General features: G+C 69.7%; 101 protein-coding genes and 7 pseudogenes (1 of these 108 only partly in view). 38 read left to right on the top strand and 70 right to left on the bottom strand.

Translation table 11 applies throughout. The features are described 5' to 3' along the window. The 4 genes and pseudogenes from AB0B50_RS38935 to AB0B50_RS38920 form a co-directional block, all read right to left on the bottom strand. Positions 1-623, bottom strand: partial view of a S41 family peptidase gene (locus AB0B50_RS38935; RefSeq protein ID WP_362340878.1) — the 5' portion only. It extends 55 nt beyond the left edge of the window; 623 of the gene's 678 nt are visible here — the first part of the coding sequence; the start codon lies at positions 621-623; its stop codon lies off the left edge, out of view. Positions 624-843: 220 nt separating this feature from the next. Next, positions 844-2,355 (bottom strand): annotated as a pseudogene (locus AB0B50_RS38930) (ISKra4 family transposase); the annotation flags it as partial. Between the two features lie 68 nt (positions 2,356-2,423). Then, positions 2,424-2,687 carry a hypothetical protein gene (locus tag AB0B50_RS38925; protein WP_362340875.1) on the bottom strand — a complete coding sequence of 88 codons (264 nt, stop codon included), beginning with the start codon at positions 2,685-2,687 and terminating at the stop codon, positions 2,424-2,426. A 2-nt stretch (positions 2,688-2,689) separates the two neighbouring features. Then, positions 2,690-3,007: a hypothetical protein gene (locus AB0B50_RS38920; RefSeq protein ID WP_362340872.1), complete on the bottom strand. Its 318-nt coding sequence runs from the start codon at positions 3,005-3,007 to the stop codon at positions 2,690-2,692. A 302-nt stretch (positions 3,008-3,309) separates the two neighbouring features. Between AB0B50_RS38920 and AB0B50_RS38915 the strand changes: the two genes are divergently transcribed. Beyond that, entirely contained in the window at positions 3,310-4,566 is a 1,257-nt protein-coding gene (locus AB0B50_RS38915) for an IS256 family transposase (protein WP_362340869.1), read from the top strand. 42 nt (positions 4,567-4,608) lie between these two features. On the opposite strand, the gene AB0B50_RS38910 is transcribed toward AB0B50_RS38915, so the two are convergent. The 6 genes from AB0B50_RS38910 to AB0B50_RS38885 all read right to left on the bottom strand — a co-directional run bounded on the left by AB0B50_RS38910 (position 4,609) and on the right by AB0B50_RS38885 (position 11,661). Further along, complete coding sequence (locus tag AB0B50_RS38910; RefSeq protein ID WP_062751688.1) at positions 4,609-5,208, bottom strand: DUF6058 family natural product biosynthesis protein; 600 nt, start codon at positions 5,206-5,208, stop codon at positions 4,609-4,611. A gap of 238 nt (positions 5,209-5,446) precedes the next feature. Next, positions 5,447-7,921, bottom strand: a complete 2,475-nt coding sequence (locus AB0B50_RS38905) for a tetratricopeptide repeat protein (protein ID WP_362340866.1) — start codon at positions 7,919-7,921, stop codon at positions 5,447-5,449. A gap of 191 nt (positions 7,922-8,112) precedes the next feature. Continuing rightward, positions 8,113-8,589: a hypothetical protein gene (locus AB0B50_RS38900; protein ID WP_362340863.1), complete on the bottom strand. Its 477-nt coding sequence runs from the start codon at positions 8,587-8,589 to the stop codon at positions 8,113-8,115. A gap of 386 nt (positions 8,590-8,975) precedes the next feature. Further along, positions 8,976-9,416 carry a VOC family protein gene (locus AB0B50_RS38895; protein ID WP_362340861.1) on the bottom strand — a complete coding sequence of 147 codons (441 nt, stop codon included), beginning with the start codon at positions 9,414-9,416 and terminating at the stop codon, positions 8,976-8,978. Between the two features lie 364 nt (positions 9,417-9,780). Next, entirely contained in the window at positions 9,781-10,470 is a 690-nt protein-coding gene (locus tag AB0B50_RS38890; RefSeq protein WP_362340858.1) for an HAD-IA family hydrolase, read from the bottom strand. A gap of 780 nt (positions 10,471-11,250) precedes the next feature. Continuing rightward, a complete protein-coding gene (locus tag AB0B50_RS38885) occupies positions 11,251-11,661 on the bottom strand; it encodes a transposase (protein ID WP_362340933.1) in 411 nt (136 codons plus the stop codon). Between the two features lie 527 nt (positions 11,662-12,188). On the opposite strand from AB0B50_RS38885, the gene AB0B50_RS38880 reads away from it, so the two are divergent. Together AB0B50_RS38880 and AB0B50_RS38875 are read left to right on the top strand one after the other, a co-directional pair. After that, complete coding sequence (locus AB0B50_RS38880) at positions 12,189-12,713, top strand: hypothetical protein (protein WP_362340930.1); 525 nt, start codon at positions 12,189-12,191, stop codon at positions 12,711-12,713. 945 nt (positions 12,714-13,658) lie between these two features. Beyond that, positions 13,659-14,240, top strand: a complete 582-nt coding sequence (locus AB0B50_RS38875; protein ID WP_362340855.1) for a snapalysin family zinc-dependent metalloprotease — start codon at positions 13,659-13,661, stop codon at positions 14,238-14,240. 413 nt (positions 14,241-14,653) lie between these two features. Here the strand turns inward: AB0B50_RS38875 and AB0B50_RS38870 are convergent, their stop codons facing one another. Beyond that, entirely contained in the window at positions 14,654-15,445 is a 792-nt protein-coding gene (locus tag AB0B50_RS38870) for an SDR family oxidoreductase (protein WP_362340853.1), read from the bottom strand. A gap of 255 nt (positions 15,446-15,700) precedes the next feature. On the opposite strand from AB0B50_RS38870, the gene AB0B50_RS38865 reads away from it, so the two are divergent. After that, the gene (locus AB0B50_RS38865) at positions 15,701-16,717 is read left to right on the top strand and encodes a helix-turn-helix transcriptional regulator (protein WP_362340851.1); all 1,017 of its coding nucleotides are present in this window, start codon (positions 15,701-15,703) and stop codon (positions 16,715-16,717) included. A gap of 382 nt (positions 16,718-17,099) precedes the next feature. Here AB0B50_RS38865 and AB0B50_RS38860 read toward each other — a convergent pair whose 3' ends face one another. Together AB0B50_RS38860 and AB0B50_RS38855 are read right to left on the bottom strand one after the other, a co-directional pair. After that, on the bottom strand, positions 17,100-17,657 hold the full coding sequence (locus tag AB0B50_RS38860; protein ID WP_362340849.1) for a serine hydrolase domain-containing protein: 558 nt from the start codon (positions 17,655-17,657) through the stop codon (positions 17,100-17,102). 96 nt (positions 17,658-17,753) lie between these two features. Then, a complete protein-coding gene (locus AB0B50_RS38855; protein WP_362340847.1) occupies positions 17,754-18,035 on the bottom strand; it encodes a serine hydrolase in 282 nt (93 codons plus the stop codon). Positions 18,036-18,265: 230 nt separating this feature from the next. On the opposite strand from AB0B50_RS38855, the gene AB0B50_RS38850 reads away from it, so the two are divergent. The 3 genes from AB0B50_RS38850 to AB0B50_RS38840 all read left to right on the top strand — a co-directional run bounded on the left by AB0B50_RS38850 (position 18,266) and on the right by AB0B50_RS38840 (position 21,557). Then, the gene (locus AB0B50_RS38850) at positions 18,266-18,535 is read left to right on the top strand and encodes a DUF1905 domain-containing protein (protein WP_362340845.1); all 270 of its coding nucleotides are present in this window, start codon (positions 18,266-18,268) and stop codon (positions 18,533-18,535) included. A gap of 301 nt (positions 18,536-18,836) precedes the next feature. After that, the gene (locus AB0B50_RS38845) at positions 18,837-20,093 is read left to right on the top strand and encodes a serine hydrolase domain-containing protein (protein ID WP_362340843.1); all 1,257 of its coding nucleotides are present in this window, start codon (positions 18,837-18,839) and stop codon (positions 20,091-20,093) included. Between the two features lie 375 nt (positions 20,094-20,468). After that, positions 20,469-21,557 (top strand): hypothetical protein, encoded by a 1,089-nt coding sequence (locus AB0B50_RS38840; protein ID WP_362340841.1) that lies wholly within the window; start codon positions 20,469-20,471, stop codon positions 21,555-21,557. A 370-nt stretch (positions 21,558-21,927) separates the two neighbouring features. On the opposite strand, the gene AB0B50_RS38835 is transcribed toward AB0B50_RS38840, so the two are convergent. The 4 genes and pseudogenes from AB0B50_RS38835 to AB0B50_RS38820 form a co-directional block, all read right to left on the bottom strand. Then, positions 21,928-22,665: a 3-keto-5-aminohexanoate cleavage protein gene (locus AB0B50_RS38835; RefSeq protein WP_362340839.1), complete on the bottom strand. Its 738-nt coding sequence runs from the start codon at positions 22,663-22,665 to the stop codon at positions 21,928-21,930. A gap of 251 nt (positions 22,666-22,916) precedes the next feature. Continuing rightward, on the bottom strand, positions 22,917-24,539 hold the full coding sequence (locus AB0B50_RS38830) for an alpha/beta fold hydrolase (protein ID WP_362340837.1): 1,623 nt from the start codon (positions 24,537-24,539) through the stop codon (positions 22,917-22,919). 432 nt (positions 24,540-24,971) lie between these two features. Further along, the gene (locus AB0B50_RS38825; RefSeq protein ID WP_362340836.1) at positions 24,972-25,463 is read right to left on the bottom strand and encodes a hypothetical protein; all 492 of its coding nucleotides are present in this window, start codon (positions 25,461-25,463) and stop codon (positions 24,972-24,974) included. A 986-nt stretch (positions 25,464-26,449) separates the two neighbouring features. Next, positions 26,450-26,989, bottom strand: a pseudogene (locus AB0B50_RS38820) (DUF4157 domain-containing protein); the annotation flags it as partial. Positions 26,990-27,333: 344 nt separating this feature from the next. On the opposite strand from AB0B50_RS38820, the gene AB0B50_RS38815 reads away from it, so the two are divergent. The 3 genes from AB0B50_RS38815 (at position 27,334) to AB0B50_RS38805 (ending at position 29,853) form a co-directional block, all read left to right on the top strand. Then, positions 27,334-27,690 (top strand): transposase, encoded by a 357-nt coding sequence (locus AB0B50_RS38815; protein ID WP_362340834.1) that lies wholly within the window; start codon positions 27,334-27,336, stop codon positions 27,688-27,690. Then, positions 27,687-28,247 carry a hypothetical protein gene (locus AB0B50_RS38810; protein WP_362340832.1) on the top strand — a complete coding sequence of 187 codons (561 nt, stop codon included), beginning with the start codon at positions 27,687-27,689 and terminating at the stop codon, positions 28,245-28,247. The genes AB0B50_RS38815 and AB0B50_RS38810 overlap by 4 nt, the downstream gene beginning before the upstream one ends. A 202-nt stretch (positions 28,248-28,449) precedes the next feature. Continuing rightward, positions 28,450-29,853 carry an amidohydrolase family protein gene (locus AB0B50_RS38805; RefSeq protein WP_362340830.1) on the top strand — a complete coding sequence of 468 codons (1,404 nt, stop codon included), beginning with the start codon at positions 28,450-28,452 and terminating at the stop codon, positions 29,851-29,853. A gap of 147 nt (positions 29,854-30,000) precedes the next feature. On the opposite strand, the pseudogene AB0B50_RS38800 reads toward AB0B50_RS38805, so the two are convergent. The 6 genes and pseudogenes from AB0B50_RS38800 to AB0B50_RS38775 all read right to left on the bottom strand — a co-directional run. Continuing rightward, positions 30,001-30,348: pseudogene (locus AB0B50_RS38800) on the bottom strand (hypothetical protein); the annotation flags it as partial. A 343-nt stretch (positions 30,349-30,691) separates the two neighbouring features. Further along, a complete protein-coding gene (locus AB0B50_RS38795) occupies positions 30,692-31,345 on the bottom strand; it encodes a DUF4232 domain-containing protein (RefSeq protein WP_362340828.1) in 654 nt (217 codons plus the stop codon). Positions 31,346-32,949: 1,604 nt separating this feature from the next. Then, a complete protein-coding gene (locus tag AB0B50_RS38790; protein WP_362340826.1) occupies positions 32,950-34,344 on the bottom strand; it encodes a lanthionine synthetase C family protein in 1,395 nt (464 codons plus the stop codon). Beyond that, positions 34,341-34,592, bottom strand: a complete 252-nt coding sequence (locus AB0B50_RS38785; RefSeq protein ID WP_362340824.1) for a lantibiotic dehydratase C-terminal domain-containing protein — start codon at positions 34,590-34,592, stop codon at positions 34,341-34,343. The genes AB0B50_RS38790 and AB0B50_RS38785 overlap by 4 nt, the downstream gene beginning before the upstream one ends. Positions 34,593-34,687: 95 nt before the next feature. Continuing rightward, positions 34,688-35,221 (bottom strand): annotated as a pseudogene (locus AB0B50_RS38780) (thiopeptide-type bacteriocin biosynthesis protein); the annotation flags it as partial. Then, the gene (locus tag AB0B50_RS38775) at positions 35,131-37,728 is read right to left on the bottom strand and encodes a lantibiotic dehydratase family protein (RefSeq protein ID WP_362340822.1); all 2,598 of its coding nucleotides are present in this window, start codon (positions 37,726-37,728) and stop codon (positions 35,131-35,133) included. The pseudogene AB0B50_RS38780 and the gene AB0B50_RS38775, both read right to left, overlap by 91 nt. A gap of 197 nt (positions 37,729-37,925) precedes the next feature. Here AB0B50_RS38775 and AB0B50_RS38770 point away from each other — a divergent pair, with 197 nt between their 5' ends. Next, positions 37,926-38,069, top strand: coding sequence for a hypothetical protein (locus AB0B50_RS38770; protein ID WP_362340820.1), 144 nt, complete (start codon positions 37,926-37,928; stop codon positions 38,067-38,069). Between the two features lie 862 nt (positions 38,070-38,931). Here AB0B50_RS38770 and AB0B50_RS38765 read toward each other — a convergent pair. The 11 genes from AB0B50_RS38765 to AB0B50_RS38715 all read right to left on the bottom strand — a co-directional run bounded on the left by AB0B50_RS38765 (position 38,932) and on the right by AB0B50_RS38715 (position 53,568). Next, positions 38,932-40,143 (bottom strand): cytochrome P450, encoded by a 1,212-nt coding sequence (locus AB0B50_RS38765; RefSeq protein WP_362340819.1) that lies wholly within the window; start codon positions 40,141-40,143, stop codon positions 38,932-38,934. A 121-nt stretch (positions 40,144-40,264) separates the two neighbouring features. Continuing rightward, entirely contained in the window at positions 40,265-41,473 is a 1,209-nt protein-coding gene (locus AB0B50_RS38760; protein WP_362340817.1) for a cytochrome P450, read from the bottom strand. Between the two features lie 377 nt (positions 41,474-41,850). Beyond that, positions 41,851-42,489, bottom strand: a complete 639-nt coding sequence (locus tag AB0B50_RS38755; protein ID WP_362340815.1) for an ATP/GTP-binding protein — start codon at positions 42,487-42,489, stop codon at positions 41,851-41,853. Then, positions 42,467-42,823, bottom strand: coding sequence for a DUF742 domain-containing protein (locus AB0B50_RS38750; RefSeq protein WP_362340813.1), 357 nt, complete (start codon positions 42,821-42,823; stop codon positions 42,467-42,469). The genes AB0B50_RS38755 and AB0B50_RS38750 overlap by 23 nt, the downstream gene beginning before the upstream one ends. Next, entirely contained in the window at positions 42,820-43,257 is a 438-nt protein-coding gene (locus AB0B50_RS38745) for a roadblock/LC7 domain-containing protein (protein ID WP_362340811.1), read from the bottom strand. Before AB0B50_RS38745 ends, AB0B50_RS38750 begins: the two co-directional genes overlap by 4 nt. Next, on the bottom strand, positions 43,254-44,822 hold the full coding sequence (locus AB0B50_RS38740) for an ATP-binding protein (RefSeq protein ID WP_362340809.1): 1,569 nt from the start codon (positions 44,820-44,822) through the stop codon (positions 43,254-43,256). Before AB0B50_RS38740 ends, AB0B50_RS38745 begins: the two co-directional genes overlap by 4 nt. A 1,207-nt stretch (positions 44,823-46,029) precedes the next feature. Beyond that, positions 46,030-46,947: a LuxR C-terminal-related transcriptional regulator gene (locus AB0B50_RS38735; RefSeq protein WP_362340808.1), complete on the bottom strand. Its 918-nt coding sequence runs from the start codon at positions 46,945-46,947 to the stop codon at positions 46,030-46,032. 45 nt (positions 46,948-46,992) lie between these two features. Then, on the bottom strand, positions 46,993-48,768 hold the full coding sequence (locus AB0B50_RS38730; protein WP_362340927.1) for an amidohydrolase: 1,776 nt from the start codon (positions 48,766-48,768) through the stop codon (positions 46,993-46,995). A 234-nt stretch (positions 48,769-49,002) separates the two neighbouring features. Continuing rightward, positions 49,003-49,797: an ABC transporter permease gene (locus AB0B50_RS38725; protein ID WP_362340806.1), complete on the bottom strand. Its 795-nt coding sequence runs from the start codon at positions 49,795-49,797 to the stop codon at positions 49,003-49,005. Then, the gene (locus AB0B50_RS38720; RefSeq protein WP_362340805.1) at positions 49,794-50,591 is read right to left on the bottom strand and encodes an ABC transporter ATP-binding protein; all 798 of its coding nucleotides are present in this window, start codon (positions 50,589-50,591) and stop codon (positions 49,794-49,796) included. Before AB0B50_RS38720 ends, AB0B50_RS38725 begins: the two co-directional genes overlap by 4 nt. Before the next feature lie 1,021 nt (positions 50,592-51,612). After that, positions 51,613-53,568 (bottom strand): serine/threonine-protein kinase, encoded by a 1,956-nt coding sequence (locus tag AB0B50_RS38715; protein ID WP_362340803.1) that lies wholly within the window; start codon positions 53,566-53,568, stop codon positions 51,613-51,615. Between the two features lie 307 nt (positions 53,569-53,875). On the opposite strand from AB0B50_RS38715, the gene AB0B50_RS38710 reads away from it, so the two are divergent. Together AB0B50_RS38710 and AB0B50_RS38705 are read left to right on the top strand one after the other, a co-directional pair. Then, entirely contained in the window at positions 53,876-55,282 is a 1,407-nt protein-coding gene (locus tag AB0B50_RS38710; protein WP_362340801.1) for an IS1380 family transposase, read from the top strand. A gap of 250 nt (positions 55,283-55,532) precedes the next feature. Further along, complete coding sequence (locus AB0B50_RS38705) at positions 55,533-55,841, top strand: hypothetical protein (protein ID WP_362340799.1); 309 nt, start codon at positions 55,533-55,535, stop codon at positions 55,839-55,841. Between the two features lie 473 nt (positions 55,842-56,314). Here the strand turns inward: AB0B50_RS38705 and AB0B50_RS38700 are convergent, their stop codons facing one another. Both AB0B50_RS38700 and AB0B50_RS38695 read right to left on the bottom strand, forming a co-directional pair. Beyond that, positions 56,315-56,674, bottom strand: coding sequence for a hydrolase (locus AB0B50_RS38700; protein WP_362340797.1), 360 nt, complete (start codon positions 56,672-56,674; stop codon positions 56,315-56,317). Positions 56,675-56,936: 262 nt separating this feature from the next. Next, a protein-coding gene (locus AB0B50_RS38695; RefSeq protein WP_362340796.1) for an IS5 family transposase occupies positions 56,937-57,874 on the bottom strand; the annotation gives its coding sequence in 2 pieces (ribosomal slippage) (positions 56,937-57,478 and positions 57,478-57,874; 939 coding nt in all). On the opposite strand from AB0B50_RS38695, the gene AB0B50_RS38690 reads away from it, so the two are divergent. The 3 genes and pseudogenes from AB0B50_RS38690 to AB0B50_RS38680 all read left to right on the top strand — a co-directional run. Next, entirely contained in the window at positions 57,863-58,492 is a 630-nt protein-coding gene (locus AB0B50_RS38690; RefSeq protein WP_030565738.1) for a class I SAM-dependent methyltransferase, read from the top strand. The genes AB0B50_RS38695 and AB0B50_RS38690 overlap by 12 nt on opposite strands. A gap of 440 nt (positions 58,493-58,932) precedes the next feature. Next, entirely contained in the window at positions 58,933-59,736 is an 804-nt protein-coding gene (locus tag AB0B50_RS38685) for an SDR family oxidoreductase (RefSeq protein WP_362340795.1), read from the top strand. 295 nt (positions 59,737-60,031) lie between these two features. After that, positions 60,032-60,139, top strand: a pseudogene (locus AB0B50_RS38680) (IS5/IS1182 family transposase); the annotation flags it as partial. A gap of 147 nt (positions 60,140-60,286) precedes the next feature. Here AB0B50_RS38680 and AB0B50_RS38675 read toward each other — a convergent pair. From AB0B50_RS38675 to AB0B50_RS38650, 6 genes are all read right to left on the bottom strand, one after another. Beyond that, complete coding sequence (locus AB0B50_RS38675; RefSeq protein ID WP_362340794.1) at positions 60,287-61,033, bottom strand: class I SAM-dependent methyltransferase; 747 nt, start codon at positions 61,031-61,033, stop codon at positions 60,287-60,289. 441 nt (positions 61,034-61,474) lie between these two features. Beyond that, entirely contained in the window at positions 61,475-61,900 is a 426-nt protein-coding gene (locus AB0B50_RS38670; RefSeq protein ID WP_362340793.1) for an MmcQ/YjbR family DNA-binding protein, read from the bottom strand. Positions 61,901-62,137: 237 nt separating this feature from the next. Continuing rightward, positions 62,138-62,545, bottom strand: coding sequence for a VOC family protein (locus AB0B50_RS38665; protein ID WP_362340791.1), 408 nt, complete (start codon positions 62,543-62,545; stop codon positions 62,138-62,140). A 203-nt stretch (positions 62,546-62,748) separates the two neighbouring features. Then, positions 62,749-63,150 carry a VOC family protein gene (locus AB0B50_RS38660; protein ID WP_362340789.1) on the bottom strand — a complete coding sequence of 134 codons (402 nt, stop codon included), beginning with the start codon at positions 63,148-63,150 and terminating at the stop codon, positions 62,749-62,751. Positions 63,151-63,210: 60 nt separating this feature from the next. Further along, positions 63,211-63,582: a nuclear transport factor 2 family protein gene (locus AB0B50_RS38655; protein WP_362340787.1), complete on the bottom strand. Its 372-nt coding sequence runs from the start codon at positions 63,580-63,582 to the stop codon at positions 63,211-63,213. A 67-nt stretch (positions 63,583-63,649) separates the two neighbouring features. Continuing rightward, complete coding sequence (locus AB0B50_RS38650) at positions 63,650-64,423, bottom strand: VOC family protein (protein ID WP_362340786.1); 774 nt, start codon at positions 64,421-64,423, stop codon at positions 63,650-63,652. Between the two features lie 116 nt (positions 64,424-64,539). On the opposite strand from AB0B50_RS38650, the gene AB0B50_RS38645 reads away from it, so the two are divergent. Then, positions 64,540-65,556: a YafY family protein gene (locus tag AB0B50_RS38645; protein WP_362340784.1), complete on the top strand. Its 1,017-nt coding sequence runs from the start codon at positions 64,540-64,542 to the stop codon at positions 65,554-65,556. 27 nt (positions 65,557-65,583) lie between these two features. Here the strand turns inward: AB0B50_RS38645 and AB0B50_RS38640 are convergent, their stop codons facing one another. The 3 genes from AB0B50_RS38640 to AB0B50_RS38630 all read right to left on the bottom strand — a co-directional run bounded on the left by AB0B50_RS38640 (position 65,584) and on the right by AB0B50_RS38630 (position 68,190). After that, positions 65,584-65,910, bottom strand: a complete 327-nt coding sequence (locus AB0B50_RS38640; RefSeq protein ID WP_362340782.1) for a TfoX/Sxy family protein — start codon at positions 65,908-65,910, stop codon at positions 65,584-65,586. 184 nt (positions 65,911-66,094) lie between these two features. Continuing rightward, complete coding sequence (locus tag AB0B50_RS38635) at positions 66,095-67,777, bottom strand: caspase family protein (RefSeq protein ID WP_362340780.1); 1,683 nt, start codon at positions 67,775-67,777, stop codon at positions 66,095-66,097. 2 nt (positions 67,778-67,779) lie between these two features. After that, positions 67,780-68,190 carry a hypothetical protein gene (locus tag AB0B50_RS38630; RefSeq protein WP_362340778.1) on the bottom strand — a complete coding sequence of 137 codons (411 nt, stop codon included), beginning with the start codon at positions 68,188-68,190 and terminating at the stop codon, positions 67,780-67,782. 333 nt (positions 68,191-68,523) lie between these two features. On the opposite strand from AB0B50_RS38630, the gene AB0B50_RS38625 reads away from it, so the two are divergent. From AB0B50_RS38625 to AB0B50_RS38585, 9 genes are all read left to right on the top strand, one after another. Beyond that, positions 68,524-69,483: a serine hydrolase gene (locus tag AB0B50_RS38625; protein ID WP_362340776.1), complete on the top strand. Its 960-nt coding sequence runs from the start codon at positions 68,524-68,526 to the stop codon at positions 69,481-69,483. 221 nt (positions 69,484-69,704) lie between these two features. Then, complete coding sequence (locus tag AB0B50_RS38620; protein WP_362340774.1) at positions 69,705-70,565, top strand: endonuclease/exonuclease/phosphatase family protein; 861 nt, start codon at positions 69,705-69,707, stop codon at positions 70,563-70,565. Between the two features lie 126 nt (positions 70,566-70,691). Further along, positions 70,692-71,489, top strand: a complete 798-nt coding sequence (locus AB0B50_RS38615) for a response regulator transcription factor (protein ID WP_362340773.1) — start codon at positions 70,692-70,694, stop codon at positions 71,487-71,489. 10 nt (positions 71,490-71,499) lie between these two features. Further along, positions 71,500-72,759 carry a HAMP domain-containing sensor histidine kinase gene (locus AB0B50_RS38610; protein ID WP_362340771.1) on the top strand — a complete coding sequence of 420 codons (1,260 nt, stop codon included), beginning with the start codon at positions 71,500-71,502 and terminating at the stop codon, positions 72,757-72,759. 418 nt (positions 72,760-73,177) lie between these two features. Then, positions 73,178-74,440, top strand: coding sequence for a phenylacetate--CoA ligase family protein (locus tag AB0B50_RS38605; protein WP_362340769.1), 1,263 nt, complete (start codon positions 73,178-73,180; stop codon positions 74,438-74,440). After that, complete coding sequence (locus tag AB0B50_RS38600) at positions 74,437-75,786, top strand: MFS transporter (protein ID WP_362340767.1); 1,350 nt, start codon at positions 74,437-74,439, stop codon at positions 75,784-75,786. Before AB0B50_RS38605 ends, AB0B50_RS38600 begins: the two co-directional genes overlap by 4 nt. Continuing rightward, positions 75,783-76,934, top strand: coding sequence for a GNAT family N-acetyltransferase (locus tag AB0B50_RS38595; RefSeq protein WP_362340765.1), 1,152 nt, complete (start codon positions 75,783-75,785; stop codon positions 76,932-76,934). Before AB0B50_RS38600 ends, AB0B50_RS38595 begins: the two co-directional genes overlap by 4 nt. Then, positions 76,931-78,109 (top strand): acyl-protein synthase, encoded by a 1,179-nt coding sequence (locus AB0B50_RS38590; protein WP_362340763.1) that lies wholly within the window; start codon positions 76,931-76,933, stop codon positions 78,107-78,109. The genes AB0B50_RS38595 and AB0B50_RS38590 overlap by 4 nt, the downstream gene beginning before the upstream one ends. After that, positions 78,106-80,706 (top strand): acyl-CoA reductase, encoded by a 2,601-nt coding sequence (locus tag AB0B50_RS38585; RefSeq protein WP_362340761.1) that lies wholly within the window; start codon positions 78,106-78,108, stop codon positions 80,704-80,706. The genes AB0B50_RS38590 and AB0B50_RS38585 overlap by 4 nt, the downstream gene beginning before the upstream one ends. A 62-nt stretch (positions 80,707-80,768) precedes the next feature. On the opposite strand, the gene AB0B50_RS38580 is transcribed toward AB0B50_RS38585, so the two are convergent. Next, entirely contained in the window at positions 80,769-81,272 is a 504-nt protein-coding gene (locus AB0B50_RS38580; RefSeq protein ID WP_362340759.1) for a hypothetical protein, read from the bottom strand. Between the two features lie 152 nt (positions 81,273-81,424). Further along, entirely contained in the window at positions 81,425-82,516 is a 1,092-nt protein-coding gene (locus AB0B50_RS38575) for an acyl-CoA dehydrogenase family protein (RefSeq protein ID WP_362340758.1), read from the bottom strand. Positions 82,517-82,717: 201 nt separating this feature from the next. Here AB0B50_RS38575 and AB0B50_RS38570 point away from each other — a divergent pair, with 201 nt between their 5' ends. Then, entirely contained in the window at positions 82,718-83,191 is a 474-nt protein-coding gene (locus AB0B50_RS38570; protein WP_362340756.1) for a cupin domain-containing protein, read from the top strand. 51 nt (positions 83,192-83,242) lie between these two features. Beyond that, on the top strand, positions 83,243-84,199 hold the full coding sequence (locus tag AB0B50_RS38565) for a hypothetical protein (protein ID WP_362340755.1): 957 nt from the start codon (positions 83,243-83,245) through the stop codon (positions 84,197-84,199). Between the two features lie 290 nt (positions 84,200-84,489). On the opposite strand, the gene AB0B50_RS38560 is transcribed toward AB0B50_RS38565, so the two are convergent. After that, entirely contained in the window at positions 84,490-84,666 is a 177-nt protein-coding gene (locus AB0B50_RS38560; protein WP_362340753.1) for a hypothetical protein, read from the bottom strand. A gap of 182 nt (positions 84,667-84,848) precedes the next feature. Between AB0B50_RS38560 and AB0B50_RS38555 the strand changes: the two genes are divergently transcribed. Next, entirely contained in the window at positions 84,849-85,889 is a 1,041-nt protein-coding gene (locus tag AB0B50_RS38555; RefSeq protein ID WP_362340752.1) for an FAD-dependent oxidoreductase, read from the top strand. A gap of 92 nt (positions 85,890-85,981) precedes the next feature. Here AB0B50_RS38555 and AB0B50_RS38550 read toward each other — a convergent pair whose 3' ends face one another. Both AB0B50_RS38550 and AB0B50_RS38545 read right to left on the bottom strand, forming a co-directional pair. Next, entirely contained in the window at positions 85,982-86,539 is a 558-nt protein-coding gene (locus tag AB0B50_RS38550; protein ID WP_362340750.1) for a dihydrofolate reductase family protein, read from the bottom strand. A 265-nt stretch (positions 86,540-86,804) separates the two neighbouring features. Next, the gene (locus AB0B50_RS38545) at positions 86,805-88,382 is read right to left on the bottom strand and encodes a helix-turn-helix domain-containing protein (RefSeq protein WP_362340748.1); all 1,578 of its coding nucleotides are present in this window, start codon (positions 88,380-88,382) and stop codon (positions 86,805-86,807) included. A 215-nt stretch (positions 88,383-88,597) separates the two neighbouring features. Between AB0B50_RS38545 and AB0B50_RS38540 the strand changes: the two genes are divergently transcribed. Continuing rightward, positions 88,598-88,807: a hypothetical protein gene (locus tag AB0B50_RS38540; RefSeq protein WP_362340746.1), complete on the top strand. Its 210-nt coding sequence runs from the start codon at positions 88,598-88,600 to the stop codon at positions 88,805-88,807. Positions 88,808-88,980: 173 nt separating this feature from the next. Further along, positions 88,981-89,703, top strand: a complete 723-nt coding sequence (locus AB0B50_RS38535) for an alpha/beta hydrolase (protein WP_362340744.1) — start codon at positions 88,981-88,983, stop codon at positions 89,701-89,703. A gap of 25 nt (positions 89,704-89,728) precedes the next feature. On the opposite strand, the gene AB0B50_RS38530 is transcribed toward AB0B50_RS38535, so the two are convergent. From AB0B50_RS38530 to AB0B50_RS38510, 5 genes are all read right to left on the bottom strand, one after another. Then, positions 89,729-90,283, bottom strand: a complete 555-nt coding sequence (locus AB0B50_RS38530) for an EF-hand domain-containing protein (protein WP_362340742.1) — start codon at positions 90,281-90,283, stop codon at positions 89,729-89,731. A 164-nt stretch (positions 90,284-90,447) separates the two neighbouring features. Further along, positions 90,448-91,281 (bottom strand): M55 family metallopeptidase, encoded by an 834-nt coding sequence (locus tag AB0B50_RS38525; RefSeq protein WP_362340740.1) that lies wholly within the window; start codon positions 91,279-91,281, stop codon positions 90,448-90,450. Positions 91,282-91,335: 54 nt separating this feature from the next. Further along, positions 91,336-91,791 carry a peptidase inhibitor family I36 protein gene (locus AB0B50_RS38520; protein WP_362340738.1) on the bottom strand — a complete coding sequence of 152 codons (456 nt, stop codon included), beginning with the start codon at positions 91,789-91,791 and terminating at the stop codon, positions 91,336-91,338. Positions 91,792-92,033: 242 nt separating this feature from the next. Continuing rightward, on the bottom strand, positions 92,034-92,669 hold the full coding sequence (locus AB0B50_RS38515) for a DUF6629 family protein (protein ID WP_362340736.1): 636 nt from the start codon (positions 92,667-92,669) through the stop codon (positions 92,034-92,036). A 123-nt stretch (positions 92,670-92,792) separates the two neighbouring features. Beyond that, entirely contained in the window at positions 92,793-94,211 is a 1,419-nt protein-coding gene (locus AB0B50_RS38510) for an FAD-dependent monooxygenase (protein ID WP_362340735.1), read from the bottom strand. A 213-nt stretch (positions 94,212-94,424) separates the two neighbouring features. Between AB0B50_RS38510 and AB0B50_RS38505 the strand changes: the two genes are divergently transcribed. The 3 genes from AB0B50_RS38505 (at position 94,425) to AB0B50_RS38495 (ending at position 95,954) form a co-directional block, all read left to right on the top strand. After that, positions 94,425-95,045 carry a hypothetical protein gene (locus AB0B50_RS38505; protein WP_362340733.1) on the top strand — a complete coding sequence of 207 codons (621 nt, stop codon included), beginning with the start codon at positions 94,425-94,427 and terminating at the stop codon, positions 95,043-95,045. A 4-nt stretch (positions 95,046-95,049) separates the two neighbouring features. Then, positions 95,050-95,505, top strand: coding sequence for a hypothetical protein (locus AB0B50_RS38500; RefSeq protein WP_362340731.1), 456 nt, complete (start codon positions 95,050-95,052; stop codon positions 95,503-95,505). A gap of 296 nt (positions 95,506-95,801) precedes the next feature. Further along, positions 95,802-95,954, top strand: a complete 153-nt coding sequence (locus AB0B50_RS38495; protein ID WP_362340729.1) for a hypothetical protein — start codon at positions 95,802-95,804, stop codon at positions 95,952-95,954. 14 nt (positions 95,955-95,968) lie between these two features. On the opposite strand, the gene AB0B50_RS38490 is transcribed toward AB0B50_RS38495, so the two are convergent. From AB0B50_RS38490 to AB0B50_RS38480, 3 genes are all read right to left on the bottom strand, one after another. After that, a complete protein-coding gene (locus tag AB0B50_RS38490) occupies positions 95,969-96,949 on the bottom strand; it encodes a GNAT family N-acetyltransferase (RefSeq protein ID WP_362340727.1) in 981 nt (326 codons plus the stop codon). Positions 96,950-97,071: 122 nt separating this feature from the next. Next, positions 97,072-97,836 carry an SDR family oxidoreductase gene (locus tag AB0B50_RS38485; protein WP_362340725.1) on the bottom strand — a complete coding sequence of 255 codons (765 nt, stop codon included), beginning with the start codon at positions 97,834-97,836 and terminating at the stop codon, positions 97,072-97,074. 9 nt (positions 97,837-97,845) lie between these two features. Beyond that, a complete protein-coding gene (locus AB0B50_RS38480; protein ID WP_362340723.1) occupies positions 97,846-98,094 on the bottom strand; it encodes a hypothetical protein in 249 nt (82 codons plus the stop codon). A gap of 643 nt (positions 98,095-98,737) precedes the next feature. Between AB0B50_RS38480 and AB0B50_RS38475 the strand changes: the two genes are divergently transcribed. Then, entirely contained in the window at positions 98,738-98,917 is a 180-nt protein-coding gene (locus AB0B50_RS38475) for a hypothetical protein (protein ID WP_362340722.1), read from the top strand. 60 nt (positions 98,918-98,977) lie between these two features. Here the strand turns inward: AB0B50_RS38475 and AB0B50_RS38470 are convergent, their stop codons facing one another. The 3 genes from AB0B50_RS38470 to AB0B50_RS38460 form a co-directional block, all read right to left on the bottom strand. Beyond that, a complete protein-coding gene (locus AB0B50_RS38470; protein ID WP_362340720.1) occupies positions 98,978-100,093 on the bottom strand; it encodes a hypothetical protein in 1,116 nt (371 codons plus the stop codon). A 2-nt stretch (positions 100,094-100,095) separates the two neighbouring features. Next, a complete protein-coding gene (locus AB0B50_RS38465; protein ID WP_362340718.1) occupies positions 100,096-101,196 on the bottom strand; it encodes a hypothetical protein in 1,101 nt (366 codons plus the stop codon). A 101-nt stretch (positions 101,197-101,297) separates the two neighbouring features. Continuing rightward, positions 101,298-101,585, bottom strand: coding sequence for a hypothetical protein (locus AB0B50_RS38460; protein ID WP_362340716.1), 288 nt, complete (start codon positions 101,583-101,585; stop codon positions 101,298-101,300). 92 nt (positions 101,586-101,677) lie between these two features. Here AB0B50_RS38460 and AB0B50_RS38455 point away from each other — a divergent pair. From AB0B50_RS38455 to AB0B50_RS38445, 3 genes and pseudogenes are all read left to right on the top strand, one after another. Beyond that, positions 101,678-102,584 (top strand): annotated as a pseudogene (locus AB0B50_RS38455) (FAD-dependent monooxygenase); the annotation flags it as partial. A gap of 104 nt (positions 102,585-102,688) precedes the next feature. Continuing rightward, positions 102,689-103,252 (top strand): GDSL-type esterase/lipase family protein, encoded by a 564-nt coding sequence (locus AB0B50_RS38450; protein WP_362340714.1) that lies wholly within the window; start codon positions 102,689-102,691, stop codon positions 103,250-103,252. Positions 103,253-103,257: 5 nt separating this feature from the next. Beyond that, on the top strand, positions 103,258-104,241 hold the full coding sequence (locus AB0B50_RS38445; RefSeq protein ID WP_362340924.1) for a BtrH N-terminal domain-containing protein: 984 nt from the start codon (positions 103,258-103,260) through the stop codon (positions 104,239-104,241). An 86-nt stretch (positions 104,242-104,327) separates the two neighbouring features. Here AB0B50_RS38445 and AB0B50_RS38440 read toward each other — a convergent pair whose 3' ends face one another. The 9 genes and pseudogenes from AB0B50_RS38440 to AB0B50_RS38400 form a co-directional block, all read right to left on the bottom strand. Then, a complete protein-coding gene (locus AB0B50_RS38440; protein ID WP_362340712.1) occupies positions 104,328-104,612 on the bottom strand; it encodes a hypothetical protein in 285 nt (94 codons plus the stop codon). A 212-nt stretch (positions 104,613-104,824) separates the two neighbouring features. Beyond that, on the bottom strand, positions 104,825-106,165 hold the full coding sequence (locus AB0B50_RS38435; RefSeq protein ID WP_362340710.1) for a hypothetical protein: 1,341 nt from the start codon (positions 106,163-106,165) through the stop codon (positions 104,825-104,827). Positions 106,166-106,400: 235 nt separating this feature from the next. Next, positions 106,401-107,549, bottom strand: coding sequence for a glycosyltransferase (locus AB0B50_RS38430; protein ID WP_362340708.1), 1,149 nt, complete (start codon positions 107,547-107,549; stop codon positions 106,401-106,403). Between the two features lie 387 nt (positions 107,550-107,936). Then, positions 107,937-108,824, bottom strand: a complete 888-nt coding sequence (locus AB0B50_RS38425; protein ID WP_362340706.1) for a DUF2268 domain-containing putative Zn-dependent protease — start codon at positions 108,822-108,824, stop codon at positions 107,937-107,939. A 242-nt stretch (positions 108,825-109,066) separates the two neighbouring features. Further along, positions 109,067-110,179 (bottom strand): hypothetical protein, encoded by a 1,113-nt coding sequence (locus AB0B50_RS38420; protein ID WP_362340704.1) that lies wholly within the window; start codon positions 110,177-110,179, stop codon positions 109,067-109,069. Positions 110,180-110,232: 53 nt separating this feature from the next. Beyond that, complete coding sequence (locus AB0B50_RS38415) at positions 110,233-110,493, bottom strand: ferredoxin (protein WP_362340702.1); 261 nt, start codon at positions 110,491-110,493, stop codon at positions 110,233-110,235. A gap of 4 nt (positions 110,494-110,497) precedes the next feature. Then, positions 110,498-111,730 (bottom strand): cytochrome P450, encoded by a 1,233-nt coding sequence (locus AB0B50_RS38410; protein WP_362340700.1) that lies wholly within the window; start codon positions 111,728-111,730, stop codon positions 110,498-110,500. Between the two features lie 189 nt (positions 111,731-111,919). Continuing rightward, positions 111,920-112,708 carry an ABC transporter permease gene (locus AB0B50_RS38405; protein WP_362340698.1) on the bottom strand — a complete coding sequence of 263 codons (789 nt, stop codon included), beginning with the start codon at positions 112,706-112,708 and terminating at the stop codon, positions 111,920-111,922. Beyond that, positions 112,705-113,190: pseudogene (locus AB0B50_RS38400) on the bottom strand (ABC transporter); the annotation flags it as partial. The gene AB0B50_RS38405 and the pseudogene AB0B50_RS38400, both read right to left, overlap by 4 nt.

Raw genomic sequence — 113,190 nt, 5'->3', positions numbered from 1 at the left:
TCGTCCGGCCGGATAGGAGCGTCGCCGTACACACGCCCCAGCCGGTCGGCCTCTCGGACCGCGGTGAGCACGAGCATCACACCGTCACTCAGCTCGATTGCGGCGTTGCCGGTCGCTAGCCCGGCGGTCGGCTCTCCGAAGGTTCGTACGTTGTCCTTTCCCAGGAAAGCGATGAGTGTGGCCTCGGCGGCGCTCATCGTTTTGCCGTCGATGAGCACTGCCACGCGTGCTTGCGGGACTGCGAGCTGGTACGGATTGGGCACCGGCGACATCGCTTCCTCGTCGTGGTAGACGATGCCGTCGCGCAGATACCATCGACCCGTTGTCTTCCCGTCCCCATCCACGAAGGAGCCAAGCGGCCCGTCCCCGAGCAATGGTGCGAGCACGGTCATCATGGGGTACATGTTGCCGCCGGTGTTGCCGCGAAGGTCGATGACCCAGCCATCTGGCCGGCGTGCGTCCAGCTCTCGTACGCGCGCGGCTCCCGTGTCCACGTAGCGCCGGTCGGCCTCATCGGTTCCCGTCGCTTCGGGGACGACGACCAGCGGGTGGTGCCCGTCGACCAGCCGCCCGCTCGGCATGGGGGCCGCAGTCATTGCTTCCTCGCTGAACGCTGTGGCCACATCATCCGGTGTGAGGAAGAACGTGTGGGGGTCGTCCAGAGCGGTGATCGCCTTGCGGATCTGGCCGTAGGTATCTGATGGGGATGTCGCGTCCGCGGTGGCCTCGTACGCTTCCCGCTGAAACTGTTCCCAGTCCACTTTCCGACGGTTGAGGGCGTTCTCCTGGATCAGGTTGAGAACCCCGGATAAGTAGTCTTGCGCGGTCTCTCGCATCTTCTCTTTCCTGGTCGGGGGCTGGGTGGAGGCGTTGGTGTGCGCGGGCGAGGTGATAGCGCCAGTAGGCGTCGAGGTCACCGTTTCCGATCAATGCGCGGAGCTTGAGGACGGATTCGGCACCGGGCAAGCCCCAGCGGGCGCCGGTGATGTCGAGGCGGTCGCCGATGAGGTGGCGGCAGGCGCCCTCGACGGCTCCGGTGGCGATCGGCCAGCCTGCGGTCAGGGCGATGTCGTAGCGGAGTTGGTCGGGGTGGCCGTTCAGGTAGCGGCTGCAGGCGTCAACCGCTTCCCGTCGGCCAGTCGTCAGGCCGGCCCGGTCAGCCTGGAGGGTCATCTCCTTGGCGGCGCGGTCGGCTTGGCCGGCGAGGATCGTGGTCAGATGGTGTGCGACCCAGGCGTCGGCCTCGGTGGTGCCGGGTTTGTGGAAGGCGTGCGCGGCGGTCCAGACGTACTCGGTGACGTGCACGAAGTCGAGGATCACGTTGATCGCGTGACCGCGGCGGGCGGCTTCCTGTTGGACCAGGTCGAGTTGATGACGGGCACCGTCGACCAGGACGATCCAGGAACGATGATGGGCAGGATCGCGGGCTTCGGCCTGTTCGAAGACATCGGCTATGACCTTTGCGGGAGGGCGAACGAGGGAGGCAGTGCGCCACTTTCGCTCGGCGGTTGGACCCGGACGCGGTGCACGCAGCATGCTGCGGCCGCCGGACGGGTGGATCACATCGTGCGGCCGTCTGGGCGACGCAATGGCGTCGAAGACGCAGGCCACGGTGGCCATCCGCTTGCGGTTGGGCTTCTCGCCCGGTGACAGTCTGCTGCGGTGCCCCTGGGCGGAGGCGAGTCGTGCCTTCTGGGCGGCGGGCCGCAGGGCCTCGGGCCGCATGACCACGCCCTTGCCGTCGACCTGAAGAACCAGCAGGACGTCCCGGCTGGAAGGCAGCGGTACGTGCTGTCGGTAGAAGTCGTCGATGTCCTGCGCGGCTGCGGCCTCGAGCCGTTCGAGACACCGTTTGCCCAGCACCCTGCCGCAGCGTTGCGCGATCGACTCCTGGACCTGGTCGAACGAGCCTCGTACCGCCTCCTGGACTGCGAGCCGTCGCAGCCCCATCGAGTGCCGACCCGCGGGCAGCGACAACGCCGCATCGGCCGGGTGGACGTTGGACAGGCCAGGACCGCGATGGGCCACACGTTCCACCCGCACCAGGCCGAACAAACAGGCCAGCCAGCGAGTATGGCCCGTCTCGCGCCACGGGCGCGGACGCCCTTCCGGGCCGATGACCGGCGGATGTGTGCCGGCCCGTACGGCCTCTTCCTCCCGGCGGGCCCGCAGGTCCAAGTGGTCCTGCGGAAGCTGCCGCAGCAGCATCCGTCCCGCCTCGTCCAGATGCTCCTCAAGCTCAGCGTGGGTCCACACGGCCGCCATCTGGCCTGACAAGGTGCGTGTCAGCGACTCGAAGGCGTTGATCGAGCGGGCAAACGGGTCAGCACTCACGTGCGCGTCATACGGTGTCATCTCCGGGGCTCTTCTCGGGCTGCATCGATTGGGTCGCACCTTCGAATGTAGTGAGAAGAGCCCCTCTCCTACGAGGAGTTGAAGGATCCGTCTGCCCGGTGGTGGGCCACAGTGAACAGCCCCGGATCGTCCTCCTCCAGCCAGCCCCTGGCCACCAGCCGCTTGAGCTTCGCGCGCACGGTCTCGATCTTCCCGACCTCGGCAGGGAGCCCGATCCTCGGCACGACCTGCTTGGCTCGCACTGGCCCATGAGCATCCTGGACCACCTCGATGATGTCGCGATACGCCCGCGGCAGCTTCTCCACTCCCATGCCCGGCTGCCAGTTGGGCACGGTCAACACCCCCACCACCCGACGCTCCACACCCGAGTACGGAGACACCGTCTCCTCACCCACCGCGGCGTCCCCAAAACATCATCGGCATCCGCCGTCTTGGCTGGGTCCTCCGACATCTCGGCCATCACCTCGGCCACGGTCTCCCGGGCAATCCGCAACCGCTCCAGAAGCTGCCTGGCGTTGTCCAGCCTGTCGGCCAGCTCGGCCAGCTCGGCCAGCTCGATCTCAAGCTCCTTCACCCGGTCGTGGGCGGCAGCCTCCCGGGCCTCCAACTCCTCGAATAATGAACCCATCGGGCACCCCTTCTCCACCACCAAGGTAGAGACGGGCCACTCCGTACACCCCCCGACCGGCATTACCCCAGCTCAGCCATCCCTTGAAAGGAACCGCACCCACCTGGGATGGCCCTCCCCCATCTGGTCCGCGCCGCGGGAGTTCTGCTTGCGCAGGATGTCGGGGATCCAGGGGTGCGCGACGATGTCGTGGAGGCCGCCCTTGTGGAGCAATGCTCAATACCTGTGGATCAGCCCTGACGGAAGGAGGCGTACCTTCCCGATGGATCGATCGATAGGTCATCGGGCAAGGCCGACGTCGCCGCGTCGGTCGGGAAGGCACGCCCATGCTTACGGTAGTCAACGAGGACAGCACCACGCCAAGCAGCGGTTCGCTGCTTGATGAGATTGTCCGGGAAGGCGCACGGCGGATGCTGGCCGCCGTGCTGGAGGCCGAAGTCAACGCTTATATCGCCGAGTTGGCCGATGGGCGCGACGACAAGGGGCGCCGCCAGGTGGTCCGCAACGGCTACCACCAGCCCCGGCAGGTCACCACCGCGGCCGGAGCGGTCGAGGTGAAGGCGCCGCGGGTGAACGACAAGCGCGTTAACCAGGCCACCGGCGAGCGCAAGCGGTTCTCCTCCGCGATCCTGCCGCCGTGGTGCCGCAAGTCCCCGAAGATCATCGAGGTGCTGCCCCTGCTCTACCTGTACGGCCTGTCCTCCGGCGACTTCGTGCCCGCACTTGAGCAGTTCCTCGGCTCCTCCGCCGGTCTCTCCCCGGCGACGGTCACCCGGCTGACCCAGCAGTGGCAGGCCGACCACGCCGCCTTCATGGACCGCGACCTCGCCGAGGTCGACTACGTGTACGTGTGGGCCGACGGCATCCACCTCAACATCCGCCTGGAGGAGGCCAAAGCCTGCGTCCTGGTGCTCATCGGGGTGCGCGCCGACGGCTCCAAGGAACTGGTCGCCCTCAAGGACGGCTACCGCGAATCCGGCGAGTCCTGGGCGGACCTGATGCGCGACTGCGCCCGCCGGGGCATGCGCGCCCCGGTCCTCGCGGTCGGCGACGGTGCCCTAGGCTTCTGGAAGGCCCTGGCCGAGGTGTTTCCCGAAACCCGCGAGCAGAGGTGCTGGGTTCACAAAACCGCAAACGTCCTCGACTCCCTGCCGAAGTCCGCGCAGCCCGGCGCGAAGAAGGCCATCCAGGACATCTACAACGCCGAAGACCGCGACCACGCCAAGGCGGCGGTCAAGACGTTCACCCAGCTCTACGGCGCGAAGTTCCCCAAGGCCGTCAAGAAGATCACCGACGACGAGGCTGAGCTACTGGCCTTCTATGACTTCCCCGCCCAACACTGGATCCATCTGCGGACGACCAACCCGATCGAGTCCACGTTCGCCACCGTCCGGCTGCGGACCAAGGTCACCCGTGGCGCCGGCTCCCGCACTGCAGCCCTGACGATGGTCTTCAAGCTTGTTGAGTCCACCCAGGCCCGGTGGCGGGCCGTGAACGCGCCCCACCTCGTCGCCCGCGTCCGCGCCGGAGCCCGCTTCGAACGCGGCCACCTCGTCGAACGTCCCGAAGCCCGCGCGGCATGAGCGATCGCAACCGATCCGCAGAACGCCACCCATGGATCCGGGTCACGGACGCGGGAAGCGGGCGCGCGGGGCGTCGATGCAGGTGTCCCGGGACGTGGGTCCGCCGAACCGAAGACGGTCGTAGGCCGTGAACGCCGGTTCCAGCGTGTCGAGTTCGTCGACCAGTGCGTGCAGCCGCTCAGACCACCGTGCTGAACCGGCATCCGGCTCGTTCGCTGCGGCGCTGATCGCGGTCGTCAGGTAATCTTTGCGCTGAATGGCGGCCGGGGTCACCGAGTGCAGGCACACGTACTGTCCGCTGAGATACGCATTCCACTCCGCCTTCCCGGTGATCGGGTCGGCCCAGTGAGCGGTGAACCACGCTTCGAGCAGCTCTACGCCGCCAGCTTCGTCGGCGAGAGCGAACAGGTCGGCTGGCACCATCTCGGCACCGTCGGAGCGCAGATATCCCGGAAGCGGCAGATGCTGCCCCAGCATCAGCCGGCGGACCGCATCGGCATCGCGGCCATGAATTGCGCACAGTTCCTCCAGGGCAACGAACTGCGCGCTGACGTATGCGTCATCGGTATCGGTCATCGGATGGTCGCCGTTGACTTCGCGGAATCGCTCGGCGAGCTGCTGCTTCAGATCTGTCTCCGACATCGGGTCGCCTCCGGCGTTTACCAGCGCGGGCATCTCCCGCACAGGACTCGGCACGCTACCGGCCGGACGGTTCGGCACTCACCGAACCATCGATGGAACCACGACAGCACGAGGGCACCTCGCCCTCGCTCCGCCCACCGATCCACAGCTCTTGACAATTACTCGCCCTTGTGGCTCTCGTCCGGCAGCGCCGGCTTCCGGAATACCGAGGTGCCGGTTGAGTCCGGACGGGACTTGGCTACGTTGGACGCGGATGGTCCACTTCCGCGCTCCACAAGGCAAGACTGTCCTCCGTGGCCCGGGTGTCGGGGTGCTGTGGACCGAGCACACGCAACTGGTCCGCGAGCAACTGGGCCAGAGCTGCCGCTGCGCCGGCAGGATCGCCGCCCCGGCCGGTCCAATGGGCGAGGTGATGGCGTGCGGAGAAAGTGTGGGGATGCTCGGGCCCCAGCACGCGCAACCGATCAGCCAACAGAGCTGTCTCAGCAACGACAGCACCTGCTGCATCCCCCGTCTCGGCTCTCCACTGTGCGAGGTTGTGGCGAGTGGTCAGTGTGTCGGGGTGGTCCGGGCCGAGAACGCGGAGTCGGGCGGCCAGCAGTTCTGACGTAGCGACGACAGCACCTTCCGGATCCCCGCTCCTTCCCCGCCAGTAGGCGAGATTCGCGCGGGTGGTCAATGTGTCTGGGTGGTCCGGGCCCAGCACACCGAGGCGAACAGGCAACAACTGCTCCAGTTCGCTGACCGCGGCGTGCGCATCGCCGCTTTCTCCGCGCCAGGAGGCCAGGTCATGGCGGGTCGTCAGTGTGTCTGGGTGGTCCGGGCCCAACACCCTTAGTTGATCGACCAGAAGCTCCTCGAAGTCGGACACGGCCGTCCGGGCGTCCCCTGCTTTCCCACGCCATCGAGCCAGGTCGTGGCGGGTCCTCAGGGTGTGGGGGTGATCGGCTCCCAGCACTCCCAGCTGATCGGCCAGGAGGTGCTCGAAGTCTGAGGCAGCGCCGACCGGATCTCCCGCTTCGCCTCTCCAGATGGCCAGGTGAAGGCGGACGGCCGGGGTCTTGAGGTGATCGGATCCCAGCAGCCCTGACGTGTCGGCGAGCAACTGCTCGCACGCTGCCACGGCTTCGGCAGGATTGCCGGCCGCTCCGGTCCAATGGGCCACGTTCAGCCGGGCGGTGAGAGTCTGGGGGTGGCCAGGGCCAAGGACCCGCAGCGATGCCTCGCAGGCTCCGGTGGGGTCACCCGCCTGGCCCTGCAAGGCGGCCTTGTCGCCGAGGGTGGCCAGAGTGTCCGGGTGCTCCGGACCCAGCACGCGTATCCGATCAGCCACCAGCTCGACAAAGCCTGTCTTCGCGCGGGCCAGATCTCCTGTCTCGCCCTGCCAGGCGATCAGGTAGTGCCGGATGGTCAACGTGTCCGCGTGGTCGTGCCCCAAGTGCCGACGAGCTGCGTTGTACAGATCCTGGAAGTAGATCCGCGCCTCACCCACCAAACCTGTCAGCCCCAGGCTCTCGCCGGTGCGAAGGAGCACCGGGTGGCAGCCGGACCTCCACAGCGCAGTACCCGCGTGAGAGATCAGCGCTTCGGCATTGGCGCGCAGGGTCTGCGCGAGGGCCGGGTCGCCCTCCGCCATGGGCCACACAGAAATGAGTGCTTCCGCGCAGGTGACAACGAGGGTGTCCTGTACGGAGGAAGACAGAGTGTCCCGGGTGGTGCGCTGAATGAGGCCGTGGACGCGCACTCGCTGATGAGGACCGTCCGTCATGTGATCGAGCAGGCTGAGCCGGTCCAGGCACCGCAGCGCCCCGGTCGCGTCCTCCACACTGACCGAGTCGGATGGTCCGTGCACCACCACGGGTCGGTGGTCGGCGAGATAGCGCAGAACCGGAGGGCTGGTCAGCACGGCCAGGGGGATTCCGTTGGCATCCAGCATGCCGGCGAGGTACAGCATGGGCCGGGCCAATCCGGTAGGACGTAGTCGATCCGCGTGTTCGATGGACAACGACCACGTGGCTTGCAAAGCCTCACGGTGATCGTCCGGCAGGCCGCTGTCGTCCGGGACCAAATCGGCGAGCCTCCGAGACCGGTCGGCAAGCCGCGCACGGTACGCCGCGCAGTCCAGATCGAGATCGACAAGGTAGGCGGCACCTTGGGCAAGAGCGAGCGGCAGGTGGCCCAAGTCCGCGGCGAGACCGGCGATCTGCACGGGGTCGTCACTGCGGCCCAATGCGGCGAGCTGGGAGCATAAGTAACTGGCTGCCTCGGCAGGGGTGAACGGGCCTACGTCGATGCCAGCTCGGCTTCGTCCGCGGAGAGCCGCGTCGCGGCGACGGGTGGTGATCAGCACCTGGCCATCGGGATTGGCGGGCGGCCAAAGGCCACGGAGATCAGCGGGGTCGGTCAGGTCATCGAGCACGATCAGCCATCGACGATCGGTCGTCTCGGCCCACGCCAGGAAACGAGTGGCTGCCTGCTCGGGATCGTGTGAGTCCGCTGCCGCCACGTCTGCCCCAAGTTGGCTGTAGGCGCTGACGATTGACTCACGGCTCGACGCCGTGACCCAGGCCATGAGGTCCACGGCCCCGTACCGCCAAGCACGGCGAGCGCAGTGCGCGGCCAGCTGGGTCTTGCCGACACCGCCCGTCCCGGAAAGGACGTGGCACAGCACTGCCGTGCCACCAGCGGCTACCGCACGCTCCAGCGCCTCCACAGCGTCACGGTGCTGGAAGCACTCCGCTTGCCGTGGAACCACGCCGACGAGATGCGGCCACGCTATCCGTGCCGACGGCGCTGCGTAGTAGTCGAATCGGTTGATGTTGTGGGCGGCAATGCTCTGGTGATGCGCATGGATCGACGGGCCTGTTGCGAAGTCGGGAATCGCCGGGATGGCTCCGGGAGGCGTCAGTCGTGCCCCGGGCCCGGCTGCTGAGGGTTTCCGATCGTCACATCACCCATCACGCCGGCAGCAGCCGATCTTTGATCGGCACGGATGTTGACTGTCCCCTCGACGGCGAATCCGCCGTCACCGGCATACACCCCGCCGAGCGACTGTTGCCTAGAGTTGACCAGTTCGTTCAGACACCGAACCAACTCCGCGCGGTCCTCGCCGTCGGCGTCCTGCAGGAGCTCGTGAAAGTGAGCCTGCCATGTAGCCGCCACCCTTTCACGAGCTTGTTCGCGCTCCTCGGGCTCAGCACGCTCCAACTCGACTACGGCCCCGTCGATTCGTTCCAGGAGGGCCCTATCTGATGTCCCATTCCCACGTCCGAGGATCCGAGCCACGCGTTGGCGCAAACCCTGCCATGCATCCGTACCGGCTGCGGAGGCCACGGCCGCCCCGGCCGCTGACGCCAGCGCAACCAGTGTCTGATCGAGCATGCTGTCCCCCTCCAAGCACGCCGCGGTGCGACAGATCCACAGCCGAGCGTACTTGCGCACTGGGCATCAGCCCATACGTACGGGCAAGAGCGCAGAGCCGACTCGCCCATGGGGAAATGGATGTCCCAGCACGCCGACGGAGGGGATGGGGTACTGAGAGTGATGTTGCGACGCACGCTCCAGGATGGCCACGGGAATTTGGCGCGTCGGTCATCGTCCACATGACGATGTGCGACGCGTTCCAGGTGAGGGCACTCGGTCCGTTGTGCTGGTTTTGTCCTTGGCGACGCAGGCCGGCGGGCACGTCACGGGCCGGCAGCTCCTGGCTGATCAGGCGAGTTCAGCGCCTTGCTGATCTCATTCGTCCGGATGGTTCCGCCCCCTTCTCAGCGCAGTTGCTCGGCCAGGCCGACGATGATGCCCTCCGGGCCACGGACGTAGGCGAGCAGATAACTGTCCTCGAACCGGGCGATCTCCCCGATGAGTTCGGCGCCGTGAGGGCGCAGGCGGGCCACGGTGTCCTCGATGTCGTCGACGGCGAACATGACGCGGTGCGTGCCCACAATGTTGTGCGGCCGGTTGCGCGGGCCGACGCTGATCGCTGCGGGGCTGCGGTACTTCGACAGCTCGAGGCGGCTGTGGCCGTCCGGGGTGCGGAGCATCGCGATGTCGCAGTGGACGCCGTCCAGTCCGGTGCACTGATCGGCGAAGGCGCCCCGGACCTCCGCCCTGCCCTCCAGCTCCATACCCAGTTCCACGAAGAACGCGATGGCGGCGTCCATGTCCTCGACGACGATGCCGACGTTGTCCATCCGCTGAATCGCCATGTTCGTTTCTCCTTCTTCTTCGTGCGGCCGGTGGTGGCTGCTGACGTCGCTGGGACGGAGCCGGTGGACTGTTCTCGACATTCGCGGACCGCCGAACTCCGAGAAACCCTGGATCGCACCGCAGCACCGCAGCACCGCAGCAACAGACCCGCGAGCCGGGCAGCACCGCCAAGGGCAGGTGCGGCCCACATGACCGCTCCGTGAAGACAAACAGCCGCAGCGTAGAACAGCTGCCGCAACAACAACGGGAACAGCCCGGCGTAGCGGACCAGGATCATTCCAGGACGGCATCACGCCTGACGATCATGCTCAGCGGCGAGGGGCGACGGACGCACCACGGACCGGACCTTTGAGCGAAGCCTGGTCAGAAAAACTCCGGCAGTTCCGTCATGGCGGTGATGGACGGGACGGGAGAAACGTCTGGCAGCGGTGAGTCCCGGCAGATCACACGCCCCGCATAACCGAGGTCGATGGCGGCTTGGACCAGGTCGGGATCGTCGTCGATGAACAGGCATTGCGCGGGCGTCAGGCCAAGGGCGGTGCTGGCGTGGTGATACATGCGCGGATCCGGCTTGTTGCAGCCCAGTTCGGCGGAGATCGCGTACGCCTCGAAGAAGTGGTGGATGCCCAGTGTCGCGTGCAGGCGGGGCAGATCGGGCCAGGCGTCGGAGACCACAGCCATCCGCACCTGCCGTCGGCTCAGCTCTTCCAAGGTCTGCATCACGTCCGGGTACAGCTCCAGCACTCTGTCCGCGGGGACCTCGCGGCTCAGATCCGCCAGGAGCTGCGGGGTGGGCTCCACCCCGAGGTTGCGTAACACCACGCGGTGGTAATCGTCGTAGTCGGGGGTCGAGGACAAGGCGGCGAAGAAACGGTCTCCGGCTGCGATCGCCGCAGTGAACCGGTCATTCGTGATCGACAGGTCGTGCGCGAGTACGGTCTCCTCGAAGTCCGCACGCGGGTTCCACCGGCCGCCGATCGGACGCATCAGCACACCACCGGAGTCGAAGAGAACAGCCCGGACACTTCTGGAAGCGGAAGATCGTTTCGTCATCCGCCTAGTCTCACGGCCACCACACCGCCCTGTCGATCCGCAGCAGTCGGCCGGTCTCCCCAAGCAGCACCGAACGCCTCCCGCCTCGCCGCCCCGACACCACGAGTTCAAGTTCAGCAGTTGGTGCGAAACCTGCGCTACGTCGCCCTAGAGACAGCCATCACGTCTCGCCGCCTCAGCGTCACCACCACCCGTGGAAGCCGGCGGACCAGGAGGTCCGCCACCGCCGCCAGAATCCGGCTCGGGTCTGGTCCAAGTTGTGGCTCTGTCGCCGTTTTGGGGGTCTGGTTGATCACTACGAGAGGAGGATTCGGCGTCGCAGGAGGTCAAGGTTGGCGCGACCGTACATCTGTCTCTTGAGCAGCTTGATGCGGGTGACGTTGCCCTCGACCGCTCCGGAGGGAGGTGAGGGCGGTGGTCAGGGCTGCGAGGGCAGCTGCTCGGTCGCGTCGGGTCAGGCGCCGTGCGTAGCCGGTGGTTGTGGTCAATGCCGGGCTGCGTTCACATAGCTCGTCGAGGCGTTTGCGCTCGGTGTCGGTGAGCCGTTCAGGCCGTCGCATGATCCAGTTGGTGACACGTCGGACGGTCAGATGCGGCAGCGGGGCGTCTGTGGGAATTGCCTCTGTGCTGTCTTCCATCCAACGGTGGTGCAGGGAGATGCGGTAGTCGTCGATCGTGCTGGGGCGCTGGGTTGCCGCGGCGAGGAGTTCTTCCACCTCGGCGGCGCGGGCGACGAGGGGACGTGTGCGTCCGTGGATGTCGGGTGCGTCCCGGGCGTCGTCAGCGATGGCCGGGGGGGCGAACGCGTCGTTTTGGTCGGTTGGGGCCGTGAGAGGTTCGCGCAGGTCGGCGCGGTGTCAGCCGACGATGCGTTCGACGGCTTCGGCCAGGTTGTGCAGCAGGTACCAGCAGCAGGTGCCAGGCCTCGGCCACCTGGCGGGCCTGCGGGGCGCCTGCGTGGGCGCCGTCTCGGAAAGAGCCGGCGCGGTCTCGGCAGATGGTCCGCACTTCGGGGTGATCGCGCAGCCAGCCGGCGAAGGTGTGCGCGGTACGGTCTGCGAGGACGTCCGCGGGGCGGTGGGTGTTCATGCCGACGAGGATCGTCGCGTAGGTACGTCTGCGGCGTAGGGCGAACTCTTCGACGCCCAGGGTCGGAACCGGCTGTGACGGCGGGTCAGGCAGTGCACGCATGAGACGTAGCAGGGAGTCCTTGCTCGTGGTGATGGCCATGCGCCCCCAACAGCCGCGTTCCTGGACGTCTTCCTAGGTAGGGCCATGCCTGTCAGCAGCATGGTGAGAGCGTTCGTACGGCGTGCGTATCGGCGGTAAGGGCCGGACCTGTTCGGCGAACGTCCGGCGGTCGCAACGGTCGTTGCCGCACACCAGACGACGTGCCCGCAGATCTAGTGTCACCCGCTCGCCGGCTACAGGGCGGTCTGCGAGAGACCGCCGGTAGTAGCAGTGCACCCTCTCGACCTCCGCCCCCGCACCCGGCAGAAGTACGTCAGCGACGCTTACGGCATCCATCACACACAAGGTGATGCCCACCTGTCCGCGATCGGGTCTCCCCTGCCCCATCTCTCATGATGGGTCTGGTCCGACGAGTGCGGATGCCCGCCGCCGTCTCAGGTCGTACCTCAGCGGGGTGCGCCCTCCCCCGCACAGCGGAGACGGTCCGCCGTAGTGGACGATGTGTGGCTGCCATGTCCACGGCCAGCATGTATGTCATGACGACAGCGACCGCTCCACTCCCCACCTCTGACTCCGCACCCGTCTGGGCCCGCCGCGCCGCCCACGCCATCGCCCTCTGCGCCGTTCCGTCCGGTCTGTGGCGCATCGCCATGGCATCGGGTGTCTACGTCGGCTACAGCGACCAGGTCCTGCGCGACGTCTTCGACATCCCGGGGTGGGGTATCGCGTACGTCGTTGGCCTCTCCGTCATCGCCGAGCTGGCCGCCCTGTTCCCGCTGCTACTTGTCAGCGACCGGTGGCGGCCGCTGCGCCCCCGAACTCTCGCCGCGCTGGCTTGGACCGCCTCGGCCGTCTTGGTCCTGGTGGCACTGTGGCAACTCGTCGTCGCCTTCACCGTCGAGAGTCAGGCATACATGTCAAGTGGTACGGCCCAGACCGTCTGGGGCTTCGCCTTCGCCCCGTTGATCGCCATCCCGGTCCTGATGACGGCGGTGACCTGGTCATACGCCAAGCGGCACCTGGCACGAGGCCAGGCAGCCCCGGCTGCATAGGGCCACACGAAGAAGACGCGTTTCCGGAGGAGCAGGAATCCTGCTCGGCCGAACATCCGCCTCTTGAGCATCTTGATCCGGTCGACTGCCCCTTCCACCGGTCTGGAATTCCAGTTGGTGGCCAATCCGGCCTCGACTGCGTCGAAGCCGGTTCCCAGGTCGGCGGCGAAGGTGCCGACGACGGTAAGGCCGGAGGTCGCCGCGTCGGTGATCCACCCGGTGAGGTGCTCTCCGTTGAGCATGGTGAGCGCCTCGGCGCACTGGCCGACCAGGCGGGCAGCGGCCTCCACTTGAGGACAGTGGTCACGGACCGCGCCGGTCGCCTCCGCCGTCGCACCCTGCGACAGCGACAGCACGGTCCAGGGCTTCCAAGTCAGGTTCTGAACTCGGGCCGGAACACGATGTGTTGGGCACCGGAAGGCACTCGTGTGCGGGCTCCGGTTCACCCTGCCGGCACGGCTGAGTACCGTGCGGAAATTTGACCGTTCTGGGGCCAGCGTCGCTCACACTTGACGATGTACCGTCACGTGCGAGCGGTGGTGTGGCACGGAGCGGAATGGAGCGGCCCATGCCCGGCCTCCTGCACCGAGTTGACCTCCCGACGGCGCACTCTGCCCTCCGGGACGACGGACGTTTGCGGGTGTCCGCCTTGCCCACGGCAGATCTGGGCGGCGTCGCGTGCCGGTACCCGGCGCGGTCCCCTCGCCGTCACCACAGCAGCTCGGCTCCTGCCAACTCCCCCGCCCGGACGCGGAGTCAGCATCCGACCGGCACCCCCGCACGTCATCCCACACGTCATGCTGCCGCCGCACCTCTCGCGGCCGTGCGGTACCTCCCCAGCCCGCGGCGAGACGCGACCGCCCGCCGACCGGGGCCCGGCCGCACCACACCCCCCACTCTCGGCTCCGCACGGAGCCGAGCCCCTGCACACCCGAAAGGACAACGATGCTGCCCTTCAGACGGCTGGTCATAGCCCTCACGGCCACAGCGGCCGCCCTGACCACGGCACCAGCGGCGAACGCCGTGTCCGCTCCGGACACGGCCGCGGCCCCGCGCACGTCCGCCGTGGTGACACTCCGCTACGACGACAGCCAAGCCAGGGGCTGGGAGACGGCCATCGCGGCCGGAGTCGCCTCCTGGAACACCAACGTGGACAACGTCAAACTGGCCAAGGCCCAGCCCGGCACCCGCGCCGAGATCCAGATCGTGGCCACCAGCGGCTGGCCACAGGCCACCATCGGCCCCGTCCGGCCGGGCGGCCGCGGCCGCGTCGAACTCGGCAGCCAGGCAGTCGCCCAGGGATACGACAAGACCCGTATCGCCGCCCATGAGATCGGCCACAACCTCGGCCTGCCCGACACCAAACCCGGCCCCTGCTCCCAGCTGATGTCGGGCTCCACCGCCGGCACCAGCTGCAAGAACGCAGTACCCGACGCCACCGAACAGGCCCGCGTCGAGGCCTTCTACGCCAATGGCGCCGCCGCGCGCATCCCCACCGACGGCCGCCTGATCGTTGACGCGCCCTAGCCACCCCCGCACGCCCTGGCGCACCGGTGCCCGGCCGTGACCCCCACGGCCGGGCACCCCGAAGCCCAGGCATCCCGAACTCCGAACTCCGAACAGTCCATACGCCCGACAGTCCGAACGCCGGACAGCCCGTAAGCCGGGCCGCAACCGGCATCCGCCTTCAGCGAGTTCGCCCGGCAGCAGTCGGTGTGGACAGATGGCGCCCCGTCTGCCGCTTCCTGGCCCGTGCCGTGTCCGCGATCAGGGCTGGGGCGTGTCGGCTTCGGCCGGCGGCTCCACCGCCGCTGCGATCGGGCGTCCGGCCGCGCTGCGAGTGGGCGTCCGGCCTCTGGCGGCCCGCCTTCGCCGTGATCGCCGCGCCCCTCCTGAGCCGCCGCGGACCCACCACAGGAGATGACGTCCACGGCCCTCGCCTACACCTCCCGGGTGGGCAGCACGGAGATCTGGGACAGGTTGACGTGCCGCGGGCGCCCGACGGCGAAGGCGATGAGATCGGCCACGTCGCCCCCGGAGGGGATGTTCCCGATGGCACCCACGGCCTCCTGGACGGCCGCACTGATGGCCGGGTCGTCGATGTGGTCGCGCAACTCGGTGTCCACGGTGCCCGGTTCGATGTTCGTCACGCGGACGTCGGCGGGGCCGAGTCGGGCCCGCAGGTTGCGGGAGAGGTGGCTGAAGGCGGCCTTGGAGGCGGCGTAGCCCGCGAAGCCGGGCAGGACGGACTCGGCGGCCGCGGAGGAGATGTTGACCAGGTCCGCGTGGCCCCGCTCGGCCGCTCCCGCGAGCAGGTCCGGGACGAACGTCTCCACGACGGCGAACGCGCCGGTGACGTTCACGTCGATCATCCGCTGCCAGTTGGTGCCCGCCGACCCGTCCAGGAGGTCGGGCAGGGCCAAGCCCGCGTTGTTGACGACGAGATCGACGCGGCCCAGGCGGGCGCGGATGTCGGCGGCGGCCGCGGTGAGCGAGGCGGGGTCGCTCACGTCGGCCGGCACGGCCAGGGCGGTGCCGCCGGCCGCCTCGATCCGGGTCACGTGCTCTTCCAGGCGATCTGCGCGCCGGGCCAGCAGCGCCACGCGCGCACCCTGCGCGGCCAGTTCGCGCGCGGTGGCCTCGCCGATACCGCTGGAGGCACCGGTCACGACGGCCACCCGGCCCGTGAGGCGACGGGCGGAAGAAACGGTCTGCTCGGTGGTGATGGTCATGGTGGTCTCCCCCAGGTGCGTGTGCGGACCGCGTTCGGTGCGAGGTCCTTCAGTGTCGTTCGGTGTCGTTCGGTGTCGTTCGGTGTCGTACGTATGAGTCCTGCAGGACGGTGCGGGCCCCCTGCACTGTGGTGCGGGGACCCGCGGTGTCCCGCGGCGTCCTCGGTACCGACTCTGCGGGAGATCCACGCGCCCACCCAGGGCCCGGCCCGACCCTGGGTCTGGCAGAACCACCCTGTGACGGACACTTGATCCATGGACTTCCGCACCGAGCTCACCGCCTTCCTCCGCTCCCGCCGCGCCCGGCTGCGGCCCGAGGATCTCGGCGTACGCCCCTTCGGCGGCCGCCGACGCGTGCCCGGACTGCGCCGGGAGGAACTGGCCGACCTCGCGGGAGTCAGCGTCGACTACTACATCCGGCTCGAACAGGGCCGCACCCGCAACGTCTCCGACAACGTCCTGGACGCCGTCGCCAGGGCCCTGCGCCTGGACGAAGCCGAACGCGCGCACCTGGGCCACCTCACCCGCGCCCTGCGCCACCCGGCCTCGACACCTCCCGACCCGCAGCCGGTCAGGACGGGCGTGCACGTCCTGCTCACAGCGCTCGACGAGGTACCCGCGTACGTGCTGGGACGCCGACTGGACATCCTGGCCTCCAACAAGCCGGCCCGGGCGCTGTTCACCGACTTCGACGCGCTGCCGCCCGGACAGCGCAACGCGGCCTGGCTGCTCTTCCTCGACCCGGCCGTGCGCGGCCTGTACCCCGACCGCCAGGCATGGGAGGAGTCCGCGCGCGCCACCGTCGCCGCCCTGCGCATGGACCTGGGCCGGCACGCCTGCGACGACCGGCTGTGCGACCTGCTCGGCGAACTGTCGGTACGCAGCGAGGACTTCCGCACCCTGTGGGCCGAACACCACGTGGGCGAACGCGCCCACGGCATCGAGCGGTTGCGCCACCCCACCGCCGGTGAGCTGACCCTGCACCGCGAAACTTTGCGCCTGCCCGGTGGGGACGACCAATGCCTGGTCACGTACGCGGCCGAACAGGACACCCCTTCCCGCCCGGCCCTCGCCACCCTCACCGCCGCAGTCGGCCCCCAGCATCGCGGCACGGCCAACACCACCGAGCTGCGCACACCGCAGCAGCCGACCGCGCACACGCCGCGGAAGGCACTGACCCTGAACACGCCGACGGCGACCGGCGACATCACCGACCTCGAACACATGGGTCCAGGCGGTGCCGGTGTCCTGTCGGCAGTTGACTCCGCCTGATCGGTCCTTCTCTACGCTGTGCAGCTCAGGTGGCGTGGCGGAACTCAGACATCGCAAGGTCACGGCTGGCCAACGACCGCGCACGTGGTGGGGACTCCGGCGCCGGTTTCGACGTACTCCGAGAGGCTCAGACCTGGGGATCTGCAGGTGGGTGAGTCGCAGGCGCCACAGGTCGTCGCCGCACCTGGCACACCTCTCGCCTCCCAGCCACGCAGTCACGCAGTCACGCAGTCACCCACAGAAGTCACGTCCCTGTCTCGATTCTCGGGTCAAGTGATGCGGACCCCTCAACAGACTCAACGCCTCCTGCGTCGGCACCGGCTCACTCACTCTCACCCTGAAGTTGAGGTTGAGACTCGACTCAATGTGCTCTCACGGCAGCTCATGCACCGTGCTCCGCTGCTTGGCGCGCCAGCCTGCCGGGACACGGCTCGAGCCCCTCACCCACCGTCACGCCTCTGCGATCCGGAGCATGTCCAGTGGGATGGGAGGGGCCGATCGGGCACGGCCGGACGTCCTCCATCCGGTCTTGCCGGGGGTTTCGCACAGCGCGCGGTCGACGAGGGCGCTGGCGGCCCTGTGCTGGCGCAGTGTTCGGTGGTGGTCGTTGAAGCTGGTGCTCATCGAACTGCTTCGCTATCGGGACGGTGTCCTGCTGCTCGGCCATGCGCGCCCCGGACAGTAGCCTTCCGCCCAGCAGTCCCCGGAAGCATCGGTTGACGTCCGCCGTGGTGGAGACAGAGCCGCCGAGGTCGGGGACGATCTGTTCGGTGACGTCGGTTCGTTCGCCGGAGTCGAAGACCTGGTATCCGGCGGCGTGCGGGGCGCGGAGGGCGGGCGTGGTGCCCGGCAGGTAGGTGTGGCGCATGCCCAGCGATTCCAGGATCCGGCTCTCGACCTCCTGCTGCCACGGGCGGCCTGCGGCCTTCTCCACGAGCATGCCGAGGACGACGTAGCCGGTCGTCGTGGAGGCCGCTGGTGTTCTGCAGCAGCTGGCGCACGGTGATCTTCCGGCCGTCGTTGCCGTTGGCGTCGATCACCCCGGGCAGCCAGCGATCCACCGTGTCTCCAGCGGCACCTCGCCCTCGTCGACCAACTGCAGGATCACCGCGGCCATGAAGGCCTTGCCGGTGCCGGCGATCCGGAGGTAGCCGTTGCGAGGCACCGGGCGGTTCGTGCCCGCCACGGCGACGCCTGTGGTGGCGACCAGATCCTGGCCGGGGGCGGTGGTCACCCGCGCCTGGACGCCGGTGATCCCCAGCTCCCCGAGGGCATCGGTGTCCCGGCGCAGGTCCTCTTGCCGATAGACAGCACCCAACCCAACCCCCAATAGACAACCCACCCACCAGCAAGACCGGCCCTGTCGATGGGCCCTGTCGATGAGCCCCGTCCGGTCGGCCTTCGCGTCGAGCGATGAGTTTCCATGCCCGCTGCCGTCTTACCTGGGCCTGCGGGTTGGGCCCGCAGTGCCGCCGATGTTCGTGGTGCGCGCCCCGGACGGCAACGACCTCGTTCTCATCGAAAGCTACTGAACAGGCGGTATCCCTGATGGACAAGCAGTTCACCGCGACCTTGCAGAAAAGCCTGAACAAGGGTGGCTGGACCTATGTCGTGTGGCCGGAGTCGGCCGCGTTCTTCGGCACCCACGGCTTGGTGAAGGTACGGGGCACGATCGACGGTCATCCGTTCCAAAGTTCGTTCATGGCTCTGGGAGACGGCACGCACAAACTGCCGGTGAAAGCGGAAGTGCGCAAAGCGATCGGCAAAGAAGAAGGAGACACCGTCACCGTCTGCCTCAAGGAGCGGGTGGACTCCTGACATCGGGCCCGACATCGGGAGTGCTGGCTCTCTACGTGCCGCTGATCAGGGACGGGAGCACCGGCGGCAGGAGCGTGCCCGTGACCGCGTCGCGGAAGGCGACATGCCGTCCGGGCTGAGGCCCCCCCTCGTACTCCTCATCTGCCTCGGCGCCCTCGTGCCCCTCGTTCGCAGCACGGCCCGGGGCATATCGCGCGCGTATCGAAAAGCGCATACGTCACCGCAACGGTCCTCCGTCTTCAGTGGAGGCACGGGCCACCGCGTATCAGCGGTCGGTCGTCGACCGGGGAGGGACGTGATCATGAACTCTGATTCCGTACGTGGCGTTGAACGGCGGCGGTTGCTCGGGTGGGGCGGGCTGGCGGTTGCCGGAGTGGCGGCGGCCGGTGTGCAGCTGGTGGACTCCCGCCCCGCTCACGCAGCCCCGGGCCCGACCGATTCCCACGCCATCCCGCCGGACACCCGGCCCGGCGGAGCCTACGACCGGTACGTGGCGAAGCTGGCCGCCGAGGACAAGTTCTCCGGCGTGGTGCTGCTGTCGCACCGGGGCCGGACGGTGCTGTCGCGCAGCTACGGCATGGCCGACAAGGAGAAGGGGATCCGCAACCACGAGGGCGTCGCGTTCAACCTCTCCTCGGCGGGCAAGCCGTTCGGCGCGGTGGCCATCTTGCAGCTGGCGCAGCGGGGCAAGGTGAGACTTTCGGACACCGTGGGCACCTATCTGACGGGCTTCGCCAAGGAGATCTCCGAGAGGGTGACCCTTCACCATCTGCTCTCCGGCACCTCCGGGCTCAACACCCCGGAGGAGGACCTGCAGCGCATCTTCCAGAGTCGGGAGGAGGTGCACGAGTTCTACGAGCGATGGGCCCGGGAGGCGAAGCCGGTGGCCGCCCCCGGTACTCCCACCGACCATGCCGGTGCCGAGGTCGCCATCCCCGCGCTGATCGTGGAGGCCGTGACCGGCACGACGTACTGGGACTACGTCGAGGAACACATCTTCGGGCGTTGCGGCATGACCGGCACGGCGTTCTACACCAGGCCGCAGTGGCTCACCGACCGGCACATCGCGCACTCGTACATGCGGCAGGCCGACGGCGGTCGGGTGGACGCCGTCCGTCATCTGGACAAGGGCAGCCCGGACCCGCTCCAACTGGGCAAGAACCCGGCCCGCAGCTTCATCGATTTCCCCGGGGACGGTGGCTTCGCCACCGCGCCGGACCTGGTCCGGTTCGCGCACGCGCTGGGCGACGGCACGGTGCTGGACCGGCCCTACGCGGAGCTGTTCATGGGGGCCAAGATCCCTCTTGCCCCGCAGGGGGGCGGCCTGCGGGAAGGCCTGGGCACCCCCGCCGACGCGTCGTTCGCGACCTACATGATGCCGGTGAGTCTGATCAACGGGCAGTGGGTGAACGGGCGTGCCGGCGTCAACCCCGGCAGCTTCGCCAGTTGGAACATCTACCCGGACACCGGTTGGGTCGGTGTCATCCTCGGCAACTACGACGACGTGCCGTTCCAGGAGATCATCCAGCGGGAGATGCAGGCCATCATCGGCTGGTGAACCCACGCGCACCCGGCAGGCGTTGGACGGGGTGGACGTCGATGACGAGGCGGACGCCCGCCGCGGCGTCGAACACGCCCGCGGCGAACGTCGTTTCCCCATCGTGACTCTCAACTTCCCCTTCCCGGCTCTGTTGATGATGGCCAGTGGAGTCCCGACGGGCCCCTGACCAGCGTGAACCGGTTGAGAGCCTGGGAGCCGACCGGCCTATGATCGAGGCCGCGATTACAGCCTTCGGCCTGGGGCGGCCCATCGGGTGGCCCGGCCGAATCGCAGTTCCGTCTCAGTCCGAGCCAGGTGCTGGACGGTTGGCTCCATAGATGACAACCGGCCCCGGACAGGGGCCGGAAGCATGTGAATCAGGGGATGTGCCGCGTGGGCAAGGGCGGGTCGGTATCGGACGAGGAGTGGGCGCAGTTTCTGCGGGAGGCGGAGGCCGGGCCCGAAGCAGCGCCCCGGGAGCCGTCGGCGCGGGCGCGGATGGTGGCGCGGCGGTGGCGGGACGAACCCGACCGGCCGGAGGGGTGGCGGACGCATCGGCCGGACCAACGGCGGCGCGGCAAGGGCCGGTACGCGGCCGGCCTGGTCGTGGTGGTCGCCTTGCTGGGCGCGGTCGTAGCCGTGGCCCCGCAGCGGGTGGCGGGATGGTTCGGCAGCGGCCAGGAGGCGCCACTGGCCGCGGAGTCGGAGCGGCCGAAGCAGCCGCCGGCTGATGTGGCGGCGCAGGAGCCCACGCTGAAGGAGCCGTTCCGTGGGGCGCCTGCCGCTCGGTGGGGCGACGGGACGGCAGGCATTCATGTTCCCGCGGCGCGGGCGACGGGCTGGATGAGCAAGGCACAGGTCACTCAAGTCCTCCAGAAGTCCCGGGACTTCCTTGCCGCGTCCAGCCTGGACCCTGGGGTACTGCGCGGCGGATTTCCCGGGCGGGCGATCGCGTTGATCAACCCGGATCAGCCGGACGTCCAGCGCTACCTGGCGGCGGCCTTCAGCAAGCCCGGCGAGGAGAACGATCCGCTGCTGCTGTTCAGCCGTTTCGAGAAGGACGAGGTGCGCCTGGTCGGCGACGTGGTCAAGACACGGGGCCGGATGACGTTCCGAGAAGGCGAGCGCGGGGCGGTCGAGGTCAGCACCGACGTCACGTACGTCTACCCGGTGGCACGCACCGATGGGGGACGTGACGAAGTCGCGCGCACCATCGTGCGCCGCGAGATCGTGATGAGCTGGGATGACCCGGCGAAGGTGCGCATCAAGCCCGGGACGTTCTCGATGGTGTCCTACAAGCTCGATGTCACCAACGGTGGTTGTGACGCCTACACCGGCGGCCACTTCACCCCGGTGTTCGACACCGAGCACGAGAGCCCGGGCCCGGGTCCGGCGGTCGATCCGTACGACCGCAGTACGACGATGGACGAGCGCATGCGGGAGTCCGGGAACGCGGACTGCGGGGCTGCCACACGAACGTGAGCGTCCATCGGCGCCGGCGAGCTGGTGGCCTCGCCATCACCGTCGGAGCGGTCGCGAGGTGACACGATGCGCGCCCGCCCCACGCTCGCGCCGGTATCGACGCCACTGCCCTGAGTCCGGTCGGTTCCCAAGCGCCCGACGACCGCTTCGCGTCACGGGAGGGACCCACACACCCGGACCTGGTTCCACAGCGGGCGGAGGTCGACCGGGGCGGCGTCGAAGGCAGTGGCGATCACCCGGTGGTCCTCCAGGACGGCAGGCGGTCCCCCGGTCAGCACCCTGCTGATGCAGGAGGCGGAGACGTGTGCCCGGTGACAGTCATCGGGCGGTGATGGTCCAGGATCTGCGTGCGCCGCGTGCCGTGCAGGTGTCAGCGGTGCCGGCTCCCCGGACTGTGCAGGAGCTTTCGCGCGGCGTGGACCAAGGTTGCGTTGTCGCTGGTTGCGGAGCCGTCCGGCAGGACCAGGACGTCTTCGAGGCCGATTCTGGTGTCCAGGCCGAGCCGCGCAGCGGTCTGCAGCACCGGCCAGGCGCCGCCTTCTTCGCCGTGCAGCAACACACGCGCCCTGAGCTCTGCGCCCAGTTCCTCCACCAGGTCCACCGCCGTGGTCGCGGCCGTGCCGGGGTCGGTGTCGGTGACCTCGGCAAGCACCCGTAGGACCCTGCCCGCCGCGGGCGAGACGCGGAATCTACGGGCCGCGTCCGTTCCGGAGTAGATGCCCGCCTCGATGCCGACGCCCAGGTCCAGCAGCACGGCGGCCACCGCCTCCGCCCCTGTCTCGTGCCAGTTGACCGAGGCGTGGTCGGGCAGCACCGACCAGGAGCGGATGAGGTCAGCCCGGCGCTGCGGATCGGGGACCGCCCAGGCACCCGTGGTGACTCCGACCTGCACGTGCTCGGGCACGGCGGCGCGCACCAGGGTGACCGCCTCGCCGACGATTCCCGGCTCCAGGCAGTCGTGGCCGTCGGCGTCCTTGGGGTGCAGGTGGATGTCTTCGGCACCAGCGGCCACAGCTCGCCGGGCCTCGACGGCCAGTTCCCTGGCCGTCACCGGAAGAGCGTCGCACTCGTCGCGGTTACGGGCCCCGTTCAAACACACCTGCAGCATGGGCCGAACTCTGCCAGACCCCACTGACATCCGACACAGCGTCTGCGGCCTCCTCGCCCCGGTCCACGAAGGGCCCGGCGTCGAGGGAGCGCCGCATGGGCATCGGTGCCGCCCGCTTCCACTCCGCGCGTCCCAACCGTCCGGTGATCCTGTTCCTGGGGGCGCAGCGTTGTGTGCTGCACACGCAGATCGGCTGCGTAGCGGTGGGGCCTGCCGCACCTCCCGGCCTCCTGTTGATCCTGCCCGGAGCATCAGCCGTACTGCTTCAAGAGTCCGTCCACGTACGCCTCCAGCCGTGCCGCCAGCACCTCGGCGGTCAGGTCGTCACGCCCGAGCTCACGCCAGGGTCCGGCCAGTTTCGCCGCGTCGGGGCAGTAGGCCAGGGCGTCGAGCAGTCGCCAGTACAGGTGGTCGGGGCCGTCGGCGAGGCCGCGGCCGCCATGGGCCTCGTACCGCTCGCGGAAGTCCAGCCCGTGCTCCGGTCCGTGCAGCAGCGCGAGCGCTGTCGCGCAGTGCGCCACGTCGAGGTCGGCGGGTCCCCATGAGGTCTCGACCCAGTCGACGACGCCGGTGATCCGCAGCTCGGGCCCGGCTTCGGCGACGAGCACGTTGCCTGGGTGGAAGTCGCGGTGCAGGAAGCAGCCCTCGTACGGCGGCGGGTCGCGGCGGATGACGTCGAGGGCCCGCTCCCACAGCGGGCCGTCCGGGGTGAGGGCGCGCTCCGGAGACGTCCACGGCTGGTATGTGCGCGGCCTTTCGTCCGGTACGACGCCGTGGATGCGGACGAGTTGGGCGGCGAGCAGGTCGAGGCGCCGGTCGAGATCGGTCTCGTCCACGCGGACGCGGCCCGGCAGTGCGGACATCAGCAGGGTCGGGTGGTCGCAGCGTTCGGCCGCCGCGTCCACGGCGACCAGAGCGGGCGCCGGGATGCCGTCCTGTTCGGCGAGCAGCGTCAGGACGGACGCCTCGCGAGCCAGGAGCCCGGAACCGTGGTGGCGGAAGAACGGCTTCACGAAGGTGCGTTGCACCAGGTCCGTGCCGTCGTCGAGCGTGAGCCGGCGCATCTGGGAGCTCCAGCCGCCGTGCAGGTGGCGGGAGTCGACGACGGAGCGGGCGTGGTCGAGCTGGTCGGCAACCCACGCGCGCGTGGCCGACCAGCCGCCGTCGTCGAGGCCTGTCAGCATCTCCTGGACGAATCGGCGCCGGTCGTCGTCCTGTTCACGGAACCAGAGTCCCAGCTGGTGTGTCGCGTCCGGCAGCGCGAACCGTGTGTACTGGGCTCGTGCGGTGAGCGCGTCCTGGACCGCCTCGGTCACCCCGGGCGGGATCACAGCGTCCGTGCCCGGGACGGCGAGCACCGCCCGTCCCTCGTACGCCCGCAGCGCCTTCAGCGCGGGGGCTTCCCGCCAGCTGTCCGGCCGCCGGATGATCTCGCTGAACCGTCCGGTCCCGTCTCCGAAGGGAACGTCCCACGCCTGGGCCGTGTAGAGGGCAGGCGCGCACAGGCCCAGTGCGGCCACCCGGTCTCCGTAGTGACGTACGAGGTCCGCCACCGTCTGCCCGCTCATGCTGAACCCCACCAGGAGCAGCGGCCCGTCGGCACCCGCGTATGCGTCGATGACCGAGACGGCCTGCTCGAAGCGTCGCCGCAGACTCAACTCGCGCAGCTTCCCTGTGCTTTCGCCGTGCCCCGAGAAGTCGAAAGCGAGGCCTCTGTGGCCCTGGGCCACGAACTCCCGCACCAGTGGCAGAAGTCGTTGCGAGCTGCTGGTGCCCGCGCCGTGCAGCACCACGGCGGTGCCCCCGGCAGGGTCCCCGCCGTACACACCGCTGAGTCGTTCGCCGTCGTGATCGTGCGTGAAGTCGATGAGCATGCGCTCTATTCACTCACGTTGCCCGCCTGCACAGGGAAGGCAGTGTTCCGAGCCGATGCCACAGGGCCCCCGCCTTCCGCAGAGGCCTACCCGTACTTGCGCCTGTGGGTTGACGTGACATGTAGGAGCCTTCCGTACATGTACGAGCCTTCCGTACCGTCATGACTCGTCGCGAGCATGCCGACGGTCCCGGCTGACCACCTTGCACGTTGTCGATGAATCCAGGAGTCAGTCGTGCGCGCTTCCGGCGCACCATGCGCGCCCCGGCCACGAAGACGCGGGCGCCGGAGCCCGCACGCGGACCGGGCTGGGGCTCCCGGCACCCCCGGGGAGACAAGGCAGGCGCAGCGTATGCGGGGAGTTGCACGGCGTGGACGCGTGACGCGGGCAGACAGGAGCAGGCAGAAGCCAGGTGCTGGGGTCCCGTTCGCATCATCCGTAAGCGGCGGTCCTCCATTCCGCTCCCTGGGTGATTCGGGGGAGCAAGGAGGTGTCCTTCAGATGCAGTGTCAGGGACGCTGTGGGAGCGAAGGCCCGGGCGACGGGCCCTTCTCCGCGCCACAGCTCCTGCCACCTTTCGGTGAAGCCGGCCTGCCACGCGTCCGGAGTGCCGTCGGGCGTGAGCCCGCTGCCGCGGAGTTCCTCGTCGATGTACCGCTTGGCGGCCTCGTCGTCGTAAGGAAAATTGCGCTCGTCGCTGACGACCACGGCCTCGATGACCGCCTCCGCCCGGCCATCGGCCGGAACCGTGTCCTGATCCTGAGATGCGGCCATGCCGTCGGCGGCCTCGACAAGGAGCCGGTAGGCGAACGACAGGGACGTGGGCAGGGCGCCCGCGTCCGGGTGGACGGCACGCACCTGCAGGGTGAGGGCGGGAGGCCGCTCGGACCGTCCGGTGACCCGGACACACCACAACGTGGACATGTATGGCTCCTTCTACTGCTCCGTTTTTCCCGTCAGATGGTGATCATGCCGGTGGCGAGGGCATTACTGAGGAGCTTGAGAGGCCTATCGGGGATGCGGTCCGCGACGGGCACGGCGCCGCCGGCTTGCGCGGAACGGGGAAAGCGGGTGGGGCGATCGGCTACGAACGGCATCTCCGTGAATGCCATGAAGACGGACCCCTCCGGGCCGTAACCCGAGTATTTGTCGGTGTAGGACTCGAAATTCGCCTTCTGGGCGCCGCCCAGTGACCGGATGAAGGCGAGGTCTTCGCTGCTCCAGTTGTGTCCGGGAGCCAGACTCTGCAGATGCTGCGCGGTGAGACTGACGGCCGGAACGGCAACTCCCGTGTCTGTGGGCTGGGGGTCCTGGAACGTGAAAGCAGTGCCGTTGTGGTGCGCGGCCCAGACGCCTTGGGTGGTGTCGTACGTGTAGTGGAAGACCCGCAATCGGGTCGGAAAGTGCGGGGCGGCCAGCTGCTGGCGCACGGATCCGGTGGGTGCGGTGGCGTATTCCACCTCGACGCCGTAGAACACCTGGTGCGGGGGCTGGCCGGTGATCGCCTGATTGGCGGTGCTCGCCGCGGCGACATGCTGTTTGAGCAGTGCTTCGAATTGTGCGTGGTATTGGGAGTTGTCCCGCTTGGAGGAGGGAACCAGGTTGTCGGCGCTCCCCGGCCCGCCGGCTTCCTCGTTCACGAGGTGGAACCGGATCCACCAGTTCGTCAGGCCGAGAGCACGGATGTAGTCGTATCCGGCCGGATCGGCAAAGGGCTGGGTGCCCGCACCGCCGGCGGTGCGCATCATGGCGGCCACCACCCGATTGCCGTGCGCGGGCTCCGTGACCGCCCTGAAACCGAGCGCCGGCTGACTGTTGGGGTCCAGCGCACGCTGCACCGCCACGCCGTCCTGCGCTGCCGCTGTGGACGGGGTGGCCGCGGCTTCGCTGCGTTGTACCTCTGCCGTCCCGCTCAGGGCCCGGGTCGCGTTGGCCTCCGCCTCGCGCTCGTAACGGTCCGACGGGTCGGAGACCTTGAGACCGGCGCCGTTGTCCGTCCCCGCGACGGGCCCCTGTCGCTGCTGGATCACGTGCGTGAGTTCGTGGGCGAGCGTGTGCCTGTCCCCGCCCCCCTCACCGATCACCACGTGCCGTCCCGAGGTGTAGGCGCGGGCGCCGACCTCGGCCGCGGACGCCTTTGCCGCGGCATCGGTGTGGATTCGTACGTCGGAGAAGTCCGCACCCAGACGCGCCTCCATGTCGCTGCGGGTGGCGTCGTCCATCGGGCGGCCCGGCGTACGCAGCACGTCATGGACCAAGCGCTGGACGTGGGGCTGCTGTTGGGGCTGCTGGTGGCCGCAGTGGGCGGAGTGCTGGTGCTGTTCTTGTCCCTGTTCTTGTACCTGTTCTTGTACCTGTTCTTGCACCTGCTCCTGGGCCCAGAGGTGGTCGGCCTGGCGGAGCATCTGCACGACCGCGGCGTTGCCCGCGACCCTGTGCAGGCCGAGCAGCCCGCTGGGCCGCGCAGGCGCGGTGGACGCGGGCGTGCGGGCCGGTACGCGGTCACGGCCTGCCTTGATGAATCCGGCCTTCTCCTGGTCGTGCACAGAGCCCTCTTCTGATGGGAGATCAACAACCCTCTCTGGATACGCGGCGGGAACACCCGGCACCAGGTCCGCAGGGGCAGAATCGACTGACCAAACGGGCAACAGCCCTCAACCCGGCCCTCATTGGCCGTGCCGGAAGCACCGGGGCGATGCGTATGCGCGCGTCGGCCACACACAGGCTGCGCCGGGGAGGGCTCTCGAACAGGCTTAGACGATGTGTCAGTTGGCAGTGGCTCGTTGTTCAGGGCATGGGAAGAGTCGAGCGGCTGGTGCCGGACGGGCTGTGGAAGCTGTTTCAGGACGTGGTGCCGTCGGTGCCGCAGCGCCCGCAGGGCGGGGGACGGCGGCGGTGCGATGACCGTGCAGTTCTTGCCGCGATCGTCTTCGTGGCGACCACTGGCTGTACCTGGCGGCAGTTGCCTCCGGTCTTCAGTGCCTCCTGGCAGACGGTACACCGCCGGTATGAGCGCAAGGACGAGCACTTCCTGGCATTCGTCGGCCTCGCCAGTGCCCTGATCTGCTATCGGCGCACCGTGCGCCGAGAATCACGTCCAGCGGCGGGTACAGTCCCGGCGAGCCGATCGGAGTCGGGGGGGGCAGCTTGAACAGCTCAATCAGCCAGATTGTGATCGCGGTTTTGGGCATCGGAGGCACACTCGCAGCCGCCGTGATCACGCAGCGCGGTGCCGACCGCGCCAGGACCCGCGAGCTGGAGCACACAAGGCAACTCCAGCAAGAGGAACGCGAGTACGCCACACGCCAGGCTCAGCTTGAGGCGCGGCGTGTCTGCTACGCCACGCTCAGCGCCGGCACTCGCGACTTGGCCAACGTGATGACGAAAGTCCTCCACGCCCTGGAGGAGGGTGAGGTGACGGAGGAGCTGCGGTCCGATCTGGACCGGGCCCGCCGCGAACACCGCTTGCGTCACGCCGAGGCCCAGATGGTGCTGCCCGACACCGTGGCGGAGGCAGCCAGCACGGCGAACCGTCATCTCGGCGATCTTTACGGCCTGCTGATGAGCCTCGACGGAGGCACTGCCCAGCGGGAAGGGAACGTGGAAGCCGCCCGGGACAGCATGGACAAGCTATGGGATCCCTTGTGGAGAATGCGCCACGTCATGCGTGTCGACCTTGGGGTCACGGACCCCGGCCAGGACCCGTAGGGGCCAACACAACCTTCCAGTTCACCAATCAAGACATCGTCTTAACTGTTCGTGCCATTGTGCCGCTTGGTTGTTGTGCCGTTTGGTCGTTTGACTGTGAATGACAGCGAGCTTTCGGTATCCGTATCGCGGAACTTCGCTTTTGAACTGTGGGCTGGATCTTGTCTGTCGACGGCGTGGTGTCCAGCGGTATAACGCCGCAATGACTCTGCAGAATCCCTTGCGCCTCAATCGTCGCAGTCTTCTCGCCGGGGCCGGCGGTCTGTCTCTGGCCGCTGTCTCCCCAGCCGCCGGGCCCGCGGCCGCCGTGACCGAGCGGCCCGGACAGGCCACCCTGCTCCGGGGCGCCGCGCTCGTCCTGACCATGGATCCCCATATCGGCGACGGGGAGTTGGGCCTGCTCGAAGGCGCCGATGTGCTGTTGCGGCACGGCAGGATCGCCGACGTCGGAAAGCGGCTGGAGGCGCCGCGGGGCGCCCGGGTGCGGGACGTGTCGGGGCAGTTCGTACTGCCGGGGTTCGTGGACATCCACAACCACCTGTGGCAGTCCAGCATCCGAGGCGGTTGCTCGGACCAGGACGTGGCCGACTGGCTGAAGGCGTGCAACCGCCCGACGCTGCCGAAGATCGATGCCGCGGACATGTACGCCTTTGTGCACCTGGCCGCGCTCGATGCCCTCCAGGCGGGCGTGACCACCGTGGTCGACTGGGTGCACGCGATCCCGTACGCGACGAGCGAGCGCTATGTGCAGGCCCTGGATGATGCGGGGCTGCGCTTCGTCTACGCCATGGCCTCCTTCGAGGGCGCGGAAGATCAGGTCCGTACGGTCAAGGAGCGGCTCCTGGACCCGCTGCCGCTGGCCTCCGCACAGGTCGCGGTGCACGCGCGCAGGGCAGGCATCGCTTCACTGCGTGCTTCCTGGAAGCAGGCCCAGGACCTGGGGCTGATGCTCAACTCGCATGTGCTGGAGCACCGCACCGACCGCGACGACGAACAGATCCGGGCCCTGCGCGAGATCGGCGCCTTCGGCCCCGGCCTCCTGATGAACCACGCCATCCACCTGAGCCGCGAGGAGATAGCACTCCTCGGTGACCACGACGTACGAGTGGCGCACTGTCCGCTGAGCAACATGCGCCTGGCTTCAGGCGTCATGCCTCTGCCGAAACTGCACAAGGCCGGGGTCAAGGCGGGCCTGGGCCACGACGGCGGGACGAACGACACCTCCGACATGTTCGCCCTCATGAAGGCCGCCGTCGGCCTCCAGCGGGCCGTGCACGAGGACCCGCAGATACACCCCACGCTGCCCGCCGTGCTGCGCATGGGCACGCTGGGCGGCGCCGAGGCCATCGGCATGGCCGACCAGGTGGGCTCGCTGACCCCCGGCAAACGCGCCGACGTCCTCGTTCTCGACCCGGGCACCTTGAACTTCGCCCCCCGCTTCGACTGGACGAGCCAGATCGTCCTCAACGGCCAGCCGCCCAACATCACCGACGTGTACGTGGACGGCCGACTGCGCAAGACCGGCGGCGAACTGGTGGGCGTGGACCCCGAGAAGGTCGTCCACGCGGCCGAGCGGGCGGCGGCCCACCTGACCTCCACTCCCTGACCGACCACGAACGGCTACGACCACGACCGGCACGACCACGGCTCGCGCGTGCGGTGGCCGCGCTGCACGCCCGGGATGGCCACCAGGTCCTCGTTCTGCCGGCACGAGCACCGTGTAGTGGGCGTCGTGGATGGCCGGGACCGTGGGAGTCCACCGCAGGAACGCCACGCTGTCCGGCAGGAGGGCCATCAGCAGGTGGGGGGAGACGCCCGCGATCGTCGTCCCGGACAGTTCGCGCTCTCCGAGGCCGGGGAGCAGGGTGCCCATCGCCCCGGGCTCGCCTTCCGTCGCCGTCGCCCCCTCCCCCGCCCCCTCCTCCGTCCTCGCACCTGTGCCCGTCTGGGGCACGGCGTCCGCGGCGAAAGGGGTGTACATGGTGAACCAGCGTCCCTCGCACGCGTCGACGACCGTGTCCTTGCCCGGCAGTACCGGCTCGCGGGTGCCTGCGTGGCTGCCCCTGTGGTGGTAGTTCTCCGAGCCGTTCTCCAGAGCCACCTTGGGGCCGTCAGTTCCTTTCCTTGAGCTGCGGCCCCAGTTCGGGTGCCTCGGGATCGGCACAGATCATGATCAGCCCGTTCCGCGCCTCCAGGCGGTACCGGGGCAGCCACCGGTTCGCCCGGCACTGCGGTGCGCACGTAGTCGCCGGAGCGGGCGACCTGGTCCACGTGGCGGCACACAGCCAGTCGGCGCGGAAGATGTGCTTCCCCTCCAGGACCGGCTACCGCACCAGAAAGACTGCATGGTTGAGGGGCGGGCACAGGCGTCGGCCCCTCAACCATGCAGTCCGTATTACCGCACGGAGCCGCCGAGTTCACGGTCCGTCAGCGGAGCGTACGGGTCAGTTGGCCCCGCCCTGACCCGCGCTTCCCATCGGGCCGACCTTCACCGCGGAGCCGGAGCCGTCCGTGACGGGGAGCGTGCCGCCCGGCCACTCCAGGGAGAACGACTTCGTCTCGCCGGGCGGGGTCACCACCAGGCTGGTGACGCGGACGCCGGAGCCGCCCGAGTCGTTGACCGGGTAGGTGACGCCGAAGGACACCGACTCGCCGTCCTTGAGCACCATCGGGCTTGACTGACCCGTACGCGTGGCGGACAGATCGCCCTCGCTGGTCTTCAGGTCGACGCCCGCGTATCCGGACAGGGCGCAGTCCTTGCCGCCGCCGTTCTTGAACGTGACCGCGACCGTGCCCTCGGTGTCGCCGTCTATGGTGCTGTCCTGAGCGGTGATGTCCAGGTCGTCGGTGCGGCACTTGTCGGCCTTGGCGTTCGTGCCGGAGCCGGACCCGGCTTCCGCGCCCCCGCCGGAGCTCTTGCCCGCGGAGTCCTTCCCGCTGCCCTGCTCCGAACCGCCCGAGCCCGAACCGCCGCCCGAGGAAGACGCGGAGGACGCGGCCGGGTCGCTCTGTGCCGTGCCGTCATCGCCATTGCAGGCCGTCATCGAGAGACCCGCGGCAACGGCCAGAGCGGCGAAGGTGAGCTTGCGAACGCGCATCGTTTTCTTCCTCAGAATCGGTGGGAGGTGTCGGCCGCTTGCACCGAGCCGGGTTCGGCGTCGGTATGAGCGTCCGTTTCTGACCACCAGGAGGCGTCCGGATCGGCGAACCGTTCCGCCCAACTACCCGCTAAGACACTCCTGTTACACACACCGAGCGCACCACCGCCGGACACGCTCCGCCTGGGGCCGGACCGACTCTCGCCCTCTCGCGCTCCCGCTGCGCCCCTCCAATACCGCGTACGGCGCGGGAAACGGGGCTCGAACGGGTGTGCCGTACCGCTCCAGGGGTGCACCGGCGTCCGGCCGGGACAGTGGTTCCGCTGCCGTTCCCGGACTGATCCGCGCTCGGCAGCCGCTGGGACAGACCCGTAACCCGGCAGACCTTGACCCCAACCGGTGGCATGGCCTCCTCAATCCACACCGACCGCACCACCCGGCGGCAGCCGCCGGGGCGCCGTGTCGTCCGCGGGGCACGGCGCGGCCCCGAAAATCGCGTGCCCGGGGCCGGGGATGCGACTACGGTGGACGTCGTTCAGGTGCGCAGGCTGCGGCTACTTCTTCGAGTGAAACTACGCCGCCGCCACCTACGACCTCTGAACATCCGGTCACGAGCCGTCCGCCACGGGGGAACCACGCGGGCGGCTTCGTCATGCACGGTGAACTTCCCCTTCCGGGCTCCGGTGAGCGGCAGTTGGGGCCTCGGGGCACAGTCGCCGCACGAACGGGGCCGCCACTGCGGTGACGGGCTGACCACGATGACCTACGCGAGCGGTTCGTCGGACGTAACGGGACCGGACGTGCGGTGCCACCGGCGTGGGCAAGTCGGCGGTCGGCTTCCAGGTGCACCAGAAGGTCCTGCGCGCCGGGCACACGCCGCGTACGTCGACCTCGACCAGCTCGGGTTCCACCGCCCCACCCCCTATGACGAACCCAACTCCCGCCAGCTGGCTGGTGGTTGAACCCCCGTAGCCCCGGGGGGGATTGCGGCGTCAGGGCGGGCGGAGCGGCATGGCACACGGAGCACGGAGTGCGGGGCGCGAAGTGTGGGGCATGGAGTGCCGGAAGCGCTCCACGCAGCCCGCTGGCGGGCCACCGCAAACGGCTCCCGGCTGGAGTACTGCGGGGTCCAGGCCCTGGTGGGCGACTCCCTGCGGTGGGACGTGGACGTCACCTGCTCGGGTTGTGGGTTCGCGGTGGTTGTGTGCGACGACGTCCTGCCGGATGACCTTCGCGAAAGGATGCTCTGCGAGCATGGGCCGGCGCGGTTGCACGTGACGTCTCCTCAGGGGCGGAGCATCGCGATCATGCGGGTCTTGCGTGCCGAACTCGGCCTCGACCTGGCGGCGCCAAGGCTGCACTGGGCCGCGTGCCAGCCGGTGAGTTCTCGGGAACCCTCCCTGAGATGGAACTCCTCGCCCGCAAGCTGCGGGCGGCCGGAATCTCTGCCGCATCCGCTCGGCCGTAGCAAGCATTGGCTGTCCCTGCCGTCCCTGCCGTCCCTGCCGTCCCTGCCGTCCCTGCCGTCTCGGCTGATCAGCAGCCCGTGGTCCGTGGTCAAGGACGTGCGGGGCCGGGAGGTGGGTGATTGCGTCCGCTGCGGTTCAGCACAGCAAGAGGGCGGCCTGCCAGGGCAGTTCGCCCAGTGGGGCGTCGGGGGTGGTGGCGAAGTGCAGGGCCAGCGCGGCGCCTGCCGCTCCGTCCAGGAAGCCGGGGCGGTGCACGAGGGCCGGGCTGCCGGGGGCCGCGGCGGGCCACAGATATGGGTGGGCCGGGTCGGTCGCGGCTGCCAGGGACCGGGTCAACTCCGGGACGTAGGGGGCCAGTTCCGCTCCCCCGGGCTCGCGGGCCATCAGGGTCACGATGGTGGTGAGTCCGGCCAGGCCGTGGCAGAGCGTGGGGTCCCCCGTGGCGCGGACCGTGTCCGGGCGCTCGCACACCGCGGCGATCGCGGCCTGCGCCTGGCGGTTCCAATCCGGCTCCTTGATTGCCAGTGCGGCCAGTTGGAGGGCGCGGGCCACGCCGGGCGTGCCGTAGCACCAGCCGGTACGGGCCTCGGCCAGGGCCGGGCGGGCATCGGCATCGGCATCGGCATCGGCATCGGCATCGGCCGCCAACTCCGCCTCCAGCGGGACGATGTTGGGCCAACCGGTGCCGTCCGGGCTGCGGCGGGCCAGCAGCCACTGGGCGATGGTGCGGATGGCCTGCTCCTGACCCGGCACGCGCACGCCTGCACGGTGAGCCAGGGACAGCAGCGCCAGCGGGCCGGGGACGCCGTGCGCCAGGCCTGCGTTGAAGTGCCCGCCGGGGATGCCGTCCGGCTCGCTGAGCAGGATCGGGTCGCTCGTCCACCAGCCGGGCACGCTGCGCCCGCCGGGTTCGGTGACCGGGCGGGTCAGCGCGACGAGGTGGGCCAGGATCCGTTCGGTGGTGGCCCGGTGAGCGGGGCCGGCCGCAAGGAGCAGGCGGCCAAGGCCGGAGAGGCCCGCGATGACGTCGTATCCGGCCATCCTCGCCCCGGCCCTGCCGGCCGTGGTGCGGGAAGTGTCCTCATCGACCAGGCGGTTCGCCAGCGCGGCGACTTGGGCGTCCAGGGTGGTCAGGAGCGCCGCGTAGGCGCCGGGTCGGGTGATGGCGGTGCGGGCGGCGAAGGCGACGGCGGGCAGCCCCGCGTACAAGCCTTCCCGCGCGGGCCGACGCACCTTGGTGACCGCCGCCGACAGGTGAGCGTGCGCGGCTTGGGCGTAGGCGGGTTCGGTGCGAGCGGGGCCGGCGTGGGTGGATTCGGTGTGGGTGGATTCGGTGTGGGCCAGCGCGGCGAACAGGAGGGCCACCCCTGCGTGTCCGTCCGCCAGGGACTGGGGGTGCCACAGGGATCGGGTCTGGGCCGTCTCGGGGGTTTCGGCCGCCTTGACCTGTGCGGCCAGTGCGGCCGGATCGGCCAGGCGTTCGGTGAGCTGCGTGACGAGGTGTCCGGCCACGCCGGTCATGGCGGTCATGCCTTCTGCGCCCTTTCCCGGTCGAGGTGTGCCTGGACGGCGCCCCGGGCCACCGCCACGGTCTGCGCCTCGGCCCTGCGGTCGGTGCCGAGGCGGCGGTTGCAGTGCATGTGGACCAGGGAGGCCAGCACCGCGTCCGGGGAGACGCCGAGTGCGCCGCGCTCCTGCTGGGCGCGCACCAGGCGTCCGAAGCGCTTGAGTGCTGTGTGCCGCTGAGGATCAGCGTGCGGGGCCGCCGGGCCGCCCACGGGACGCCCGCGGGACCAGCTGCGGGACTGGCTGCAGCAATCTGGGCCAGGGCAGTGCGTCTGCGGGCCGCGAATGCCTTGTGGTGCTGCTCCCGCTTGGGGTAAGTGGTCGTGAGCCAGCGCCGCCAGTCGCCGCCGTACCCCTGATGGAAGGCGCGTACCAGTTCGGCCACGTCGCAGGCGGTGGACATGATCCGGTCACCGGCCGGGGCCGCGAGCCGTTCCAGCACCAGGCGGCTGTCGGCGTGGAAGACCTCCTCGGCCGCGCCGAGCAGTGCCGGGCCGCCGTAGCGCTCGGTTTCCGGGGCGTAGCTGTCCAGGCGCAGCCCCCGGGCCAGCCCGTCGGCGGTCAACTGCCCTGCCAGCTCGTGAAGTTGGGGCAGTACGACACCGTTGAGCAGCGCCGGATCACCGTGCAGCCGCAGCCGCAGGTGCGGGTCGGGGTCCGCGTACCGGATGAAGAACCAGCGCGTGACGCCGACCGGTCCGGCGGGCGGGGCGGCGCCCGGTGCGGACAGGAAGCGGCGCAACGGGCCGGTCAGGAGTTCGTCCTGGCGCTCGGCGGAGGTGTACAGCGTCGCGTACAGCCAGGGGCCGCCGGGCGGGATCTCGCCTGGGCCGCGCCGCACCACCGGGCGCGGAGTGAGTGCGCCGCGGGAGGCTCGGGCCGGCGGCTCCAGTGTCTTGAGGATCTTGCGGGTCTTGGGGCCTTGGAAATCTTGGGAGTCTGTTGTGGCCGGCGGGGTGTCAAGGTGACGACGGCTTCCGCCTCGTGGGGGCCGCCGGGGCCGTGCAGCCAGCCGCCGTCACTGTCCTGACCCAGGGGCAGGTCGTGGACCTCGACCGCGCCGGTGCGCTCGCACTCGCGGCGCAGGATCTCCCGGTGCGCCGGGATGGTGAGGTTGAGGGGTATGCGATGGTCGCCGATCGTGAGCTGAACGTGGTCGGGCACCCGCCACAGGGCGCGCCACTCCTCCACGGGCAGACCGGTCGCCTCCAGCCGCCAGCGGGCCGGACTCAGCACGGTGCGGCCGGTGCGCACGGCGGGCAGGAACGGCAGGTCAGCCGCCGCGCCCCACTCCCACAGCCGCCACGGCCGGCGGCCGAACGCCGCGGCCTCGATGAGGAAACGCACCGCGTTGGGCGCGGTCCGTTCACGGTTGAGTACGTGCAGCGCGGCGGGGGTCAGCTCACGGCCGAGCGTCTCGGAGACGATCCGGAAGCCCTCGGAGTCGGCGCAGACGGCGATGTCGTCGAGCGTGAGGTCGGTGACGTTCGGGAGGGCGGGGCCGGGGTGGACGCCGACGGTCAGGCGGCCCTCCAGCCAGGTCGGCACCTGGGCGACGTTGGCGTGCCGGTGGTGCGAGGCCTGGTGGTGGACCTGGACCGGTAGCCGTCCGGCGACCGTCTGGCGCGCGGCGGACACCGTGTGCCTCATCTCCTCGGCCTGCGCGGGCGGCAAGAGATGGGCGAAGCGACCCATCAGGCCGCCGGAGGCGCTGGCCGCGCCGCCCAGCACCAGGGTGAAGTCGCCCCGGTCCACCGCCGCCGCCGACTCGGCCGCGATCTGCACGACCAGTTCGAGGGCGGGCGGGAGTACGGCATCGGCGTCGGTTCCGACGGCGGTGCCGGTGGCGGTGGTGGGTTCGTCCTGGTCGGCCGTTGCCAGTCGGTGCAGCCAGTCGTCGTCCAGGACCACCTCGCGCACCCCGCGGGCCTGCGCCTCGGCCGCCAGCTGCAGCAGCAGCCGCTGGCGCACAGGTGTGAGCGGCGCAGGGCCGGGATCGGGGCGGTGGCTGGGCGGCAGCCGGTATCCGGCCGGGGCGCCGAGGCCGATGTCGGGATCGAGGATCTCCTTGAGGGGCACATGGCGCCCCAGGCCGTAACGCTCCACGAAGTCCTGGTGATAGGCCGTCAGCCGACCCGGCCCCGGGGGCGACAGGCGCCACAGGACACCGGCGGCGTGCTCCAGTTCGTCGGCCACCGAACGTGAGAGCACGACCGTGCCCTCCAGGCGCAGGTCCACCTGGACAGTGTGCGCCGGGGCCTCCGGGCGTCCTGTGGTGGAGGGGCCCGTGGTCGAGACGGGGCCTGCCGCTGTGGCGGGGGCCGCGGCTGCCTCGCTGCCCGTGGCCGGGCCGGGGCCTGCGGCCGCGTACTCAAGTGCGGTGCGCCAGGCCTCTGTTCCCTCCCCCAGCGGGGTGCGGCGGTAGCCGTCAAGCGCCTGGCGCAGTCCGGTGATCCACCGGGCGGCGGGCGTGGCGGCCGGGAGCAGCGCCTGGAGGTGGGCCAGCGGATCGGGAGCGTCCAGCGGCGGGCGCAGCTCCGTCAGCAGCACCTCCGCGCCGATCAGCTGAGCTACGAGAGCGGCCACGGCACCCTCGGGTGCCGTGGGGAACCGCGCTTCGACCTCCCGCACCAGATCACCGCAGCGGACGGGGCTGGCGGCGGCCTCGACCACGGCACGCACCACCGGGGTGTAGCGCAGGCTGCGGGACCGGGGACGGCTGCCTGCTTCAGCGGTCGGCGGAGCACCCGGGGCACCCGGGGCAGGATTCGCGAGGGTGGCGGGGGTGTCGGGGCCGAGGTCCGGGCCGGCCGGGGCGAACGGCAGGACCAGGCGGCCGCCGCGCACGAAACACAGTCCGTTCACCAGGACACTCAGCTCTCGGTGCACGGCCGGGTCGCGCTCCCACTGGGCGATCCGCTCGGCCAGCCAGCCGGCGTCGGGCCGGGCCGCCCGGTGCCCCGCGCCGGTCAGCTCCCCCTTGGTGGCCTCGCCGAACGAGCCCCACACCACGCCCGCCAGCAGCCCGAAGGGAGTGGGCCGCGACGCGGCCCTGAGCAGATAACGGGTCACCGCCCGGTGCGCCTTGCGCAGATCGGAGGCCGCCACCGGCTCGTCCGCCAGGACGGCGCCCAGGGTGCGGGCCAGGGACGGGCTGGAGACCTCCAGCGCCTCCCGGAACCGTGCGTCGGCGAGCAGCTCCAGCAGGTGGGCCCGCAGGTCACCCGGCTCCGCGTCGGCCGTGTCCCGCCAGGTCGCACGGACCTGTGGCCGGGCCAGCAGCGGCGTCCTCAGCAGCACTCCGTCCGCGCAGCGAAACACCGTCTCCGTGCTCTGGCCACGCCCCATCTCCGCCACACCCCCTCACTCGATGCACCATGAAACGGATCAGGAAATTCCCGATTCCCCCCCCATGGAGAATGCCGCCACACTAACCCCGACAAACCCTTCCCGTAACCCCTTGACTCTGTCCGCTATCCGTACCTAGATTCCGCTCCTGTCGCCACCGGGCGAAGATTCGACAGGTTCCACAGGAAGGAATTCCCATGCCTGAGAACATGACACAGGACCTCTTCGACATCGACCTCACCGAGACCGCCATCCAGGACATCGCCCCCGAAGGCGCCGCGGGCGCCATCTCCGGCGAGGAGTCCTGCTTCCGCACCTGCACGACCTGCGCGCTCTGCTGACGCAGGCCAGGTGAAGCGGCGGGTTCCGGCGGCCTCCCATGCCGCCGGGACCCGCCTGCGCCCGGATTCCAGGGGCCCGGCGGCGCCGGGGGCAGCAGGAATTGCCCTTTCGGACACGGGGCCGGGTGCGGCCGGGTAAGATTTCCCCTCCTCGGGCATCACGGTTGACGCGGCGGGAGTTTATCGGCGACGCTTTTCAGTGCTCCGGCGGCAACGAGAACGCCGCTTCCACGGGCGCGGCACCGCTGATTTACCTGTCGGAAATTCGTGTGCACGCGTATGCCATGAATATCCCGTGACCCGAGTTCATTTCAGGGTTTTTTCTGCCGACCTTCGATTACGGCTCTTCCCTGTGCCGCGGATTCCGCGGTTCTCCCCGGCGCCTGTGGCCTTCCGCCGGGCAAGCGCGCGATGCGTCGCTGGGGCCTCCACCAGAACTCCTGGAGGCACCTCCTGGAGGCACCTCCTGGCAGACGCTCCCCCCTACGTGAGCGGCCACTGCTGCATGCGGCGACGGGGCGTGGGCTCTGCGGCCTCACGCCACGCGACCATGAAGGAGAACGGTTCCGTTGGCGCGCCCGACGCTCGCGGGCACGCCGAACTGCAGCTCGGCGCCCGCGGGAACTTCTCTCCAGTCCTTGAAACGCCACGCAGCATCGAGGTTCCTGCACAGCTCCCCGGATGCGCCGCCCCACCGCCCCCCCTTCCGGCCCGGCGAGTGCCCCGCCGCCAGAAGGGCTCTGCTGCTGCCTTCCGGGGCGGGAGCGTGCGATGAGGGCGGCGGGGTGAGGACGACGGTAGAGGGGAGGAGGGGAGGGAGTGGAGGGGAGGGGGTGGACCGATCAGGGGTCGCTGGGGCAGGTCAGGCGGTGGGCCGTAGGCGGACCGGCAGGGTCTGGTGGCCGTTGCTGATCAGGGAGCCCAATGGCTGCAACTCGGCGGGCTCGACGGCCAGTTCCAGGTCGGGGAAGCGGGTGAAGAGCAGGCGCAGGGCGGTGATGACTTCCATGCGGGCCAGCGGGGCGCCCAGGCAGAAGTGCACGCCGTGGCCGAAAGCCAGGTGTTCCTTGAGCGGGCGGGTCAGGTCGAAGGTGTCCGCGCTGTCCCCGTGCCAGTCCGGGTGGCGGTTGGCGGCCGCGTAGGAGGCCAGGATCGCCTCGCCCTGGGCGATCTTCTGCCCGTCGGGCAGGGTGAGATCGGTGACCGCGTAGCGCAGCGGCAGGTGGCGCACGGCCGGCTCCAGGCGCAGGGTCTCCTCGACCGCGTCGCCCCAGTCGGCCTTGCCGGAGCGGAGCAGCGCGAGCTGGTCGGGGTGGGTGAGCAGCTGGGTGACGGCCTGGTCGATGACGTTGACGGTGGTCTCGTAGCCTGCGCTGATCATCAGCAGCAGGGTGTCGCGCAGTTCGTCCTCCGACATGCCGGAGCCGCTGTCCTGGTCCTCGTCGCGCGAGGTGATCAGCAGGGAGGTCATGTCGTCGCCCGGCGCGGCGCGTTTGGCCGCGATCAGGGTGTGCAGCGCCTCGTACAGAGCCGCGGTGTTGGCCTCGGACTGGGCGGCGGTCAAGGTGGTGTCGAACACGCCGTCCACCACGTGCCGGAAGGCCTCCCGCTGGTCGGCGGGCACCCCCATCAGGTCGCCGATGACCGCGATCGGCAGCGGGTAGGCCAGGCGGTCACGCAGGTCCACCACCTCCCCCGGAGCCAGGGCGTCCAGGTCGTCGAGGAGACCGGTGACCAGGGCATCGATGTTCTTCTGCAGGGCGGTGATGCGGCGGTGGCTGAAGGCAGGGGCCACCATGCGGCGCAGCCGCCGGTGATCGGCCCCGTAGGCGGTGAACATGTTCTCCACCGCCACCCACAGTGCCAGCGGCCAGCGCTGGATCGTCTCCTGGAAGGCCGGCCAGTGGGCGCGTGCGTCCTTGGAGACCTGCGCGCTGGTCAGCAGTTCCTTGAGCAGCACCGGGTCGGAGATCGACCAGGCGGGCACGCCCAGGACGTCGACCTGGACCGCGCTGCCGTGCGCGCGCAGTCGGCGGTGCTCGTCATGGGCCAGCGCCCCGGTCGGATCCAGCACGATCGGTCCCGCAGACGCAGACGCGGGCGTGGGCGCAGACACGGGCGCAGACGCGGGCTCAGGCTCAGGCGCGGATGCGGAGGTGGTCGGGGATGTGGGCGGGGTCATGGCGCAGGTCCCTTCAGACAGAGGAAACGGCGGGGAAGCGGACGGGCAGGGCGGCCAGCGCCCGGTGGAAGGGCCCCGGCCGCCAGACCAGTTCGCCGGGGGCGGCGGCCAGGTCCATCTCGGGCAGCGCGTCCAGCAGATGGGCGATGGCCGTCTCGGCGATCAGATAGGCGTGCGGGCGGGCCGGGCAGGCGTGCGGGCCGGTGCTCCAGGACAGATGCGCCCGGTTGCTGGCGATGCGCTGCTCCCCCAGGGCCGGATCGTTGTTGCAGGCCGTCATCGAGATCAGCACCGGCTGATGGGCCGGCAGCAGATAGCCGTCCACGTCCACCGGGTGCGGCGGGTAGCTGATGCAGTAGTTCGCCAGCGGCGGGTCGGTGTACAGCACGGTGTCCAGGGCCTCACGGACCGAGGAGCCGCCCGCGTGCAGATCCCCGGAGAACTGGTCGTCGGTGAGGATCTTCAGGACGGTGTTGGCGATGAGGTTGGTCAACGGCTCGATGCCGGCGCCGTAGAGAGTGACCAGCTGATGGGCCATCTCCACGTCGTCCAGGCCCGCGGCGTGGGCAAGGAGACGGGAGGTGATGTCGTCGCCGGGCTGCTCACGGCGCAACGCCACCAGATCGGCCACCGCCTGGGTCAGGATCTGGTTGCCGCTGGCCGCGTCCACCCCCTCGAAGATCTTGGCCATGCCCTCGGCGATCCGCCGGCCCGTCTCCTCCGGGCAGCCCAGCAGCGCACTGAGCACCTGGAAGGCGATCGGCCAGGCGTACTGGGTCAACAGGTCCGCGCCTTGGGCCTCCTGGAAGCCGGCCAGGGTCTCATCGGCGATGCGCTCAACCAGCGCTCGCAGCACATGCTGGTCCACCCCCTCGATCGCCGCGGTGTTCGCCGACCGGTAGCGGGTGTGCGCCACCCCGGTCGAACGCAGCGCGTTGGGGCGGCTCTCCATCATCGGCCGCACCGGGCAGGAAGCGGGCACCGACTGCTCCCACACCTGCGGATCGGCCGGGAACCGCAGCGGGTCGTTGAGGATGCGGCGGGCCTGTGCGTAGCCGATCACGAGAGTCGCCGGGATCCCCGGAGACAGCTCCACCGGCACGAACGGCCCGAACCGGGCCCGCATCCGCGCATACGCGCTATGTGGATCGGCCGCGAACTCCGCCTCGTGCAGGGCGATGCGGGGACCGGGGCCGGGCTCCGCGCCCGGGTCCATATCCATATCCGTATGTGTGTCCGTGCCCACGCCTGCGTCCGTGCCCACGCCTGCATCCGTGTCCGTGTCCGGGGCCGGGACCGTGTCCGGGGTGGTCGGCTGGCCCAACGCGTCGGCCAGGCCCGGCGGGACCGTCGGATCGGCCGAGGTTGTCGGGTCGGCCCACGTGGTGGTCTGGTCGACCGGACCCGCCGGGGTGACCGGTGTGCTAGATCCAGTCGGACTCGCCAGACCGGTCGATACGTCCGGCGTGGCCGAGCCGATGGACCGGGACGGGACGGCCGGCGCAGCGGGCGTGCCAGGCGAAGTGGTCGGGCCGGGCGGAGTGGTCGAGCCAGGCGGAGTGGTCGAGCCGGGCGAAGTGGTCGGTGGGGTCGGGCTGGTCACGGGCGCGGCTCCCAGGCAGGTACGGGCGGGGCTGGCGGGACGGGCGGGACTGGCAGGGCAGACAGGTACTCGCACAGGGTGATCAGGGCCAGGACCGAGGAACTGCCTTCGCGTGCGTCGCACGTCGTCAGTGGCGTGTGCGCGTCCAGGTCCAGGGCCTGGCGGATCTCGTCCAGGGGATAGAGGGGAGCGCCGTCGAACAGATTGACCGCCACGGCGTAGGGCGTGCCCTGCTCCTCGTGCAGGGCCAGGATGTCGAAACAGGCCTCCAGATTGCGGGTGTCGACCAGCACCAGCGCCCCCAACGCGCCCTCGGTAAGCCCCGCCCACAGCGGACGGAACCGGTCCTGGCCGGGCGTGCCGAACAGATAGAGCACCAGCGCCTCGCTCAGGTGCAGGCGGCCGAAGTCCAGCCCGACGGTCGTGGTCGTCTTGCGCGGCGTGCGCGCCAGGTCGTCGACCCCGGCACTGGCCTGGGTGATCCGCTCCTCCATCCGCAGCGGCGGGACCTGGGAGACGCTGGCCACGAACGTCGTCTTGCCGACCCCGAAACTTCCCGACACCACGATCTTCGCGGAACGGGTCACACCGGCCGGCACATAGACCAGGCCGTCAGACGAGGGCGCGCAGACCACGCAGTACCTCCTGGAGCAGATCGGTGTGGGGCTGGTCCTGCCCGGCGGCGACCGGGCGGGCCAGCAGGCCCTCCTCGATGAGGGCGGAGACCAGGATGCGGACGGTGGAGGGCGGGAACTCCAGGGCGGCCGCGATGTCCGCGACCGCCAGACCACCGCCCTGGGCTCGGGAGAACAGGGCCATCACCCGCCGCGCATCCGCTCCCAGACCGTGGTGTTCGCCGCTCGCGGCGAGCACCACGGTCTCCAGGCGCACCGTCGGATCGGCCCTCACCCGCCCCTCGGTACGGACATAGGGCCGCACCAGGTCCGGGTCCCGCCGAGGCCCGCTCACCTCGTCGGCAAGCCATCGCCGGCTGCCGGCACACCCTCGCCGCCCGGCTGCCGGGAGGCGACCTTCATCTCGTGCCCCACCCGCTGGGCCAGCTCCAGCATGTGATGGGTGATCAGGCCGATGTCCGCGTCCGGGCCGCTGGTCTGCACCGACAGCATCGTGTTCCCGCCGGCCTGCGTGATGAGCCCCACGTGGTTGGTCAGCTCGATCAACGCCTGCCGCGTGCCGCCCCCGCCGGTCTCCGCGTCGTAGGCCAGCGCCGCCGCCCGTACCGCCGCGGTGATCGCGGCGAACTTCTCCGCGTCGTCCTGCCCGATCCCCGAGGTACGCGAATGCAGCAGCCCGTCGGAACTCATCAGCACCGCATGCCGCACACCCTCCAGAGAACCCAGCGATCGGTCCAGCAGCCAGCCGAGTTCATTGCCGGTGGTCACTGTGGTGCTCCTTCATGCGAAGTAGTGGTGGTGGTCGGATCCTGCGTACGCGCACGCCGCGTACCGGTGGCCCAGGCGGCGGCCACAGCCGGACGGCCCGGCGCCGCCTGACCGCCCCCAGCCCCAGCAGAATCAGAGGGCTCAAAGGGCTGAGAGGACGTGGGAGACGCGGAGGAGTCCGCCGACCCGGCGGCGGGAGACCCGGTGGGCTCCACGGACTCCGCGGGTGCGGCGGGCTCCAAGGGCCCGGACGGTGCGGAAGCCGCGGACGGTGCGGCCGGTGTCGGCCGACCGGTGCGAGGGGTCTTGCGGGAGCGGACGGTCAGTCCGCTGGCAGTGGTACGCCGCTCGGGCACCGGCCCCTCCCCCGCACCTGAAGCCGCTGCCGCCCCGGAGTCGGACTGAGGCGCGGGCACGGACCGGGTCCCGGAAGCAGGGACAGGAGCAGGGACAGGGGACGGGGCCGGGGGTGCGGTCAGCAGGCTCTTGGGCAGGAACAGATAGACCCGCGTCCCCCCGAACGGATTCGGCGCCTCCACATCGATCCGGAACCCGTAGTCCGCGGCCAGCGCCGCCGCTGCCCGCAGTCCGGTCTGCGGATGCGCGCCGAGCTCATTGACGCCCTCGCGTCGCGCCCCCGTCAAAATCGCCCGCGCCCAGGTCAGCTGCTCATCGTTCATCCGCAGGCCGGCGTCGTCCACGATGACCGAGACCCCGTGATGGCCCTCCTGGAAGGCCACATACACCCGGGCCGAGGACGGCGAGTAACGCACCGCGTTGTCCAGCAGCGCCGCCAGCGCATGCACCACCGGCCCCACCGCCCGGCTGGTCACCCACACCTGAAGCTCCTGGTGCTCGACCCGCTCGTACTCCTCGATGCTGCCCATCGCGGCCCGCACCACATCGGTCAGCGGCGTGGCCGGCCAGCGGCGCGAGAGCTTGCCGCCGGACAGCACCACATAGTTCTGCGCGACCAGCAGCATCTGCTGGGTCGGATGATCGATGCCCACCAGCGTCGCGTAGGCCTCATCGCCCTCGTGCCGACGCACCCCCTGGCTGACCCGACCGCTCAGCTTCGAGGCCATCCCCACCATCGCCGAGGACACCGCCCGCACCGCCGCCCGGCTCGCCTCCTGCGCACTCTCCCGCGCCCGCTCCGCCTCTCCCTGCGCACTCTGGTGCGCTTCGGCGATCTGGGCACGCGTACTGCTCTGCGCGTCGTACTGGACCGTCCGCACCGTCTGCGCCGCGGAGTTGGCAACCTCCGCCAGCCGCTGCGCCAGCACCGTGTCCACCAGCACCTGCGGCAGCGCAATGTCCACGCCCCGGCCCGTGCCCGGCTGCCCTGCCTCGGCTCCCAGCCCCGGAATCACCCCCCGGGCCAGCTGCCCCAGCACCTCCTCGGTTGCCCGCCCGTACCGGGTGAGCTCCTCGACCTGCCCGCGCAGCCGCTCCCCCTCCCGGCGCTCGCCCCGGTACAGATCCCACCACCGCCAGGCCGCACCACCGGCGGCCAACGCCACAACCGAAGGCACCACCGAAGCAGCCTGTATCAGGTCTGTCATACGTCCTCTACAGATCTCAGAAGGGGAAAGAAGGGCAAGGGAGCAAGAGGGCAAGGAGAGTTGGGCCGGTCAGGGTGTCAGGCCGGGCAAGGACGGTCAGGTGACACAGCTGAGCAGGTACGGAAAGCCCCCGGAGCCAAAGGGTGAAGGCACCCGGAGCAAGAAGACCCGACGGTTGCCGACCCTCCTCGCGCCCGTCCGCGCGTGTACGCAGCGGCAGACGGAACCCGCCCTCCCGCATGGCCGGTTGGGCGCACTGCGGCCCGCACGGACACACCAGCAGTCCTCCAGCCCACGCACGGCCGCAGCTGACCCGCCCGCCGCCCGCAGGCCCGGCCACCAGACGGGCCAGTCACGATCACAGTCACACACGTCCTCGAGCAATCGGCGCCCGCAGCGACACGACGGCCGAAACGGTCCCGCACCCCCGCCAACACCGAGCAGGGACGGGCGCCAACTACCCAGGCAGTCCCGCGGGTTGGCGCAAGCCTGCCGGGGCCGACCGGGGACGCGAGGCCAGGGACGAGGTGAACCGACGGGCCCATCGTGACCGCTCGGGCGCCCCGACCTGTCTCACCGAACCCACCAGCACGTCCCTGAGCACTTCCCGACTTCCCCTCACTAGCACCAAATCCCCAACGGCACACAATTGAGCCAACAGGCCGAAAACCAAAGACAGTTGACCACCGCCGCAAACGATATCCTGTCTCATCCCTCAGCCTTTGGCCAGGCCACCCGGCAAACCCGGCAAACAGCCACCCCACACCACACCGACACGCCGTCAACACATCCACACACCACGGCACTTGAAACCACATGCGCGGGCAGGACCGAGGTCCGGGACAGCACACCGGCAGCAGACCGACAGCACACCGGCACACCGATGGCCTGCGAAAACACCACCCCGAACGGCCGCCACGCCCCGCGCCCGACCACCACCGCACCCGCTCGCGACCACAACTGCCGCATCCCGCCCCGGGGGCCCGCCCCCAATTCCCCCTTCATTTCGCCTCTTTGCGGCCCATTCCCTCACCGGACACAAATTTCACGCACCATGCGGGCAATTCACAGGCTTCGGCATTACGGGGCCCGACGGACGCAACGGCAAGCAGCAGGAAGGGGCCTGCAAGCCCCGGAGGCCGACGCGGAACCACCCCCGAGTCAGGCGAACCCGGGGTGCGGGGTGCGGAGGGGGCGGGGGCTCGGGTCAGCGGGCGGAGCCGATGCCCCAGGACACCGCCCGGGCCGCGGCCGCCGCCCGGTTGGGCAGATCCAGCTTGGCCAGGATGTGTTCGATGTGCGTGGCCACCGTGCGTGGCGTGATGTACAGCCGCTGAGCGATCTCCCGATTGGTACGCCCCTCGGTCAGCTCCGCCAACACCTCCAACTCCCGAGGCGACAAACCTCCCGGCCCGCCGTCCGGGCGCCGCCCCTGCGAAGACCGCGCGGGCCCGCCGGCAGCGGCCGCAGGCAGACCCGAAACGACCGGTAGTGCCTCGGGCCCGGCAGCGGCCGCAGCCAGGCCGGAAACAGCCGACGGCGCGCCGGGACCGGGAGGGGTCGGCGGCGCACCGGGACCGGGAGGGGTGTGCGGTCGTGCCGGCACGGCGGCGCCGGGATCGATGGCCGCGGCCAGGGCTTCGGTCAGGAGCGTGACCGCGGCCCGCACCGGCTCCGGCACACGCCGCGACCTGCACGTACTCACGTTCAGCATCCCCACATACCGCCCGTCCGCGGCGAACAGACACTGCGCCACCCCGCCCTCGATGCCCAGCGGCGCCAGCACGTCCCGGAATCCCGGCGAAGCGGACAGCAGTTCCTCGGGGACATCGGTCAGCCACAGGCCGCCCCGGGACGGCCCGTGCAGCACCGCAAAGACCGGATCACGGTGCAGCGAGGCCTCGATATACGCCGTCGCCGCGTCCGGATAGCTGCCCGCCAGCGTGGTGTGCCGCTGCGACTGCGGATCCCAGCGGGCCAGCGAGGCATGGTCGAACTCGACCACCCGCCCCAGCGCCGCCAGCACCCGCTGGGCACCGCCCGTACCGCCCGCCGCGTCCCGGGCGGCCGCCCGCACTCCGACGGCCGCCTCCCACAAATCCCCACTGCCCTGCTGCGCTGTCACTCCCCAAGGATCATCATCCGGCCCGGGGCGGGTCAATCTCGCAGGTCAGCCACCCAGCGTGTCATGCACCACCTGCCCGTCCACCACCGTCATCACCACCGGCATCCGCGGAATGTCATGCGGATCAGCGCCCAGCAGATCGCCCTGCACCACACACAGGTCGGCTACCTTGCCCACCTCCAGCGAGCCCTTCCAGTCCTCGGCGAAGTCCTGCCAGGCCGCCCCGATCGTGTACGTCCGCAACGCCTCCGCCACGGTGATCCGCTGGCTCGGCCCGCTCACCCGCCCGGCCGCCTTCGACTCCCGCAACACCATCGTCGCCACCCCCTGGCGCCAGTCCGGGAACGTCACCGGCGCATCCGACCCACTGGCCACCCGCACCCCCGCATCCAACGCATCCCGATACGGCCACGCGTAAGCCGCCCGCTCCACCCCCACGAACTCCTCCTCCATGTCCGCCACCGTCCACTTGATCGTCGGATTCATGTTGGCCCCCAGCCCGTACGCGGCCAGCACCTTCATGCTGTGCGCGGTCAGCAGATCACCATGGATGACGTAATGCCGGGCATCGGGGCGCGGGTGCTCCTCCAGAGCGGCGGCGAAGGCGTCCGCGACGGTGTCACACGCCCGGTCCCCCGTCACATGCACGCCCACCTGGTAGCCGGCGTCGTGGGCGTGCCGGATGATCGCGCCGATCTCCGCGACCCGCTCCGCATCACTCTCACCCCCCACACACAGGGAACCGCAACCACCACCCACATACGGCTCATGCACCCACGACGTCTTGTTCGGCACGATCCCGTCCGCGAAGATCTTGATGCCATGCACCGCCAACCACCGCGGATCAGTGCCGCCCGTCTGCCCCGCCCCACCCGGGTCGGCCGGTCCCGCCACGTCGGTCGAGCCGGTCTGGACGGTGGGGTCGGCCGGGTGGGAGAGGGCGGTGAGAGTACGGGCGAACTCCTCCGCGGTGCTGGCCATCCCGGTGGGCAGCAGCAGCACGCCCAGGCGGGCCGTCAACTCCCCCCGCGCCTGCAACTCACGGTAGACATCCAGGGTTTCCGCACCCAACGCGCCCCGCATGATGGCGTCACCCCCCGGCCCCAGCCCCGGCTCGGTAAAACTGGTGATCCCCAGCTCGCCGAACGCGGCCAGGGCGGCCTTGACCGCATCGGTGCGCTCCTGCCGACTCAACGCCGGCAACCCGTTCTGCACCAGCGCCTGCGCCCCCTCATACAGCAGACCGGTCGGCTCCCCCGCCTCATCGGTGACGATCGCCCCGCCTGGCGGGGCCACGGTGTCCCGGCTGATCCCGATCAGCTCCAGCGCCCGCGAGTTGACCCAGGTGGCGTGCCCGGAGAACGAGTACAGGACGACCGGGTGGTCCGGGCTCACCGCGTCCAGGTCAGCGCGCGAGGGCAGCCGGGCCGGATCGGCCACGCACTCGGCCAGGAAGCCGGGATCCCAGCCATGCCCCGTCACCCACCCGCCGGCAGGAGCACGGCCGACGGCCTCCTCGACCGCCGCGGCCACCTCCACGATCGACGACACCGCCGGGTGCGCCACGTCCACCGACAACGGCGGCGACGCCATCCCGAACGCACACCCATGCAGATGCGAATCATTGATCCCCGGCAACAACGTCGCCCCCGCCAAATCCACCACCCGGGTGTCGGGACCGACCAGCGGCGCCACATCCTCCTGACCGCCCACCGCGGTGATGAACCCGCCGGTCACCGCCAGCGCGGTTGCCACGGAGAACTCCGCGTCAACCGTGACCACCCGGCCACCCACGAACACCACATCCGCAAACCCATCCACCACAACAAACCCCTCCCACACGACAACACCGGACGCGCCTCACACGGTCACGCCCGCCAACACCCCCGACCCTGCCCCCACCCCCACACCCCCCACATCGGTCAACCGACCGACCCTCACCATGGCGCAGGTCACGGGCAGGCTTCAGCGACGCGGGGGGGGGCGCTTCAACGACGCGGAGTGCCGAGTGGTTGGCGAGCGGTGTCGAGGACGGAGAGCTTGCTTGTCGGTCGATCACCTTTCCCGGGTGACGCGGTCGGCTCGGGTCAGCATCGGTACGGCTGCGGTCGCCGCGATCGCCGCCCACAGGGCTGCCCAGAGCAGGCCGGAGGGATCGCCCGACCAGGTGCCGCGCAGCCAGGCGACCTGGTAGGTGAGCGGGTCGGCGTGGGCCAGGGCACGCAGGTAGCCCGGCGCCGAGTCCAGGGGGTAGAACAGCGGTGCCGCCAGCACGACGGGCAGTGCGGTGATGGTCAGGAGGAAGTCACGTGCGGCGTACGACTGCACGCGGGCGGCGACGGCTGCTCCGGTGGCGATCCAACCGGCGTCGACGAGTAGCGCGGTCAGCACCGTGGTCGTCAGGTGCAACGCGGATACGTCGGAGAGGCCGCCCAGTACGGCGGCGAGGACGAGGACCAGCGCGAGTTGGGCGAAGAAGACCGTGCCGAGGATCGTGACGATGCTCGACAGGTATCCGGCGGAGCCGCCTCCATGCAGGCTGTAGAGAGCGAACACACCCCATTTGCGGTCGTTGGCGACATCCGAGATGGCGGCGGTGCCGGAGCGGAACGCGAGCATCGCGAACATGCCCGGGACGACGAACGCGAGATACGTGCCCAGGCTCTGGTTGTGCCCGGAGGCAACCGCTCCGCCGATGCCGGCGGCAAGAAAGAGCAGGTAGGCGATCGGCTCGATGATCCGGCCGTAGTAGACCTGTCGCCAGTTCCACAGGGAGAGCCAGTGGAAGCGGACTGCGATCAGGGGGCGGGCGAAACGGCGGGCCTGCGGGGGCTTGTGCAGGGTACTCATGGGCGTGCGACCTCCGTCGACGGGAACTCGGCCGATGGAAGCTCGGCCGACGGGAGCTCTGCCAATGGGAGCTCGGACGTGGTGGAGGACTGCCGGGTGAGGTGCCGGTAGCCGTCCCACAGATCGTTGGACTCGCCGACGGGGGTCAGGAAGGACCGCACTGGCTGGTCGGCGAGGAGGCGACCGGCACTGAGGGCCAGCACGCGTGTGCAGTGTTCGGCGAAGCGTGACGTGTCGTGGGTACTGACCAGGACCGTGGAACCCTGCTTGGCGCTGTCGCGGAGGAAGTCAAAGACGTGTGCGACGGCGTCGGGGTCCAAGCCGGTGGTCGGCTCGTCGAGGACCATCAGCCGAGGTCGGCCGGCGATGGCGCGGGCGATCTGGCAGCGGCGCAGTTCCCCGCCGGACAGCGTCTCGGCCTGCCGGTCGAGGAACCGCTCAAGGCCGACGACCTCGCAGACCTCCTCCGCCAGTGCACGCACACCGCGCACGGTCCCGCGGCGGAACGCCAGTCCCATCTCGACGTTCTGACGGACGGTCAACGACCAGTCGATGATCTCTCGCTGCGGGCACCAGCCGAACTCGGCCGGGTCCACCGAAAGGTTCGCCGTACCCGAGTCGGCCCGCTGAAGACCGCACACGATCTCGAACAGGGTGGACTTCCCTGCCCCGTTGTGTCCGAGCAGAGCGACGACTTCCCCTTCCCCGATGTGGAACGAGACGTCGGTCAGGGCCGGGGTGGACGCGCCAGCGTAGGTCTTGGAGACTGCGTCGGCGGTCAATAGGTCACTCATGTAGGTCACTCATGTAGGTCACTCGCGTGGGTCACTGATAGGGCGCTCTCGAGAAGGCCCGCGATCTGAAGAGGCGAAGCTGTCTCCGGTACGGGCACGGCAGTGGTCGCCTCGGGATGATGCAGGGCGATCTCGTGCCGTTCGGCACGGCAGAACCAGGGAGACAGGTCAGTTTTCAGAGACTCAGGTCACTCTCGGGCACAGAAATCGTGTTGAAGGTGAGATCCGAGGAACGGAGCATTCACTCCCACTCCCCAATTCGAGTGTCTCGCAGGTCGAGACGATACGACCGTAGACGCCGCCCCCACCTTGATCAACACCGTAAATCGAAGAACGGCCATCCAGAGAAAGGAGTGAAACATTCCATACACATCAGAGAAAAGCCCGATACATCATTCCGGGATGCCACATGAGCCACCTCCGCCCCCAGACTCGCCCAATACCCTTATTCTGCACCCGACTTGAGACCACCTCACCATCGCATCCGCTTACCGGGCACCATCGCCCATACCTGCTTTGACCACGTGACACACATCTCACATCGGAGTGGATTCCGCTGGCACCGGAACCCCGATACTCAACATTTCCGACAGGGTTCTTCGCCGACGAGCACCGGCGCCTGCGGCATTCGTGACGCCCGGGCTACGACGCCCACGAACAGCGCTGACGGCAGCAGATGCCGATATGGCAATGTCACCCGTGCACAGGCGAGTTGCCCCTAGCCTCACGCTTTCACGAGCGGGGCAGTCGGAGGCGTGACCGGAGAGGCGTGGGGCTTCTCTGACCTGGGACGCTGTGACTTGTCCAGGATCCTGTCGCCGTTAAGGAAGTCGCACTCGTCAGGTGAACAGGCGTAGCGGGTCGTATCCGTCTGTCCGTGTCGGGGTAATGGGGGGCCGTTCGGAGGTATCGCAGGACGGGTCAGTACTGCTGGTCGAGGCGGATCGCAAAGCCGGGCCCGACCGGGCGATAGACGACGGCACTGGCGCTACGACGTGGGGCGGGGGCTGTGCAGCTGAGGTTAGGGGTCGGCGCGCACGACGGTTCCGGAGACTCCCTGCTGGCCCATCGTCGAGACCAGCAGGTACGAGCCTTTGGGCCCTGGAAAGTAGTACTGAGCCGGCAGGGATGCCGGACAGGGCGTCGCGTCAGGGGTCGACTCCGACTTCAGTGTTGTGGTGGAGAGCATGTCCTGTTTCTCCCCGCTTACTGAGAACACGAGGCCCCGGTAGTAGCACCAGCCCGCCGCTCCCGGCTTCCCCGCCAACACAGAGACCCGCACGGTGCTGGTGTTGAGGACGGTTCCCTCGTTGATGGTGACCGTCTGGAGCTGGAGTCGGCGATCGGGTGAGAAGCCGCGGTCATCGTGTTCTATCTTCCGGTGGCCCACGAAGATGCTCGGTACCTGCTGCATGACCGCTGGCTTCGGCTTCTTGTAGAGCCTGACCTCGTATTCGCCGAATTTCCAGCGGAGCGTTTCCTCACCATCGGCGATGAGTTTGCCGGTCGGCTGTCGCGTGCACCCGCCCTTTTCGGACGCGGGCGAGGCGCTGCTGAGCTTGGGCGCGCTGAGCGTCAGAGCGGGTTTGTCGTTGAACTCTTTCGTCACCTTGAGCGCGGTGACCTCGACGTCGCAAGTCCGCTCTGCGTCAACAGTCCATATCCAGAACCTGTCCGCGCGGGGTTGTATCTCGATACGTACGAGGCGCTTGCTCGACAGCTCACGGGGCTCGGTGAGCCGGCCCTCCCATGTTCCGTTGAAGTCGCTCGGCATGGCGACACGGGTGGGGTTGCTGGTTCCCGGCGAACTGTCTTTTCCGCCCTGGGTGTTCTTGTCGTTGCCGTTGTCCCAGGGCTTGAGCGCCGCCAGGCCGCCGGCGGCGGCGATGACCGCGGCCGCAACCGCGCCCGCGATGATCGTGCGGGTTCGGCGCTGTCGGGGGTTCGGCGGGAGCGGGGCGCCCGGAGGCTGTGCGGGCATGGTCGGCAACGCGGGTGGCGGTGCGGGGGTGTGGAACGTCGGCGCGTGTATGGGTGCCAATGCCTGCACGGCAGGGACGGCCACCGCGGGGTCGTAGTCCAGCAACTCGCCAGCTCGACGCCCCAGTTGCTGCAGAATCTCGCCGGGCAGCCAGGGCTCGGTGGATTTGTCCGCGGCCCGCTCGGCTATCTCGCCCGGTGTGGGCCTGCGCTGCGGGTCCTTCTCCAGACAGTCGCGAACGAGAGCGGCGAGGGGCGCTGGAACTCCCTCAAGGTCCGGCTCGTCCTCCACCACGCGGAACAACTGCGCGGCGAGCCCTGCGCTCCCGTCGGCGCCGAAGGGCTGCCGCCCGGTGGCGGCGTAGGCGAGGACGGATCCCAGGCAGAACACATCGCTCGCGGGTGTGAGATCACGCCCGCGCGCCTGCTCAGGGGACATGAAACCGGGCGAACCGATGACCATGCCCGTACGGGTCAGTGCCGATTCCTGGGCGATCGTTTCCAAGGAGTCCAGGGCCCGTGCGATGCCGAAGTCGATGACGCGCGGCCCGTCGACGGTGACTAGGATGTTCGTCGGTTTGAGGTCGCGGTGGATCAGCCCGTTGCCGTGGATCGCCTGGAGTGCGAGAGCGAGTCGGTTGGCGAGGACGCCTACGGTGCCCTCCGGCAGCGGGCCGAAGTCCCGCGAGACGACGGTGTGCAGATCCGGACCGGGTACGTACTGCGTGGCGACCCAGGGGACGGCCGCGTCGACGTCCGCGTCGAGCACAGCCGTGGTCCACGGGCCCGCTACGCGCCGCGCGGCGGCGACCTCCCGCGCGAACCTCCTTCGGAAATCCGGTACTTGGGCGATCTCGCTCTGCACGACCTTGAGGGCGACGGTACGCCCGCCCTCGGACCGGCCCAGGTATACCCGGCCCATACCGCCCTCGCCGAGCAGGCCCAGGAGCCGATATGCCCCGATGTGCGACGGATCGCCGTTGCCGAGTGCCCTCACGCGTTCCCCCCGCTCTCCACGTCCCCTTGATCGAAGGTCAACCTACCTCAGCTGCAAATCGCGGATCCTGTCTCTCCGGGGCCTGCGTCGATGTCGCACGTTGACCCATCAAGTGCCCCTTCTGCCCCTCGGGTTGACCCATTTCCCACCATCCGCCACCTCAGTGGCCCGACCACACCCTAGCCTCGGCGCTTCGGTTGGGGTGAGGATCGGCGTGGGGCAGAAACGCAAGAGTGAGTGTCTTCTGAACTGGGACGATGAACCCTGCCGGGGGGTTCGATCAGACCAAGCGGAAGGCACTCTCTGCGTGCAGGGTATCGGCTCGCGTCCCAAGCTCCTTGTCAGCACGGATGGTTCGGGGGTGGTCGGGCGTGCCGGGGCACGGCTGCTCGCGGATCTCGCCGATGCCACCGGCCTGACGAGTGCGTACTCCACCGCGCTCAGGCGGCTCCGGCCGCGCGGCACCGGGCACGACCCGGGACGGATCGCCACCGATCTCGCGGTGATGCTCGCCGACGGCGGCGAGACCATCACAGATCTGGCTGTACTACGGGACCAGGAAGGGGTGTTCGGGCCGGTCGCCTCGACGCCAACGGCCTGGCGGCTACTCGCCGACACCGACGAGCAGGCACTGGCTTCTCTGCGCTCGGCTCGCGGGCGGGCCCGGGAAATCGCCTGGCTACAGGCCGCTGAACAGAGCGAGGGCATCCCTGCAGCCCGGGCCGGCGGCCAGGAACTTCCCGGTCTGGTCCTGGACCTGGATGCCACGCTGGTCACCTGCCACTCCGCGAAGGACCAGGCCGCCCCCACATACAAAGGCGGCTTCGGCTTCCACCCACTGCTGTGCTTCCTGGCCAACACCGGCGAAGCCCTGGCCGGCCGACTACGCCCCGGGAACGCTGGCGCCAACACCGCTGCTGACCACATCACGGTGCTCGACCAGGCTCTCGCCCAGATTCCCGACGCCCACCGGCACGGCACCGACATCCTCGTCCGCGCCGACAGCGCCGGATCCGCGAAAGCCTTCCTCGCCCACCTCGGCAACCGCCGCGAACAGGGCATCAACCTGCGCTTCTCGGTCGGATACACCATCACCGAGCCGGTCCGCCGCGCGATCCAGGCCGTCCCCGACCGGTTGTGGCACCCGGCCCTGGACCAGGACGGCACCCTGCGCGACGGGGCCGAGGTCACCGAGCTGACCGGCATGGTCGACCTGAAAGGCTACCCGGCCGGCACCCGCATCATCGCGCGCCGCGAACGCCCGCACCCCGGTGCCCAACTGTCCCTGTTCGACCAGGATGAGGGCCTGCGCCATCGGGTGCTCCTCACCGACACCTCCTATTCCGGCGGCGGCTCCGCGCAGTTCTTGGAGGCCCGCCACCGCGGGCATGCAACCGTCGAGGACCACATTCGCACGGGCAAGGACACCGGCTTCGGCCGCTTCCCCTCCCGCGACTTCGCTATCAACACCGTTTGGCTCGAGCTCAGCCTCGCGGCAATCGACCTGCTCGCCTGGACACGCGTCCTACTGCTGGACGGCGAACTCGCCACCGCCGAGCCGAAGAGACTTCGCTATCGGCTGCTGCACGTCGCCGCCCGTCTCACCCGAGGCGGCCGCCGCCTGCGCTTGCGGATATCGGCAACCTGGCCCTGGAGAAGCGAACTGGCCACGGCATTCCACCGGCTCGCCGCACTGCCCCGGCCCGCCGCCTGATCAACCGGCCCCGGCCCGCCCACGACGTGAAGGACCTTGGAGAACCCGACCACCGCGCCGGGACTCCGCCATGCCCAGACACCGAAAACACCTCGGCCACACAGCAACTGACGATCAACCACGCCGCATCACCCCAAGCGAAACAACGAGGCAAGCGTCTGAGCTCGGATGCGTGGCCGACCTCACGTGGGTTCTGACCGCAGGGAGCGCGCCGCTACGGTGGGCAAACCAACTCCGAGGAGGATGCGACATGTTGATGGCAGCCGAGAAGGGCGACATCACCACGATCATCGGCGGCATCGCCCCCGACTGGGGCCCCTTCGGCGCCCTCGGCACCGAGGCGAAGACGATGATCCAGGTCGTCATGGCCGTCGCCATCCTCCTCTGCCTGGCCCTGGCCATCTGGGGCGCGGCCAAGCAACGCATCGGCGCCACGGCGCTGCGCGACACGTTCAGCGCCGAGCAGGGCAAGGGCCTCATCGTCGCGGGCCTGACCGGCGTGTTCATCATCGGCTCGCTGGGCACAGTGTTCACGATCGTCTACGGCATGGCCGTCTGACCTGCACCCCCAGTCGACCGCTCGTCGAAACGGCTCTCCGCATGAGGGCCCGTTCCATGGTCCGTACGGTCAGCGCGTGCGCACCACTCCGACGGGCAGCTGCATCGCGGCAAGCACCAGGTCCATCCACTTCATTGGCGTGTGGGTGGTGACCATGACCATGTTGTGGCCCCTTGCGCCGCCAGTAGCCCCACAGGAGCCGCAGCGCGGGCCCCGAAGCCACCCCAGGCATATACGGCCGACAGCCGACACCGTTGCTGTGGGGGGGGGGGCAAGCACGGAAGATCGAACGAACACGGCACACCTCGGCCTAGGCTTCCCGCGCTCCGCTACCCTACGACGCTCCACGCCTTCTAGAGAGAATCTCTCCCCCAGGGAGGAGAGGCGCCAGCAGGCAAAAAGCGGCTACCCACGGACGCCGACCTGCACCGACTCTCAGTTCGCGGACTCAAGGCCTGTACCCACGCCTACACTTACGCCGGAACCACGTTGAGGTGGTTGGTTACCCGTTTGGCGCCGACTCGGACGCCGTACCGCTCTCGGGCCGCGAAGTCCTCCGGGCCCCACACCGCCGGGTGCCCGACTTCCGCGCAGAGGTGGAGGATTGCGTGGTCCCCGGCGTAGATGGCGACATGGGCACCGTACGCACTGGCAGTGGCGTTGAAGAGGAGCAGGTCGAGCGGCTGCGCCGCCGTGACGTGGGCCGTGGCCGTCGTATCGCTCCAGAGTTCCGCGGAGCGCAGGGTCGGAGGGGCCAGGCCGAAGTGCCGGAGGACCTCGTAAGCGAACAGTTGGCAGTTGGCACCGTCCGTCAGGCCCGGCTGAGCCGCCACGGAGGCTGCTCCTGGGAAACGTGAGCCGTCGTACCGGACGGTCCAGAACTCTGCTGGAAGGCTGGTGAGAATCGAACCCATCACGCCATCGTGTCCTGGTGGCTCGGTGGCCAACAAGTCGAGCAGTGTTCGATGAGGCCAGGGCAGGTCAGGGCAGGCAGGTCAGGGCTTCAGGAATGCGTACAGCACCATCCACACGGTGGCGCCGAGTGCGAGTACCGGAACCAGAGCGGGATGGGCCTAGGGCCTGTCTGACAAATGATTACCCCGTGGACTCGCGGAGCCAGAGGATCAAGGAAGCCAGGACTACTCCGGCACGGTAGCGGTCGCCGAGCTTGTCGAACCGGGTCGCGATCGCGCGGAACTGCTTGAGGCGGGCGAAGCATCGTTCGACGACGTTGCGGTCGCGGTAGGTGACCTTGTCGAAGGTCGGCGGCCGGCCGCCGAGGGCTCCGCGTCGGTGGCGGTTCGCCGCCTGGTCGCGGCGCTCGGGGATCGTGGCAGCGATGCCCCGGCGCCTCAGCAGATGGCGGATGGCCCTGCTGGAATACGCCTTGTCACCCAGCACACGGTCCGGTGTCGTGCGCGGGCGGCCCGTGCCGAGGCGCGGGGTGCGGATGCCGTCGAGGACCTGGCCGAACGCCGTCGCGTCGTTGACGTTGCCGGGCGTGAGCACAATCGACAGGGGCAGGCCCCGGCCATCGACGGCGAGATGGACTTTGGTGGTCAGTCCGCCTCGGGAGCGGCCGAGGGCCTGGCGCGCCTGCGAGCGGCCCGGATCTTCCAGTTCGTCCCCGTTCACATCCCCCTTTTGCGGGCGCCGACTGCGTGCTGGTGGGCTCGGTTGATGGTGGAGTCGACGGAGACGGTCCATTCCACCCGGCCCACCGCGTCATCGCGGACCTGAACGTGCTCCAGCAACCGTGCCCAGGTGCCGTCCGCCTCCCAGCGGGCGAACCGCTCGTAGACGGTCTGCCACGGCCCGAACCGGTCGGGAAGATCCCGCCACGGAGCCCCGGTCCGCAGCTGCCACAGCACCCCGTTGACCACCTGCCGGTGATCACGCCACGGACGGCCCCGTCCGTCCACCTGAGGCAAAAGGGGCTCTATCCGCCTCCATGCCGCATCCGTCAACTCACCTCGACCTGCCACAAGATCAATTATCAGACCGGCTATAGAGTCCTGCCCGTGGCGAATCATCAGGACGAGACCAGGACGGCCTACGACGGTGTCGTCGAGCTGTACGCATCGCTGTTCGCAAACCGGCTGGAAACACAGCCTTTCTCCCGGGCCATGATCGGCACCTTCGCCGAACTTGTGCGCGCGACGGGCAACCTGCGGACAGCGGACGTCGGGTGCGGGCCCGGACATCTGACAGCCATGCTGCACGAACTCGGCCTGGACGCCTTCGGACTAGACCTTGCCCCCGGCATGGTCGACCACGCCCGGCAGGCCCATCCGGCGCTGCGCTTCCAAGAGGCCCGGATGGAATCCCTGCCGATCGAGGACGCCGCGCTCGGCGGCGTGCTGGCCCACTACTCAATGATTCACACCCCTCCGGGGGAACTACCGGAGCTGCTCGCCGAACAGGTACGCGTCCTGGCACCGAACGGTCTGCTCCTGGTCTCCTTCTTCGGGACCGACGGACAAGTACCGGTCCGGTTCGACCACAAGGTGGCGCCCGCCTACAGCTGGCCGGTGGATCGCCTCGCCGAACTGCTGGGCGATGCTGGGCTCGATCCCTTCGCCCGGCTGCTCCACGATCCATCCTCTGATCGGGGCTTCCTCGACACCCATCTACTGGCCCGCCGTTCGTAGCCACTGCCCAGTCCCCCCCAGCCGATCGGCGCACCTCCGGATTGCCAGCTCAGCCGAATCTCGCTGATCAGACCGGAATTGTCAGACACCCCCTAGGCGACTGCGCGGACGAGAGCTGTTCCGATGCCCGCGACAGCAGTGACAAGCCGGTCGTTGTTCTGCTTGGCGCTGCTCCTGTTGATGAGCGCACGGAACCAAGGCACCGTACGGAAATGGATGTTGAGAGCGCCCCCGCGGTCAGTACTCGCGCTGGCGGGTGCGCTCTCAACCATGTTCCCGCGCCTTCCCCCGCCCTGGTTGCAGTCTTGAACAACGCCGGTGGCCAAGGCAGGCCCTGCCCCTCAAGGCGAGGCACGTGTGCCGCCCGCCCCTGCTCATCGGCCGCGACGCCGCAGGAAAGCGATTGACGCTGCGGTGTCGTTCGTGAACGATTCCGAACTGTGACGACGAACATCAGTCATGACCAACTGGCCCACGGACAAGGCTCTTCGGCAGAGCGCCCGCTCGCCCTGATTACCGGGGTGGGCCGCACCGTCGGTATCGGCGCGGGTATCGCCCGTCGGCTGGCCGCGTCGGGCTGGGACATCGCCTTCACCTACTGGGCCTCCTACGACGACCGTATGAGCTGGGGCAGGGAGCCCGGCGCGACAGAAGCGATCAGCCGGTCTCTGGGCGAACACGGTGCATCCACCATCGCGATCGAGGCGGATCTCGCCGACCCGGAGACCCCTGTACGCGTTTTCGAAAAGGTCGAGCAGCAACTGGGCAGTGTCACCGCGCTGGTGATGAGCCACTGCGAGTCTGTCGACTCCGGGCTGCTTGACACCACCGTCGAGAGTTTCGACCGGCACTTCGCCGTCAATGCGCGCGCCACATGGCTGCTCATTCGCGAGTTCGGACGCCGCTTCGCCGCGGAACGGGGAACCGGGCGGATCGTCAGTCTCACCAGTGATCACACCGTCGGTAACCTGCCCTACGGGGCGAGCAAGGGAGCCCTGGACCGCATCACCCTGGCCGCCGCCCACGAACTCGCCCACCTCGGTGTGACCGCCAACGCGGTCAACCCCGGGCCGGTCGACACCGGTTGGATGCCCGAGGAAGTCCGGGAGCACTGCATCCGCAGCACCCCGCTCGGCCGGTTGGGCACTCCGCAGGACACCGCGCACCTCGTGGACTTCCTGTGCTCCAGGGAGGGAGAGTGGATCAACGGTCAGCTACTGATGAGTAACGGTGGAATCGCGTAGGTGCCCCAAGTCCGATTCTCCAGCGCGCCACACACTCGGTCACGCCGACAGGGATCTTGCGCTGGCGCCGGTCGCCTTCGGGCCGGGCGTCGGGGTGCGTGAGCGTCCAACGAGTCACAGCGCGGGCCGATGGCGGCCGGGCGCCGATGTCCAGAGGCCGCCGCGGGTGCACTCCGCCTGCCCGCTGACCGGGGCTTTCGCGCGCTGAAGGTCGTAGCCCTTCGTCCGGCGGCTCGTTGCTCTGATCATGCTCAGCGGAGGGGACCTCGGTGACGACGAGTGGGCGATCAACTGAAACTGAATCAAGCTTTTCCGGGCCGTCGCCACCCGCTACGGCAAGCGCGGATACGTCTTCCTCAGCACCGTCACCGCCGCCGCACTCCTCATCTGGCTCCGCTCGTGACCCAAGACGGCCTCGGGGAACTATGGAGCCGCGTGGGCCCTCCAGCTCGGCATCGGGGAGCCTTGCGAGCAGTCAGCGGGATGGGGGCGCGGTCTGAAACGTGCGGGTCTGGGCGGCATGCCGCCCAGACCCGCACTGCCCTGAGTGTCAGCGGCTCATCAGTGCGAAGACGCCCCAGCCGAGGTACTCACGGGTGTACTGCACGTAGCGGGCGGGCCCGGTGGCAAGTTCGGCCCGTACATCGGCGGCCAACTCGTCATCGGGGTTCTGGTCGAGCCAGCAACGGAGGTTGAACCACTGCGCCGCCTGATACCGGTCCCAGCTGTCCTGATCGGCCAGCACCATCTCCACGACGTCGTACCCGAGGTCGCCGAAGTGCCCGACCAACTCCGGCAGCATCCGAAAGTCGGCTTTGCTGCCGGCGTGGCAGCCTTCGACGACGTCCTGGGTCGGCGGTGTCTGACGCCAGTACGGCTCGCCGATCAGTATGAGGCCGCCTGGGCGGAGGCTGCGGCCCAGCAGTTCGACGGTGCCCGCCACCCCGCCCCCGATCCAGGTGGCGCCGATACACGCGGCGAGATCGACCGGCTCGTCCGCGACGTAGCCGGAGGCGTCGCCGTGAACGAAGTCGACCTGGTCGGCGACTCCGAGTTCAGCAGCCCGGACGCGGGCCTTCTCGGTGAACACTGTGCTGATGTCCACCCCCGTTCCCGTGACGAGGTGGTCACGCGCCCAGGTGCACAGCATCTCGCCCGTTCCGCTGGCGAGGTCGAGCGCCCGCGTGCCAGGTGCCAGATGGAGCGCTTGGCCCAGCGTGGCGAGCTTGTCAGCGGTGATCGGGTTGTGGATGCGGTGGCTGCTTTCGCGAATGGCCCAAATGCGTGGAAGATCCACAGGAGGGATTCCTTAGTTCGATGAGGTCCTGGTGTTCCTGGAGGGCAGCCGTCCGCAGTCGGCCACCACTGATTGAACCGTCATCAAATGCACCCCGCTTGGACGCGTCGATCTTGGACTCGGGCAACCTAAAGCTCTCAGGAGCGATGTGTCCACCGATTTGGGGGGGCGCCGCCGACCACGCGGCGGGCAGGAACCGAAGCCCTGTCCCAGCAAACCGCCGCCAGCTGAACCGCGGCCCACGCGGAAGGAGTTGCCCGGCAACCAGCCGATCTCGAAGCGGTCATGGCTCGGCCAGGCGGACACGCCGTGTCTGCGCGATGCGGCACGTCGGGGACGGGTGATTCTCCGGCATTTGGGGCTGGCGGTGATGAGCACGGCCATTGCTGAGTGCCACTGGGCGGTGTGACCCGTGTGCCAGCGGGTGCGTCTGTCGAACGGTTATGGTGATGCCGGTCCGTCCGACCGGCCCTGCGCGGGAGGCTGGGGCTGATCGGGGTGGAGCCTGTGCAGCCGGTCGCGCGCGGTGCGAGGCAGGCCGTCCACTACGCACTGCCAGGAGTGGCTGATCATCTCGGCGATTTCCTCGTCCGGGACCGTGCCGTCCAGGTGAACGGTGATCCAGTGCCACCGGGGGCCCTGGTACCCGTACCCGGGCCGTACCGCCGGGTACTGCTCGTAGAGGTGCAGGGCGAGGGCGGATTCGCACTTCACGCTCAGCCGGTCGGGCTGGGAGGTGTTGGCCGCCGCCAGGGTGGCGAAGATCTTGCCGCCGGCCTTGTAGACGGGCCGGTGCGGGCCCCATGGCTCTTCCTCGCTGACCTCGGGCAGGCCCAGGGCGTATGTCGCGACATCGTCGGGATTCATTCGGTGCTGTCCTTCATGCGCGAGGGGTGGCTACGGGGCAGGCCGCCCGCCGGGGCGCGTCCGGGCGCTCCCGCGGGCGAAGCCAGGACGGCTGGCCCACCGCGCCGGTTCCTCGCCGGGCCACGCCTCGCACCAGGGAATCCTGAAGGTGCCTGGTCACGGCCGATTTCGCAGCCAGCGGCCGCGGTGCTGAACGACCGGGGCTACGGGGCGGCGGGCACTCGTCCGGAGCCCAGGTCAGGCGTATTTGCCGAGGTCGCTGGCCTTGAGGGCGGCTTGGTCGTTGATGCCGATGACATAGCCGTCCGGGTCACGGAAGTAGAACAGGCGCTGGCCGGTGTGGTCGGTGGCGGTGTCCTTGACGATCTCGGCGTGCCGGGAGATGCGGTCGTGGGCTCCGTCGAAGTCGTCCACGCCCAGGTAGAACATGCCGGCGAAGCCGATGGGGGTGTCGGCCAGGCTGGGCAACCAGTTCTTCAGGTCGGCGTTGCTGTAGAGCATGGCGCAGAATCCGCCCTGGTACAGCAGCATGTGGATGTCGTCGCCGGGGCGGGCGGTGCTGGAATCGACGTCGAAGCCGAGCTGCTTGTAGAACGCGATGCTGGCCGCGGTGTCCTTGACACTCAGGCAGGGAGCGAATGGCATGGGTCCTCCATGGTCGGGTGCGGCCTTCACCAGGGTGCGAGCGCGGGGTCGACATGCGCCGGCCGAGCGCGGGACCGGCATGCGCCGGGCGCCCCGCGGTTCTTTTCTCCGCCGGTCGGAGCGGGCATGCACTCCGGGAGCCGCCGTCTTGGTGAGACTTGGTGAGACTTGGTGAGAGCAGCCGCTCGGAGCGGCTGGGGCTGTCAGCGGGTGCTGCTGATACAGAAGGGCTGGCCGGAGGGGTCGAGCAGAACGGTCCAGTGGTCCCCGCCCGGCTGGTGTGCGGGCTTGGTGGCGCCCAGCCCGAGGAGTCGCTTCTCCGCCGCCTCGACGTCGTCGAACCCGATGTCCATGTGGAAGGCGAGTTCGTCCTGGGGCCAGGTCGGGGCCTTGAACGACGTGGCGGACCAGAAGACGTACATCATGTCGCCGACCCACACAGGGAAGGCCGCCGGGTTGCCGTCCTCGTCCCGGTACGGCTCGGAGACCTGCGCGCCGAGGGCGGCGGCGTAGAACTCCGCGAGCTCGCGTCCGTCCTCGGCCCAGATCGCGTGCGACAGGGGCTTGCCGCTCAGGGCGCTGTTGTCGGCATGTGTGTCGGCCATGGTCTTCTCCTCCGGTGGTGGGGGGGCGGGGGTGTGCTGTCCTGTCGGGGCCGGGTGTGGCTATCCGCCGAGGTAGTCGATCTGTGAGGCGGCCCGTTCACCGCGCAGTTGCAGGATGGTGCAGAAGCTGACCGTGACCGGCTCTCCCTTGGGAGGCAGGTTCGCCATGACTCCGGCGCTGGTGCCCGCGAAGTCGTACTCGATCGCGATGGTGTCCCCGTCGGCGACGGTCCGTCTGAGGGTCAGCTTCCGGTCCGGCACGGCGGCCGCGTATTCACGGACGTGGTGCACCCAGGCGTCCCGGCCCGTGAAGGCGAGCCCGAAGGCTTTGAGGGTGTAGACGACGTCGTCGGTGAACAGCGCCCCGAAGCGGTCGAAGTCCTGGTCGTTGTAGGCGCTCGCCCACTCCTGGACGAACTGCTCGGCATTCATGGCCGTGCTCCTTGTCGTGCGCGTTGACGCGTTGAGCTGTCGGTGGTGGATGTTCAGCCGGAGCCGCTCAGCCCTGGGGCAGGCTGAACAGGCCGACGCGGTTGCCGCGTGGGTCGATGAGACGGGCGAAGACCAGGCCGTAGGTGGTGCTTCGGGGCTCGTCGTCCACCTTCGCGCCCAGCGAGACGGCCTTCGCGACCGTGGCGGGCACGTCCGTGGTCAGGATGGAGATGATGGCGAACTCCGGGGCCTGCGGGTGGCCGCTGTGGTCGTAGGCGCCGCCGGTGGGGATCGGGCCGCGGGTCCGGATGCCGTGGTACGCAGTGCCGACCGAGCCGGGGTCGTAGTCGAAGCCCCAGCCGAATGCCGCACCGTAGAACGCCCGGGTCGCTTCCAGGTCGGTGGTGGACAGCTCGAACTGGGCCATGGCGCCGGGCCGCGGGGCCTGGGGGCACCACCCGCCGGCGGGAGCCACGAGGGTCAGCGGGTTGCCGCGCGGGTCCGTGATCCGGGCGCGGACCGTGCCGTCACCGTCCTCGGCCGCCGGGGTGACCACCTTCGCGCCCAGCTTCTGGAGCCGGGCCGCATCGGCGGCCACGTCGGCGGACTCGACACGGAGACTGATGGCCTCCTTGGCGCCGGCGGGGCGCTGACGGATCTGGCCCATCGGGGCATGCGTGCCCGGGGCCGTGATGCGGATAAGGGCGACGCCGTCGGCGCCGGGGGCGGGCTCCGGCTCGAAGGTCCATCCCAGCCAGGGGCCGTAGAAGTTCTTGACGGCCTGGGCGTCGCTCGTGTCGATCTCGAAGCCGAAGACCATATCAAGCGGTGGCGCTTCCATAACACGCTCCTCATGACCAAGGGGGAGGAAGAGGAGTGGTCTCTTCCGGGGATGAATCCCACGCTAGGAGCCTTTTAGGACAGCTCGCGTCACCCTTTCCTGGCAGTCTCACAGCCATGACCCAGGATTTGCCCGCCCGCATGCTGCGCCTGCTGTCCCTCCTGCAGACCCGCCGTGCCTGGACCGGCGGCGAACTCGCCGACCGCCTCGGCGTCACCCTGCGCACCATCCGCCGCGACATCGACCGCCTGCGCGAGCTCGGCTACCCCGTCCAGAGCACCACCGGCCGCACCGGCGGCTACCGCCTGGCCGCCGGGGCCGACCTGCCGCCGCTGCTGCTCGACGACGAGGAAGCCGTCGCCATCGCCACCGCCCTGCGCACCGCCACCAGCGGCGTGAGCGGCATCTCCGAGAGCGCGGTGCGCGCCCTGGCCAAACTGGAACAGGTACTGCCCGCCCGGCTGCGCCACCAGGTCGCCGCGATCCATGCCGCCACCGTCCCCGTCCCCTGGGACAGCGGACCGGGGGCCGACCCCTCCGCTCTGGCCGTCCTGGCCGCGGCCTGCCGCGACCACGAGATCGTCACCTTCACCTACGCGTCCAGGAGCGGCGGGACGGCACCGCGCCGCGTCGAGCCCCACAGCCTCGTCGTCGCGGGCACCCTCTGGTACCTGATCGCCTACGACACCGGCCACACCGACTGGCGCACCTTCCGCGTGGACCGGCTCACCGACCCCGCCCCCACCGGCCGCCGCGTCACCTCCCGCGAACTGCCCGCCACCGACCCCATCGCTTTCCTCGCCGCACGCGTCGCCGCCGCCCCCGCCCGCTACACGCTGAGCGTCACCGTCCCCGCCGACGCCGCCACCGTCCTCGACCGGACCCAGGTCCTACCCGAACGCGTACGGAGCGTCGGCGCGCACACCAGCACCATCGAACTGGCCGCCGACGCTCCCCGCCGCATCGCCCTCCAGCTCTTCGATCTCGCCCCCGGCCCCGGCAGCACCTTCCAAGGCAGCCCCGAACTCGCCCCGCACCTGGAGGAGTTCGCACAGCTCCTGCGGGACGTGGCCCGCGCGCTCACCACCAGCGAGCCGGACGAGCCCCGCGCCCCCACCACGAAGGACCGCTGAGGGGCCACCCACCGACCACCGCCCGGGTCACTTGGGCGGCAGCTCGGCCGTCGCGTCCAGGGCCACCCGCAGCCACTCGTCCAGCGCGTCGTCGTCCAGGGCCTCCCCGGCCACGTACACCCAGCCCTTCGACACCCGCCCCTTGAACTCATACGGCCGCGCCCCGGGCCGGGCGAGCGCGTCAGCCATGTCCTCCTGCGCCACCCGCAGGAACAGGTCGTCGCCCTCCACACCGCCCAGTGTGTTGCCCTGCAGCAGGAACGTGACCGCACCGAACATCTTCTTCTCGGCCACCGCGCCATCCGTCTCCAGTCGCTCCCGGACCCGCTCCGCCAACGCCTCGTCATACGCCATGAACCGAACCTAACGGCACCCCCCGACCCGCGCTCGTTTCGGCTCTCTTCCGGCTGATGCCGGGCGCCGTCGAACAAGGCGTTCTGGAGCGCCAGGCTCAGCTCGGGGCACGCCGAGGACCGGACGGAACCCGACCAGGACCCGTAGGGGCCGACGCGCACCTGCCCCGGCGGCCGCCCAGCCGCTACCTCTCGCTCCGCTTCAGGTGCGCCCACAACACGATCGTCAACGCCACCGCGGCCAGCCCCAGCCAGACGTACTCGGCATGCGCGGTGGAGGGAGTGAAGCTCCAGAAGGAGATCTGGTGGCGCAGCACCACGGCCAGCCAGCCACCCACCAGTCCCCACGCCAACTCGACGGGCCGGACGAGGAGCGCGGCGAGTGGTGCCGCGGCCATGAGGACGCCCGTGACCACCCACGTCAGCAGCCTGCTCCACCCTGCCGCCTCGAAGTTCAGCAGGGACGCGGAGTACAAACCGGCCACGGCCAGCGTCAAGGCAGTCGCAGCGGCAGTCGCAGTCGCAGTGGTCGGCGTCCGCCATCGCACAGGACGTTGCAGCCGCGCCGACGGGCTCATCCGGACGATCGCGAAGGCTGCGGCGGCCAGGGCGATACCCAGGATGAGGTAGCCGGCGATTTCTATCTGCCGGTCCCACAGGGAGAACTCGCGGTTGCTGACGTAGGAGAGGCGGAACGGGACCCTTCCGGCCGCGCCGAGTCCGTACACCATGAGCATGGCCGCGCCGGACCACGCGAACTTCCCGCGCAGCACACACAACCGCCACGTGATCGCACCGGCCAGCAGGTCGAACGCCGGTGCCGAGAGGTCGGAGAGGGGGACCGCGGAAGAAGACGCGTGGCTCTGCCACGCCTCGACGCTCGTCACGAGGCCGTAGCCATTCATCATGGCGTCGTAGACCGAGGCGACCAGTGACGGGAGCACGCAGAAGAGCAAGGCCAGCGGGAACAACCGCCCCGCCACTCGCGGGAGTACGGGGTCATCTCCTCGTATCCCTCCATCGCCTACCACGACCGGCCAGGACGGCTCCGGCGCGGTCGTCGTCGGCCGGGTCGCCTCGGGCCGGGGCCGGGACGGTGGTACGACCGGTCGGGCACGGGCTGTCGCCGCGCTCAGGGCAGGGTTCCGGCTCAGTGCCAGCAGATCGACGGTCCCCGTGCCGCGCTGCCGGGGAACGGGCAGGCCCCGTGTCGTCGCGGTGTGCAGGAGGTGGCGGTAGATCTCTCCGTACGTGAGGAATTCCGGCCCGGAGGGGATGCCGGTGCGCAGCAGCCGCAGCAGTTCGCCGGTGAAGGCGGTGTGGGCGGCGCCGACGGGGGCGAGTGCCACGGCGTTGACGGGGGCCGAGGTCAGGACGTACGTGCCCTCGATGCCGATCTGGCCCAGGACGGTGTCCTCCTCGCCTGCCATGTCCTGGATGGCACGTCCGCTGAAGCAGCAGTCGAGGATGACGACGCGGTTGGCGGCCGGGCAGTCGGCGAGCACGTCGCGCAGCAGGTCGAACGCAAGGGCGCTGACCTTGAGTTCGTCCGGGGCGGTCTCCGCGAGACTCAGGTAGAGCTCGTTGCGGGGCCCGGTCAGGCCATGGCCGGTGAAGTACACGAGGAAGGTGTCTTCGGCGGCAGCGGCGTACCGACGCAGGGTGCGGAAGAGCGTGCGCGGATCGCTCGGGTCCGCTACGACGAGGCAGCGCTCCGCGGGCAGCCCGCCGAGGGCCGGGTCGGTCAGGACGTCGCCGAGGTCCTGGAGGTTGTTGCCGATCGCGGGCAGATCCGGCAGCCGGTCGCAGCGGTACGTTCCGGTACCGATGAGGACCGCGTAGGACCGCTGTGGATCGGGCAGGCGCACGGCTACCGTCCTTGGGTGTCACTCGCGGCAGCGGGCGGTGGGCCATCCGGCGCCGACCGCCCTTCGAGTGCCAGCCTCAGCAGTCGCTCCGCATCCGCGGCCTGCGTCGACGTCACCGTCACGCTGCGGCCGTCCGCGGTGGTCACCGTGACCGTCGTGTGCGCGTTGCCTTGTGCGTGCCGCTGGCCGAGCCACAAGGAGATCGACTGGGCCAGCAGGCCGGTGAGCGCGCCGATGGCGCCCGTGACCGCGCTCTCGACGACCAGTTCGCCCAACGAGCCCATCGTCCCCGCCTGCGGTGGGGGCGTGTCCTGACGGACGCGGCCGCGCAGTGCGGGCTCCTGGCGCAGCCAGTCCCACAGCGACTCCTCGGCGACGGCGTCCCCGTGCACCACCATGCGGATCTCGTTCACCCTGCTCCCCCGGCAGACCCTCACGGCACGTCCGCGCGGACGCCCGTGGTCCTCACGTGTGGTGCCGAGGATGCCACGAAGCGTCACGCACCGGCGGTCACTTGCCGAGACTCGGGCGAAGCGCTGATACGCAGCTGATACACAACCGCACGGCAGCGGAAGCTTCGCCCTGACCGCCTGGAAGTGGGGCTCCCGGAGGCTGTCGACGTACCCGATCTCCGGTGTACGCGTATCTGGCTCTGGGAGGCGGTCGACGTGTTCATACGTGTCCACTGTGCTGCCCGCGCCGTGCTCGGGGGGCCGTCGCGGGCCCGCCGGGGTGCGGCGTGGGCCTTGGCTGCAGTACTGATCGCCGGCTGCACCGGTGGCGGGCTGCTGGCGCTCTCCGACGGCGGTGGAAGCGGGAATGGGGCGAGCGATGTCGTTGCGCAGCAGGCCTCCGCGCCGAGGGCTGTCGTCGAGCGGCTGGATCTGCCGTGGCCGCGGGAGGGCCAGACGGCCATAGCGGTGGAGAAGGTCGGTGGCCTCGGCGCCAAGGGGGCACGGCAGTCGGTGCCGATCGCGAGCCTCACCAAGGTGATGACCGCGTACGTGATCCTCAAGGACCACCCGCTCGAGGACGGCGGAGGCGGGCCCTCGATCGAGGTCGACGAACGAGCCGCGGCCGAGGCCCACTCGCTGAGCGAGTCCACCGCGCCGGTGCGGGAGGGACAGAGGCTGTCCCAGCGGAAACTGTTGGAGCTGATGCTCCTGCCGTCCGGGAACAACGTGGCCCGGCTGCTGGCCCGTTGGGACGCGGGCAGCCAGCAGAAGTTCGTGGTCAAGATGAACGCCGCGGCCGAACGGCTCGGCATGGCCGACACCACGTACACCGGTGCCAGTGGGATCGAGCCCACCACCCGGTCCACCGCCGCCGACCAGCTCAAGCTGGCCCGCGCGGCCATGAAGGACCCGGCGCTGCGCGCGACCGTGGCCCTGCGCAGCACCAGCCTCCCCGGTCAGGCCGAGCCGGTGCGGAACACCAACCAGCTGCTCGACCGGCCCGGCGTGATCGGCTTGAAGACCGGATCGAGCACCCCGGCGGGCGGCAACCTGATGTGGGCGGCCGAGATTCCCGACGGCAAGAAGCAGCACGTCGTGTACGGCGTCGTCCTTTCCCAGCGCGTGGGCACGTCGCCGGCCGAGGGCAATCAGGCGGCCCTGGAGAGCAGTGGCCGACTCCTCGACGCCCTCCAACAGAAGTTGCCCGCCGCTCTCTCGGCGTACGGCAGCGGTCGGGACGGACACCGATGAGCCAGGACACTCTCAGCGGCGAGGACACTTCCAGCGGCCGGGGCACTCCCGCCGGCATCGGCTCCTCGCCTCCCGCTTCAAGGCCGGTCGGCCCATGGCGTACGGGCACGTGGCGTACAGGAATGTGGCGTACGGGCACATGGCTTACAGAAACGTGGCGTACAGGCACGTGGCGGCGGGGTCGGCTCGTCGCCGCTGCCGCCGTGCTCTGTGCCCTCGTCATGGCCCTCAACACCCGCGTTCCGAACGGCTTCGGCAACCTCGGCAGTCTGCTGCAGACGGTGCTGCCGTGGACGGGCCTGAGCGTGGTGGCGCTGTCGGCGGCCGCCGTGGCGCGCCGCTCCGCCCTCGCGGGCGTCGCTGTCCTCGTCCCCGCTGTCACCTGGTGCTCCCTGTTCGCGGGCACCTTCCTCGACAAGCAGTCCGGCGGTGGGGACTTGGTCGTGGTCGGCCACAACGTGCACGAGGGGAACCGCGACCCGCGTGGGACCGCGCGGGCGCTGTCCGCCGCGGGCGCCGACGTCGTGGCTCTGGAAGAACTGTCCCGTCCCGCCGTGGTGACGTACGAGCGCGAACTGGCGCGCACCTACCCGTACTCCGCGGTGCGCGGTGGCATCGGGCTGTGGAGCAAGCACCCGCTCCAGGCCGTGGAGCCGGTGGAGATCATGCCCTGGACACGGGCCCTGCGTGCCACGGTCGACACCCCGAAGGGGCCTGTTGCCCTCTATGCCGCGCACCTCGCTTCCGTACGTGTCCTGCCGAGCTCCGGATTCACCACGGAGCGCCGCAACGAGGCGGCCGCGAAGCTGGCCGATGCCGTCCGGGCGGAACGGCTTGCCCGGGTCGTCGTGGTGGGCGACTTCAATGGGACGACCGACGACTCGGCGCTGAGCCCTCTGACCTCCCAGCTGCGTTCGGCACAGCAGGAGGCGGGTGCCGGGTTCGGCTTCACGTGGCCGGCCTCGTTCCCGGTGGTCCGCCTCGACCAGATCATGGTCAAGGGGGTGACTCCGGTTTCCTCATGGACCCTGCCCGCCACGGGCAGCGACCATCTGCCGGTCGCGGCCTCCCTGCGCCTGTGACGCCGCCCTTACGGAACACGCGGTCTGCCGGGGGGGCGAACCGCCGCGTAGCTACGATTCGACCACCAGTCGCCAGGAAGACGTAGAAAGACTCAGGAAGCGCTCGAAGCCCCGGAAGGCAAGTTCTTGTCCGAATCTCCCGTCCCGAACCCGGTCAGCGTGCTCGTGGTCGAAGACGACGCGGTCATCCGCCGTGCCGTCCAACTGGCTCTCGAACGCTATGGGTACGAGGTCTCGGTCGCCGAGGACGGCCTTGGGGGCCTTGATGCGTTCCGGGCGGGGCAGCACGATCTGCTGATCCTGGACGTCATGCTGCCGGGGCTGGACGGCATCGGCCTGTGCCGACGCATTCGTGACGAGAGCCTTGTTCCGATCCTGATGATGTCCGCCCGGGGCGACGCTCTCGACGTCGTGTCCGGCCTCGAGGCCGGTGCCGACGACTACGTGGTCAAGCCGGTCGACATCGGCATCATGGTCGCCCGTATCCGAATGCTGCTGCGTCGTGCGACGTTCCACCCGGGGGCAGCGGCCCCCGCCAATCCCGATCCAGCCCCCGGCCCCAACTCCGGCTCCGGCTCCGGCCCCAACTCCGGCTCCGGCTCCGGCTCCGGCTCCGGCTCCGATACCGACAACGGCCCGCTCGTCTTCGGCGACCTGGCCATCGACCTGCGCGGACTGAATGTGAGCCGGGCCGGCGTGACGACCGTCCCCCTCACGCCCACCGAGCTGCGCCTGCTCCTGGCCTTCGCCGAGCACCCGGGCATCGTGCTCGACCGACGTCGCCTGCTGCGCGACGTCTGGGACTACGGCTGGGAGGGCGACACCCGGGTCGTCGACCTGTGCGTGGTGCGGCTGCGCAAGAAGATCGGCGCCGACCGCATCAAGACCGTCCGCGGCTTCGGCTACAAACTCTCCCCGTCCTGAAACGGCAGCCATGGGATTCCTCGACCCCCGCGCCCTGCGCTGGAAGATCGCCGCCCTGACGGCGGCCGCCTGCTGCGCGGTCGCCGCGGTCGTCGGTCTGCTCGTCCACCAGTCGACGCGAGAACACGGGCAACGGGCGGGACGCGACCGGGCCGTGACTCAACTGCACGTCGCCGAGCAGGAGTACGCCCGCACCGGCGAAAGGCCCGCGACCGCCGACCTCATGACGCGGGACGAGGTCCCCGAACCCCTGGCGCGCGATCTGGCAGGCCTGAGCGGAAACGGCGAGTACGCCCTTTGGTACGACGAGAAGCCGCCGAACTGGTACTGGATGTGGGCGGCCGTGCCCGTCGGCGACCGGGTGCTCGCCGTACGCACGGACATGAGCGCCGAGGTGCGCAGCCTCCAGCTCCTGGACCGGAGCATCGTCAAGTCCGTGCTCGCCGCCCTCGCCGTTGTCGTGCCCCTCGCCGCGCTCGCCACCGAGCCGATCAACCGGCGGCTGCGGCACGGCGCCCGTACCGCCCGCAGAATCGCGGACGGCGACCTCGACGCGCGCATCGGGCACCCCGGCCGGGCCCGCGACGAGATCACCGAGATGTCCGCGGCCATGGACGTCATGGCTGCCGCCCTCCAGCGGAGGCTGGAGTCGGAGCGGCGCTTCACCGCCGACGTGGCCCATGAACTGCGCACCCCTCTGATGGGCTTGGTCACCGCCGCCGGTCTGCTCCCCGAGGACGACGAGGCGGCGGATCTGGTGCGTACCGAGGTAGGGACGCTGCGCGGGCTGACCGAGGATCTCCTGGAGATCTCCCGCCTCGATGCCGGTGCCGAGCAGGTGCGGCTCGACGAGGTGCCGCTGGGCGAGTTGGTCGCCGACGTGGTCCGACGGGGCGGCGGCGCCGACGAGGTGCGCGTAGAGGGCGCGGACGTCGTGCGTACCGACCCGCGCCGGGTGGAGCGCATCGTCACCAACCTCGTCACCAACGCGCACCGGCACGGCGCGCCTCCCGTCCAGGTCACCGTCACCGGCACCCGGATCGCCGTACGCGACCACGGCGCGGGCTTCCCCGCCGACCTGCTGGCCCACGGGCCGCAGCGCTTCCGCACGGAGGCCGCCGAACGCGGACGCGGTCACGGGCTCGGGCTGACCATCGCGCTCGGCCAGGCCTCGGTCCTCGGCGCACGGCTGACCTTCGCCGACGCGCCTGACGGAGGTGCGGTCGCCACCTTGCGGCTCGCCCCCTCCCCCGAACTCGAGGGCCAGTGAGTTGAATCACGGTGCCTCGAATTAATGATTGAGTATCGGCTCCTGCGAATACCTATGGGCGCTCCGGCAGTTGCACACGTTTCAGCGTGCAAGCATCGCGACAAATACTTTCCAGCCGAGTTTTTCACTCGCGGGTGACGCGCCGTCAGCCCTCGACCACGGGAAGAGCCGTCCAACCGAGCCCAAGGGCCGACTTCGCACATTGGCCGGAAGGTTTCGGTGACGGGAAGCGGTTACACGGGCGGGAAATCGGGGCATTCGCGGTGCGGTAATGTCTTGGTCGCACTCCGTAGTTCCGGTGAGCCGCCCAGGACGGGAGTCCCAGGCAGGCCCGGCAGGCGGGTGCCACTCCAACCCACTCAGGCGACCTCCCCTCCAAGGGATTTCGCCGCCTTCGTATGCCGCAGAGCAGGAATTGATGCCCGTTCAACCATTGACGGAACTCATACGTTTCGTCCGTCGACAGTCGCCTTTCTACGCCGATCTCTATGCGGGAGTTCCGGAGAATGTAACTGAGCTCACACAGCTTCCGGTCGTACCCCAGGCCGAGTTCTGGCGGGCCAACACGCCGCGCGACAATCGACTTCTGACCGGTCCCCTCGACGAAGCCGTGGTCTTCAAGAGCGGCGGCACGACCGGCTCGCCGAAGTTCTCCTTCTACACCCGTGAGGAATGGCGGGAGTTCACCGGCGCTTTCGGTGCCGGGCTCCTGGAATCCGGGCTGCGCCCCGGGCATCGGGTCGCCGACCTCTTCTACGCCGGAGAGCTGTACGCCAGCTTCTCCTTCGTCCTCGACTCGTTGCACCGCTCCCCCGTCTCCAACGTCCGGCTGCCGATCGGCGGCGCCGCGCCCCTGGAGTCGACGGTGCACACCCTGGAGCAGTTCGACGTGGAGGTGGTCGCGGGGACGCCGACCACGCTGTGCGCCCTGGCCGACCATCTCGTCGCCGCCGGGCGGCAACTCCCACGGGTGGAGCTGCTCCTCTTCGGCGGGGAAAGCCTCTACCGGGACCAGGAGCCGCTGCTCGCCCAGGCGTTCCCCAACGCCCGCCCGCGCTCGGTGGGTTACGCCAGTGTCGACGCGGGGCTGCTGGGGTGCGCCGTGCCGGGGCCCGACTCGCGCGTGCACCGCGCCTTCACCCCGTACTCCACCGTGGAGATCCTCGACGAGGAGAGCGGCGAACCGATCACCGAAGCGGGGGTCCCGGGCAAGGTCGTGGTCAGTGACCTGCGCCGACGGCTGATGCCCGTGCTGCGCTATCCGGCGGGCGACCGCGCCGAGTGGACCGGCACCGGCCCCGGGCACTTCCGCATCCTGGGCCGCTCGCAGGAGGGCGTCCGCGTCGGGCCCGTCTCGCTGTACACCGAGGACGTGCAGGACCTCGTCCGCGGCGCCGATGTCGCGGGACGGGTGACCGGGGTGCAGCTGGTGGTGCGCCACTGGGACGGGCGGGACGGCCTGCGGCTGCGTCTCGCCGGCGACGGGGACACGGCCGGGCGCGACGACCTCGCCGAGGCGATCCGCAAGCAACTCCTGGCCGACCGGGCGTCGTTCGGCGACGCGGTCGACGCCGGGCACATCCATCCGCTGTCGGTGGAATGGGTGCGCCACGGCGAGCTGGCCGTCAACTCGCGCTCGGGCAAGCTGATCCGCGTCGTGGACGAACGGATGGTGTCATGACCGCGCCCTGCAGAACCGGCAGCGGCGGTGCGCCGGCATCCCGCGGACAGCTTCCCGTGGTGCTGCGCAACCCCGCCTTCGGGGCGGTCTGGGCCGCTCAGGTCCTCACCCAGGCGGCGTCCCGGATGTTCCAGGTCGGCGTGGTGTGGTGGCTGGTCAGCCAGGCCGCGGGCGCCGACCGGGGTCTTGCCTCCGGGGCCTTCCTCGCGGTCTCCACGCTGCCCGCTGTGGTCCTTGTCCCGCTGGTCGCGCGGATCGTCGCCCGCTGTCCGCACCGCAGTGTGCTCGCGGGCGCGGCGGCCGTGGCGGGTCTTGTCGCCACCGCGACAGCCACCTGGACGTACGCGGCGCAGCCGCCCACCGGCATGGTCTACGGCGCGGCCCTGCTCCTCGCGGGCTGCCAGGCCCTCTTCGACCCGTGCCTGACCACCTCGGTGCCCGAACTGGTCGAGGACGCCGACATCGAGGCCGCGACCGGCTTCGAACTCGCCACGCAGTCCCTGGCCGGGCTCGCCGGCGGGCTGCTTGGCCCGCTGCTGGTCGACGCCTGGGACCTGGCGGGCATCGTCGCCGGGTGCGCGGGCGCGTACCTCGCCGCGGCCGTGCTCGTCGCGCTGACCCGCTTCCCCCGGACCGCCGAAACCCTTGCCGCACACGCCCCGGGCGATGTGCCGCAGCGGCGTACGCTGCGGCACATCCTGGGTGAACTGCCGTTCATCCGGCAGGTGTTGCTCTGCTTCGCCGCGGCGAACGTCTTCACCACGGCCGTGTTCGTCGTGATGCCGCTGTACACCCGCTCGGTGCTGCACGGGCAGGGATCGACGGTCGCCGCGCTGGAGGCGGCTCTGGGCGTGGGAACCCTGCTCGGCTCCTTCACCGGAGGTCGCCTTCCGGGCTCCCCGACCGCGGCCGGCGGAACCTGCCTGGCTCTGATGGCGCTCGCGCTGGGGATGCCGGGGCTGGTGCCGGGCCTCGCCGTGGCCCTGGTGTCGCTTGCCCTTGCGGGCTGGTGCGTCGGCGTGATCGGCGTACGCTTCGTCGCTCTGTTCCAGCGGTCGGTCCCGGCCGCCGACAAGCCGGGGTTCTTCGCGGTGATGCAGGCCCTGCTGGGCGCCACCTTCCCGCTGTCCTCGCTGGTCTTCGGGGTGCTCGGCGACCACCTGGGGGCGCGCTGGCTCTGCCTGGTCCAGGGCGTGGGTCTGGCTCCGGTCGCGGTGGCCCTGTTCCTGCTCGGGCGGCGAGGGCGCATGACCGCGCAGGACGGGACTGCGATGCCCTGCGCGTCGGCACCGGAGAGCTCCCAGGACATCTGCGTCGACACCGCCTCCCTCGAAGGTGCCCGATGACCGTCACCATCGCCCCCGCGGCACTCCAGGACATCGCGGAACTGCGGCAGTTGTACTTCGACGTGTACGGCCACGGGTACCCGGTGCCCCTGGGCAGCGACCCGGCGGTGATGCGCCGGCTGATCACCGACCCGCACACCCACTGGCTCACCGCCCGCCTGGCGGGGACCGGGGAGCTCGCGGGCTCGGCGGTCGTCCAGACCGACCCGGGCAGCCGCATCGGCAAGCTCGTCGGCCTCGCGGTCCACCCGGACCGCCGCCGCGGCGGCCTTGCCGGACGCCTCACCGGCGCGGTGTGCGCCGCGGCATGCGCCACCGGCCGTCTGGACTCGGTGTACGCCACCGTGCGGATGGTCACCGAAGGTCCCCAACACGTCGTGGTCCGCAACGGGTTCAGGCCGCTCGGCCTGCTGCCCAACGCCGCCGAGGTGGCGGGCTGCGAGAGCCTCGGCCTGTTCGCCCGCTTCGCCGACGGGGTGCTGGCCCGGCGCGAGAAGGTCACCCGGGCGCCCGCCGCGCTCGGCCCGCTGCTCGCCGCCGCCGAGAACAGCACCGGCGTCCCCTACGGCACGGTGCTGCCCTCGGACACGCTGGGCTCGGCGCGTCCCGAGGGCCCGGCCGCTCCGCCGACCGCAGACCTGGAAGTGGTCGGCGCGCCCGGCTTCGTACGCCGTCGCTTCCTGGAGCTCTTTCCCGACCCGGCAGGGCGCTACTACCCGCTGCACGCGCCCAACGCCGTACTGGTGCCGCCGGACGGCGCGTTCGAGGCGTACGTGGATCTCGACCCGGTCGCCGGGAGCTGTGCGCTGATCGCCGTGCACCCCTACCCGGCTGCGGTCACGCAGGCCCTGGAGCCCTTGATGGCGACGGTCTCCCGGGCCGGCGCCGACTACGTCGAGACGCTCCTTCCGCTGTCCGACACCGCGAGCCTGACCGCCTTCCTGGCCGCGGGTTTCGTCCCCAGCGCCGTCTATCCGGCCATGCGCCGCATCGGCGAGCGCTTCCACGACTACGTCGTGCTCTCCCGCACGAGCCGCCAGATCGACTTCCGGTCCCTCGCCGTCGGCGGGCCGCTCCAGCCCTATGTGAGCGCCTACCTGACGGCCTGGGCCGCCACCTATCTGCCCCGTCACGAGGTCACCCTGTGAACACCGACACCACCCCCTATCTCGCCCCTGTCCAGGTACCGGACCCGCAGGCCCTGGCGCATGTCCAGCGGTTGTGCGACCTGGCCGAGCCGTACGTCCAAGGGCCGGACACCGACGCGCTGTTCGCGGCCGCCATGGCCGAGGCGAACGACTGCCACGCGGCCCGCTCGCCGTTCTTCCGCTCGCTGCTCGCCGACGCCCCGGAAGTCCCGGCGCCGACGGTGGGCGCGGGCGTCCGCACCCCGCTGATCCATGCCAACTTCTTCAAGCGCCACGAGGTGCTCTCCGTCCCGCGCGACGACGTCTTCCTGCATCTGACGTCCTCCGGCACCACCGGCCAGAAGTCACAGATGTTCTTCGACGAGTGGACCATCCGCTCCGCGCAGCGCATGGTGGCCCGGATCTTCGACCACTACGGCTGGATCACCCCCGACCAACCCGTCAACTACCTGCTCTACAGCTACGAACCGGCCCCGAGCATGAAGCTCGGCACGTCCTTCACCGACAACTACCTGTGCGACTTCGCCCCGGCCAAGGGCGTCACACACGCGCTGCGGCACACCGGCGAGGGTCACGAGTTCGATGTGTACGGCTGCATCAGGGCGCTGCGCCAGTACGCGGAGGAGGGCCTGCCCGTCCGCATCCTCGGCTTCCCCGCGTTCCTGCACTTCACCCTGGAGCGGATGCGCGCTCAGGGGCTGCCGCCGATCGAGCTGCCGTCGGGCTCCCTGGTGGTCCTCGGCGGCGGCTGGAAGGGGCACGCCGACCGGCAGATCGGCAAGGCGGAGTTCTACGCGCGTGTAACCGAGCTCCTCGGCGTCGAACCGGAGCGGATCCGGGACACCTTCGGCTCGGTGGAACACTGCGTGCCCTACATCGAGTGCGCCGAGCACCGGTTGCACGTGCCCGTCTGGTCGCGGGCCGCGGTGCGCGAAACCCGCACCCTGCGTCCGCTGGGGTACGGGGAGCGCGGCTTCCTGCATCTGGTCTCGCCGTACATCACCTCCGTACCGGCGCAGAGCGTCGTGATGGGCGACCTCGCCTCGCTGCACCCCGCCGAGGAGTGCGGATGCCCGCTACCCACACCGTGGTTCACCGTCCACGGGCGCGCCGGGGTGAGCCGCAACCGCAGCTGCGCGGTGGCCGCGGCCGAGCTGTTGAAGGGGCGTGCGTGAGCACCGTGACGACCATCAAGACGACGAGCAGCAGGGAAGCGACCTCCGTAGTGACCAGCGAACTCCATTTCTGGCAGGGCGAGTTCATCGACGACACCGAGGCCTCAGCCCGTCTCGCGGATCTCCCCGGCCTGGTCGAGCGAGCCCTCGCCGAGCCGCTGCCCACCGAGACCGTCCTGAGCGCGTGTGCCGCGCTCAGCGCCGCGCTGGGCGACTCCGGGAATCCTGTACGGGATCGGCTCGCCGCCCAACTGTCCTTGTCCACCGGCGACTTCGCCGAGGCGCAGGCGATCCTCACCGAGCTGTCCGCCGCACTCGCCAGGCCCGCCCTGGAACGCAAGCTCCGGCGCGAGCTGGGCGGCACGGCACCCGATCGGCTCACCCGGCCCGATGCCCGCGAGACCGTCTTCGAGGCGTGGGCCCCGGTCGGTCTGCTGGCACACATCGCCCCCGGCAACGCGGCGGCGGTCGCCCCGCTGAGCGTCGTCGAGGGCCTGCTGACCGGCAACGTCAACGTACTCAAGATCAGCAGCAGCGACTCCCCGCTCGCCCTTCACCTGCTCGCCGAGCTGGCGGCCGCCGACCCCACCGGCACGCTCGCCCGCCGCGTCGTCGCCCTGCGGTTCCCGTCCGCCCGCCAGGAGTGGCTGCGGCTGATGTGCGCCCCCGCGGACGCGATCGCCGTGTGGGGCGGCGAGGACGCGGCGGCCTCCGTCGCCGAACTCGCGCCGCCGGGCTGCCGGTTGGTCGAGTGGGGGCACAAGATCTCCTTCGCCTATCTGACCCGCGAGGCCTGGCAGGACCCGGCGTCCCTGGCGGCCCTGGCCGCGGACGTCTGCCGCCTGGACCAGCAGGCGTGCTCCAGCCCTCAGGTGATCTATCTGGACACCGAGGACACCGAGGAGGTCTTCGCCTTCGCCGAGGACTTCGCGCCGGTCCTCGCCAAGGCCTCGGCCACCGCCCTTGCCACCGGGGCCGGAACGGTCGCGGACCTGAGCCCCGCCGAGCAGGCCGAGATCACGACCACCGAACTCCTCGCCCGCCTCGAAGAGCATCTGGGCCTGACCAAGGTCGTCGCCGCCGAGGACGGCACCTGGCGGGTCCTGGCCGACACCCGGCCCGCGCTCACCGCGTCGCCGCTGAACCGCAGCGTCTGGGTCAAGCCGCTGCCCGCCCGGGACATCACCGCCACGCTGCGGCCGATGCGCCGCTATCTCCAGACGGTCGCCGTCGGCGGCGGCCGCGCCGACATCGCCCGGCTCTCCCGCGCCCTGCTGACGGCGGGCGCACTGCGCGTCACCCCGGTCGGCGCCATGCTGGACGGCTACGACGGCGAGCCGCACGACGGCGTCTACGCCCTCCAGCGCTACAGCCGCCGCGTCAGCGTCCGGGCCGACGACGCCTTTGCGACCACCGGATGTCTGGACGACCTCGTCGCGGCCACCCCGTCGCCCGCGCCGCCGACCGGCCCCCTCCTCGACAAGGCGGACGTGCAGCGGCAGTTGGCCACCCTGGCACCCGAACACGCCCACCTCCACTTCCGCAGCGGCGGCACCACGGGCGCCCCGGCCCTGTCCCTGTTCACCAACCACGACTACGACACCCAGATGCGGGCCGCCGCGCACGGCCTGCTCGCCGCAGGCTTCGACCCGGCCCGCGACCGTGCCGCCAACCTCTTCTACTGCGGCGGCATGTACGGCGGGTTCATCAGCTTCTTCTCCATCCTGGAGCGGCTGAACGCGACCCAGATCCCCCTGGCGGCGGGCGGCGACCACGCCGCGGTCGCCGAGGCCCTGGTGACCCACCGCGCCGACGCGGTCTTCGGCATGCCCTCCTACCTGTGGCAGCTCTTCCACTCCCAGAGCGAACTGCTGCGCTCCTACGGAGGCATACGCAAGGTCTTCTACGGCGGCGAGCACTTCACCGCCGAGCAGCGCCGGATCCTCACCGACACCTTCGGCGTCGAGGTCATCCGCTCCGCCTCCTACGGCAGTACGGACCTGGGACCGCTCGGCTACCAGTGCACGCACGCCGAGGGCGCGGTGCACCACGTCCTGTCGGATCTGCACACCCTGGAGATCCTGGACCCGCAGGAGGACCGACCGGTGACGGCGGGTCAGCCGGGCCGCCTGGTCTTCACCAGCCGCACCCGCGCCGGCCAGCGCCTGGATCGCTACCAGATCGGCGACCTGGGCCGCGCGGTGGAGGGAGTCTGCCCGTGCGGCAGTCACGCCCCGCGCATCGAACTCCTGGGCCGCTACGGCGATGTGGTGCGCGTGGGTACGTACTTCTACAACTACCGCCGCTTTGTGGAGTGCGCGCAGGAACAGTTGGGCTACCGCGGCGAGCTGCAGCTGGTCCTGAGCAGCAAGGCCGCCCGCGAGGACCTGACCGTGCGCCTGGACCGCGCGTACGCCACGGATCCGGAGCGTGCGCGCGCCGCGTTCCTGTCGGCCATCCCTGAACTCGGCGCGGCGGTCACCGAGGAGGAGCTGCTGACGTGCGCGGTCGAGATCGTCGACGGTGAGGACCTCGAACGCACCGCGGGGAGCGGCAAGTTGCGTACGGTGATCGATCTCAGGGCGACTTCGGCGTGATCGCGGCCGGGCCGGGGCGAGCACGGCCCCGGCCCGGCTGCCTCAACCGCTGAAATGCTCCGCTAGAGCTGTCCCGCAAGAGCCTTTCCGCAGGCGCACGGAGAGTCGAACCGTTTGATGTGTCCGACGAATTCCTGGCAGTGTTCGCCGATCCAGGACATGGCCTGGGACTTGATTCGGGGGTTTTCCGCCAGGAAGCTCTTTCCGCACCGCTCGCTCTTCTCCTTGCTCTCGGATGCGCAGGGATCCTTCGCAAGGGCATCGGCCACGCACTTGGCCATCACCTTTTCCAGGTAATCGAAGTCGGGCTTCCCCCGCGCTGCGTCGACTTCCCGCTTCGCGCAGGCGACGACCTTCTCCTTGACGTCCTCTGACAGGACATCCTTGCACCATGCTTCGGCCTTCTCCTGTGCGCCCTTCCCCTCGCGCATGAGGTCGGGGATGTTGCACGCCGGGGATGCCGACGTGTTCGGCGGCGGTGCCTGAGCGAACGCCGTTGCCGGAGCCGTCAGCAACGCGGACGCGAGAACAGTGGAGGCGAGTACGGAACGAGTCGGGCCTGGCATGCGTCTTTCCTCTCTTGCATCCCCCCGGGTGACCGCAGCCAGTCAATTTGATGAACGCGCCGCCGGGCTCGTGACACGAGCGGCGTACGAGTGACGCTCAGGATTCTCGTCAGCGGTGGTGACCACCACGGGCTCGGTGCGGCCACGTTCCTTCAGGAGCCATCCGCCGACAGATGGCCGAGGTGTGCGTCCCGCACCTCGGCCGTCTGCCCCTGCACCAGCAGGAACATCGCCTCGCGAGCCAGCCGTTGCGCACGGCTGTCCAGGGACATGGCGCGGCCGCCGCCGGCCACCAGGGCCGCCGTCGTCGCCGTCCGCATCAGGTCGTACGCGCGCGCCTTGGCCGCCAGCCGTTCCTCGACGCGCTCGTACGGCACCGGGTGGTCGGCCAGCGCGTACGCCTGCCGTCTGACCTCGTCGAGGCGGGCTCGCAGGGCGTGGGCCGTCTCCTTCTCGACCGGGCCGCCATCGAGGAGGCGGAGTGCGGACTCGGTGATGCCGAACAGGGCCGGTGAGGCGTTGGTGTTCTTGGGGCGATCGGTCGCGGCCCATGTCTCGTACGGCGCCCTCAGCGCCACGGCGTCGTCGGGCAGCCGGAGTCCGTCCAGGTCCAGCGACACGGTGCGCGAGGCGCCGAGCGCGGCGAGGCGCATCGGCTCCGACGGGCGCAGTCCCCGCTGTGCCCGTGCTTCGGTGAAGGCGAAGAGCGCCTCGTCCGCGTCCGTCACCCCGGCCAGCAGCATGACGTCGTTGAGCCCCCAGCCCGTGTACCAGGGCACCCGCCCGTCGAAGCGCCAGCCGCCGCGGTCCCGGGTGACGCGCACGGGGACACGCGGGTACGCACGCAGGTGGGCGTACGCCACCCCGGACAGCAGCTCACCGCGCGCCAGCGGGCCCAACAGCCTTTCCTGTACGGGCAGTTCACTCTGGGCGAGAGTCATGACCGGTGTGTGGTGCTGGGTCTGCACGAACCACGTCGAGCAACAGGATCCCGCCAGGATCTCGGCGATCTCACGTGCCACCGCTGCAGGTGCCGCCGAACCGCCGTACTCCACCGGTGCGCTCACGCCGAGCAGCCCCGACCGCTTGATCGCCTCGATGCTGCTCGCCGGAACGCCTTCCTGGTCGACGCGTTCGGCGATGGGCGCGAGCACGTCGGACGCGAGCCGGTGCGCTCGGGCGACTAGCGGGTGCGGGGTCGGACGGGGATGCGGGTGCGGGTGCGGGTCCGGGGCGATGGCCATGGAAAAGATCTTCCAGTGTCGGAGGGCCGGTGTCGATCCGGCCGTCTTCTGCGCGGATCGCTCCCCGGACAGCCGGATTCCGACTGGCCGGTAAGAGGCCTTCGGCCCTGACTGTCGCGGCCGCGGTGCACGACCATCTCAGGCGACAGGAGCGGAAGCCGTCGGCGGCTTCCGCCTCTCCCGCATCGAGAGGTGCCACACATGCGTCCATTCCGTCGCGCTCTGGCCACCGCGGCAGTCTCATCGGCGTTCGTCGTGACGGCGGGGGTGGCTCTGCCCGCCTCGTCCACCGAGGGGAAGTCGACGCCTCCGGTCATCGAGGAGGTCGCCGAGGGCAGGCAGCGGGGTTCCGTCCGCGTCGATGTCGGCGGCCCCGCCCAGGTCAACTACCGGAAGATCACCCTCCCGCCGGGTGCGAGCACGGGGCGGCACTGTCACTACGGCCAGGTGATCGGGGTGGTGAAGTCGGGACGGCTCACGCACTATGCACCGGTGCATCCCGGCGGAGTGCGCACGTACAGGGCGGGCCAGTCGATCGTCGAGGGCAGTGGTTACGTCCACGAGGGCCGGAACGAGGGCAAGCGGGATGTGGTCCTCTGGGTGACGTACGTGACCCCGGAGGGAAAGCCGCTCGCCGAGCCCGATCTGAGCAGGTGCGAAGCCTCGCTGGCTTGAAAGTGATCTTGGAATGATCACCGGACGCTTCACGACATGTATACATTCCCTGTGAATTTCCGCAGTTTGCTTACGTCCTCCTCCGCCCTGACGATCCTGGTCACGGGCCTCATCGCCGGCCCCGCCACCGCGGCCGAACAGGCCGCACCCCCGCAGGACAACACCCTGTGCATATACAGCACCGAGACCACCGAAAGGACCACCGGCGGCTACGTCTGGGACGTGGGAACCCGCGCCTACGACGTCTGGAACTCCAAGGACTTCAAGGCCAAGTACGGTCAGCTCTCCTACTCCGAGCAGATGAACAAGCTGCTGTACGAACTGAACGTCAGCCAGCACGTCTTCGGCCACAGCTGGCTCGTGCACTTCAACGACCACGGCGCGTTCAAGCGCAAGCTCGCCACGGGTGAGACCGCGCGCTACGACACGTACTCCTTCCAGCCCCAGGACCCCGACGGCCTCAACGGCGACGGCAGCGCGGTGGACGGCATGTCCATCAACTACACGGGCTACGACATCAACGCGCCCGGCAAGCCCCTGGTCGAGTGGGACCGGCCGAGCCGCAAGCAGGACCGTGAGGGCGCGTACGCTCCGCGCGCGGCCCGCTGCAAGACGCTCAGCGCGCCCCAACAGGCCGCGTTCGAGCGGGAGATCGAGCGGCGCAAGCAGGCCGACGAGAAGTACACCCTGCTGCCCAGCTGGAACTACTTGCTGACCGGCGGCTGGGCCGGCACCCCGGCCAGGAACTGCACGACCTTCGCCCTCCAGGTGTGGGACACCACGATGGCGAACTCCCCTTCCGAGCAGATCGATCCGAGCACGCGACTGCCCGCGGCCGATCTCAACCGACTGGGCGCCAAGGTCCCCTCGGACCTCACCCAGAGCGAGTTCTCGGCCTGGATCCCGGCGCTGGCCGGCAAGTGGATCTACGAGAAGAACGGCAACCGGCAGGAGAACGCCGAGGTACCGCGCTTCTCGGACGACATCCTCACTCCGGCGCGCGGCTGACCCGACTGCCGTTGGCGGAGTCGCTCTTGACGGACCCTCGCACGTGACGCGGCCCTCACCACGAAAGAAGTGGTGAGGGCCGCAGACACGTGACGGTTCCACGGCGAAGGACCCCTTTTCCAGCCGAAGCCGTCTGCGAGGGACCATTGCTGGTCCCTGAGCGGACGCCAAGGGCAGCCTGTCCAAGGCCACCCCGCCGAACCCGCCGGGCAAGACCACCTACACCTACGACGGCCTCGGCCTTCCGGCACGGTGAAGTACGTACAACAAGGCCAACAACCTTGAGACCCTCACCGGCGCGCAGGGCAAGAAGACGGCGTCAGCGCCTTCACGAAACCGGCCGGTGGGGACACGGTCGGGATGTGGGGCGACGCTGCCGGATTCATCAGCGTCGGCATGTTCTTCATCTTCTGCACCAGGCTCCTGAACATCTTCGCCCTGTTGGGGGTCGTGCTCTTCACCATCATGACTCTGTCCTTGGGGAAACCTCGCGCCTGGTTCGTCGTCGCAGGATTCATCCTTCTCTGGGCATGGTTCACCTTTATCCTGAGGCGCGTGAAGGAGGGGCAGCCGTAGCCAGAGGAATGTCACGCCGGGACCGGCTGCCTCACAGGCGGCCGGGACTCGCTCCGGCCATCGAAAGGACCTCATGTCGACCGTCGTCGTTGTCGGTGCGGGAATCGTCGGTGCCTCGGTGGCCTACCACTTGGCGTGTCGGGGTGTCCCGGTCACCCTGCTCGAACAGGGGGCGGCGCCGGCCGCCGGGGTCACCCGAGACTCCTTCGCGTGGGTCGGTGAGTCCGGACGCGACTGGCCCGGCGGAGCGCAAGACCTGCGCGAGTACGTCCTGGCGGACTACCGACGCCTGGAGGCGGAGCTGCCCGGCGTCTCCATCCGCCGGACCGGCTCGCTGAGTTGGGGAGGAGCTCCGGCTCAGGCGTCACGGCTGGGGCCCGGTCAGTTCCGCGTCGGGCGACGTGACATCGCCGACCTGGAACCCAACCTCCGAAGCCCTCCGGACCAGGCGATCCACATCCCCAGCGACACCGGTGTCGACGCAACGGCGTTGACCCACGCACTCGTCGCCGCAGCCGGTGCCCACGGAGCAACCGTGCACTACGACACTGCCGTTACCTCGCTGCACATGTCGGGGGAACGCGTTGCGGGGGTGCTGTCGTCGACCGGCCCCCACGCCGCCACAACTGTCGTGCTCACTGCCGGAACAGGCATCTCCAAGCTCTGCGAGCCGCTGCCGACCGAGCTGCCCGTCGCCGCCTCCCCTGCCACCCTCGCGCGGATCACGGCACCGCCCGGCCTGGTCAAGACCGTCGTGGCCCGCCCCGATTTCGAGGTCCGTGAGGTCCGGGACGGCGACCTCTTGCTGGTGCCGCGTGTAGAAGACCACGCGGCACCCCTTGAGCGGGCCGTACAAGCCGCACTCCGTCGCTTTCGGACGGCCTTCCATGGCGGCGGCGACCGGTGTCGCCTGCTGGGCTACCGCACCGGCATCCGCCCCATTCCCGCACACGGGCCCCTCATCGGATACGCGACACAGGACCGAACCGTCTACGTCGCCGTCATGCACTCCGCCGTCACCCTGGCGCCCACCGCCGGCCGGCTCATCGCGGACGAACTCGCCACCGGCAGACCCGCACCCGAGCTCCGGCGGTGCCGCCCACGCACCAACTGACGTCCCTGTTCGGCGGATTGGTCCTCTGGAGCCCTCTGCGCTCACCGCCGTGACCTTCTCCTGCTACCGCCGCCACTCGGCGGACGAGCCGACTAACGCGCCACGCGGTAGCGGAGGTACACGACCCTCGAGCTGAAGGTGCGGGTCTCGACGAGTTCGAGGTCCACCTGGCGCTCGTGCCGGGGAAAGAACGGAATGCCACCGCCGACCAGCACCGGGTAGACCATGACTTGGTACTCGTCGATCAGACCGGACGCGGCCGCCTCGGCGGCGAGAGTCGCTCCGCCGATCGCGATGTCCCCCTCCCCCGGCTCGGCCCGCAACCGCTCGATCTCCTCCGCCAGGCCGCCGGAGGCCAGGCGGGCAGCGCCCCGCACCGCCGACAGCGTGGTGGAGAACACCACCTTGGGGAGCGGATTCCAGAGCGCGGCCCACTCCAGCTTGTCGAGCGACGGGTCCTGGTCGGCGGTCTCCCAGTACAGCATCGTCTCGTACAGCCGTCGTCCCAGCAGGTGGACGCCGACCTCTTGGATCTCGTCGATCCAGAAGCGGAAGACATCGTCGTCGGGCACCGTCCAGTCGAAGCCACCGTCCGGTCCGACGATGTAGCCGTCCAGTGAGACGCTCATCGAGTACGTCACTTTGCGCATCAGAAGCCCTCCTCGGCGACGGGTTCGACAGTACGACCGCCGGATGCCGCAGGACTCATCGCGGCTCGCGGAATCCTCTGTCTCGTGTCTCGGAGATGAGGGCTCAAAGGTGGCCGCCAAGCCCCTCCGGGAGTTCCCGTGCATCAGCGTCTTCACGCGACTCGCCGACCTCTGTTGCTCCGCCCAGCTGGGCGATCACGGCACGTTCGACGGACACGTCAGCCGATTTCCCCCTCATTCGAAAGGTCGCGTGCTGGCGAGTGGGCTAGTGGCGGTAGCGTCGTATGTCCTCGGCGTCCTCGTGCCTGCCGGCGAGTTCCAGTTCTGAGATCAGTTGGGGGATCGTGCCGGGATAGCGGTGCTGCGCGGCGGCTTGGAGTACGGCGGTCGAGAGGTCTCGGCGGGCGCCGCTCAGTTGCCTGAGGACGCTGATCAGGTCGCTGGTCGTGCGGAGTGCGCAAGCCCGGATCACCTCGCGCGCGTCGCTTTCACCGTCGACGCGGGCCATCCCGCTGGTGCGACGGAAGGCGTCCACCACCGAGGCGACTTCGGAGGCGCTGCGGCGTTGCCCGGCACCGACGAGCAGGGTGTGCGCCTCCTGGAGCATGCCTTCCTGGCGGAGGTAGGAGATCAGGACCGGGATCTCGTCCGCCGCCGCATCCCCGCCCACGGACAACAGTCGGTCGACCCATGAGGTGTCCCCTGTGTCGTGTGCCGCCTTCACCTGATCGGCAAGGGCGATGACAGCCGGCGGGATCTCCCTCTCGTAGCCATGCAGTGATGGGTCGGCCGAAGCGGTCGCCGTGGTACTGGCGGGGGTGCTCTCACCGCTTCCTGCCGCGACCGTGCTTTCGGCGTGTTCCATCCGGTCCAGGGTTTCCGCCAGTTGTTGTTGGAGGCGGGCCATCTCGACCTCCGCCATCAGGCGCCTGTCGCGTTCGGAGGCGAGTTCCTCCTTGTGCTGGTCGACCTGCCGGGCCAGCGCCTCCCTCTCGCGGGCCGTCTGCCGGCGGAGCCCTTCGGCCGCTGCCATCCACTGCTGCTGGTGGTGCTCGTGCTCCAACTCGGCAGCGCGCAGCACGCGTTCGGCAGTCGCCTTCTCCATCTTCAGCGTTTCGACCTGGTCGGTGAGTGCGGTGATCTGGGCATGCAGGCGTTGGACGGTCTCGTGGTGTTCCCGCAACTTCGCCCTGGTCTTGGCCTCTTCCGCGGCCCAGGCACCGCGTTCTTCGGCCAGCTCGTCCCGTAGGTCGGCGATGTACTGCTCTTTGTCGGTGAGCCGCTCCTGCAGGTCGTACACGCGGGAGGAGGCTCGTTCGACCTCTTCGCTCAGCTGCTTGAGGCCGATCGTGGCCCGGGTGAGCTCGACGATGTTGTCCTGCAACCTCTCGTCGCTGCTCTGGGCGAGGCCCAGAGCCTTGGCCGCCTGCTCCTCCGCTTCTTGCAGCTGCCTCCTCGTCTCCCGCAGTTCCCCGGCTCGGACCAGCAGCCGCTTCTCCCCCTCGAGCGACTGCCACAGTGCCTCGATCTTCTCCGTCCGCTCCTGGCTCAGGGGCTCCAGCCTGCTGCCCGGCCGGTCGGCCTTCGCCGCGTAGTACTGCCGCACCTGCTCGACCGCCTCGCGCTGCAGCCTTCTGCGGCCGGCCAGCATGTGCGACACGTGGCTGCCCGACTTCCGCAGCGTGCGCGCCATCACTTCCAGGGTCAGACCGCTGCGCTCGTACAGGTCGCGCACGATCAGCAGGAGCTCGCGCTGGGCTCCTTGTATCTCGTCGGACAGCGGCTTCAACTTCTGTGCGCCCTCGTCGTCCTCGTCGGGCTCCCGCGGTGACAGCGCGTCCATCGACTACCCCCATATTTCGCTTGCGGGGGCCTGACAACCTGCCTTGCGGGGCTTCAGGCAACCCGGAAAACGTCCGCAGAGTTGAAGAGCGATCGGAGGAGATCTCGGCCACGTCGGGCGAGCTTCGTCCTACTGACAGCTTGATGCATCGGCGCTGTGGCTGTCAGGGGACGAACGCCCTTTGCCGTGGCTCCGAGCCAAGCAAAAGGAGAGAAGTGAACCAGAACCCTCCCCCCGAGCCCCACCATCACCTGCTGACCCCTCGCGCCGCACTGGTGATCCTGCTCGCGGTGCTCACAGCGCTCGGCGTGGGCGCCCTGACCGTTGCGGCCGGCCAGGAACTGGCCGAAGCCGTTCTCGCGGGAGGAGGCGCGCTGGGCGCCTCGCTGCTCCTGTTCAACCAGGTGATCGGAGACGACGAATGAGCCGCGGCCGGTGCGGAGCGGGGAGCGCCGAGCGTGCTGTGGCAGGCCGTGCGGCCGCCCCTCCATCGCGTCTCGGTCCTGGAAGCCCCGCCCACCAGCTCGGCAGAGCTCGGCCGGTACGCTGCCGTCGCAGCGCCGGTTCCCTTTCGCCTCGGATCATCAGGAGCACCGCCATGTCCACGGCCGCGGTCCGCCCGTCGTTACTCCTCGTCCACGGCTCCTGGCACCGCTCCACGTGCTGGGCCGCCCTGCAGGACGCCCTCGCCTCCGACGGATGGCAGTCCCACGCGCTCGACCTGCCCAGTGTCGGCCCGCAGTCCGACCCCACTGCCGGTATGCACGACGACGCCGAGGAGATAGCCGCGCGTCTGCGGAAGATCGACGGCCCCGTGGTCGTCATCGCCCATTCCTACGGCGGTATCCCGGCCACCCAGGCAATCACCGACGCGACGAACGTCGTCCACCTCGTCTACCTAGCGGCCTATGTGCCGGCGGAGGGTGAGAGCCTCAACACCATCCACGGCTTCCCCACCCCCTCGGAGGAAGATCTCAGCGGCACCGCTCCCGTCGTCTTCGACGACCCCCGCACGTCACTGTACGGAGACCTGCCCGACGACCGGGCCGAGCACCTCGTCCGCCAACTCCTGGAGCAGAGCGTGCGGGCGTTCCAGCAGCAGGTGACGCACGCTGCCTGGCGGAACGTGCCCTCCACCTACGTGCTCTGCGAAGGCGACCAGGCACTCCTGCCCGCACTGCAGGAACAGATGTCCGCACGCGCCTCGCACGTCGAACGGATCGGCACAGGACACTCGCCCTTCCTGTCCGCACCCGCCGAACTGGCCGCCCTCCTCGGCGACATCGCCTCCACCGAAGCCTGTGACCGCGCACGCCGGTGACGGACGGTCTGGTCGTCGGCCGGTCTCAGAGGGGCTGGTCGAACGGGCCGAGCAGCCAGTTGCCGGGTGCCTTCGGGTCGGCGCTCAAGTAGAACTCGGTGATGGCGGCCCTGAATTCGGCATGGCTGAGCGAACCGTCTCCGTCCCGGTCGAGCAGGCGGAACGCCTCCTCGGAGTGCACCGGGGGAATGCCCAGAGCGTCGTACATGCGCACGTACTCGGACTGGCTCAGCACCCCGTCCTGGTTGGTGTCCAGCGCCCGCATCAGCCCGTCGACGATCGCCAGCACCGCTTCCTCGAAGTGCCGGGGATCCGTGACATTCGCCTTCATGACGGCGATGAACTCCTGCCTGGAGATCCGCCCGTTTCCGTCGGAGTCGCCGTGGTCAAGCAGTAACTGCCACCACGTCTCGAAGGCGTTCCGCATCGCCGCGGCATTCTCTTTGTCGTCCTCGCGTGCCAACCCGGTGAACAGCTCGGTCATTTCCCGCACGTCGTCGTGGGTGAGCCGGTCGTCCCCGTTCTGGTCGAACCAGCGGAAGAGGGTGCTGAACTTCTGGGCCTTCACGTCCTCCGTCATGCGCGCTCCCCTTTCCAGGTCGTCGCATCCTGTGACGGGCGTGCCGTTGCCGCCGAAGCGCACGACGCACGACCACGCCCCTGCGCAAGACGCTAGGAGCAAGGCAGTGGGAGGGCCAGGCCTGTTGAGGCCGATCCAGCCCGCGTATCCAGCCGGATCGGGGCCTAACCGGGTTTGATGGTCGCCAGCTGTGCGAGCAGCAGGACCAGGCGGTACGCCTCGGCGAAGTCGGGGGCGGTGAAGGCGACCGTCCGGCCGCCTTCACCGCGCGACACGCCTGGCACGAGTGTCGCCAGGTCGACCGTGACCGGCGCGGACAGGTCGACCTCGACGTCGAGCGATCCGACAAGGCCCCGGGTCAGTGGCGGGACTTGAGCGTGCCGGGTGACGGCTTCCGCGGCCGCCCGGCGTATCCGCTCCCGCGCTTCCTCGGGGTGGAGGGCGACGGCGGCGCCCTGGCCGAGTGCTTGCTTGACCTCGACGGTGACCGCGGAGGGCACCAGGTCACGCAGTTCGGCGCAGGCCCTGTCGTCGCCGCTGAGCAGCACGACCGGTACGCCCAGGTGCCCGGCCATGGCGGCGTTGAGACCGATCTCGCCCATGGAACGCCCGGCCACACGGACGTCGAGGATGCCGTCGTTCATGGTGTGTGCCAGCACGGCCGGGCCGCCGCCTGCGCGGGCGTGGTAGCCGACGAGCAGGACCGCGTCGGTGCCTTCGTCGAGCCCGCCGAGCATGCCCAGAGGGCGCGGCTTGCCCCGTACCAGACGCGCCCGTCGGTCGAGTTGCTCCGGCAGCAGGTTGCGGAACGGTCCATGCGCGTCGGCGACCCACACCACGGCGGTGGGTTCGGCGTCCAGCACACCGGCGATCACGCTGTTCGCCTCGGCCGTCATCAGCGCGCGACCGCGCTCGTAGTCGTAGCGGTCCGGATTCGTCTCGGTGGGATGCACGATCCCCGAGATGCCCTCCATGTCCACTGAGATCAATACCTTCATGACTCAGGGACCCTACGGGCTGATCGCAGCATGCCGCCACGGCACATCAGAGCCTCAGCAGCTCGAAACCCACTTGTGGGACTGGAGCTTCACTCCCGCGTCGGGGCCGGTGTTCCCCTTGAACCCGGGCTTGCCGTTCTTCGCCCCGTACGCGCATGCGTAGTAGTCCCGATAGTTGTTGTTGAAGTAGAACTTGACGCTCGTGGGGCTGCCGTCGTCATTGCCGCGGTTCCAGATCGACTTGACCTTCCCCGGCCGCGGATCCCAGGACTGGGCCCACTTGCACACCCACTTGCTGGAGCCCGACCCGTCCTCGGTCCACCAGTCGATGTCGTTGCCGTCCCAGGCGCACACGTCCCCCTGCCCGTCGAGGCCGTTGTAGACGCAGATGTCTCCGGGATCGCAACCACCCCAGGCCCGCTCGCCGGCCGTGGCCGACGGTACGAGCAGACCGAACGAAGCGGTCGCCGTGGCGAGCGCCATCACCCATGCGCGACGTCCTACCGACACAAGTGCCCCCGATTTTTGGTGGTGTTCCGGCTGCTGTGGAAGAGCTGGTCCGGACCCTTCCGGGGGAGGCGTGACTTCAGCAGTCTCCATCCAGCCAAAGAGACGAGGCGTACGAGGCTGCAGCCGCCGGGGCAGCGGTGGCGCGCGGGCGGGTTCCGGCCGCCGCGTGAGCACCTCGCCGACTCCCTGCACCATCTCGACCGGCTCGCCACACCCGCATCGCGGCTCCGGGAACCCGCCGACTAGACCCCTACGTACGTCCGTTGGCGGCGACGTCCGCCGACCCGGAACAACAGGACGACCGAGCACACCGCCGCGACCGCGCACCACGTCGAGACGTACTCCTGCCGCCACAGCACGACGGACACCCCGGCCCCGACGGCGATCAGGGCGCCGAACAGGACGAGGCCCCGGTCGCCGGAGACAAGCAGGGAGCCGATCGTGGCGATGAGGTAGCCGATGACGATCAGCTCCGGCTGGGGCAGCCCCACGGCGTATCCGACGGTGTGCCCGCGGATCTCGGCCGTCACCGTGCGGGTCGCCAGCGCGTACGCGAGCGCCGTCGCCGTGGCGACGCCCACCGCCAGTGGGATGAGCAGGCGACGCCGGGCGCTCGGCGGCGCGGCGCACAGCACGGCCGCCGGTACCCACGCTGCCAGCAGGGGGAGCGCGATGACGGCCCAGGCCAAAGTGGCGGGTCCGGTCCCGCCGTCGTTGCGCCAGACCGCGGCCTCGATGATCTGGTGGGCGCCCAGGAGGAGGGGCAGCGCGGCCAAGGGCAGGTCGCGCGGGTTCCGGGCCGCCAGGATCACCGAAGCGACGCCCACGGCCGCGATGCCCGTGCCCGCCACGAGGTCGGCCGTCGCGCTCCAGCACATACAGCAACGCTACGGCCGCTCCGGCACGGGTGCGCGCCGGGTGCGCCCGCGGGGCGACACCGGTCCGGGGCGTCGTACTGCGTCGTACTCAGGCCCGACGGGCGCGAGACCCCGGCCTCCGCTTCACGGCCGCCCGCCGAGCCCGCACAGCGCCAGCTCCTCCGCCGTGATCGTCGGGCCCCGCGGCGCGTCCCGGCCCGGCCCCCGGGCAACACCCAGGAGCACCTCGGGCCTGACCAGGCGGGTCAGGGGCGCGGACAGGGTCATCACCTCCGTCAGTGCCCGCAGGACCGCTTGGTTGCCGGTCGCCGCCCGCATCATCCGCTGGGTGTAGCCGCGCAGCAGTCGGGCCGCCGGTGGCGGGCTCTTGCCGATGGTGGCCGGATAGTTGAGGTCCTCGCCGGTGGCCAGGTCCCAGGGGCTTCCCGCGGCGCGGGCCACCGACCGCTGGACATGCCGGGCGAAGCCCGCCGCGTGGGCCCGCCGCTCGCGCAGCGCCCGGTCCAGCGCAGCCGCGCCGTGAGCGACCACCGACAAACCCTGCCCGTACACGGGGTTGAAGGTCGCGAGCGCATCGCCCAGGACGATGAACCCTTCCGGGGCGGCGGGGAGCCGCTCGAAGCGGCGGCGCCGGTTGGCGGTACTGCGGGTGCGGTGGACGTCGGTCAACGGCTCGGCGCGCGAGATCAGATCGGCCAGGAGCGGGTCGCGCAGAGTACGGGCGAAGGGCTCGAACTCCGCGCGGTCCGCGCTGGGTTCGGCCCCGCGGGTGCCTGCCACAGTGACCAACCACCCGCCGTCCTCGACCGGCTGCAGGACACCGATCCGGCCGGGGCTTCCGGAGCGCGCGTCGGGCTGGAGGCTCACGAAGGGAAAGTGCTCGGTGCCCGGCGGCGGCCGGAAGAGCCGCGTGGCGTACACCTGCCCGGCATCCACCGTCTCCTCCCGCACGGCGGGCAGCCCCAGGCGGGTGAGGTGCCGCGCGGACTGCGAGCCGCGGCCCGAGGCATCGACGACCAAGTCCGCCTCCAGGTCCTCGGCCGTGCCCGTGTCCGTCTCTCGTACGCTCACTCCGGCGACCCGGTGCAGATCACCGAGCAACCCCACTGCCTCGGTGCCGTCCCGCAGGACCACCTGCGGCAGGGCCAGGACCCGCTCGCGCACCACCGCGTCGAGCAGGTCCCTCGTACAGGACATGAGGAAGTCCGGGCCCGGCCGGCGCGGGAACCAGCCCTGGGCTCCCAGCACGACCATCTCCTCCGTCACCGCCAGCCGCCGCGCGCCCGCTGCCAGCCACGCCTCGACCGTGCCCGGCAGCAGCGCCTCGATGGTGCGCACGCCGCCGCACATCAGCATGTGCACGTGACGGGCCTGCGGCAGTCCTCGGCGTGGCCCGGCACCTTGCGGCATGCGGTCCCGGTCGACGACCACCACCTCGTCCACCCGGCCCGACAACACGCCAGCCGCCAGCATCCCGGCCATCCCCGCGCCCAGGACCACCGCACGACTGCCCCGCCCCCAGACCCCGCCATCTGCCGTCATGACCACAACCTCTCCCGCGTCGGGTCGAGACCAACCTGCGGGCCCCACGACCCGCAGCACAAGCGGCGTACCGGACAGGACCCTCAGACCGGTCCAATTCAGGGTGTGACCTGCCCAGTTCGCCGCGGAGAAACACTTCCGGAGACCCGGGCATAGGTTCTTGGCCACAAGGGCGTCACCCGGCGTCCGCCGGAGGCTCTAGGAGGTAGCGCCGTGACCCTTGAACACTCGGGCGACGGCGAGGGCGTTCTTGTGGGGCAGCGGCGGGACCCTCTCCCGCCGCGGATCCAGAAGGTCCAAGACGAACTCCTCGACCAGTACTTCCACTGGTTGAAGCGCGAGGCCTACTGCACCTACGGGCACCCGCTCATCGACATGGAGGCCGTCACCCGCCAGGCCGTCGCCGAAGTCTTCGCCGCCTGGGAGGAGTGCCGGAGCGACATCCCTCGTCACCTGTACGAGGCAGTCATAGACCTCTCCTCCTGGTACCGCGAGAACCTGCCCGACCCGCACGAGGGTTGCCCCGTCGTCTGCGAAGACCTGGCGCCCCTGTTCGCGGAACAAGCCGCCGCGGTGGACGCCGAGTACGCGCCTCGTCACGGTTCGCTCGTCGAAGCGTTGTACGTGGCCGACAGGCTCCCGGCGAAACGCAAAGAGGTCTTCCAGGCGCGGGCCGTCTTCGGCCTCGGCTGGAGAGAGGCATCCCGCACCCTCCTGGCAAGAGAGGCGACGCTCCGGGGCTACGAGTACAAGGCGAAGCGCGACCTCACCAAGGCCGGCGTCGACGTCAGGGAACTGACCGAGTTCCTCGCCTACGAGATGAGAAGGGGATGATCAAGTGACCAGGGAATCGCTGCAGAACCGGCAGCAACGGGCCCGCCCCAGCGGACGTACCCCACGGTCGAACGACGACCTCACGCAGATGCTCAAACAGGCCGGCATCGCCGACCAACGCCGCATCGCCATCAGAGAAGAGGTCACGCGACTACGGGCCGGCGGAAACCCCATGCCGCGCCCGCTACGAGCCCCCGCCCCCACCACCTGGTGGGGCGAACAGGCGGCACGCCTGCGCGAGCGCATCCCGCGCTGGACGATGGAGAGCGTCTTCTGGGCCGGAGGCATCACCGCCACCGCGATGGTCTGGGCCACCAGAGGAATCGCGGTCGGCCTCGCCATCCCCCTGACCGCCGTCGCCATCACGGCCCGATACCGCTATCTCGGAGGCAAACCCTCGACGTCACCCTCTCTGCGGCCCGCTCGCGGCAGCAGCCGGGAACACTTGGCCAGCCGGTAACAGACCGGCTGCCCGCCACCGTCGGAACTTCCCAGGACAGGCGGCAGCGGGCAGCCCAGCACCCCTGCACGAAGGGCACTGATATGACTCACGATGGCACATCTTCCGTTAAGCAGACCTCAGTTGGGGCGAACGTCCCCCGCATGGCCGCTCGATCCGCTACAGACGCTGTCCGTATCTCCGCCCGGACCGGCTTCTCCCCGCAGAGCGCCTGCTGTCCGCGCTGTGATCGCAGCGCGGCACGACGCCAACGCGCCGGGAGACTCGCCTTTCGCGGATCCACCGCCCTGCTCTGCGTGTTCACGCTCGCGTCGCTGACCGCAGCCGTCTTCGCGGCGCTTCGCGAGGACTTTCCGCGGACCATCGCTTTCAGCGGGGTCGGCACCCTCTGCGTCGCCATCCTCACGGCCGTCACCACACTCGTCCTGCCGGCACGCGACAGCCGCTGACGGCGCAGCCTCCGCTACAGCGGCCGCACGTAGCCGATCCAGGTGTGCCGGGTACGGAAGCCACAGCGCTCGTACAGGCCCAGGGCGCCGTTGGCGTTGACGCTGTCCACGTTCAGGCCGGCCCTGCGATATCCCTGCTCCTGACCGGCCCGCAGGCAGGTGGTGAGCAGTGCGGTGGCCACGCCGGTGCCGCGCCAGGCGGGGCGGGTGCCGAGTCTGTCGATCCAGCATTCGCGGATGCCGGTCATCGCGGTCTCGGCGTCGTACTCGTGACTGATGAGGTAGCCGGCGACCTCCTCCCCGTCCAGCGCCAGGAACGACACGTCGGGCCGGAACGACCGGGCGCCGGTGGCTCCGTGACGCCAGCGGTCCGGTGCGGTCGGGGTGTGTCCCCAGTGGTCACGGAAGGCTTCGTTGTGCGCCAGCCGGGTCGCGTCGTCGTACGCGTCGGTGAAGGGGACGACGCGCAGCCCGTCCGACGGGGTCGTCGCCACGATCGAGCCCCCGTCGGGCGAGCCCCCTTCCAGCGGGCGGCGCATGTCGAAGAACCAGCGCCGCGCCTCGAATCCCGCCTTCTGAAACAGGGCGCGTTTGGCGGTGTTCGGCGCGTGCAGTTGGATGTGCGCCTCGCCCGGCAGGTCCGGGAACTGCTCGCCATGCCGCTGCGTCGCCCGGTTCACCAGCCAGTCGGCCAAGTCGGTGCCCACGCCTCGGCCGCGTACGTCGGGACGTACGGCCCCCTCGACGTACACCAGGTGTACGTCGGTCGCGTCCGGCAAGCCCTTCACCTTGGCGTAGGCGATCAGCTCGCCGCCGGACCACACTCCCACCGAATCGTGGGTCAACTCCACGTGTGGGTCGCCCAGTTCCTCGGCGAGGTCCTCGGCGTCATAGTGCTCGTCGGTTCCGTCGGCCGCTTCCACCGCGGCGAACAACTCGGCCAGGGCCGGGGCGTCTTCCAGTGCCAGTGGCCGCCAGGCGGGCGTCGCGTCCATGGTCGGCACGATAGGCGACGCGCGGGGCCGCTCACACCTGGATTTCGCGGCGTGTGCCGGGAGTTGGGAGCACGCCAGGGCCGAAGAGCGGGGAGGCCAAGGAGACCTGGCCGTTGTGGTTGCTACAAATTGACGCCGCCGGATACGTCGATCTTGGTGCCGGTGATCCAGCGGGCGTCGTCGGAGGCCAGGAAGGCGACCGCGTCGGCGATGTCCGGGACCCGGCCGATCCGACCGAGGGCGGTGAGGCTGATGTTGCGCTCCAGGTTCGCCGGGTCGGCCATCACGTCGGCTGTCATGTCGGTGTGAGTGAAGCCGACCGAGACGGAGTTGACGGTGATTCCGCGAGGGCCGAGGTGCTTGGCGAGGGTGTGGCTGAAGACCTCGAGTGCGCCCTTGGTGAGCGGATAGCCGATGCCGTGGGCAGAGGCCGTACGCGTGGAGACGGAAGAGATGTTGATGATCCGGCCGCCGTCACGCAGTCGTGGCAGCAGTCGCTGGGTGAGGAAGAACGGCGCCTTGATGTTCACCGCGATCATCCGGTCGAATTCCTCGGGGGTGAGAACCTCGATCGGTCGCCCCATGAGGTTGAGCCCCGCGTTGTGGATCAGGATGTCGATCGCCGATTCCCCGTGTGCGCGCAGTCCGGCCTCCAGCCCGGTCACGAGTGTGTCCACGTCGTCGGGAACGCCCAGTTCGGCGCCGACGACGAACGCCCGGCCACCGGCCTCCCCGATGGCCGCGGCGGTCTCCTGGGCCGCCGCCTCGCTGGTGCCGTAGTGCACGGCGACCAGAGCGCCGTCGCGGGCGAGGCGTTCGGCGATGCCTCGTCCGATGCCGCGGCTGCTGCCGGTGACCAGTGCGACCTTTCCGTTGAGGTTTCCCATGCCGCTGTGTCAGCGGTAGTAGATGGGCATGATGCGCTCGCTGTCGTCGCACCACACCTCGTTGTATCCGTTCGCGTGAGCGTTCGGAAGTTCGGACGCTTCGCACGCCGCCTTGGAGGGGTAGGCCTCGGCGCCCACAGGAACCCAGCCGGCACCGGGAGGAGCGGCGGCGAAGGCGGTGGTGCTGGTCAGGGGAACGGCGACCGCCGCCACACCGACAGCGAGACCGACACCGATACGAGTACGCCACGACTTCATAGCTATCTCCTCGTTTGTCCTTCACCTTCCGAGCTGGTCACGCTCAGATGCCGGACGAACCGACCACCCCACCTTGACGCGTCGGGCCCGCACGCCTCCAGAGCCCCACGGGCAGTCCCGCATCACCGAACGGGCACGAAACGCTGCCCGAAAGGTGGACAGACCTACTCATTGAGCCCCCGCCCTCCGACTCAGGGCGGCACGCGGTACGTGTGAGCAACACCCCACCACGTAGAGGGAGTTACCCTCTGGCGCCCGGAGTGGGAGACAGGGCATGGTGTGAGTGCGCGGTGCGACACGGTACCGCCCGGACCCGTCATGGGGTTCGACCGCAGGGAGTGGTTGACATGGCTGCGAACCTTCGGCGCATGCGCGCCGCCTACTCGCTCGGGAAGTAATCCCGACCGACCGGGCCCATCGCAGACGCCGCCCTGCCTTTCTCATCGTTGAGACCGAACGGACTGCCTGGCACTGCCGTTCCGTTCTGCTCTGCTCTGCTCAACGCCAGTCGCGTCTCCGTCGGCCACTCGGTTGTCCGGATCTCTGGATCTCTGGATCTGGATCTGGATCTCTGGATCTGGATCTCTGGATCTCTGGATCTCGCCCTCAGCAACTCTGGCCTGCCTGCCGACGGAGGAATCCCATGACCACCATCCTCGTTCAACTCACCGCCGGAACACCCCAGGTCCTGCTCGCGGTCGTCATCGTGGTCGCCGTGACGTTTCTGACGGCCCTCGCCATCGCACTCCGAGGCACCGCCCCGGAGGAACGCGCGGCGGTCTTACGCGCCTTCGCCCAGATTCTTCCGGTGCGACGCAGATAGACCGGCAGATTGACCGCCCGGGGGGGGCACGCAGAGGATGCGTGCCTCCTCTCTTTTCTCTCAGCCGAACCGCAGGATGCGCGGAGCAAAGGTGTTCTCCGGGCCGGTGGCGCGGCCGACCGACCACACCGTGTCCGCGCCCGGCACCGGCGCAAGGCGCAGCAGCGTGGAGTCGCCTTCCCCCGTCACCGCCGGTTCGTCGTGCTCCGTGAACGACCGTCCGTTCCAGGCGAGGAAGTCCGGGCCGGGGACCAGCGGCGGGCTGGTGCCCGGTGGGGCCCACTTCAGGGAGCGGGCCACCGAGACCCAGGCCACGCTGCCTGCTGTGTCGGGCGTCAGTGAGTTGATCGCGCCGAAGTCCGCGGGCACGCTCACCCGGTTCCACGTCTGTCCGTCGAAGCGGACCAGCAGAGGCGGAATCGGTCGGCCCGGCGGGCCGCCGATGAAGCCGCCCGTACCGCCTGCCCACACCTCGGTCGGCGAGACCGCCAGCACACTGCTCACGGACGACCGCGGCACCCCGTCCACCTTCCACTGCTGCCACGCCCGACCGTCCCAGTGCGACACGGCCGCGCTCGAGTCGGCGGCACCCGCGGCCCAGACGTCGTCGGCTGCCTTGACGTGCAGGCCGTACACGGCTCCCGGCGGCACCGGCATGTCCTGCCAGCGGCGCCCGTCCCAGCGCAGCAAGGCCTGCCCGCGGTCCCGCGCACCGATCAGCCAGGTCTCGTCGCCGCCCGTGACGACCTTGTCCAGGCCGACTCCGCGCGGCGGACGGCTCTCGGACCAGGCGGTGCCGTCGAAACGGAGCAGGTGCGCGCCGCCCGTCGAGTCGCGGCCGACGGCCCAGATCGCGGACGGTGAGGTCGCGGCGATGGACAGCAGTTCTCCCTGCCAGCGGACCCCGAGCAGACTCTGGCGCTGCCACGCGCTTCCGTCCCAGCGCAGCATCAGCGGAAAGCCCGGCGCCTCGCGGCCGACGGCGTCGGATCCCACTGCCCACGCCCGGCCCGGCCCGAACGCCACGGCTTCGTTGAGCCCGGCCTGTGGACGTACCTGCGCCGGGACCGGAACGTGTTGCCAGGACTGGACCCGCGTGTTCGCCGCGGCCGAGGTCAGCACGGTCACGATGGTCACGGCGGCCGCGAGGGCCGCGACAAGAAGTCGGCGCACCATGGTCATCCTCCCAGCCGCTCGCTCATCAGGTTCGGTTTCGAGCCGTAGATCTCGACGGTCCCGAAGGACAGCAGCGAGGGACCTGTCCTCGCCAGTGCGCGTGGGTCGACGTCGATCGCGTTCGTGCGCTCCGGACCGTACGAGAAGGTGGTGCGCCGGCCGTCCACCCGTGCGTACTTCGACTGGAACGCGCGGTCGCTGACCAGCGGCACCCACAGCGCGCCGTCCGCGCCACGCGCCATGCCCTCGGTGTAGGTGTCGTCGTCCAGCGGTGGGTAAGTGGTGTGCCACGTCTGACCGTTGAAGGTCATCAGGTAGGTGCGGGACACGCCGTCGGTGTACTGGCTGCCGCCGATCGTGGCCCGGCCGGACGGTTCGAGCAGCATCGTGTGTACGTTGCTGTTCGAGGGCAGCAGCACCTTCGCGTCGCGCCACGACGTGCCGTCCCAGCGCAGGACGGCGGTCCCGCCGGTCCTTCTGTCCGCCCAGGCCCAGGCCTCGGTGGCCGTACGCGCGGTGACCCCCATCAGGAACAGCACGTCGTCCGGGGTGGACTGTGTGGTCCAGCCGGAACCGTCGTAGTGCAGCACCTTCAGTCCGGTGTCGTCCTCACCGACCACCCACGCGCCCCCCGGCACCGCGGTGAAGTCCTGGTACACCCACAGGGTTTGCGGCAGCGGGACGGTGCTCCACCCTCCCGCCGACCGGCGCAGGATCTCCCCCGCCCCCTCTCGGTTGTGGAAGATCCACACCTCGTCGCCGACGAACTGCACCTTGCCGAGCCAGCCCGGTTCCCCGGCACCAGGGAAGGTGACGTCCCGGCTCCACGCCTTGCCGTCCCACCGGTACAGCATCGGCCGCAGTCCATCGGCGGCGTGCTCGTACCCCGTCGCCCATGCCTCGCCCGGCCCGCGGGCGGCCAGATCGGACACGGTCACCGGCGGGGCCGCCGCCGGCACCGGCAGCGCCGACCAACTCGGTTTCCCGGCAGCGGTCGTGCCGCCGGTCGCCGTCGGCGACGCAGCCGAAGCGGAAGCCGCCGACGGCACGACTGCGGCACACGCGATCACAAAGCAGACGATGAGCGCACGGAGACCGCTCATATGACCCCCAGAACACTCCAGAACACGTCAGGCACGTCAGGACGCGAAGGTCGCAGAGCCTATGAGCGCCCAACTCCCGTGAACAGAGAGTATTCAGCCGATCACGCTTTCTGCTGAGGCCCAGGTGTCGGCAACCGCCGCACCGGATCGGTCCGGGTCAAGGCCGCTGCCAGGTCCAGTCGCCACCCGCTCTCGTACGCCTCGGTGAAGCACTCGTCACCCAGCGCGGCTCGACCGCGGCCGCTCAGCGTGCGGATCTGCGGATCGGTGCGGTCGTGGGCGCCACGGAGGCGGGCGGCCGCGCCGAGCAGAACTGCGACGTCGCGGAACTCTCCGTGCGACGCGGCCAGGCCGGCCACTGTCACCGCCACCGTTGCCACGATCGGCATGTCCCCGCTGGCGACTGCCGCCGCGTATGCCCGACCCAGCGCTTCTTCGGCGCCCGCCGCGTCGCCGAGTTCGAGACAGAGCGCGCCCCGCCACTGTCGCCGAACCCGACGAGCTGAGCCCCGGGATCCACCTGACGCCGACGGGCATGCACCTGCGGATGTCCACCGAGCACATCGGCATGATGGACTTCGACCGCGGCGCCTTCGACCGCTCGCGGCAGCCGACGCTCGACCACCTCCAGGCAGTACTGCGTAAGGTGTCCGGCACCGACGTGACACTGAGCGACGTCCGCCTCGCATCGAGCTTCACCGACCGCGCGATGCAGACGACGACCTACCGGCTCGGGCGCGTCCTGCTCGCGGGCGACGCCGCGCACATCCACTCCCCCGTCGGCGGACAGGGACTCAACCTCGGCATCGGCGACGCCGTGAACCTGGGGTGGAAGCTCGCGGCGACCGTGGCCGGGTACGCGCCGGACGGGCTCCTGGACACGTACACCCGGGAGCGGCATCCGATCGGTGCCTGGGTGCTCGACTGGACGCGCGCCCAGGCGGCGGTGATGCGGCCGGACCCCCACGGCCGGGCGCTCCGAGAGCTGATGCGCGACCTTCTCGGGACCCGCGACGGGACGACCCACGTGTACGAGAAGGTGTCGGGCACGTCGCACCGCTACGACCTCGGCAGCGAGCAGCCGCTGATCGGCCGCAACGCCCCGGACTTCCGTCTCGAAGGCGGCAGTCGCCTCGGCGAGCTGTTGCGGGACGGACGAGGCGTCGCGCTCGACTTCAGCGCCGACTGCCGACTGCCGACTGCGCGAGGCGGCGGTTGGTCGGCGGAGCAGCCTGCGTCACGTGGCCGGGGCGGCGAGGAACGACCTCGGGCTGGGTGCCGTACTCGTCCGGCCGGACGGTGTCGTGGCCTGGGCGGGCGATCGGGACTTCGATCCGCAGGGGTTCGAGCAGGCGGCCGACCGGTGGTTCACCCCGTCAGGAATCTGAGCCACGGCCTTCCCGCCCCTCCGCGCCCCCTCAACCCACCTCTCATCCCCCGCCTCCCGCCTCTCACCTATCACCTATCACCTATCACCTATCAAGGAGCACACATGACGATCACTCTGCGCCCGGGAACCACCGTGATGTTCACCGGTGACTCGATCACCGACAGCCAGCGGCTGGAGAGCGAGGACGGCCTGGGCTTCGGCTACCCGCTGCACATCGCGGGAGAGTGGGGCTTCAGGCACCCCGACCGCCCCGTCACCTGGCTGAACTCCGCGATCGCCGGCCACAAGGTGATGGACCTCGAACCCCGCTGGCAGGCGGACGTGCTCGACGCGCGCCCGGACGTCGTGTCGATCCTCGTCGGGGTCAACGACATGGGTTGGCACACGCTGGAGAGGCCGGGGGCGGTCACGCACACATCGGAGAGGCGGTGCGCAAGGAGTGGCGTGCCGACCTGGACCCGAAGATCCAGGCCGTGCGGGACCTCGCCGCCACGTGCGGTGCCCATCTGCTTCGCGCCGACAGCATGTTCGCCGACCTCTCCGCGACGACCGAGCCGGAACACTGGGCCGAGGACGGCGTCCACCCGCCCCCTGCCGGTCACGCCGCACTCGCTTCGGCCTGGCTGCGGCTGGTCCTTGAAGGGGACAGGTGAGGGAGGAGAATGAGCCGTATGACCATGGTGAAGGACATCGATGTGCGCGGCATGCAGCACTGCGAGACGACTGCGCTGGGTGTGCTGCTGCGGCATGAGGGGATCGACCTCTCCGAACCCATGCTGTTCGGGCTCGGCTCCGGGCTGTCCTTCATCTACTGGGACAGCAAGAGCATGGGCTTTCCCTTCCTCGGAGGCCGGGTCAAACCCTTCGAGCTCACCAGGAACCTGGCCGCCACGCTCGGTCTTGAGCTGCTGGTCGAAGAGACCACGTCGTCGCGCAAGGCATGGCAGAACGTGGCGGGCCCCATCGACGCCGGTCGGCCCGTCGGCCTTCAGCTCGACAGCTACCACCTGGACTACTTCACCACCAAGGTGCACTTCGGCGGGCACGTCGTGGCCATGTACGGGTACGACGACCAGGACGCCTACCTGGTGGACACCGCCCCGCAGGGCGGAGCAGTCTCCACCGGCCTCGACGGCCTGGCCAGGGCCAGGGCCGAGCGGGGCCCGATGACCGCCAAGCACCGCTCCTTCACCATCACAGCGCCGAGCGGTCAGGTGTCATCACAGGACCGGGTCATCCCCGCGATCAAGACCTGCGCCGAGGCGTTCCTGAACCCGCCCATCTCGAATCTGGGCCATGGAGGCATCGAAAAGGCCGCCGGGCAAGTCCCGAAGTGGCTGCAGCGCACCGACAATCCGCGGGAGGACCTGCCGCGGGCAGCGGTCCTGATGGAGAGGGCGGGCACGGGCGGCGCCCTGTTCCGCAATCTCTACCGGGACTTTCTCGCCGAGTGCGCCCAGCTGGTCGACAGCAGTCACCTGCGTACGGGCCAGAGGCTGTACGCCGAGGCCGCCGCACTCTGGACGCAGGTGGCCACGCTCGTCACTGCAGCAGGAGAATCCGAGCAACCCGAACCCCTCACGCAGGCCGCTTCCGTCCTCCACGAGCTCTCGCGCATCGAACGCGAGGCGATGCAGGAACTCAGCATGCTCTGACCCCGCCCTTCCACGGAGCAGGCCCTGTCCGACAGATGATCCAGCCAGCTCATGCCAAGCACTGGCCTTGCCACGAGGAGCGCTCCTCAGCGGCTTCCGACAGAGGAATTGGTGAAGAGCGCAGCAGAGGGAAGGAGCATGCCGAGGAGGCTGAGTGCCCAGTACTGGGCTGAGTGAAGTTGCGTGCGCCGCGCGCATGGCACGTTGGCTGCCCACCAGAGGAATCCGCAGGCAGCGACGAGGGGGCCGAGCAAGATCAGGACAACTCCGAAGCCGTCGTTCTCTTCCGGTGCCGAGTGCACCCAGGTGACGGCGAGGTAGTAGAGCATCCATACCGGGACGACGGCCGGGATACCGAGCAGCACGTTCACGCCTAGTGCCGCGTGCCACCGCCTGATCACTGCCCCACCCCTTTGATCCTTCACGTCAGGCTACCTTCGCCTGCTACCTGCGGGTTCGGGCTGAAGGTGAAGGTCACGGGCAGCGGCGTGGGACGAGCCCGTGCCGTACGTCGGCAGTGACTGGCTGATTGCCTACGGATCGGATCCGGGAGGCCGGCGGTAGCCTCCCGGACCCTTGTCCGTCAGCCGGACGGCGTGGCCGACACCTCGGGCGAGAGGGCGGACTCCAGGCCGTCCTCGTTGAGCGTGGCGACGGCGTAGTAGTACTCCGTGCCGCCCGTCAGGCCGCGGTCCACGTACTCCGCGCCGGTCGTCACGTCGTGGCTGAACTCGGCGTTTTCCTTGGTGATGTGCGGCTTGGTGGAGCGGTAGACGCGGTAGCCGCTCACAGGCGCCTCGTCGCTGCCGTACGGGACATCGAACCACGCGAGCCTGACACTGCCCGCGCCCGGCGCGACCTCGTAGAACTCCGTGGCGCGCGGCGGCTGCGGATCCTTGTACGTCGGCTTGACCGATGCGGAGGCGGGCGAAGCGACGGAGTGCTGGGTCGTGGCGACGATCGCGTAGTAGTAGTCGCGCTCGCCCGCGTCCTCACCCACCATGCCGGTGTACTCGGTCTTCGTCGTGGTGGCCACACGGTTGGCCGGGTCGGTGACGTCGACCGGGGAGGTCTTGGAACGGTAGACCGTGTAGGAGGAGACCGGCACGTGCGGGCTCTGCCACCACGACAGCGTGAGCCGCTTGCCCACCAGGCCGGCGTGACCGAGCGTGGGAGCCTTCGGCGCGGTGCTGGGGGTGACGGTCTTGGTGCCGGTCACCGCGTTCGACGCCCCGGACTCGTTCCCGACGGCGTCGACTCCCTTCACCTCGTACGAGTACGTGAGACCCGGATCGCCCTTCGTGTCGCGGAAGGTGAGCGAAGTCGTCGTACCGATCTTCGTGCGGTGGGCGTTGGGGGTCTCGGCGCGGTACACCACGTACTTCACCGCATCCGAGTCCCCGCTACGCCACGTCAGCGTCACACCGCGCTCGTCCTCGCGGGCGCGGGTGAGGTCCCGCGGCGCGAAGGGCGCGACGGTGTCCCGGGTGCCGCGGCGGGCTTCGGTGTAGGGCGAGACGTGACCGGCGTCGTCCAGGGCGCGGACCTTGTAGGCGTACTCGACGTCGGGGTCGGCGGCGTCGTCGACGTAGGAGTCCGTGCCCACGGTGGCGATCAGCGCGTAGGGGCCGACCTCGTCCGGGCCGGTTCCCTCGGCCTCGGCGCGGTAGACCTCGTAGGCCGTGGCCGCGGAGAGCCGGCTCCAGGAGAGGGAGACGGCCTCACGCCCGGATGCGACGTGGAAGCTCTCGGGGGCGTCGTAGAGGGGATTGTCGGGCTGGTCCGGGTCGTCGCCGGTACGGGCGGCGGAGCTGGGGGCGGTGGCGGGTGCGGCGTGGGCGGTGCCGGTGAACCCGAGGGCGAGGACGACGAAAGCGGCCGCGGAGGCGACGGCTGCGGGTCTGAGACGGTGGTGCTGAGACACGGCTGGCGTTCCCTTTCCGGTGGAACTACGTACGGACGTACGTGAGTACGGGATGCAGTCGTGGGGGGAGTTGGTGGTGCTGTGGGGGCAAAGAACTGTAGCTGCATATGACCGGGAAATGGGAGGCGGCGCGCTTCTCCGTGCGGGCGATCTCGTGCGCACCCGTGGGCGTGGTCTGTGAACTCGTGGCGGTGCCGGGCCCGTTGCGGCCGGAGCCGTGCGGGAGCGGGAGCCATCAGAGGCTCTCCCGCAGTTCCGCGAGGTCCAGCGGCGGCAGCTGGGACAGTTCGGCGTCGGCGGCGCTCATGGCCGCGCCGTAGCGCGCGCTGCCGAGGACGGTGGTCACGGCATCGGCCATCTCGGCGCGCGTCGCCGTGAGATCCAGCGCACGGCCCAGGCCGCGCCGCGCGAACGCGGCGGCGTTGTCGGGCTGGTCGGCGAGAACCCCCATGCCCAGGACGGGCGTTGCGCCCTGCACCGCGTCGAGAAGGGAGGCCCGTCCTCCGTGTGTCACGAACAGGTCGGCGCGGCGCAGGAGCGCGGGCTGTGGGGCGTACTCGACGATCTCGACGCGGGAGCCCGCGCTCGGCAGGTGCTTCGCGAGGCCGCCCGCGGACACGATCGCGTAGCAGTCGATCCCGGAGAGCGCGGCCATGATCTGCCGGTAGGCGCTCTCCACGACGGTACGGAGACCGGACATCGCGGTGGTCAAGGTGCCGAGGCTCACATAAAAGAGGGGGCGTGAGGAGGGAAAGCGGTCCAGCCACTCGGGGGCCAGGCTCCGGAAGTCGGCGACGGTGCGTCGGACCGCGCGCGCCGCGGGCGGAGGCGTTTCGTAAAACCACCGGACCGGCGCGGGGGTGAGCATCGGCGGCAGTGCGGGTGTGTCCTGCTCGTACCGCTTGTAGAGGGGGACAAGGGCGGGTGCGATGTCGGTTTCCCAGAGGTCCAGGAGCAGTGGGCCGAGACCGTTGTCCGCTGCGATCAGAGGCAGTTCCAGGATCCGGGCGGCGAGGTGCGCGCCGAGATCGCTGCACTCGGCGATGACCAGATCGGGCCGCTGCCGTGTCCACGCGGTGAGCAGGTCATGGACCTTCGCCTCGGCCTGTTCCGGCCAGAGGTGACCGAAGACGTACCGGTTGAAGGGTGCGTTTCCGGACTCCTTCCAGATCTCGCTCGCCGCCTGCTGAAGGCCGAGATCGCACGTCCAGTTCGTACCGGCGCGGTGGAACTCCACCCCGCGCCGCCGGGCCTGGCGACGGAACATCAGGGGGGCGTGGAGGGCGACTTGGTGGCCCTGCTCAAGGGCCGGGGAGATGACGTAGTCCAGCGCGGACACATGCGAAGGTATCGGTTCGGCGGTGATCGCCATCCGTAAGGTCACGGATACTCCAGGGGGTTCGTTCGGGTGGGAGGTGTCGATGCTCCGGACCGTGAGAACCCGCCATCTCACCCGTGAAGCCGTGAAGCCGTGAAGCCATGGGTATCCTGATGGCCCGCCCGGATGCCCGGTCCTGATGGTCCGTCACCACCCGGACGGGCAGTCGGGCTTCGGCCGTGCCGTGCCGTGCCGAGCCATGCGCCAGGGAGAGGATCAGTCGTCGCAAAGACGGTTCGAGCTTGCGACATGATCCGTCCCAGCCGCCACGAACGGCGGTCAACTCGGGACACGGGAACGCGAAAACCTCCCCTGCCCAGGCAGAACGTACGGCGCCTGGAACGCCGAACCGGGATGCTGCGCCACTCCCCGGCCGCCACGGGCCGGGATCGCTCAGGCGCCGGTCGGCACACCCGCGTTGGTGAGGATCTCGCGCGCCGGCAGGGCGGTGCTCTGAGCGGCGGTCAGACCGGAGGCCGCCGTGTGAGCGTCCACGATCCGCAGTCCCGCCGCGTATCCCGCGAAGTCCGGCAACCCCACGGGCCGTTGCCCCATTCGCTCTGCGGTCCCGTCACCGAGAACGTATGCGGTCAGGTTCTCCATCCCGGCCACGTCGATCCCGCGAGTGATCTTCTCGTACGCACGGTCGAGTTCGGCCCCGACCAGGGCCGTCGACCACGGGCCCATGGCATCCTCACCGGCCAGCTCCCGCACGAACGCCTCAGCGAGCCCCTCGGCGACGACGTGTTCACCGACCGTCACCGCGGCCGGGTTCCACGCCACGTTCGCGTAGCGCACGTTGTGGTGGAGTTCGTGTGCGGCGACGTGCCCGATCTTCTCCAGGCTGGTCTCGGTCGGCCACATCACCAGCTGGAGCGCGCCCGGAATCCCGCCCAGCCCGAAGTAGCCGGCGCTGCGGACCATCAGGTGGTCGTCGTCGGGATCGCCGAGCACCAGGACGACGTCCACGGTCTCGGCGTGACGGATGCCGGGCACCGCAGCGCTCATCCGCTGCCACGCGGCGGCGAGGGAGTCCTCGATCCGTTCCCACACCCCCGCGTCCCGCATCCGGTGCAGAGCGGGTACGTATCGCGGGTCGTCGCGGTCGAGCCGGAAGCCGCTCCCCTGCTGGTACATCCGGACGAGGTCGACATCTCCCATGACGGACATCGTGCTCTTGAGCGGGCTCAGCATGTCCCGCAGGGCGTCGGGCCGCTGATCCAGGGGCCGCTGCAGGAGATCGAGCATGGCGGACGCGGTGTCGTGAACAACAATCTTCATGACTCGGGACCGTAGGACCTCACGTCGCGGGAGGTTCAAGCCCGGGCCGCCGAGACCTGCTTGACCTTGACGCCGGGGCAACCCTCCACCCTTCCGACAGGAGCTTCCACACAGTCGACCGGAACTGCTCCGCGAAGGACGGAGGGTTGCCCATGGCGGCTCGGCCTACGACTGGGCCGACATCCTCGACCTCGGCCCCCTCGTCGCCGCCCGCCGCGCCTCGAACCAACGCGGCGCAGCGCCTAGGCTCCTACACCCCGATCCCCCTCGGCCTCGATGACCCAACTCCCCCGGGCCTGAACCCGGTAGACACCGGGCCCCGGCAGGTTGAGCGGCAGGTCCGCGTCGCCCTTGCCGCGGGTCGCCTCGGTCCACTCGGCGAGGTCGTCGTCCAGGGCCAGCAGCCGTACGTCGCCGCGTCCGCGGTGCCGCAGCACAGCCGGCCCGCCCGGACCCTCGTACCGTACGAGGTCTCCCCCGCTCCCGTGGATCTGGTCCGTGAACTCCGGTATGGCGTCGGCCGGTTCTGTCCACGCCTCCCAGTCGCCACGGGCACCGCCCCTGAACTCCACCTCGAACCGGGCCACTTCACGGTTGCCCGAGCGACGCAGCGGCACCCGGGCGTGGACCGGATCGAAGCCGTCACCCAGCGTGTAGCCCTTCCGCTGCTTGCCGCGCAGCAGGACGACGGTCATCTGCTCGGCGCTACCGCTGCGCACCACCAGTACGGCGGGCCGCCCCACGGCAGGCAGCCGCACCCGCCCTGATCCAGGGCCCTGCCCGCGCACGCGCTCGCCCGCCTCGGGACGTGCGGTGGCCTGCCCGGACCCCGGTGTCCTGAGCCCGGTCCCGGATTCCCCGGGTCCTGGAACGGAACGCCTCTCACCTCGCCGCCCCTCCAGCCGAACCCCGCACGCCGCACACACCGCGACATCGCGAACGGCGCCGTCCGCCGGCGCCCACGGCATCTCCCGCACCCCCCGCCCGTGCCGCGGATCGAAGAAGCACAGCGGCCGCCGACGGGGCAGCGGCAGCCCCGCCCGACGGGCGTCGAGACAGGCCAGCGCGTGCCGCCCCTCGTCCAGGGCCCGCAGCACGTCCAGGGCCTCCTCGCGGTTCCGGTCCCCGACGAAGGCCCGCTTGGCCTCCTCGTACGCGTCCAGAGCCCGGCCCAGGTCGGCGCGCATCGCGTCGGTGGAGCCCGGCTCCCCTGGCGAGAAGTCGTGCTCGTCGAGCGCGACCCCGAACGCGGTGATCCGCTCCTCCACCTCGGCGAGCTCCTCTGGTGCCCGACGCCGCGCCGCCCGCCCGAACCATCTCCCGAGCCGCGACCAGGAACGTCTCTCCTCGGCCATACGACCACCCCCTTCGGGGTGATCGTAAGCCGGGGTGAGGAGGGGGAAACTCCCTACGAATCCAGGGAATCCGAGGAATCCGGGGAATCCGAGGAATCCGGGGAGTTGAGGGCGATGGCTCCGGCAGGGCAGAGGCCGACCGCCATCCGGGCAGCCGCCCTGTGCTCCGGGGCCGGGCTCGGGGTCTTGAGTACCACCAGGCCTTCCTCGTCGTCCTGGTCAAAGACTTGAGCAGCCGTCAGAACACACATTCCGGCGCCCGCACAGCGGTCGGGGTCGACGCTGAGCGTCAACGTCTCGCGTCGGTCGCTCATGCGACTACTCCTTGTCCCAGGTGACCGGCAGGCTGGCCACACCGTAGATATTGGCGTGCTCGCGCAGCGGCACCTCTTGGGGCGGCACCGCGAGCCGCAGGGTGGGGAAGCGGGCGAAGAGCGCAGGGAACGCGACGGCCATCTCGACGCGGGCGAGCTGCTGGCCCAGGCACTGGTGGGGGCCGTGACCGAAGGCCATGTGCCCGGTGGCCTTGCGGTGGATGTCGAGCCGGTCAGGGTCGGGGAACTTGACCGGGTCGCGGTTGGTGGCCTGCACGGAAACGGTCACCGATTCGCCGGCCTTGATGAGTTGGCCCTCCACCTCGACGTCCTCGAGCGCCGATCGCGGCAGCGGGTCGGCCACGCTGAGGTAGCGCAGCAGCTCCTCCACGGTCTGCGCGGCCAGTGCGGAGTCGGCACGCAGGGCCTCCAGTTGGTCGGGGTTGCTGAGCAGGGCGAAGGTGCCCAGGCTGAGCATGTTCGCGGTGGTGTCCATACCCGCGGCGAGCAACATCCCGCCGATTCCGGCCAGTTCCTCGTCCGTGAGGTCGGAGGTGGTCAGATCGCTCAGCAGGTCATCGGTGGGCTCGGCGCGCTTGGCGAGCACGAGCTCGTTCAGGTACTGGAGTATCGCCATGTAGGCCTCGCCCTTCGCCTCCTCTCCCGCCGACTGGTCGAAGATGGTCACCACGTGACCCTGGAAACGCTCCCGGTCCTCGTACGGCACGCCGAGCAGCTCGCAGATCATGAGCGCGGGCACGGGCTGCGCGAACGCCTCCACCAGGTCGACCGTGGGGCCGTTCTGCTCCATATCGTCCAGGCACTCTGCGGTGAACTGCTCGACGCGCTCCGTGAGGTGGCGCATACGACGCACCGTGAACTTCCCGGTGAGCAGGCGCCGGTAGCGGGTGTGTTCGGGGGCGTCGAGGCCGATGATGTCGCCGATCGGCGCCGGCGGCATCTGCTCCGGCAGGCCCGGCATGGGGATCGGCGGATGCATGAGTTCGTAGCGTGAGCTGATGCGCGGGTCGGCCAGGATCGCACGGCCCGCGGCATGTCCGGTGACCAGCCAGCCCACGTGTCCGTCGGCGTAGCGCATGCGGCGCAGCGGCTTGTCGCTCAGCGCGGTGAGCTCGGCGGGCGGGTCGAAGGGGCAGCCGGTGTGTCGGTCGGTGGGCAGGGTGGGCGGCTCTTCAGCGGTGGTGTCGACGTTTGCGTCGGCCGGTTCGTAAGACATGAGTCCTCCTGCGGTCGTCGGGTGGGGTGTCGCTGGCGTGACTGGTGTGAGTGCCGTGGGTGGCGTGAATGTTGTCGATGGCGTGAACCGTGTGAATCGGCATAGTGCGAAGCAGTTCGAGGAGTGCAGCGATTGAGTGCGGGGCCGACCGGGGCGGGCCGCGGCAGGCGGGCCGAGCCGTCATGGCGGCTACTTCGGGTCGCGGTTGAAGACCGACTTCGACCAGCGGTAGCCGAGCACGGTCAGGCCCAGGCACCAGGCGAGGGCGAGCCATCCGTTGTTGCCGATCTCGCTGCCGAGCAGCAGGCCGCGCAGGGTCTCGATGGCGGGCGTGAAGGGCTGGTACTCGGCGATGGGCTGGAACCAGCCAGGCATGGTGTCGAGGGGAACGAAGGCACTGGAGATGAACGGCAGGATGATCAGCGGCAGTGCGTTGTTGCTGGCCGCCTCGGCGTTCGGGCTGATCAGGCCCATCCCGACGGAGACCCAGGTGAGTGCCAGGGCGACCAGGGCGAGGAGCCCGAAGGCCGCAAGCCATTCGAGGGGCGTGGCGTCCGTCGCCCTGAATCCGATGGCCAGGGCGACGGCGCCGACGAGCACGACGCTGGCGATCGACTGCAGGACGCTGCCGATGACGTGCCCGATGAGCACCGAACCGCGGTGGATGGCCATCGTGCGGAAGCGGGCGATGATGCCTTCGGTCATGTCGTTCGAGACGGACACGGCCGTACCGACCACGGTGCCGCCGATGGTCATCAGCAGGATGCCCGGAACGATGTACGCGATGTAGTCGGAGCGGTCGGCGCCGCCGCCGAGGCCCGCGCTCATCGCGTCGCCGAAGATGTAGACGAAGAGCAGCAGCAGGACGATCGGGGTGAGCAGCAGGTTCAGGGTGAGCGACGGATAGCGCCTGGCGTGCAGGAGGTTGCGGCGCAGCATGGTGGACGAGTCGCGCACGGCGAGGGACAGGGAGCTCATCGCACGGCCTCCTTCGGCTGGTTCGGCTGGTTCGGCTGGTTCGGACGGTCCACCTGGCTCGACTGGCTCGACTGACTGGAGCCCGTGAGGGCGAAGAACACGTCGTCGAGGTCGGGGGTGTGCACGGTCAGCTCGTCCGCCTCGACGCCGGCGGCGTCCAACCGGTCGAGGACGGCGCGCAGTTCGCGCTGACTGCCGTCACTGGGGATCTGCAGGGCCAGGGCCTCGTCGTCCCGGGCGCCCTCGCGCAGAGCGTCGGTGGCGGACCGGTACACGACCGGGTCGGTGAAGCGGAGCCGCACGTGCCCGCCGGGGATCAGCCGCTTGAGCTCCTCGGCCGTGCCCTCCGCGGCGATCTTGCCGTCGTTCAACACCGCGATCCGGTCGGCGAGTTCGTCGGCCTCTTCCAGGTACTGGGTGGTGAGGAAGACGGTGACACCGCCCGTGACCAGCTCGCGGATGATGCCCCACATGGTGTGGCG

Source organism: Streptomyces sp. NPDC041068, from assembly GCF_040647455.1.
GTDB lineage: Bacteria > Actinomycetota > Actinomycetes > Streptomycetales > Streptomycetaceae > Streptomyces.
The sequence above is the reverse complement of the archived record's forward strand: the minus strand, read 5'-3'. Positions and strand labels throughout refer to the sequence as shown.

Excerpts from the sequence above, each read along its gene's own strand:
- AB0B50_RS38830 (WP_362340837.1), bottom strand. The coding sequence starts at position 24,539 with ATGCTCATCGACTTCACGCACGATCACGACGGCGAACGACTCAGCGGT.
- AB0B50_RS38415 (WP_362340702.1), bottom strand. The coding sequence starts at position 110,493 with ATGAGCGACCGACGCGAGACGTTGACGCTCAGCGTCGACCCCGACCGC.
- AB0B50_RS38445 (WP_362340924.1), top strand. The coding sequence starts at position 103,258 with ATGACCATGGTGAAGGACATCGATGTGCGCGGCATGCAGCACTGCGAG.
- AB0B50_RS38610 (WP_362340771.1), top strand. The coding sequence starts at position 71,500 with ATGGGATTCCTCGACCCCCGCGCCCTGCGCTGGAAGATCGCCGCCCTG.
- AB0B50_RS38760 (WP_362340817.1), bottom strand. The coding sequence starts at position 41,473 with ATGGATATGGACCCGGGCGCGGAGCCCGGCCCCGGTCCCCGCATCGCC.
- AB0B50_RS38665 (WP_362340791.1), bottom strand. The coding sequence starts at position 62,545 with ATGCCATTCGCTCCCTGCCTGAGTGTCAAGGACACCGCGGCCAGCATC.
- AB0B50_RS38560 (WP_362340753.1), bottom strand. The coding sequence starts at position 84,666 with ATGATGGTGAAGAGCACGACCCCCAACAGGGCGAAGATGTTCAGGAGC.
- AB0B50_RS38670 (WP_362340793.1), bottom strand. The coding sequence starts at position 61,900 with ATGAATCCCGACGATGTCGCGACATACGCCCTGGGCCTGCCCGAGGTC.
- AB0B50_RS38425 (WP_362340706.1), bottom strand. The coding sequence starts at position 108,824 with ATGAAGATTGTTGTTCACGACACCGCGTCCGCCATGCTCGATCTCCTG.
- AB0B50_RS38775 (WP_362340822.1), bottom strand. The coding sequence starts at position 37,728 with ATGGGGCGTGGCCAGAGCACGGAGACGGTGTTTCGCTGCGCGGACGGA.
- AB0B50_RS38570 (WP_362340756.1), top strand. The coding sequence starts at position 82,718 with ATGCGTCCATTCCGTCGCGCTCTGGCCACCGCGGCAGTCTCATCGGCG.
- AB0B50_RS38815 (WP_362340834.1), top strand. The coding sequence starts at position 27,334 with ATGGGAAGAGTCGAGCGGCTGGTGCCGGACGGGCTGTGGAAGCTGTTT.
- AB0B50_RS38725 (WP_362340806.1), bottom strand. The coding sequence starts at position 49,797 with ATGAGTACCCTGCACAAGCCCCCGCAGGCCCGCCGTTTCGCCCGCCCC.
- AB0B50_RS38515 (WP_362340736.1), bottom strand. The coding sequence starts at position 92,669 with ATGTGCTGGAGCGCGACGGCCGACCTCGTGGCGGGCACGGGCATCGCG.
- AB0B50_RS38485 (WP_362340725.1), bottom strand. The coding sequence starts at position 97,836 with ATGGGAAACCTCAACGGAAAGGTCGCACTGGTCACCGGCAGCAGCCGC.
- AB0B50_RS38740 (WP_362340809.1), bottom strand. The coding sequence starts at position 44,822 with ATGACAGACCTGATACAGGCTGCTTCGGTGGTGCCTTCGGTTGTGGCG.
- AB0B50_RS38875 (WP_362340855.1), top strand. The coding sequence starts at position 13,659 with ATGCTGCCCTTCAGACGGCTGGTCATAGCCCTCACGGCCACAGCGGCC.
- AB0B50_RS38600 (WP_362340767.1), top strand. The coding sequence starts at position 74,437 with ATGACCGCGCCCTGCAGAACCGGCAGCGGCGGTGCGCCGGCATCCCGC.
- AB0B50_RS38650 (WP_362340786.1), bottom strand. The coding sequence starts at position 64,423 with ATGGAAGCGCCACCGCTTGATATGGTCTTCGGCTTCGAGATCGACACG.
- AB0B50_RS38535 (WP_362340744.1), top strand. The coding sequence starts at position 88,981 with ATGTCCACGGCCGCGGTCCGCCCGTCGTTACTCCTCGTCCACGGCTCC.
- AB0B50_RS38525 (WP_362340740.1), bottom strand. The coding sequence starts at position 91,281 with ATGAAGGTATTGATCTCAGTGGACATGGAGGGCATCTCGGGGATCGTG.
- AB0B50_RS38450 (WP_362340714.1), top strand. The coding sequence starts at position 102,689 with ATGACGATCACTCTGCGCCCGGGAACCACCGTGATGTTCACCGGTGAC.
- AB0B50_RS38910 (WP_062751688.1), bottom strand. The coding sequence starts at position 5,208 with ATGTCGGAGACAGATCTGAAGCAGCAGCTCGCCGAGCGATTCCGCGAA.
- AB0B50_RS38915 (WP_362340869.1), top strand. The coding sequence starts at position 3,310 with ATGCTTACGGTAGTCAACGAGGACAGCACCACGCCAAGCAGCGGTTCG.
- AB0B50_RS38825 (WP_362340836.1), bottom strand. The coding sequence starts at position 25,463 with ATGTCCACGTTGTGGTGTGTCCGGGTCACCGGACGGTCCGAGCGGCCT.
- AB0B50_RS38845 (WP_362340843.1), top strand. The coding sequence starts at position 18,837 with ATGAACTCTGATTCCGTACGTGGCGTTGAACGGCGGCGGTTGCTCGGG.
- AB0B50_RS38705 (WP_362340799.1), top strand. The coding sequence starts at position 55,533 with ATGTTGATGGCAGCCGAGAAGGGCGACATCACCACGATCATCGGCGGC.
- AB0B50_RS38510 (WP_362340735.1), bottom strand. The coding sequence starts at position 94,211 with ATGACGGCAGATGGCGGGGTCTGGGGGCGGGGCAGTCGTGCGGTGGTC.
- AB0B50_RS38555 (WP_362340752.1), top strand. The coding sequence starts at position 84,849 with ATGTCGACCGTCGTCGTTGTCGGTGCGGGAATCGTCGGTGCCTCGGTG.
- AB0B50_RS38420 (WP_362340704.1), bottom strand. The coding sequence starts at position 110,179 with ATGGCCGAGGAGAGACGTTCCTGGTCGCGGCTCGGGAGATGGTTCGGG.
- AB0B50_RS38850 (WP_362340845.1), top strand. The coding sequence starts at position 18,266 with ATGGACAAGCAGTTCACCGCGACCTTGCAGAAAAGCCTGAACAAGGGT.
- AB0B50_RS38655 (WP_362340787.1), bottom strand. The coding sequence starts at position 63,582 with ATGAATGCCGAGCAGTTCGTCCAGGAGTGGGCGAGCGCCTACAACGAC.
- AB0B50_RS38900 (WP_362340863.1), bottom strand. The coding sequence starts at position 8,589 with ATGCTCGATCAGACACTGGTTGCGCTGGCGTCAGCGGCCGGGGCGGCC.
- AB0B50_RS38660 (WP_362340789.1), bottom strand. The coding sequence starts at position 63,150 with ATGGCCGACACACATGCCGACAACAGCGCCCTGAGCGGCAAGCCCCTG.
- AB0B50_RS38770 (WP_362340820.1), top strand. The coding sequence starts at position 37,926 with ATGCCTGAGAACATGACACAGGACCTCTTCGACATCGACCTCACCGAG.
- AB0B50_RS38795 (WP_362340828.1), bottom strand. The coding sequence starts at position 31,345 with ATGCGCGTTCGCAAGCTCACCTTCGCCGCTCTGGCCGTTGCCGCGGGT.
- AB0B50_RS38720 (WP_362340805.1), bottom strand. The coding sequence starts at position 50,591 with ATGAGTGACCTATTGACCGCCGACGCAGTCTCCAAGACCTACGCTGGC.
- AB0B50_RS38835 (WP_362340839.1), bottom strand. The coding sequence starts at position 22,665 with ATGCTGCAGGTGTGTTTGAACGGGGCCCGTAACCGCGACGAGTGCGAC.
- AB0B50_RS38465 (WP_362340718.1), bottom strand. The coding sequence starts at position 101,196 with ATGAGCGGTCTCCGTGCGCTCATCGTCTGCTTTGTGATCGCGTGTGCC.
- AB0B50_RS38410 (WP_362340700.1), bottom strand. The coding sequence starts at position 111,730 with ATGTCTTACGAACCGGCCGACGCAAACGTCGACACCACCGCTGAAGAG.
- AB0B50_RS38595 (WP_362340765.1), top strand. The coding sequence starts at position 75,783 with ATGACCGTCACCATCGCCCCCGCGGCACTCCAGGACATCGCGGAACTG.
- AB0B50_RS38640 (WP_362340782.1), bottom strand. The coding sequence starts at position 65,910 with ATGGCGTATGACGAGGCGTTGGCGGAGCGGGTCCGGGAGCGACTGGAG.
- AB0B50_RS38620 (WP_362340774.1), top strand. The coding sequence starts at position 69,705 with ATGGCCCTCAACACCCGCGTTCCGAACGGCTTCGGCAACCTCGGCAGT.
- AB0B50_RS38870 (WP_362340853.1), bottom strand. The coding sequence starts at position 15,445 with ATGACCATCACCACCGAGCAGACCGTTTCTTCCGCCCGTCGCCTCACG.
- AB0B50_RS38470 (WP_362340720.1), bottom strand. The coding sequence starts at position 100,093 with ATGGTGCGCCGACTTCTTGTCGCGGCCCTCGCGGCCGCCGTGACCATC.
- AB0B50_RS38460 (WP_362340716.1), bottom strand. The coding sequence starts at position 101,585 with ATGCCGATCGTGGCAACGGTGGCGGTGACAGTGGCCGGCCTGGCCGCG.
- AB0B50_RS38405 (WP_362340698.1), bottom strand. The coding sequence starts at position 112,708 with ATGAGCTCCCTGTCCCTCGCCGTGCGCGACTCGTCCACCATGCTGCGC.
- AB0B50_RS38645 (WP_362340784.1), top strand. The coding sequence starts at position 64,540 with ATGACCCAGGATTTGCCCGCCCGCATGCTGCGCCTGCTGTCCCTCCTG.
- AB0B50_RS38790 (WP_362340826.1), bottom strand. The coding sequence starts at position 34,344 with ATGACCGCCATGACCGGCGTGGCCGGACACCTCGTCACGCAGCTCACC.
- AB0B50_RS38880 (WP_362340930.1), top strand. The coding sequence starts at position 12,189 with ATGTATGTCATGACGACAGCGACCGCTCCACTCCCCACCTCTGACTCC.
- AB0B50_RS38530 (WP_362340742.1), bottom strand. The coding sequence starts at position 90,283 with ATGACGGAGGACGTGAAGGCCCAGAAGTTCAGCACCCTCTTCCGCTGG.
- AB0B50_RS38545 (WP_362340748.1), bottom strand. The coding sequence starts at position 88,382 with ATGGACGCGCTGTCACCGCGGGAGCCCGACGAGGACGACGAGGGCGCA.
- AB0B50_RS38605 (WP_362340769.1), top strand. The coding sequence starts at position 73,178 with ATGCCCGTTCAACCATTGACGGAACTCATACGTTTCGTCCGTCGACAG.
- AB0B50_RS38580 (WP_362340759.1), bottom strand. The coding sequence starts at position 81,272 with ATGCCAGGCCCGACTCGTTCCGTACTCGCCTCCACTGTTCTCGCGTCC.
- AB0B50_RS38575 (WP_362340758.1), bottom strand. The coding sequence starts at position 82,516 with ATGGCCATCGCCCCGGACCCGCACCCGCACCCGCATCCCCGTCCGACC.
- AB0B50_RS38890 (WP_362340858.1), bottom strand. The coding sequence starts at position 10,470 with ATGACGAAACGATCTTCCGCTTCCAGAAGTGTCCGGGCTGTTCTCTTC.
- AB0B50_RS38480 (WP_362340723.1), bottom strand. The coding sequence starts at position 98,094 with ATGAAGTCGTGGCGTACTCGTATCGGTGTCGGTCTCGCTGTCGGTGTG.
- AB0B50_RS38865 (WP_362340851.1), top strand. The coding sequence starts at position 15,701 with ATGGACTTCCGCACCGAGCTCACCGCCTTCCTCCGCTCCCGCCGCGCC.
- AB0B50_RS38490 (WP_362340727.1), bottom strand. The coding sequence starts at position 96,949 with ATGGACGCGACGCCCGCCTGGCGGCCACTGGCACTGGAAGACGCCCCG.
- AB0B50_RS38860 (WP_362340849.1), bottom strand. The coding sequence starts at position 17,657 with ATGCTCGTGGAGAAGGCCGCAGGCCGCCCGTGGCAGCAGGAGGTCGAG.
- AB0B50_RS38550 (WP_362340750.1), bottom strand. The coding sequence starts at position 86,539 with ATGCGCAAAGTGACGTACTCGATGAGCGTCTCACTGGACGGCTACATC.
- AB0B50_RS38885 (WP_362340933.1), bottom strand. The coding sequence starts at position 11,661 with ATGCGTGCACTGCCTGACCCGCCGTCACAGCCGGTTCCGACCCTGGGC.
- AB0B50_RS38805 (WP_362340830.1), top strand. The coding sequence starts at position 28,450 with ATGACTCTGCAGAATCCCTTGCGCCTCAATCGTCGCAGTCTTCTCGCC.
- AB0B50_RS38895 (WP_362340861.1), bottom strand. The coding sequence starts at position 9,416 with ATGGCGATTCAGCGGATGGACAACGTCGGCATCGTCGTCGAGGACATG.
- AB0B50_RS38475 (WP_362340722.1), top strand. The coding sequence starts at position 98,738 with ATGACCACCATCCTCGTTCAACTCACCGCCGGAACACCCCAGGTCCTG.